Origin of the sequence: Devosia sp. 1635 (genome assembly GCF_013185955.1) — a bacterium.
Classification (GTDB): domain Bacteria; phylum Pseudomonadota; class Alphaproteobacteria; order Rhizobiales; family Devosiaceae; genus Devosia.
This window is the reverse complement of sequence record NZ_JABAOM010000006.1, coordinates 57,437-144,172: the sequence shown is the minus strand read 5'-3', so window position 1 is coordinate 144,172 and position 86,736 is coordinate 57,437. Positions and strand designations below refer to the sequence as shown.

At 61.1% G+C, this 86,736-nt stretch carries 80 protein-coding genes and 2 tRNA genes (1 of these 82 running past the window's edge); 40 read left to right on the top strand and 42 right to left on the bottom strand.

Going from position 1 to position 86,736, the window contains the following annotated elements; translation table 11 throughout:
- The first annotated feature begins 203 nt into the window (after nucleotides 1-203).
- The 3 genes from HRU92_RS19090 (at nucleotide 204) to HRU92_RS19080 (ending at nucleotide 4,884) form a co-directional block, all read left to right on the top strand.
- Complete coding sequence (locus tag HRU92_RS19090; protein WP_173088907.1) at nucleotides 204-2,420, top strand: mechanosensitive ion channel domain-containing protein; 2,217 nt, start codon at nucleotides 204-206, stop codon at nucleotides 2,418-2,420.
- Between the two features lie 160 nt (nucleotides 2,421-2,580).
- Nucleotides 2,581-3,786: a lytic murein transglycosylase gene (locus tag HRU92_RS19085; RefSeq protein ID WP_172125945.1), complete on the top strand. Its 1,206-nt coding sequence runs from the start codon at nucleotides 2,581-2,583 to the stop codon at nucleotides 3,784-3,786.
- 123 nt (nucleotides 3,787-3,909) lie between these two features.
- Nucleotides 3,910-4,884 carry an alpha/beta hydrolase gene (locus tag HRU92_RS19080; protein ID WP_248307262.1) on the top strand — a complete coding sequence of 325 codons (975 nt, stop codon included), beginning with the start codon at nucleotides 3,910-3,912 and terminating at the stop codon, nucleotides 4,882-4,884.
- Nucleotides 4,885-4,899: 15 nt separating this feature from the next.
- Here the strand turns inward: HRU92_RS19080 and HRU92_RS19075 are convergent, their stop codons facing one another.
- The 5 genes from HRU92_RS19075 to HRU92_RS19055 all read right to left on the bottom strand — a co-directional run bounded on the left by HRU92_RS19075 (nucleotide 4,900) and on the right by HRU92_RS19055 (nucleotide 8,025).
- Nucleotides 4,900-5,328 (bottom strand): VOC family protein, encoded by a 429-nt coding sequence (locus tag HRU92_RS19075; protein WP_172125852.1) that lies wholly within the window; start codon nucleotides 5,326-5,328, stop codon nucleotides 4,900-4,902.
- A gap of 18 nt (nucleotides 5,329-5,346) precedes the next feature.
- Nucleotides 5,347-5,832, bottom strand: coding sequence for a bacterioferritin (gene bfr / locus HRU92_RS19070; protein ID WP_127754558.1), 486 nt, complete (start codon nucleotides 5,830-5,832; stop codon nucleotides 5,347-5,349).
- The gene (locus HRU92_RS19065; protein WP_248307261.1) at nucleotides 5,798-6,160 is read right to left on the bottom strand and encodes a (2Fe-2S)-binding protein; all 363 of its coding nucleotides are present in this window, start codon (nucleotides 6,158-6,160) and stop codon (nucleotides 5,798-5,800) included. The genes bfr and HRU92_RS19065 overlap by 35 nt, the downstream gene beginning before the upstream one ends.
- A gap of 68 nt (nucleotides 6,161-6,228) precedes the next feature.
- Nucleotides 6,229-6,918: a DUF599 domain-containing protein gene (locus tag HRU92_RS19060; protein ID WP_172125854.1), complete on the bottom strand. Its 690-nt coding sequence runs from the start codon at nucleotides 6,916-6,918 to the stop codon at nucleotides 6,229-6,231.
- A 69-nt stretch (nucleotides 6,919-6,987) separates the two neighbouring features.
- Complete coding sequence (locus tag HRU92_RS19055) at nucleotides 6,988-8,025, bottom strand: aldo/keto reductase (RefSeq protein WP_172125856.1); 1,038 nt, start codon at nucleotides 8,023-8,025, stop codon at nucleotides 6,988-6,990.
- Nucleotides 8,026-8,205: 180 nt separating this feature from the next.
- Here HRU92_RS19055 and HRU92_RS19050 point away from each other — a divergent pair.
- Nucleotides 8,206-8,282, top strand: a tRNA-Met gene (locus tag HRU92_RS19050).
- Nucleotides 8,283-8,704: 422 nt separating this feature from the next.
- Entirely contained in the window at nucleotides 8,705-11,218 is a 2,514-nt protein-coding gene (locus HRU92_RS19045; protein WP_173088906.1) for a PIG-L family deacetylase, read from the top strand.
- Between the two features lie 113 nt (nucleotides 11,219-11,331).
- Here the strand turns inward: HRU92_RS19045 and HRU92_RS19040 are convergent, their stop codons facing one another.
- The 3 genes from HRU92_RS19040 to HRU92_RS19030 are packed head-to-tail and all read right to left on the bottom strand — an operon-like array spanning nucleotide 11,332 to nucleotide 15,681.
- Nucleotides 11,332-12,150: a DMT family transporter gene (locus tag HRU92_RS19040; RefSeq protein WP_248307260.1), complete on the bottom strand. Its 819-nt coding sequence runs from the start codon at nucleotides 12,148-12,150 to the stop codon at nucleotides 11,332-11,334.
- A 52-nt stretch (nucleotides 12,151-12,202) separates the two neighbouring features.
- A complete protein-coding gene (locus tag HRU92_RS19035; RefSeq protein WP_172125862.1) occupies nucleotides 12,203-14,539 on the bottom strand; it encodes a PIG-L family deacetylase in 2,337 nt (778 codons plus the stop codon).
- A 23-nt stretch (nucleotides 14,540-14,562) separates the two neighbouring features.
- Nucleotides 14,563-15,681, bottom strand: coding sequence for an ROK family protein (locus HRU92_RS19030; protein WP_172125864.1), 1,119 nt, complete (start codon nucleotides 15,679-15,681; stop codon nucleotides 14,563-14,565).
- A gap of 294 nt (nucleotides 15,682-15,975) precedes the next feature.
- On the opposite strand from HRU92_RS19030, the gene HRU92_RS19025 reads away from it, so the two are divergent.
- From HRU92_RS19025 to HRU92_RS19000, 6 genes are all read left to right on the top strand, one after another.
- The gene (locus tag HRU92_RS19025) at nucleotides 15,976-17,214 is read left to right on the top strand and encodes an extracellular solute-binding protein (RefSeq protein ID WP_172125866.1); all 1,239 of its coding nucleotides are present in this window, start codon (nucleotides 15,976-15,978) and stop codon (nucleotides 17,212-17,214) included.
- A 72-nt stretch (nucleotides 17,215-17,286) separates the two neighbouring features.
- Complete coding sequence (locus HRU92_RS19020) at nucleotides 17,287-18,219, top strand: sugar ABC transporter permease (RefSeq protein WP_172125869.1); 933 nt, start codon at nucleotides 17,287-17,289, stop codon at nucleotides 18,217-18,219.
- Nucleotides 18,216-19,073, top strand: a complete 858-nt coding sequence (locus tag HRU92_RS19015) for a carbohydrate ABC transporter permease (protein ID WP_172125871.1) — start codon at nucleotides 18,216-18,218, stop codon at nucleotides 19,071-19,073. The genes HRU92_RS19020 and HRU92_RS19015 overlap by 4 nt, the downstream gene beginning before the upstream one ends.
- A gap of 4 nt (nucleotides 19,074-19,077) precedes the next feature.
- Nucleotides 19,078-20,586 carry an argininosuccinate lyase gene (argH, locus tag HRU92_RS19010; RefSeq protein ID WP_172125873.1) on the top strand — a complete coding sequence of 503 codons (1,509 nt, stop codon included), beginning with the start codon at nucleotides 19,078-19,080 and terminating at the stop codon, nucleotides 20,584-20,586.
- Nucleotides 20,586-21,653, top strand: a complete 1,068-nt coding sequence (gene ugpC / locus HRU92_RS19005) for a sn-glycerol-3-phosphate ABC transporter ATP-binding protein UgpC (protein ID WP_172125875.1) — start codon at nucleotides 20,586-20,588, stop codon at nucleotides 21,651-21,653. Before argH ends, ugpC begins: the two co-directional genes overlap by 1 nt.
- A complete protein-coding gene (locus tag HRU92_RS19000; RefSeq protein ID WP_173088904.1) occupies nucleotides 21,650-22,549 on the top strand; it encodes a sugar kinase in 900 nt (299 codons plus the stop codon). Before ugpC ends, HRU92_RS19000 begins: the two co-directional genes overlap by 4 nt.
- Before the next feature lie 37 nt (nucleotides 22,550-22,586).
- Here the strand turns inward: HRU92_RS19000 and HRU92_RS18995 are convergent, their stop codons facing one another.
- Both HRU92_RS18995 and HRU92_RS18990 read right to left on the bottom strand, forming a co-directional pair.
- Nucleotides 22,587-23,888 carry a hemolysin family protein gene (locus HRU92_RS18995; protein ID WP_172125879.1) on the bottom strand — a complete coding sequence of 434 codons (1,302 nt, stop codon included), beginning with the start codon at nucleotides 23,886-23,888 and terminating at the stop codon, nucleotides 22,587-22,589.
- Nucleotides 23,889-23,989: 101 nt separating this feature from the next.
- Nucleotides 23,990-24,433, bottom strand: coding sequence for a GyrI-like domain-containing protein (locus HRU92_RS18990; protein ID WP_172125881.1), 444 nt, complete (start codon nucleotides 24,431-24,433; stop codon nucleotides 23,990-23,992).
- A gap of 365 nt (nucleotides 24,434-24,798) precedes the next feature.
- Here HRU92_RS18990 and HRU92_RS18985 point away from each other — a divergent pair, with 365 nt between their 5' ends.
- From HRU92_RS18985 to HRU92_RS18955, 7 genes are all read left to right on the top strand, one after another.
- A complete protein-coding gene (locus HRU92_RS18985) occupies nucleotides 24,799-25,614 on the top strand; it encodes a transporter substrate-binding domain-containing protein (RefSeq protein ID WP_172125883.1) in 816 nt (271 codons plus the stop codon).
- A gap of 106 nt (nucleotides 25,615-25,720) precedes the next feature.
- On the top strand, nucleotides 25,721-26,386 hold the full coding sequence (locus HRU92_RS18980; RefSeq protein ID WP_172125885.1) for an amino acid ABC transporter permease: 666 nt from the start codon (nucleotides 25,721-25,723) through the stop codon (nucleotides 26,384-26,386).
- A gap of 10 nt (nucleotides 26,387-26,396) precedes the next feature.
- A complete protein-coding gene (locus tag HRU92_RS18975; protein WP_172125887.1) occupies nucleotides 26,397-27,050 on the top strand; it encodes an amino acid ABC transporter permease in 654 nt (217 codons plus the stop codon).
- Complete coding sequence (locus HRU92_RS18970; protein ID WP_172125889.1) at nucleotides 27,043-27,765, top strand: amino acid ABC transporter ATP-binding protein; 723 nt, start codon at nucleotides 27,043-27,045, stop codon at nucleotides 27,763-27,765. The genes HRU92_RS18975 and HRU92_RS18970 overlap by 8 nt, the downstream gene beginning before the upstream one ends.
- Before the next feature lie 26 nt (nucleotides 27,766-27,791).
- The gene (locus HRU92_RS18965; RefSeq protein ID WP_172125891.1) at nucleotides 27,792-28,904 is read left to right on the top strand and encodes a cis-3-hydroxy-L-proline dehydratase; all 1,113 of its coding nucleotides are present in this window, start codon (nucleotides 27,792-27,794) and stop codon (nucleotides 28,902-28,904) included.
- Entirely contained in the window at nucleotides 28,904-29,944 is a 1,041-nt protein-coding gene (locus tag HRU92_RS18960) for a proline racemase family protein (protein ID WP_173088902.1), read from the top strand. The genes HRU92_RS18965 and HRU92_RS18960 overlap by 1 nt, the downstream gene beginning before the upstream one ends.
- Nucleotides 29,945-29,946: 2 nt before the next feature.
- A complete protein-coding gene (locus HRU92_RS18955) occupies nucleotides 29,947-30,138 on the top strand; it encodes a 2-hydroxymuconate tautomerase (RefSeq protein ID WP_172125895.1) in 192 nt (63 codons plus the stop codon).
- A gap of 89 nt (nucleotides 30,139-30,227) precedes the next feature.
- Here the strand turns inward: HRU92_RS18955 and HRU92_RS18950 are convergent, their stop codons facing one another.
- The 3 genes from HRU92_RS18950 to HRU92_RS18940 form a co-directional block, all read right to left on the bottom strand.
- Nucleotides 30,228-31,190 carry a dihydrodipicolinate synthase family protein gene (locus HRU92_RS18950; RefSeq protein ID WP_172125897.1) on the bottom strand — a complete coding sequence of 321 codons (963 nt, stop codon included), beginning with the start codon at nucleotides 31,188-31,190 and terminating at the stop codon, nucleotides 30,228-30,230.
- Between the two features lie 100 nt (nucleotides 31,191-31,290).
- Entirely contained in the window at nucleotides 31,291-32,304 is a 1,014-nt protein-coding gene (locus HRU92_RS18945; protein ID WP_172125899.1) for an Ldh family oxidoreductase, read from the bottom strand.
- Between the two features lie 10 nt (nucleotides 32,305-32,314).
- Entirely contained in the window at nucleotides 32,315-33,349 is a 1,035-nt protein-coding gene (locus HRU92_RS18940; protein WP_172125901.1) for a proline racemase family protein, read from the bottom strand.
- Between the two features lie 275 nt (nucleotides 33,350-33,624).
- Here HRU92_RS18940 and HRU92_RS18935 point away from each other — a divergent pair, with 275 nt between their 5' ends.
- Nucleotides 33,625-34,344, top strand: coding sequence for a GntR family transcriptional regulator (locus HRU92_RS18935; protein ID WP_349236757.1), 720 nt, complete (start codon nucleotides 33,625-33,627; stop codon nucleotides 34,342-34,344).
- A 20-nt stretch (nucleotides 34,345-34,364) separates the two neighbouring features.
- Nucleotides 34,365-35,594 carry an FAD-dependent oxidoreductase gene (locus tag HRU92_RS18930; protein ID WP_172125903.1) on the top strand — a complete coding sequence of 410 codons (1,230 nt, stop codon included), beginning with the start codon at nucleotides 34,365-34,367 and terminating at the stop codon, nucleotides 35,592-35,594.
- Nucleotides 35,595-35,620: 26 nt separating this feature from the next.
- On the opposite strand, the gene HRU92_RS18925 is transcribed toward HRU92_RS18930, so the two are convergent.
- Complete coding sequence (locus HRU92_RS18925) at nucleotides 35,621-35,851, bottom strand: hypothetical protein (protein ID WP_127754531.1); 231 nt, start codon at nucleotides 35,849-35,851, stop codon at nucleotides 35,621-35,623.
- 242 nt (nucleotides 35,852-36,093) lie between these two features.
- Between HRU92_RS18925 and HRU92_RS18920 the strand changes: the two genes are divergently transcribed.
- Nucleotides 36,094-36,918 carry an NlpC/P60 family protein gene (locus HRU92_RS18920; RefSeq protein ID WP_172125905.1) on the top strand — a complete coding sequence of 275 codons (825 nt, stop codon included), beginning with the start codon at nucleotides 36,094-36,096 and terminating at the stop codon, nucleotides 36,916-36,918.
- Nucleotides 36,919-36,928: 10 nt separating this feature from the next.
- On the opposite strand, the gene HRU92_RS18915 is transcribed toward HRU92_RS18920, so the two are convergent.
- From HRU92_RS18915 to HRU92_RS18885, 7 genes are all read right to left on the bottom strand, one after another.
- The gene (locus HRU92_RS18915; protein WP_127754529.1) at nucleotides 36,929-37,828 is read right to left on the bottom strand and encodes an ATP-binding cassette domain-containing protein; all 900 of its coding nucleotides are present in this window, start codon (nucleotides 37,826-37,828) and stop codon (nucleotides 36,929-36,931) included.
- Nucleotides 37,825-38,643 (bottom strand): ABC transporter ATP-binding protein, encoded by an 819-nt coding sequence (locus tag HRU92_RS18910; protein ID WP_173088900.1) that lies wholly within the window; start codon nucleotides 38,641-38,643, stop codon nucleotides 37,825-37,827. Before HRU92_RS18910 ends, HRU92_RS18915 begins: the two co-directional genes overlap by 4 nt.
- Entirely contained in the window at nucleotides 38,640-39,527 is an 888-nt protein-coding gene (locus HRU92_RS18905; protein WP_172125911.1) for an ABC transporter permease, read from the bottom strand. The genes HRU92_RS18910 and HRU92_RS18905 overlap by 4 nt, the downstream gene beginning before the upstream one ends.
- A gap of 2 nt (nucleotides 39,528-39,529) precedes the next feature.
- Nucleotides 39,530-40,507, bottom strand: a complete 978-nt coding sequence (locus HRU92_RS18900) for an ABC transporter permease (protein WP_172125913.1) — start codon at nucleotides 40,505-40,507, stop codon at nucleotides 39,530-39,532.
- Between the two features lie 81 nt (nucleotides 40,508-40,588).
- Complete coding sequence (locus tag HRU92_RS18895; protein ID WP_173088909.1) at nucleotides 40,589-42,241, bottom strand: ABC transporter substrate-binding protein; 1,653 nt, start codon at nucleotides 42,239-42,241, stop codon at nucleotides 40,589-40,591.
- A 36-nt stretch (nucleotides 42,242-42,277) separates the two neighbouring features.
- Nucleotides 42,278-43,303: a beta-N-acetylhexosaminidase gene (nagZ, locus tag HRU92_RS18890; protein WP_173088897.1), complete on the bottom strand. Its 1,026-nt coding sequence runs from the start codon at nucleotides 43,301-43,303 to the stop codon at nucleotides 42,278-42,280.
- 2 nt (nucleotides 43,304-43,305) lie between these two features.
- On the bottom strand, nucleotides 43,306-43,764 hold the full coding sequence (locus HRU92_RS18885) for a GNAT family N-acetyltransferase (protein WP_248307259.1): 459 nt from the start codon (nucleotides 43,762-43,764) through the stop codon (nucleotides 43,306-43,308).
- A 269-nt stretch (nucleotides 43,765-44,033) separates the two neighbouring features.
- On the opposite strand from HRU92_RS18885, the gene HRU92_RS18880 reads away from it, so the two are divergent.
- From HRU92_RS18880 to HRU92_RS18865, 4 genes are all read left to right on the top strand, one after another.
- A tRNA-Ser gene (locus tag HRU92_RS18880) sits at nucleotides 44,034-44,123 on the top strand.
- Nucleotides 44,124-44,542: 419 nt separating this feature from the next.
- Nucleotides 44,543-45,610 (top strand): dihydrodipicolinate synthase family protein, encoded by a 1,068-nt coding sequence (locus HRU92_RS18875; RefSeq protein ID WP_173088895.1) that lies wholly within the window; start codon nucleotides 44,543-44,545, stop codon nucleotides 45,608-45,610.
- 19 nt (nucleotides 45,611-45,629) lie between these two features.
- Nucleotides 45,630-46,661: an NAD-dependent epimerase/dehydratase family protein gene (locus HRU92_RS18870; RefSeq protein ID WP_210258703.1), complete on the top strand. Its 1,032-nt coding sequence runs from the start codon at nucleotides 45,630-45,632 to the stop codon at nucleotides 46,659-46,661.
- 4 nt (nucleotides 46,662-46,665) lie between these two features.
- Nucleotides 46,666-47,505, top strand: coding sequence for a GNAT family N-acetyltransferase (locus HRU92_RS18865; RefSeq protein WP_173088893.1), 840 nt, complete (start codon nucleotides 46,666-46,668; stop codon nucleotides 47,503-47,505).
- 10 nt (nucleotides 47,506-47,515) lie between these two features.
- Here the strand turns inward: HRU92_RS18865 and HRU92_RS18860 are convergent, their stop codons facing one another.
- The 4 genes from HRU92_RS18860 to HRU92_RS18845 form a co-directional block, all read right to left on the bottom strand.
- Nucleotides 47,516-48,277 (bottom strand): ABC transporter ATP-binding protein, encoded by a 762-nt coding sequence (locus tag HRU92_RS18860; protein WP_173088891.1) that lies wholly within the window; start codon nucleotides 48,275-48,277, stop codon nucleotides 47,516-47,518.
- A complete protein-coding gene (locus HRU92_RS18855) occupies nucleotides 48,274-49,695 on the bottom strand; it encodes an amidase (protein ID WP_172125231.1) in 1,422 nt (473 codons plus the stop codon). The genes HRU92_RS18860 and HRU92_RS18855 overlap by 4 nt, the downstream gene beginning before the upstream one ends.
- Nucleotides 49,692-50,423, bottom strand: a complete 732-nt coding sequence (locus HRU92_RS18850) for an ABC transporter permease (protein ID WP_248305322.1) — start codon at nucleotides 50,421-50,423, stop codon at nucleotides 49,692-49,694. Before HRU92_RS18850 ends, HRU92_RS18855 begins: the two co-directional genes overlap by 4 nt.
- 174 nt (nucleotides 50,424-50,597) lie before the next feature.
- Nucleotides 50,598-51,365: a TetR/AcrR family transcriptional regulator gene (locus tag HRU92_RS18845; RefSeq protein ID WP_349236880.1), complete on the bottom strand. Its 768-nt coding sequence runs from the start codon at nucleotides 51,363-51,365 to the stop codon at nucleotides 50,598-50,600.
- A gap of 85 nt (nucleotides 51,366-51,450) precedes the next feature.
- On the opposite strand from HRU92_RS18845, the gene HRU92_RS18840 reads away from it, so the two are divergent.
- The 3 genes from HRU92_RS18840 to HRU92_RS18830 all read left to right on the top strand — a co-directional run bounded on the left by HRU92_RS18840 (nucleotide 51,451) and on the right by HRU92_RS18830 (nucleotide 55,149).
- A complete protein-coding gene (locus HRU92_RS18840; protein WP_172125225.1) occupies nucleotides 51,451-52,446 on the top strand; it encodes an ABC transporter substrate-binding protein in 996 nt (331 codons plus the stop codon).
- 73 nt (nucleotides 52,447-52,519) lie between these two features.
- Nucleotides 52,520-53,914: an L-serine ammonia-lyase gene (locus HRU92_RS18835; protein ID WP_173088890.1), complete on the top strand. Its 1,395-nt coding sequence runs from the start codon at nucleotides 52,520-52,522 to the stop codon at nucleotides 53,912-53,914.
- A gap of 59 nt (nucleotides 53,915-53,973) precedes the next feature.
- Complete coding sequence (locus tag HRU92_RS18830) at nucleotides 53,974-55,149, top strand: amidohydrolase (RefSeq protein ID WP_173088889.1); 1,176 nt, start codon at nucleotides 53,974-53,976, stop codon at nucleotides 55,147-55,149.
- Between the two features lie 432 nt (nucleotides 55,150-55,581).
- Here the strand turns inward: HRU92_RS18830 and HRU92_RS18825 are convergent, their stop codons facing one another.
- The 4 genes from HRU92_RS18825 to HRU92_RS18810 form a co-directional block, all read right to left on the bottom strand.
- Complete coding sequence (locus HRU92_RS18825) at nucleotides 55,582-56,661, bottom strand: Gfo/Idh/MocA family oxidoreductase (protein ID WP_173088888.1); 1,080 nt, start codon at nucleotides 56,659-56,661, stop codon at nucleotides 55,582-55,584.
- A gap of 105 nt (nucleotides 56,662-56,766) precedes the next feature.
- Nucleotides 56,767-57,921 (bottom strand): ABC transporter substrate-binding protein, encoded by a 1,155-nt coding sequence (locus HRU92_RS18820; RefSeq protein WP_172125217.1) that lies wholly within the window; start codon nucleotides 57,919-57,921, stop codon nucleotides 56,767-56,769.
- Nucleotides 57,922-57,997: 76 nt separating this feature from the next.
- Nucleotides 57,998-58,840, bottom strand: coding sequence for an ABC transporter permease (locus tag HRU92_RS18815; protein ID WP_172125215.1), 843 nt, complete (start codon nucleotides 58,838-58,840; stop codon nucleotides 57,998-58,000).
- A gap of 9 nt (nucleotides 58,841-58,849) precedes the next feature.
- Nucleotides 58,850-59,671, bottom strand: coding sequence for an ABC transporter ATP-binding protein (locus tag HRU92_RS18810; protein WP_172125213.1), 822 nt, complete (start codon nucleotides 59,669-59,671; stop codon nucleotides 58,850-58,852).
- A 286-nt stretch (nucleotides 59,672-59,957) separates the two neighbouring features.
- Here HRU92_RS18810 and HRU92_RS18805 point away from each other — a divergent pair, with 286 nt between their 5' ends.
- Together HRU92_RS18805 and HRU92_RS18800 are read left to right on the top strand one after the other, a co-directional pair.
- Nucleotides 59,958-60,884, top strand: coding sequence for a MurR/RpiR family transcriptional regulator (locus tag HRU92_RS18805; RefSeq protein ID WP_172125211.1), 927 nt, complete (start codon nucleotides 59,958-59,960; stop codon nucleotides 60,882-60,884).
- 56 nt (nucleotides 60,885-60,940) lie between these two features.
- Nucleotides 60,941-62,719: an NAD(P)/FAD-dependent oxidoreductase gene (locus HRU92_RS18800; RefSeq protein WP_172125209.1), complete on the top strand. Its 1,779-nt coding sequence runs from the start codon at nucleotides 60,941-60,943 to the stop codon at nucleotides 62,717-62,719.
- 345 nt (nucleotides 62,720-63,064) lie between these two features.
- Here HRU92_RS18800 and HRU92_RS18795 read toward each other — a convergent pair whose 3' ends face one another.
- From HRU92_RS18795 to HRU92_RS18760, 8 genes are all read right to left on the bottom strand, one after another.
- Nucleotides 63,065-63,616, bottom strand: coding sequence for a DUF3299 domain-containing protein (locus HRU92_RS18795; RefSeq protein ID WP_172125753.1), 552 nt, complete (start codon nucleotides 63,614-63,616; stop codon nucleotides 63,065-63,067).
- 9 nt (nucleotides 63,617-63,625) lie between these two features.
- Nucleotides 63,626-64,885 (bottom strand): FtsX-like permease family protein, encoded by a 1,260-nt coding sequence (locus HRU92_RS18790; RefSeq protein WP_172125754.1) that lies wholly within the window; start codon nucleotides 64,883-64,885, stop codon nucleotides 63,626-63,628.
- Nucleotides 64,882-65,589, bottom strand: coding sequence for an ATP-binding cassette domain-containing protein (locus HRU92_RS18785; RefSeq protein ID WP_172125755.1), 708 nt, complete (start codon nucleotides 65,587-65,589; stop codon nucleotides 64,882-64,884). Before HRU92_RS18785 ends, HRU92_RS18790 begins: the two co-directional genes overlap by 4 nt.
- A 6-nt stretch (nucleotides 65,590-65,595) precedes the next feature.
- On the bottom strand, nucleotides 65,596-66,120 hold the full coding sequence (locus HRU92_RS18780) for a DUF2796 domain-containing protein (protein ID WP_172125756.1): 525 nt from the start codon (nucleotides 66,118-66,120) through the stop codon (nucleotides 65,596-65,598).
- Between the two features lie 57 nt (nucleotides 66,121-66,177).
- Nucleotides 66,178-67,764 (bottom strand): amidohydrolase, encoded by a 1,587-nt coding sequence (locus HRU92_RS18775; protein ID WP_172125757.1) that lies wholly within the window; start codon nucleotides 67,762-67,764, stop codon nucleotides 66,178-66,180.
- A gap of 166 nt (nucleotides 67,765-67,930) precedes the next feature.
- Nucleotides 67,931-69,301: an MFS transporter gene (locus tag HRU92_RS18770; protein ID WP_210259543.1), complete on the bottom strand. Its 1,371-nt coding sequence runs from the start codon at nucleotides 69,299-69,301 to the stop codon at nucleotides 67,931-67,933.
- A gap of 93 nt (nucleotides 69,302-69,394) precedes the next feature.
- Nucleotides 69,395-70,138 (bottom strand): NAD(P)-binding domain-containing protein, encoded by a 744-nt coding sequence (locus HRU92_RS18765; protein WP_349236753.1) that lies wholly within the window; start codon nucleotides 70,136-70,138, stop codon nucleotides 69,395-69,397.
- A gap of 9 nt (nucleotides 70,139-70,147) precedes the next feature.
- Nucleotides 70,148-70,504, bottom strand: a complete 357-nt coding sequence (locus tag HRU92_RS18760; RefSeq protein ID WP_172125759.1) for a MarR family winged helix-turn-helix transcriptional regulator — start codon at nucleotides 70,502-70,504, stop codon at nucleotides 70,148-70,150.
- Between the two features lie 444 nt (nucleotides 70,505-70,948).
- Here HRU92_RS18760 and HRU92_RS18755 point away from each other — a divergent pair, with 444 nt between their 5' ends.
- A complete protein-coding gene (locus tag HRU92_RS18755) occupies nucleotides 70,949-71,989 on the top strand; it encodes a L,D-transpeptidase (RefSeq protein WP_172125760.1) in 1,041 nt (346 codons plus the stop codon).
- Between the two features lie 321 nt (nucleotides 71,990-72,310).
- Here HRU92_RS18755 and HRU92_RS18750 read toward each other — a convergent pair whose 3' ends face one another.
- From HRU92_RS18750 to HRU92_RS18735, 4 genes are all read right to left on the bottom strand, one after another.
- Nucleotides 72,311-74,320 (bottom strand): ABC transporter ATP-binding protein, encoded by a 2,010-nt coding sequence (locus HRU92_RS18750; protein ID WP_173088887.1) that lies wholly within the window; start codon nucleotides 74,318-74,320, stop codon nucleotides 72,311-72,313.
- On the bottom strand, nucleotides 74,317-76,101 hold the full coding sequence (locus HRU92_RS18745; RefSeq protein ID WP_211198923.1) for an ABC transporter ATP-binding protein: 1,785 nt from the start codon (nucleotides 76,099-76,101) through the stop codon (nucleotides 74,317-74,319). Before HRU92_RS18745 ends, HRU92_RS18750 begins: the two co-directional genes overlap by 4 nt.
- A 495-nt stretch (nucleotides 76,102-76,596) precedes the next feature.
- On the bottom strand, nucleotides 76,597-78,483 hold the full coding sequence (locus HRU92_RS18740) for a sugar phosphate isomerase/epimerase and 4-hydroxyphenylpyruvate domain-containing protein (RefSeq protein ID WP_172125762.1): 1,887 nt from the start codon (nucleotides 78,481-78,483) through the stop codon (nucleotides 76,597-76,599).
- 96 nt (nucleotides 78,484-78,579) lie between these two features.
- Complete coding sequence (locus tag HRU92_RS18735; protein WP_127751910.1) at nucleotides 78,580-79,260, bottom strand: TetR/AcrR family transcriptional regulator; 681 nt, start codon at nucleotides 79,258-79,260, stop codon at nucleotides 78,580-78,582.
- Between the two features lie 153 nt (nucleotides 79,261-79,413).
- On the opposite strand from HRU92_RS18735, the gene HRU92_RS18730 reads away from it, so the two are divergent.
- Nucleotides 79,414-80,322 (top strand): shikimate dehydrogenase, encoded by a 909-nt coding sequence (locus tag HRU92_RS18730; RefSeq protein ID WP_248307258.1) that lies wholly within the window; start codon nucleotides 79,414-79,416, stop codon nucleotides 80,320-80,322.
- On the opposite strand, the gene HRU92_RS18725 is transcribed toward HRU92_RS18730, so the two are convergent.
- On the bottom strand, nucleotides 80,319-80,990 hold the full coding sequence (locus HRU92_RS18725; protein WP_173088886.1) for a GntR family transcriptional regulator: 672 nt from the start codon (nucleotides 80,988-80,990) through the stop codon (nucleotides 80,319-80,321). The two genes, HRU92_RS18730 and HRU92_RS18725, sit on opposite strands and share 4 nt — an antisense overlap.
- A gap of 212 nt (nucleotides 80,991-81,202) precedes the next feature.
- Between HRU92_RS18725 and dctP the strand changes: the two genes are divergently transcribed.
- The 8 genes from dctP to pcaG form a co-directional block, all read left to right on the top strand.
- On the top strand, nucleotides 81,203-82,186 hold the full coding sequence (gene dctP / locus HRU92_RS18720) for a TRAP transporter substrate-binding protein DctP (protein WP_172125764.1): 984 nt from the start codon (nucleotides 81,203-81,205) through the stop codon (nucleotides 82,184-82,186).
- Between the two features lie 92 nt (nucleotides 82,187-82,278).
- Entirely contained in the window at nucleotides 82,279-82,797 is a 519-nt protein-coding gene (locus tag HRU92_RS18715) for a TRAP transporter small permease subunit (protein ID WP_172125765.1), read from the top strand.
- Nucleotides 82,794-84,101, top strand: a complete 1,308-nt coding sequence (locus HRU92_RS18710) for a TRAP transporter large permease (protein WP_127751914.1) — start codon at nucleotides 82,794-82,796, stop codon at nucleotides 84,099-84,101. The genes HRU92_RS18715 and HRU92_RS18710 overlap by 4 nt, the downstream gene beginning before the upstream one ends.
- The gene (locus tag HRU92_RS18705; RefSeq protein ID WP_127751915.1) at nucleotides 84,098-84,535 is read left to right on the top strand and encodes a type II 3-dehydroquinate dehydratase; all 438 of its coding nucleotides are present in this window, start codon (nucleotides 84,098-84,100) and stop codon (nucleotides 84,533-84,535) included. Before HRU92_RS18710 ends, HRU92_RS18705 begins: the two co-directional genes overlap by 4 nt.
- Nucleotides 84,536-84,577: 42 nt before the next feature.
- Complete coding sequence (pcaD, locus tag HRU92_RS18700) at nucleotides 84,578-85,387, top strand: 3-oxoadipate enol-lactonase (RefSeq protein ID WP_173088885.1); 810 nt, start codon at nucleotides 84,578-84,580, stop codon at nucleotides 85,385-85,387.
- On the top strand, nucleotides 85,365-85,754 hold the full coding sequence (gene pcaC, locus HRU92_RS18695) for a 4-carboxymuconolactone decarboxylase (protein WP_127751917.1): 390 nt from the start codon (nucleotides 85,365-85,367) through the stop codon (nucleotides 85,752-85,754). The genes pcaD and pcaC overlap by 23 nt, the downstream gene beginning before the upstream one ends.
- On the top strand, nucleotides 85,751-86,497 hold the full coding sequence (gene pcaH / locus HRU92_RS18690; protein ID WP_172125767.1) for a protocatechuate 3,4-dioxygenase subunit beta: 747 nt from the start codon (nucleotides 85,751-85,753) through the stop codon (nucleotides 86,495-86,497). Before pcaC ends, pcaH begins: the two co-directional genes overlap by 4 nt.
- A protein-coding gene (gene pcaG / locus HRU92_RS18685) for a protocatechuate 3,4-dioxygenase subunit alpha (RefSeq protein ID WP_172125768.1) crosses the window boundary here: on the top strand, nucleotides 86,497-86,736 show its beginning. It continues 381 nt past the right edge of the window; only the first 240 of its 621 coding nucleotides appear in the window; it begins with the start codon at nucleotides 86,497-86,499; its stop codon lies off the right edge, out of view. The genes pcaH and pcaG overlap by 1 nt, the downstream gene beginning before the upstream one ends.

Here is an 86,736-nt window from a genome sequence, read left to right as displayed (position 1 = left end):
GTAGGTCGCTGCCAGGTCTGCCAAAAACGGATGTCTCAATACAATCTCGAAAACAAAAGCCCCGCACTCAGAAATGAGGCGGGGCTTTTTCGCGTTCATGGCAATGAAGCAGGGGGGAGGGAAGAGGCCATATCCTTGCCGTGGTGTGGGCCCAGTATGCTACCACCATTCTCCCGCTCCCAAACTTCCGGGCCCCATCCTTCATGATCCTTGCGCGTATTCTTTTGATCTTGTGCATGCTCGCACCGGCGCTAACGGGCGGTGCGCTCGCTCAGGTGCCTCTTCTTCCATCCGCAGACCAGCCGGCTACGGCTAGCGATAGCGAGGTCCAGGACGATCAAAGCGTCAGGCAGTTGATTGAGATCCTCGAGAACGATGCCGCCCGGCAGGCGCTCATTGAGCGCCTGGAAGGGGCTGCAGGCCAGGATGCCAGCGCAACAATAGAGGAGCCGGCCCCGACGCTGAGCGTCGCCCGTCAACTGGCAGAACATACAAGGGCTCTGTCCAAAACCGCCGGGCGCGCCGCCGATGCGTTTGTTCACGTCGTGCAGGACTTCCGCGGTAGCATCAACGCGGCCCTCAGTACCGACTTTGCCCAGGTGCGTACCGCAGCCTTGAACCTCGCGCTCGTTGCTGCGGGCCTCTTCGGCAGCCTGATGGCCCTGCGCATCGTCGTCATTTGGCTGCAGCAGCGTTTAGCCGGCCGGGTGGCGGCGCGCGGATGGCGCGTACGGACAGGGGCCGTCGTTGCGGCGGCGCTGATCGACGGCGCCTCGGTGTTGATGTCCTGGGGGATTGGTTTTGCTACCGCGCTGACTCTGGCCAGAGACAGTGGCGGGCAGGTGGGAGTCAACGAGTCGCTGTTGCTCAACGCGTTCCTATTGGTGGAACTCAGCAAGCTCCTGGTCCATACGGTTTTTTCCCCGCGTTCGGCGGCATTACGCTGGATTCCTCTCTCGAACAGCGACGCGGCTTATTGGTCGTTCTGCACCGGCCGGCTGATATCGCTGCTCGGTTATACGTTTTTTTTCGTCGCTCCCGTGCTTTCAAGTAGTGTTTCGCGTGACGCGGCCGCCGCCGTCCAAGTTATCGCCATGACCGCATCGGTGGCATTGGCCATCATCGTGGTGCTGCAGTGCAAGGAAGGGGCACGAGCCCGGCTCACCGAGGTTGCCGCGGAGCGCGGCAATGACGGGGTCGGTCAGGCGCTGCTTCTTGTGGGCCGCTATTGGCACGTTGTGGCCATCGCCTACCTCCTCACACTGCTGGTCGCCTGGTTTGCCAATCCGGACGGGGCGCTCCCGTTCATGTTGGGCGCAACCTTCCAGACTGCCATCGCGGTCTTGGCCGGAATGGCTATTTCGGGCGCCATCTCTCGGGTGATCCGCTTCGGTTTGAGTTTGCCTGAGGATGTGCGCCAGAACTTGCCTCTCCTCGAAACGCGGCTGCAAGCCTTTGTGCCCCGGGTCATGCAGATCATCCGTCTTGTGGTCGTTGCGGGTGTTGTCCTCGCCGTCGTGCAGGCCTGGGGGATGTTCGATGCACTCGGCTGGTTGGGTTCGGAACGGGGCCAGGAGATCGTGGGCTCCCTCATCGCCGCAGCGTTTATCGTTCTGGCCTGCGTGGTGCTTTATATTGTCGTGGCGTCGTGGATCGAGTTTCGGCTCAGCGCCAGAGCCGGCAAGATGCCGACAGCGCGCGAGAAAACTCTGCTGAGCCTGTTCAAGAATGCTTTCACGATCGCACTGGTGGTGTTTGGCGTGATGCTGGCCTTGGCACAGATCGGCGTCAATATCGCGCCGCTGCTGGCAGGGGCTGGTGTGCTGGGTCTGGCTATCGGTTTTGGATCCCAGAAGCTCGTGCAAGACATCATCACCGGCATTTTTATCCAGTTCGAAAACGTCATGAACGAGGGGGATGTGGTGGAGGCCGGTGGGAAGTCCGGGGTGGTGGAGAAACTCACCATCCGGTCGGTCAGCATTCGCGATCAGACCGGAACCCTGCACCTGATCCCGTTCTCGTCGGTGGATCTGGTTTCCAATATGGTGAAGGGTTTCTCCTTCCATGTGGCTGAAATCAGTGTCGCCTACGAGTCCGATATCAGCGTCGTCAAGCAGGCGCTGCGGGACGCCTTTGAGCGTTTGCTGGAAACCGAGCACAAGAACGAGATTATTGACGAGCTCGACATGCAGGGGATCATTGCGTTCGGCGATTCCGCCGTGGTGGTGCGGGTGCGCATCAAGACCCTGCCCGGCAAGCACTGGGGCACGGGTCGGACCTATAGCGAGATCGTCAAGACGGTGTTCGAAGAGCGCGGAATCGAGATTCCCTATCCGCACATCACCTATGTACGGGCCAAGGGCGCAGCTGACGCAAGCGTGCCCTTTGGTGGCGATGACAACCAACGCGCCCTCGCGTGAGCGGCAATGACGTCGACGTGATCTGCTTGAACCGGAGCCTTAAGGCGATCTTAATCCGGATAGTTAAGTTTGTGGTAGCGGTGGCGAGACAACCGCCATCGCGCAGACCGGCTTTAGCCGCCTCGCTTAAGCCTTTTCGCACTCTCCGGAGGCTCACTTGATGTTGCACCCGTCACTCACAAGGTCGCGCTACTCGATTGTAGCGCTTTGTTTTGCCGCTTTGCTGAACTTCGGAAGCGCGCCTGCGCTTGCCAGTAGCGCCGATTTCGTTCGTGGGCTCTGGCCACAAGCGGAAGCAAGGGGAGTGAGCCGGAAGGCCTTCGAAGCTTCGTTTGCTGGGTATAGTCCTATCCCTCAAGTCATGGAGCTCACGCGCAAGCAGCCGGAGTTTGCCTCATTGGCGTCAGACTATGTCACCAAGCGAGTGACGGACGCGCAAGCGGCAAAGGGCCGAGCAATGCGCGCCGAGTGGAACCAGACGCTTTCCGCGGCGGCGCAGCGCTATGGTGTGCAGCCCGAGGTCGTGCTGGCGATTTGGGGCATGGAGACCAATTTCGGTGGCTTCATGGGTGGGAACAACACCATCCATGCCTTGGCGACGCTGACGGAAGGTGGCTATCGAGCGGATTTCTTCCGCGATGAACTGCTCAACGCCCTGCGCATCGTTTCGGATGGCCATGTAAGCCCCCGTAACATGGTGGGATCCTGGGCGGGCGCCATGGGGCACACCCAGTTCATGCCCTCCAGCTTCATGCGCTACGCTGTTGATTTCAACGGTGATGGTCGCAAGGACATCTGGAATTCAGTGCCTGATGCCTTGGGCTCTACCGCCAACTATCTCAAGTCATTCAACTGGCGCCCGGGCGAGACCTGGGGCTATGAAGTTCGCCTCCCACAAGGGTTCAATTTCGCTGCCGCGCGGCAGATGGAGCGCGCCTCAGTCAGCCAGTGGCAGGCCATGGGTATCAGCCGAGCTTCCGGCAAGCCATTCCCTCGCTCCAGCGATACAGCCCGGCTCTACTTGCCAACAGGTGCCTCGGGGCCCGCCTTTCTTTTGCTGCCAAATTTCGAAGTGATCAAACGCTACAACAACTCAGACAGTTACGCTCTGGCCGTTGGACATCTGGCCGACCGGATCATCGGCGGCGGTCCCTTTGTTGTCCCCTGGCCCCGGGACTATGCACTGAACAAGAGCCAACGCGCAGAGCTCCAAAGCCTGTTAGCCCGCGCCGGATTTGATATTGGCTCTCCAGACGGTGTGCTCGGCCCCAAGACCCGGGCTGCTGTCCTAGCCTACCAGGCCAAGGCCGGATTGCCGGCTGACGGCTATATCTCCGGGCGCCTGCTGGACTCCCTGAAGCGCTAGTCTCGAGAGTTCATCCGCCGTCACAATATGCCCGGCTTGGCCGGGCATCTTCGTTATCCCGCACTTCGATTGCTTTGCCCCATGATGAAACTTGTCTCGGTTAGATCGCTGCGCGGAGCCATTATGGCCGTTCTGCTGGCTTCCTCACTCCAAGCCAGCCCGGCCCTGGCCGTGTCAGTGATGGACCCGTTCAACCTTCCTGCGTCAATGGACAGCGGTACCGCCAAGGTGGCCGATGGGCTAGCCTATGCCGACGGACCCCGGCACAAGCTGGACATCTACGCCCCCGAGCAGCGTGGCGCCGCTGCACCGGTCGTCTTCTTTATCTATGGGGGCGGCTGGAATCGCGGCGAGCGGAGCGACTACCAGTTCGCGGGCCGCGCGCTCGCCGCCCGCGGATTTGTCACGGTGATCGCTGATTACCGCCATGTACCCGAAGTGCGATTCCCTGGGTTTCTTGAGGACAGTGCCAATGCACTCCGGTGGGTGCAGGACAACATCGCCGACTATGGCGGCGATCCTAATCGCTTGTTCCTGGCCGGGCATTCGGCCGGCGCCTACAACGCCGTAATGCTGGCGCTGGAGCCGTCATTCTTGCGCGAATATGGGGTGACGCTGTCGATCCGGGGCGTCGCGGCGCTCTCGGGGCCTTACGATTTCTACCCGTTCGAATATGGTGAGGTACGCGAAGCCTTTGGCTCGGCGCCGAACCCCGAAGGCACGCAGCCAATCAATCTTGTTGGCCCGGATGCGCCACCCATGTATCTGGCCACCGGCACCACCGACCCTATTGTGCGTATGCAGAACACCCAGCACTTCGCTGAGGTGCTGAAGGCCAATGGCGTTTGGGTCACCACCAAATATTATGAAGGCTTTGGTCACATGGAGCCGGTGATTGCCATGGGCTCGCTCTGGCGTTGGCGCATGCCGGTGCTCGACGACATGGTGTCGTTCTTCCAGATGTTTGGTGCGTTCCCGAGCGGGGTGCCTTACGCGGCAGTGGCGCCCGAAGCGCCCGAGCAGCTGCCAGAGGCGATTGCCCCGATGGACCAGATCGCAGAGCAGCTCAATTCAATGTTTCAGCCCATCGCGCAGTGACGATCAACTGCGCCTTCAGCTTTGGTCAGTTTCAGTGATCGGCCGAAGCTCCACCGATTCAGCCGAGCGTGCTGCGGGGCCGTGGAACACCGCTTCGATGTTGTTGTTGTCGGGGTCGAGCACAAAGCAGGCGTAATAGCCCGGGTGGTAGGAACGCTCCCCCGGCGCGCCATTATCCTTGCCGCCAGCGGCAAGAGCTGCCTGGTAGAACTTGTCCACCGTTTCGCGATCGCGAGCCTGGAAGGCTAGATGGATGTGCGTTGGCGCAGAGGCGGCGTCGGCAGCGTCGACGAACAACTCGTCCACCTGAAACCAGCCTTGGCCGCCTTGCTCAATGGGGCGGCCAAGGGTTGAGAGTGCGGCTCCGTAGAAGCGCCGGGTGGCCTCGAAGTCACGGGCACGAAGATGAACATGGTCGATCAGTCGTCCAACATGCCAGATCATCTTGCGCCTCTTAAGCCGTTATTCAGCCTCGTCCGCTGGAGCGGCGTTGAGCTGACCGTAGCGCTCCTCGCCAATCTTGGCCAACAAGTCCAGCTGGGTTTCAAGGAAGTCGATGTGACCTTCCTCATCGGCGAGCAGTTCATCGAAGAGCTGCTTGGAAACATGATCGTGCAGCTGTGAGCAGAGCTCGCGGCTGGTGCGATAGGCTTCACGCGCCTCGTATTCGCCGGCCAGATCGGCCTCGAGCACTTCCTTGATGGTCTGGCCAATACGCAGTGGCGCAACGCGCTGCAGATTCGGATGGCCTTCAAGGAAAATGATGCGTTCGATCAAGCGATCGGCATGGTGCATTTCTTCGATCGACTCGGCGCGCTCCTTGGCGGCGAGCTTGCGATAGCCCCAGTCGTCGAGCAGCCTGTAGTGCACCCAGTATTGGTTGACTGCACCGAGTTCAAGAAAGAGGGCCTCGTTAAGCCGCTCTATGACCTGTGGTTCGCCCTTCACGCGGTACTCCGTTCCGTTTCTGCTTAAGCTTTTCCAAGCGGGCCTGTACATCGACAAGTTCGCCCGGGCTTCGTGCCTGCTGCAGGTGGAAGCTCTCCGTCACGCGGACGATGATGTCCACCACATTAGGTACACAGCCGCCGCATTTAGCACGGCGTTCCAGTTCGCGGTAGACCTTTGCGGGCACGACCAACTGCCACGGATCTTGTTCGAGCAGTTCAAGGACGATGTCCTCGATCTGCTTGGAGGTAATCATGTTGCATTGGCAGACGAGCATAGCGTGCCAGAACTTCTCGTGGGTGGATGGGAGTGCAGTAGCGTTCGTCATTGCTGATTGTCAATGTCACAAAATGGTGTCGGTTAATCAGCAGCAGGCGCAGCGTCTGCAGGACGGAGCTATTGCCGTTGTCCCTTCTGGCGCCTGGCGGCAATGAGGGCAGCCGACGCCGCGGTGCGGTGCGCCGTCGAGAAGAATTCCCGATAAGCCAGTACCAGGACGGTGCAAAGGCAGACCGCCACGGCCAACCATTCGGACACGAACCAGGCAACCGTGGCGACAGAGAAGTAGTAGGCGCGGATGCCACTGTTGAAGTTGCGCGCTCCCAGGGCGTTCATATGAGCAATCGCGTCGATTTCCTCGGGCGTGGCTCGGGTTTCGTGATCGAGTGCACCCAGCATGATGCAGAAATGATTGAACTGGCGCAGCGAGAGCGTGAAGGCAAAAAAGGCCAGCACGAACATGGCAAGCATGACAACGAGATGCATCTGCACTTCAACGATGGAATAGGTGCGATCCAGTGACAGGGACTCCAGAGCGTCCATCAGCGCGGGCAATTGGCCAAAAACCGCGAACACTGCCAAGACCAGCAGTACGGCGGTGGAGGCAAGAAAGCTGACGGACTGCATGATGTTGCCCGAAAGGATGGCGTCAAACGGGCTTTCGCGCCGTGCCGCATTCGCCACCCAGCGCCGCCGCTGCATGTTCATGATCACCGACAATGAAGGACGGCGCCGCTCCACCATCGGCACGATGATGTTGTAGGCGAAGTAGCAGAGCAGCGGAAAGACAGTGGTAAGCAGGGTCATCGCAGCCCGTTGGAATGGTTGTGGTGACCGAGCTTACTGCGCCAATGCGGCAAATGGGAATGCGCCCGATCAGATCGGGCGCGGATAGCGGCGGTGAATGGCCTCGATGCCGGCCAGAACGTCGGGCGACAGCACGCAATCGGCAGCACCCAGCGCAGTGGCCAGCTGTTCGGTGCTGGTTGCTCCAACAATGACCGAGGTCAAGAACGGACGGGTGAGGCAGAACGCGAGTGCCATTTGCACCGGATCCAATCCATGCTCGCGCGCCAGGGCAATATAGGCTTGGGTGGCGGCCTCGGAATGCTCGTTCAGTCGCCACATGCCGCCTTGATAGTCAGCTCGGCTGCCTGGGGGAACGGTGCCATCCGCATACTTGCCCGTCAAAATACCGGCGGCGAGCGGGGAATAGGCAAGGAGCCCGACATCCTCGTGGTGGCTCAGCTCAGCAAGATCGAGATCGAAGTGGCGACGCAGCAGACTATATTCGTTCTGCACGGACACAAGGCGGGGCAGCCCCTTGGCCTCGGCGATGCGCAGCCATTGTGTTATCCCCCAAGTGGTCTCGTTGGAGACGCCGATATGCCGTATCTTGCCCTGCCGGACCAGCGCGCCCAGGGTTTCGAGCATGTCCTCGATATTGCCCAGCACGTCCGCTGTCTGCTGCTTGTGGGGCGCGTAGGTCCACGAGTTATCGAAATTGTAGTGGCCGCGCGAGGGCCAATGAATTTGGTAAAGGTCGAGGTAGTCGGTCCGCAGCCGGCTCAGGCTTTGCTCCACCGCCAGTCGGATCGATTCGCCATCTGGTCGTCGCCCGTCGCGGATATGTTTGGAGCCGCCACCGGCAATCTTGGAAGCCAGAATCCACTTGTCGCGCTTGCCGGAACTGGCAAACCAGCTGCCGATGATTTCTTCGGTACGCCCGGAGGTCTGCTGGCTGCCGGGCACGGCATAAAGCTCGGCGGTATCCATGAAATTGAGACCGGCTTCCAGCGCCATGTCGATTTGCCGATGACCTTCGGCTTCGGTGTTCTGGCTGCCCCAGGTCATGGTGCCAAGGCACAGTTCGGTTACGTGGATGTCGGTACGGCCAAGACGTCTGGTGTTCATGAATCGATTCCGGTTTGCGGCGGCACACTAAGCAGGGCTGGCGTGTGCGGTAAAGCGAGCTTGGCCGCGCCGAGCAGACGCGTTCTCCCCAAGAAAGCGTTTTTGTCGTCGTTTAGGGGTTGAGCTATCCCGAACCAGCTCGTATATACCCGTCACGTTCGGCGCTAGCCAAACGGTTGACGCGGGATGGAGCAGCCCGGTAGCTCGTCAGGCTCATAACCTGAAGGTCGCAGGTTCAAATCCTGCTCCCGCAACCAAAATAAAAAAGCGCCCGCAAGGGCGCTTTTTTATTAGCCGCAGGGAGGAGGGCCGATTTCAGGTTGCCGGCGCGCCCGCAGCGCGCGTTGCGTGAACCGGCCCACTATCCCCCCACACCAGATCGACATGGATGGCCCTCACTCGGCGCCTTTCGCCCCGGCATGAAGTTGCCCGTCATGTTGGCGATAAGTGGCTGGATAACCGGCAGGCAGCCTCATCACCAGTCATTGCAATCTGCACGACACGTGCGTTGCCTGGCGCCTCGCCATGAGGAGCCGCTACACTATCCCCGCCGGCACCCGCACAGCCGACGCAAAAAAGCCGATTAACCTACTTGAGTTAACTTAAAGTGCGCCGCAGTCTTCCCTTACCGTCACCAGCCTGCAGGAGGCAGGCGTGACAGCTAAGGAGAGGCTGTTCCATGACCCGACTCACCCGCAGAACCTTTATCGCGTCCGTTCCCCCCTTGCTGGCGACTACGCAAATTCCAGCTTGGGCGGCCCCGGCATCAGATCTCGACCTGATCGCAGCGCAAAAAGGCGAGCCGGCCCTCGTCAAACTTTATCGCCAGCTCGAACGGCTAACCTCGACCGTGACACTGATGACCACGGGGGCGCATCCCGACGATGAGCCCAGCGGCATGCTGGCGGCACTTCGGCATGTCTACGGCATTCGCCCGGTGCTTTACTGCATCACGCGCGGCGAGGGCGGCCAGAACGCCATTGGTCCGGAACTCGGATCCGTGCTGGGCGTGTTGCGGACGCGCGAAATGACGGAGGCGTCGCGGGCGCTGGACGCCTCGCTGGCCTTCGGTAGCCAGGGGCACCACGACCACATGCACGATTTCGGGTTCTCCAAGGATCCCAATGCAACAATCGACCGCTGGGGTCGTGATCGCGTGATCGAGCGGATGACTTGGGCCGTACGCCAATACAAGCCCGATGTGATCATGAATTGCTTCCTGGATGTTGGCGGACAGCATGGTCACCATCGCGCTGCCAATGTCGCGACCTTTATCGTGGCCGATCTTTCCGGCAATGAGGCGGAATTCCCCGAACAGATCGCGGCCGGCCTAAAGCCCTGGACCGTGCCCAAGATCTATCAACCCGCCTGGGGTGGGGGCGGGGGCGTTTATGACGACGAAACCCCGCCGCCGCCAACGACGCTGGTGATCAAGGCGCCTGAACGAGACCCGATCTCTGGGGCCACCTTCCCGCAAATGGGCGAATGGTCGCGCTCCTGCCATTTGACGCAAGGGATGGGCCGCTGGCGCCCAGACCCGCAGACCGAATGGCCGCTCAACCTCAGCTGGGCCTCGGTCACCGAAGCGGGCAAGGAAGAAGCGGATATCCGCGAGGGTCTTATCGCCACTGTTGGACACATCGCCGAGCTCGATGGAATGCCCACTGGAGCCGCCGAGGCCTTGCGCAATGCCCAGGGGCTGATCGAAGAAGCGGTGGATGATTACGGCGACCCGGTCGTTGTCACCGCCAAGCTGGTGGAAATCGGCAAGGCTCTCAAGGAAGCGCAAAGCGCAGTTCCGCCGGAATTGCAGGACCAGGTCGCCCATCGCCTTGAGCGCAAAACCCGGGAAACCGATCTGGCGCTGGCCACTGCCGCCGGCATGCAGATCCGGGCCTATACCGATGGTGCCGATCTTCGTCCCGGTGAAGAAATCATCGTCAAGACCGTTGTCGATGCACCCGGTCAGGTGGCGGTCACATCGATCACGGTCAAGTCGCGCGATGGTATCGGCGCGGGGGAAAATGACGTGGAAGGCGTAGGCGTCAACATCGCGCCTGACGCGGCCTTGACCAATCCACTGACCGAACAGTTCGATCCGCTTGGTGGCAATGGTGATGCCTTTGTGCAGCTGACGGCCGAGATCTCGGGCTATGAGGCAGTGCTCGACATCGATCTGGAGGACGCCTTGCGCGTCCTGCCCGAGGCGTCGCTCGAACTCAAGCCCGATGCCGTGCTGTTCAACACCGAAGCCCAGATTTCCCCGGTTGAGATGACTGCGGTGGTTTCGGGCGCCACCACCGCCGATCTGGACTTCGATCTGCCCGAAGGCTGGGCTGCAACAGCAAAGGGAAAAACCGGCACCGAGGCTGGCACTTTCGAGCTGGTTCCCCCCGCAGAACTGGGCACAGAGCGCATCACCATCGCACCCAAACTGCTCAACAAGCCTGCCTATGCCATCAACGTCTTCAGCTATCCCCATATCGGGCGCTCGGTGGTGCCGACGGAAATAGCGATCCCTGTGCAGGCGGTAGGTGCGGCGCTACCGGAAGGCCGGATCGGCTATATCGGTGGGGGTAATGACAATGTCGGCACCTGGCTGTCCCGGATGGGGGTTGATCTGAAAGAGCTGACGGCTGCCGATATGGAAGCAGGGGCCTATCGCGATCTCGATACCCTGGTGGTCGGCATCTTCTCCTTCGGGCGCCGCGACGATCTGGTGGCAGCGCTCGCGGGCATTCATGAATGGGTGCGCAATGGCGGGCACCTAGTGACGCTTTATCACCGGCCGTCCGATGGCTGGGATCCAGAAATGGTGCCACTGGCTTACCTCCAGATCGGATCACCCTCGATCCGCTACCGGGTCACCGACGCCGAAGCTGCCGTTGAGGTGCTCGAGCCCGATCATCCCCTGCTCAATTATCCCAACAAGATCGGGGAAGCCGATTGGGCCAATTGGGACAAGGAACGGGGGCTGTATTTCGCGTCGGAGTGGGACGAAGCCTATCGCCCGCTCCTGGCAATGAACGATCCCGGCGAGGAGCCGCTGACCGGCTCGCTGCTAACCGCTGAGATCGGGGAGGGGCGGCACACCCATACCAGTCTCATCCTGCACCACCAAATGGACAAGCTAACTCCTGGGGCCTTCCGCCTGATGGCCAATCTGATTCAGCCAGCCAAGCGCGCTAGCTAGATCCTATTCGGTCCGCTCGGCCTCCCACGAGCGAGCCGTCTCGCGGCCGCAGTTGCGGCGGCCGCCCCCGGTCCTTCAGGGCCGGGGGTGTTTGCATATGAAGTACAGGAAGCCTAGCGCACGCGCGATGGCCTGGGACGGTCCAGGCGCGACGTAAGCAGCAGGGCGCCCATAATGATGGCGATGCCGGCGATGGTGGTCCAGGCCGGAACTTCGTTAAAGGCCAGAAAACCGGCAAGGCTCGCCAGCACAATCGACAGGTAGCCGAATGGCGCTAGGAGATTGGCTGGCGTGCTTTGATAAGCGCGCAAATAGCAGTACTGCCCGATCTGGGCGAGCACGCCGATCCCAAGTAGCAAGGGCCAGTCGGCCACGGCGACCGGCTGCCAGGCGATAAGGGCCGGAAGTGCCGTGAACACCGAAAGACCAACCGTATAGAAGACCATAAGTACCGTGGTGTTCTCGGCAGCCAGCGCGCGGGTCTGCACCGTAGCAAGCGAGCCAAAGAGCACTGTGGCAAGGGCGGCGATCAAACCAAGGTTCCAGTGCATCTCGCTGGGGCCAACCATGACGAGGACGCCCGCAAATCCAATCACGGCGCCAACCCAGCGCCAAGGTCCGGAGCGCTCCCCCAACAGCCAGGTGGCCAAAGCCAGGACCACGAGCGGGCGCATGAAGCCGATAGCATTGACGAGGGCGAGAGGAAGGGCGGTCAGCGCAGCAAAATTGGCATTCAGCGCCAGTGTGTTGCAGAGCACGCGGAAGCTGTGGCGTCCCCATTGGCGAGTTTGGCTGAGGGCCTGGCGGTGCCGCCAGGCGAGTGGAAGAACGCCAACCAGGCCGATCAACGAGCGAATGAACACCATCTGAACGGCTGGATAGGTGGCGCCGCCGAGCTTGACCAGCACTGTCATCATAGTGACCAGCAGCATGTCACTCATGAGCCAGGCGATGCCCGCCCCTGAGGGCCTTGTTGACTCCATCTCAGGCCGCTTGGAGCAGGTTCGCCATCACCCGAAAGGCGCCGGGCACCAGACGATCAAGCTGATGATGGAGTACCAGGCTGGTATGGGTGTGGCGCCCCGCGCCGATCGAGGCGGACAGCAGTGAGCCGGTGAGTGGCGCTTCGCCGGCATCGCTCATGGCCAGCAGCGGCTGGTAGGCCTCGTCCCAGCTTGAAGCGAAATAAAGCCCGCGCTCCTTGTCCCACCCCGCGAAGTCGGCGGTGGTGATCTGGTTGGGTCCACTAAAGAGCGGGTGGTTTGGCGCCAGCAAGGTGACTTCCGCCGCAGGATTGGTGACCCGCCAGCGCAGCGACGGGCTGCCGATGGTGAGCGGCAGTGGTGGGGTGGCTTGCGGGTTCCAGCCATCGCTGGGCCGGTGGTAGAGGGTGACAAGGTGCCCGCCACTCTTTACCCAGTCGTGCAGCTTATTCGTTGCGGCCGCAAGATCCGGGCGGGTTCCAAAGGCAAAGATGCCGACGACGATCGTATCAAGGCCCGAGAGATCGCCGGCGAGGGCATCGGCATCCAGATCGTTGACCTGCGCACCCATGCGCTCAAGCCAGAGGCCGACCCGGTCAGCGCCACCGCCGATATAGCCCACGCGGGTGCTTGGCAGCGCCAGATCGAGCGCCAGGATGTCAAGGTTGAGCGGCCGCACGAAGCGGGCGCGGCCAATATGCGGATAGGCGAATGCGGCAACGCTGTGGGCCTGGAGACCATCGACCAGGACGGGCAGGGTATGACGGCCGCGCGGAAGGTCTGCTGCAGGGGTGACAGTCAAACTGTTCCCGTGGGTGGCGACGGTCAGGCCCGGCACCGGCGCGATGGTGATCTCCGCTATTTTTTCCGCTTTTGCATTGATCGTGCGGGGAGCCTGGTCGCCTTGGGGCAGGATCAATGCGTCGGGCACAATGGCGAGGCTATGCGCCGGGGCGATCTGCACGGGCTCTTCAGTGTCGATGGCAAAGGTGATCTCCTCTCCCCCGACCTTTGCCTGGGCCTTGAGCCAAATCCTGCCGTTTCCGCCCAGGCTGCTCCACTGCGGCAGGAAGGCGTTGGCTATATCGGCACCTTGTCGTGCCCGTAACGTCAGCACGGCTTTGTCGTCGGACAGATGCAGCCTTTCAGAGGGTTCGAAGGCGGAGGACGCGACCGGCGTTATCGCGATCGCTTCGGCAGTGCCGGGCTCGGCCTCAATAAAGAGATCGACGCAGCCACCAGGCGTTACGCTGTCTGAAGCAAGCGCGGCAGAAATCTCTAAGCCCGCAGCCAGCGCCATGGCCGTGTCCACCTCGCGCAGCTTGCGTTGCAGCCGATGGGTGTGTTCTGGCGCAACATGGGCGGTGGCACCACCGAGAGCCTGCCGCGCCTGCGCTAGTGCTGCGACGACGGCGGTGCCGTCGGGAAATTGCGCCAGCGCCTCCTCGATAGCAGCATCCGCTTGGGCAAGCTGAGACGAGGGACCGAGATCGGCGAGATGGGAAGGCAGACCAGCGAGAATGCTGTCCTCCGCGGTGCCGCCAACGCGATGCAGCCCCCATTGCGTCTGGGCGGGGTGCTGCCAGTGGCCCATGTTCTGGCTGGCGTGAAAGGCACGTGATGCCTCCCCCAGCCGGTCAAAGCTCATGCCGCTGGCTTCATCCACGCCCTGCGCCTCGATCCAGGTCGTCGCTGCAGGCGGGGGCACTTCGTCGTCATAGGTGCCGCCGCCGCCCGACCAGGCCGGCAGGTAGAACTTGGCCACCCGCCAGGGGGCAAGCTCGTCCGTGCGATAGGTGGGGTCAGCCGCAAGAGCCAGCGCTCTTTTGGCCGCCTGGGTCATCGCCCGATGATGGCCGTGCTGGCCTCCGACATCGAGGAAGGTGGGGATGACGATATCAGGGCGATATTGCCGGTAGGCGCGCACCAGGCGCTCAATGATCAAGTCCTCGCCCCAGCGAGCCAGCGTGTCCGGACCAGATTTGGAGAAACCGAAGTCATGAACCGCATCATCCGGGCCATGGCCGAGCCAGGCGATATCCGCATCGATGACGCGGGCGGCTTCTTCCATTTCACGCGAGCGCAGAACGCCCAGCGCACCCGATCGCTCCGGTCCAAGCGTGTTCTGCCCCCCTTCGCCGCGGGTGGAACAGGCGACCACGATGCGCATGCCATATTGGTGCCGTAGCAAGGCCAGCATGCCATTGTGCTCGTCGTCTGGATGGGCTCCGGTATTCATCACCGTTACCGTTGAACGCAAGCGAGAAAGCGCGCGATACAGGCGCACGAGACGGGGCGATGCGGCACGACGGTGCAAGCGCTGGCGATCATCGAGCATGAAAGTGGTCCAGAGTTTAAGAGTTAGCCGGTGGGGTCGGCGATGCTCAGATGGGGAGAAACCGTGTCGAGCAGCGGCAGGGCGGCTGCGCCGAGCGCGGCGGTGAGCTGACCGGTTTGTCCCCGCATGACGCGGGGCAGCGGCCGCTGGTGGCGCGTCGCAACCGAGACAGGAAGTGGATCGAGGGCGGCGATAACAGCTTCGAGCACTGAGTCCGGAAGGCCGCCGCCGAAGATGACCGTTTCTGGGTCAAAGATGTTTTCGAGCATGGCAACTGTGGGTGCGAGATAGTCAGCGGCCATGTCGATCCACTCCACGAGGGTATGGTTTTGATCATCGTGGAGCTTTTGGATATCTTGGACGGTGGCGACATATATTCCCGCCATCGCCAAGCGTTCGCGTAAGGCAAAGACCGACACAAAGCGTTCCAATGCGCCAGCAGGGCCATAGCGGGCGGTTCCTTTGCGCGGGACAAGGCTGAGATGACCAATTTCACCGGCGTTACCGAAAGCACCGCGCAGCGGACGGCCATCCTGGATCACCCCAAGTCCGAGACCGACCCCGAAATACAAAAAGCAGAAGCTGCCGAGCTGGCGCCCCGCACCGTAAAGCCGCTCGGCGACCACTGCCGCGGTGGCATCGTTTTCCACCACGACATGTTGCCCGGTTGCCCTAGAGAAGAGCGCGGCCGGATCAACACCTGTCCAGCCAGGCAGGGTCGCCGGGCCAACCGAGCTCATCCCCTCCACTTCAAATGGGCCGGGCATAACGACACCGATGCCCAGCAGCTTGTTCTGGTCGGCATTGAGGGAGGTTTGCAGTCGCTCAACCTCTTGAGCGACTTGACCAGGAACAGTGTCGGGCCCGGTTGCGGAGAGGGAAATGATCGATTGTGCCCGCACGCCTCCCGACAGGTCGACAAGGGCGGTGACCATGTGGTCGGCCGCAATTTCGACCCCTGCCGTAAGGGGCCCGTCGGGATTAACAGCAAACTGGATGGGTGGTTGGCCACGCCCCGAGCGCAGGCGGCCCAGTTCGATCAGCAGGCCTTCCTCGAGCAGTTCATAAACGATGTTGGCCACGGCTTGAGGCGTGAGGTGGGCGCGGCGGGCGATTTCGGTGCGGCCGAGGTGATCGTGCATGCGAATCACCTCCAGTACGACACGGCGGTTGTGCGCCCGGTTCCGCTCCGGGTTAGACCCGATCGCCACCCGCTGGCGCAATTCGCTCTTGCTGCGGCCGTTCACGTTCTCGCCCCCTCACCAAGCCCATCTCCTCTGACGAGAGCTTAGAACGGAAGGGTAATAACTCAAGTAGATTATTTTATTGACAAGGGAGCGTCACATATCTGACGCTAGTGGCGCTTGGCGGCTGGTCCGCCTCACACTGGTGGAGGGGCCGGAGGACGAGCGGCGGCCCTATTGGAGGACTGAGAAATGCTTACCAAAACAACTTTGGCCGGCCTGGCGGCTGGTGTCAGCCTGCTGGCAGTGGGTTCGGCCCAAGCCGTGGAAATTGAGTACTGGCAGTATGTGTTCGACAGCCGTGTCCAGGCAATGGACCAGCTGATCGAGAAGTTCGAGGCTGCCAATCCTGACATCACCGTCAAGCACACGACCTTCCCTTACGCCGACTACCAGACCCGTGTCGTGGCCGCCAAGGTTGCGGGCCAGGGGCCGGACGTGGTGCAATTGTTCTATGGCTGGACCGACCAGTTCGTGAATGGTGGCTTGATCAAGCCGCTCGATCCGGCGGTATTCCCGCACGAAGAGATTGAATCGCAGTTCTTCCCGATCGTTTCGGCGATGAAGCGCGGCGAAGACTATTACGGGTTACCAACCGCAGTGCGCTCACTGGCGCTGTTCTACAACAAGGCTTTGCTGGACGAGGCTGGCGTTCAGCCGCCACAGAACCTTGAAGAACTGCTTGCCGTCTCCAAGGCGACGACCAAGGTTGACGGCGGAGGAAACATGACCTCGGCCGGTATCACGCTCGACATGGCCGGGCAGGATCACCAGTGGTGGCGTGAAGTTCTGGTGCGCCAGAATGGTGGTGTGCCCTACGACGAAGAAGGCAATGTCGCTTATAACGACGAAGCCGGCGCTGCGGCGCTGAAGTTCTACACGGACCTGCAGACGGAACACAAAGTGGGGCAGACCGGCTTCATGGATGAAGGCCAGGCCGCGTTCCGTGCCGGGTTGGCTGCGATGACCATCGACGGCACCTTCCGCCTCGGCGCCTTTGAAGCCAATCCCTTCGAATGGGGCGTAGTGGAGCTGCCGGCCGATGCCAATGGCATGCGCTCCAACTATTCGAGCTATTTCGCCAATGCGATCGGGGCAACTGCAGAGGGTGAAGAGCTCGCTGCTGCACAGAAGTTCCTTCAGTACATCTCCTCGCCTGAAGCGATGGAAATCTGGCTTGATGCAGTGGGTGAGCTTCCCGCTCGCCGGGACGTTGCCTTGACCGAGAAGAACCTCGCCGACCCGATTTTGGGGCCCTTCCTCAAGGGTCTGGAATATGCCCAGACTACCCGCTTCTATGACGAAGCGGCGCAACGCCAGACCACGATCGACATGGTCAACCGCGTTCTGCTGGAAAACCAGTCCATCGAGGACTCGCTGAACCAGGCGGCGCAGGCTGAGCAGGCAATCATCGACCAGGGCCGTCAGTAACCACCAAGCCATGCAATGCGGCCGACGGCAGTTTACCTGCCGCCGGCCGCGCTAGTTCTTGCAGGAGCGAAAATGTCGTCGGCGAGCGCCATCCCCCAAGCAGGCCCAGTTCGCTTCTGGGATCGTCTGAATATCGGCACCAAGCGGGTGATCTGGGCCTGGGGCTTTCTCGCCCTGCCGATCATCTTTTATTCGGTTATTCGCTTTTATCCCACATTTCAGGCCTTCTGGCTGTCGATGACCAACTGGGACCTGTTGCGCCCGGCCCAGTTCATTGGCCTGGCGAACTACCAGAAGATGTTCGCCGACCCCTTGTTCTGGAAAGTGTTCCAGAACACCTTTCTTTACCTGATCATCGGCACGCCGCTGAGCCTCGCGATCTCCTTTGTGATCGCGTTCTATCTCGATCGCGTCCGGTTCATGCATGGCTTTATCCGCGCGCTCTACTTCCTGCCCTTCCTCACTACGGCGGCGGCAATGGGTTGGGTTTGGCGCTGGTTCTACCAGCCGGTGCCGATCGGGGTGATCAACGGTTTTCTCAGCACGATTGGCATTCCGCAGCAGCCCTTTTTGCGCTCGGTCGACCAGGCGCTCCTTTCCATCCTCATCCCGGCGATCTGGGCCGGACTTGGTTTTCAGATCATCATCTTCATGGCCGGGCTGCGTGCCATTCCGAACACTTTTTACGAGGCGGCTCGCATTGACGGGCTAGGGGAGTGGGCGATCCTGCGCAAGATCACCGTGCCGCTGCTCAAGCCCACTACGGTGTTTCTGGTGGTGTTCTCCTCGATCGGCTTCTTGCGCATCTTCGACCAGGTCTACAACATGACCACCAATGATCCGGGCGGGCCGCTCAACTCGACCAAGCCCCTGGTGCTCATGATCTATCAGACCGCCTTTTCATCCTACCAGATGGGCTACGCCGCCGCGCAGACCGTGGTGCTGTTCACCATCCTGCTCGTCGTGTCCTTGCTGCAGCTTTATGTGCTGAGGGAAAAGCAATGAGCGTCACCACAGTGTCGACGGAACTCTCCGCCAATCGGCGCGATATTCGCCCCGGTCGCATCATCGCCTGGACCTTGCTGTTCATCGGCGGGCTCATCGTAATCACGCCGCTGCTGTTCATGTTCTCGACCTCGCTCAAGACCTCGGGCCAGGTGTACGATCTTCGCCTGATCCCGCTGGCGCCGACGCTCGACAACTATGTCAAGGTGCTCGGTGACGGCCGCTTCATGCAGTGGTTTTTCAACTCCACCCTGATTGCGGTGACGGTCACGCTGTCGAACGTGTTTTTCGACAGCATGGTTGGTTATACGCTGGCCAAGTTCCAGTTCCGGGGCCGCTATTTCATCTTCCTAGCGATCCTGTCGACACTGATGATCCCCACCGAAATGCTGGTGATCCCCTGGTATCTGATGGCCAGTCAGCTGGGTTGGCTCGATTCCTATTGGGGGATCATGTTCCCTGGAATGATGACGGCCTTTGGCACCTTCCTCATGAAGCAATTCTTCGAGGGCGTTCCCGACGACTTCCTGGAAGCTGCGCGCATTGATGGGCTTAACGAATTCACCATCTGGTGGAAAGTCGCGATGCCGATGGTCGTGCCCGCCATTTCGGCGCTCGCGATCTTCACCTTCCTTGGCAATTGGACCGCGTTCTTCTGGCCGCTGATCGTGACCACGTCCAAGGAGCTTTATACGCTTCCCGTCGGGATCTCGAGCTTTTCGGCCGAGTCCTCCATCCAATGGGAGCTGATCATGACTGGTGCCGCGATCGGCACCATCCCCACGCTTCTCGTCTTCCTCGTGCTGCAGCGCTACATTGTCCGTGGCGTCATGCTGGCCGGCCTCAAGGGTTAACGCCGTGACCGATCCCCGTCTTGCCGATCAGTCGGTCTTTCCCGATCCCGTCTACAAGGAAACGGTGCTGCGGCCGCTATTTGATGGCGCCAAGGACCATCATGTGGAGGGCTTTCGCGCCATAGATCGCGCTCACCTGGTGATGCTGGCCCAAACCGGCATTCTTGATGCCGATCAAGCGCGCGAGATTGCCGGAGCCCTCGAGAGCATCGATACTGAAATCGATCCTGCCGCGCTGGTTTACAAAGGCGAGGTCGAGGATTTCTTTTTCCTGATCGAAAAGGAACTGAAGAAGCGCATCGGTCCAGATCTTGGCGGGCGGCTGCATACCGCGCGCTCGCGCAACGACATCGACCATACCCTGTTCAAGCTGGGGTTGCGCGAGCGCCTCAACCTGCTGATCAACAAGGCGCTCAAGCTGCACTCGACGCTGATCGAAGCGGCAGAACGGGAGCAGGCGACACTGATCGTTGCCTATACCCATGGCCAGCCGGCACAGCCGACCACGTTCGGGCATTACCTCTCGGCGATTGTGGAGTTCGTCGGACGCGACATCGAGCGGTTGCTGCAGGCTTATCGTTTGGTGGACCTTTCGCCCATGGGCGCTGCGGCCATCACGACCACGGGCTTTCCCACGGATCGGGCTCTGGTCGCCGAGTTGCTTGGCTTTGCCGCGCCTCTGCAAAATTCCTATTCCTGCATAGCGGGCGTTGACTACATCACGGCCACCTACAGCGCCATGGAGCTGATGTTCCTGCATCTCGGCCGGCCTATTCAGGATTTCCAGGTCTGGTCCAGCTTTGAAGTCGGGCAGCTTTATGTGCCCAACAGCCTCGTGCAGATTTCCTCGATCATGCCGCAAAAGCGCAATCCGGTGCCGGTCGAGCATCTGCGGCACCTGGCGAGCCAGACCTGCGGGCGCGCGCACGCCATGCTGACGGTGATGCACAACACCCCCTTCACCGACATGAACGACAGCGAGGGTGAAACCCAGTCCATGGGCTATGGCGCCTTTGAGAGTGCCTACCGCGTGCTTGATCTGCTGGCAGCATTGGTCGCCCAGGTCCGCATCAACCCTGAACGCGTGCGCGCCAATATCAACCGCTCCTGTATCACCATTACCGAACTGGCCGACAGCTTGGTGCGGCGCGAGGGTTTGTCGTTCCGGGAGGGACACGAAATCGCGGCGTCGGTCGCCAAGGCGGTGGTCGCTGCGGGCGGCGATCTGGCTGGGGATGGCTACGCACCGTTCCTTGCGGCGTTCGAGCACGCAACCGGACGCAAGAGCGCGCTTGATGCTGCAGCCTTCGCCGAGATCGTGTCGCCCGAATATTTCGTTGCAGTGCGCACCCGTTTCGGCGGCCCCGCGCCCGAGCCGCTGCAAGCGGCCATCACTGATTACAAGAAGGATGCGGCCGCATTGGCCGCTCAACATCAAACCATTCTGCGCCGCCAGGACGAAGCCGCGCGCATGCTCAATGAGCGCTTCGACGCATTGAAGGGAACAGCCTGATGGCCAAGATTGAACTGCAGAGCCTGGTCAAGAACTACGGCAAGACCCAGGCGGTGCATGGCATCGACCTCACCGTTGAAGATGGTGAGTTCGTCGTGTTCGTGGGCCCGTCCGGCTGTGGCAAGTCAACGACGCTGCGCATGATTGCCGGGCTTGAGGATATCTCTGCCGGCAATCTTCTCATCGGCGGCGAGGTTGTGAACCAGCGCGAGCCGAAGCAGCGCAACATCGCCATGGTGTTCCAGAACTACGCCATTTATCCTCACAAAACGGTGGGGCAGAATATCGGTTTTGGGCTCTACACCTCCAAGCTGTCTAAGGAAGAAAAACAGCAGCGCATCCTGCAAACGGCCAAGACCCTGGGCCTAGAGCCGCTGTTGGATCGGCGCCCTGCAGCACTGTCGGGCGGTCAGCGCCAGCGCGTTGCCATCGGCCGAGCGATGGTCCGTGATCCAGTGGCGTTTCTGTTCGACGAGCCACTGTCGAATCTCGATGCGCAGTTGCGGGCGCAGATGCGTATGGAGATCAAGAGCCTCCATCGCCGGCTTGGTACCACCATCGTTTATGTTACCCATGACCAGGTCGAAGCCATGACCATGGCCGACAAGATCGTGGTGATGCGTGACGGGCATATCCTGCAGGTCGGCACGCCCACCGATCTCTACGAAAACCCCAACGATGTCTTCACCGCGCGCTTTATCGGCAGCCCGTCGATGAACATGCTCGATGGCAAGCTGAGTGGTGGCACGCTCAGCATCGAAGGCACGACGATCTCGGGCCTGACGCTGCCTGCGCAAGAGGGCGATGTGCTTGTCGGCCTGCGCCCGCATGATCTGGTTGTAGGCGAGGCGAGCGAGCCAGGCCTTGGTGCAACTGGCATTGTCGAGGCGGTGGAGCCGCTGGGCTCGGAGACACTGGTGCATGTTCAGGTCGGCAAGAGCCAGATCATCGCCACCGCACCTGGTCGTGTGGTGCCCAAGGTCGGCAGCACGGTATCGATCAATGCCGGATCGGGGTCGCTCTATCTCTTCGATAAAGCCAGTGAGAAGGCCCTGGGCCGCGCATGACGTCTTCCCCCGTTGCAGCTGGGGCGGTGCTCAGCCTTGGGCGCATTTATTGCGACCTGGTGTTTCGCGGCCTCGATACCATGCCCCAGCTTGGCCGCGAGGTTTTTGCCGGAGAGTTCGAGTTAACCCCTGGCGGCGGCGCCCTGATTACCGCGGCACATCTGGCGGGCCTGGGGCGTCCCTCGGCCTTGTTGGCGCGGTTCGGCACTGACGATTTATCCCTATCGCTCGAAGCCACGATCAAGGCTCTCGGGCTTGACCTGCAGTTTCTCGACCGAAATGCAGCGGCCGGTCCGCAGTTAACGGTGGTAATGGTGCAGGACGGGGATCGTGCATTCTTGTCCAAGCGGGCGGGGCAGGCTCGTCCCCAGACCCTGGAGGCGGCCTTGGCGTGGCGCAAAGCGGCGCATTTGCATATCGCCGAATACGCGACCCTGCACGAGGCAAGCGATGCCATCATCCTTGCCAAGCAGCATAACCTCACGGTCTCGCTCGATCCGAGTTGGGACGACCAGCTGATCCGGGATCCCGATTTTTTCGCGCTCAGCTCAGGAGCCGATATCTTCCTGCCCAATATGGAAGAAGCCGAAGCGCTGACCGGCCAATCCGATCCTCAAGTGGCGCTGGTAGAGTTGGCCCGGTATTTTCCTTGCGTCGCGTTGAAATGCGGCGCGGAGGGCGCCTTGCTTGCCGTTGATGGCCAGGTTTTCCGTCTGCCGAGCCCCAAGGTGGAGGTGGTCGACACCACCGGCGCTGGTGATGCCTTCAACGCCGGGTTCCTGCACGCCTGGCTCAGCGGCGCCGATCCGCAAGCATGCCTGGCCGCAGCAATCGATGCCGGTAGCCGTTCCGTTCAGGCTTCGGGCGGCATCGGGAGCTTGCGGGCTGAAGCTTGATTGATTGCGGCCGTGCCCGGTGCCAAGGCGGCGGGAGTCAGCCTTTCGCCTTGCCTGTCTTGGTCACCAGCAACTGGTTGAGCCGCATCTTGTCGGCGTCCACCACCTCAAAGACATAGCCGGCTGCTTCCACCTTGTCGCCCTTGCGGGCCGCTCGGCGCAGCCGATGGACGATGAAGCCGCCAATGGTCTCATAGGCCGCTTCGGCTTCAAGGTGCTTGATCCCCAAGGTGCGCGTGACATCCACGAACGGCGCTACGCCGTCGACAAGCCAGCTCTGCTCATCGCGCTTGAGAATTGCCTGCTCTTCGAAGGGGTTGGCCAGGCCCTGCATCAGCGCGCCCATTAGGTCCTTGAAGGTGACCACGCCAACCACATGGGCGTATTCGCTGACCACGAGGGCAAAGCCTGTGCTCTGGGCTTGGAATTCGGCAAGGACCTCCCAAACATTGAGCGTGTCGGGCACTGATAGCACGTCGCGGCGGGCCTTGGCGAAATCCACCTCGCCATGCTTGTCCATGGCGGTGACCAGCACGTCCTCGGCGCGAACACAGCCAATCACCGCGTCGATGCCCCCGTCGCAGATGGGGTAATGCGAAAACGGCCGGCGGCGCACCTTGTCCTGCTGCACCTCATGGGGGTCGCTGATGTCGAGATAAACGATGTCGTCCCGAATGGTCATCACCGAGGTGACGCTGCGCAACTCGAGCGCCAGGACATTTTCGATCAGCCGATGTTCGTTTTTCATCAGCATGCCTGACGCGGCACCCCCAGCCAGGATAAGCCGGAAGTCCTCGGCCGTGACTTCGTCGGCAGCCACTTTGGACTCGATGTTGAACCAGCCGATGATCACGTCGGACAGTCTGCCGAAGAACCAGACCAGGGGCTTGAGCACCTTGACCGAGGTTTCGGGAAACCACACCAGCGACAGGGCGACCTGTTCGGGCACCAGCATGGCAATGCGCTTGGGCGTCAGGTCGGCCAGCAGCACAAACAGCATGGTGACCAGCAAGAAGGCCAGCACGGAGCCGATCGGCAGGGCCAGGTCGGGGGCAACGCCCACCAGCCGCAGGGCGTCGGCGAAAACCGGCCCAAACGCATCATGCCCGAGCGTACCCGCCAAGATCGACACGGCATTGGTCACGATCTGCAATGCGGTGATAACGCTGCCCGCCTCGCCCCGCAGCGCCACGAACCGCAGGGCCCTGTTGTCGCCCCCTTCAGCCAGCGCGCGGATGCGCACTTCGCGCGCTGCCGCGAAGGCGATTTCCGACAGCGACACGATCACGCTGACGCCGATCAGGCCGATGATCAGCAAGACGCCGAGGATGGGAGTCATATTGCTTTCCAGTTAATGCCGGGTCTTCATAGCGACACGCCCACTGAACGTCCAATCGGCAGGGGGCATGTCTTCCAAGCGGGGCCGCACGGCTCAAGCTCTTAGCCGAGGCGCAGGATCTCCGGGGCGAGCGCAACATGCAGTTCATGCCGCACCGCTGGTAGTCCAGGGATGTAGCCGAAGTCGAGTTTGAACTCTGTGGCGGTTAGGCCGCGTGCGGCGGCGTACGCATAAAGCTGGGCAAACCCATCGGCTATGCCACTCACGGGTCCCTCATATCCGATCCGCAGATAGCGTTGTGCCGGGATCTCATAGAGGATCATCCCGGGAGGCACATCGGTTTTGCGGGCGGCCAGAAAGCCCACGAGTTCACGATGGATAGCGCCCTCAACGCCGATCGAGGCGGCAAGAAAGCTCGACGCTCCGGTCTCGGTTTCAAACAGCCAGGTCCATGCCCTCGAGATTGCTTGTGCCAGTTCTGGCTCGGGCGCCTCGACCATGATGCCGATGGCAGTGAGTTCGGGCAGTTCGATGAGTTCGATCATTGGTCACCAGTCCAGGCGGTTTGAGCGAGCGCGGCTGCAGCGCGCCTCGTCAGCGCGAAATTGCGTTCTTTGCTGCTGAGCGCTTGTTGGTCAAAGCCCTCACATAGCACAGCCCGTCGGCTTGGCGGCAAGGCGATGAGCTCATATCCTCGCCGCAGTGAGTGCTCGCTGGCTTTAGGATGAGGGACTAAGCACCAAGACCTCCACACGCCGAGACACCGATAGGCATCCGCAGTGTTGCTGTCGACAGCTTGCGCACAAAAGACGTCTTAGGGGTATTGACGCTTCGAAGCGTTGGTATACGCTTTCTTTACTTAGGATCGACACGTCGAGTGCCATGCTCGGCTGTACGAGAAGGGGACACCATGAGACTCTTGCTTACCGCCGCCTTGGCGCTTGCCTCCTTGGCGACCGGGCTTCCTGCTTATGCCGACAAGCTCGATGACATTATTGCATCGGGCACCCTGCGTTGCGCCGTGGTGCTGGATTTTCCGCCGATGGGATCGCGCGACGAAAACAACAACCCGGTCGGATTTGACGTCGATACTTGCAACGACCTTGCCGCGGTGCTCGGCGTGCAGGCAGAAATCGTCGAAACCCCGTTTCCCGACCGCATCCCCGCGCTGGTTTCAGGGCGCGTTGATATCGGCGTTGCCTCGACCTCCGATACGCTCGAGCGCGCCAAGACCGTTGGTTTTTCCATCCCCTATTTTGCTTTCGAAATGGTGGTCTTGACCAAGGAAGGCCTGGGTATCGCCGATTACGACAGTCTCAAAGGCAAGAAGGTGGGCTCCACCTCTGGCACCTATGAGGCTCTGGCCCTGGAAGAAAGCGTCAACGAATGGGCTGACCCGGCCGGTTCGTTCCGTTCCTACCAGACCCAGGCGGACGTGATGCTGGCGCTTTCGCAGGGCCAGATCGATGCGACCGTCGTAACCTCCACCGTCGCTGCTTCCACCATCGCCACCGGCAATTTCCCCGGTTTCGTCATGGGCGGCAAGGCGCCCTACGAAATCGATTATGTTGGTCTCATCACTCTGCGCAACGAGCAGGGCTTGCTCAACTACCTCAACCTCTTTGTTAATCAGCAGGTCCGCACCGGCCGCTATGCCGAGCTTTACGCCAAGTGGGTTGGTGAAGGCGAGCCGCCGAACCTGACGGTTCCGGGCGTTTATTACTAAGGATCTGGCAAGGAGCGCCCGGGCAGGCGCTCCTTTTTTTCTGCGCCACTACGGTGAGCTCTAGCGCCGCGAGAATTGTAGCCCTGATGGTTAGAACGCGCCCTTGATGTTTAATTATACCTTCCACTGGCGTCCGGCGCTTCAAGCGTTGCCGCAGATGCTGGGCGGAGCCGTGGTGACGCTGCAGCTCGCAATCCTTTCCATGATCATCGGCATCATCATTGGCGTGTTGCTGGCACTGATGAGTGGCTCGGGCAGCAAGTTTCTCCGTGGCCTTGCCAGCACCTGGATCGAGATTGCCCGCAATACGCCGGCATTGTTCCAGATCTACATGGCCTATTTCGGCCTCGGGCAGTTCGGCATCCATCTCGACAGTTTCGTGGCGCTGCTGGCCGGCATTGCCTTCAACAATGCCGGGTATCTTGCCGAGACCTTCCGGGGTGGGCTGCGGGCCGTTCCCGCCACTCAGGTGCGCGCCGCGCGCTCCCTGGGCTTTGGCCCGATCAGTGCTTTCCGGCTCATCGTGTTGCCGCAGATGTTTCGTGCCGTGTTCTACCCGGTGACCAACCAGATGGTGTGGGCGATCCTGATGACCTCGCTGGGCGTCGTGGTGGGGCTCAATACCGATCTCACTGGCATCACCCAGCAACTCAACGTCAAGACGTTCCGCACCTTTGAGTATTTCGCCTTGGCCGCGGTGATGTATTACCTGCTTGCCAAGGCGGTCACGCTGGGTGCCCGCCTTCTTGCCTATCGACTGTTCCGATATTGAGGGGGCAGTCATGTTCCAAACTGGCTTGAGCCTCAACGATATCGGTTTTTTGCTGCAGGGGGCTGGTGTCACCCTCTTGATCACCTTCTGGGCCATGCTCGGCGGCACGCTCCTCGGCATCGTCTTCGGCGTATTCCGGGCGACTACGCCTTGGTGGGCGAGCGCTCCGCTGGCCTTTCTGCTCGATATCTTTCGCTCGGTGCCGCTGCTGATCCAGCTCGTCCTGGTCAACGCGTTCCAGGCGATCGCCGGGCTCAACATCAGCGCCTTTATCGTGTCTTGCGTGGTGCTGGCGCTCTACACCTCCGCATATTGTTCCGAACTGGTCCGGGGCGGCATTGCCGCCGTGCCGGTGACGACGCGTCGCGCCGCGCGCTCGTTGGGCATGAACTGGTGGCAGGACATGACCAATATTGTTTACCCCATCGCGCTGCGTATCATGCTGCCCAGCTGGATCGGCCTGACGCTTGGGGTGATGAAGGATACAGCGCTGGTGTCCTGGCTCGGCATCATCGAGTTGCTGCGCTCATCGCAGATCATCGTCACCCGCATTCAGGAGCCGCTATTTGTGCTCAGCATAGCCGGGCTGATCTACTTCATTATCAGCTTCCCGATTTCGCGCCTGGGCGCCAAACTGGAAAAGAAATGGCGCGAGAATGATTGAGATCGAGAACGTCCAGAAATACTACAATGAGCTGCGGGTCCTGGATGACGTGAGCCTGAGCGTGTCCAAGGGCGAGGTGGTGTCGATCATCGGTGGCTCCGGATCGGGCAAGTCCACACTGCTGATGTGCATCAATGGCCTTGAGGCGATCCAGGGTGGCAAGATCAGCGTCGATGGCGTGGACGTGCATGCCAAGGGGACCGACCTCAACAAGCTGCGCACGAAAATCGGCATTGTTTTTCAGCAGTGGAACGCCTTTCCCCACCTCACCGTACTGGAAAACGTCACACTGGCCCCGCGTAAAGTGCTGGGCAAGAGCCGCGCCGAGGCCGAGGCGATCGGTCGTCAGCAACTTGAGCATGTGGGGCTTGGGGACAAGCTCGACGCCTATCCCGGCAAGCTTTCCGGCGGGCAGCAGCAGCGCATGGCCATCGCGCGCGCCCTGGCGATGAGCCCGCAATATATGTTGTTCGACGAGGTCACATCCGCCCTTGATCCGCAGCTGGTGGGTGAGGTGCTCGACACCATGCGTCTGCTCGCCAAGGAAGGCATGACGATGATCCTCGTCACCCATGAAATGGCCTTTGCTCGCGAAGTCTCCGACCGTGTCGCCTTCTTCAAGTCCGGCAAGGTGCATGAGATCGGGACGCCCGAGCAGATTTTCGGCGATCCCCAGCGTCCGGAAACCAGAGAATTCCTAGCTTCGGTGCTTTAGCCGAACTCACCAGCAGGGCGATCCAGATGAAAATTACCGCTATCAAAGCGTGGCAGGTTGATCTGCCACTCAAGGAAGGTCGCTATAGCTGGTCGGGCGGCAATTTCATGGAGGTGTTCGACTCCACAGTCGTGGCGGTGGAGACCGATGCCGGCATCACCGGCTATGCTGAATGCTGCCCCCTGGGCTCAGCCTATTTGCCGAGTTATGCTGCGGGCGTGCGCGCCGGCATCAGCGAAATCGGGCCCAAGCTCATTGGCATGGACCCGACCGATCTGGGACCACTTAATCGCCAGATGGATGCGGTGCTGCGCGGACACCCCTATGCCAAGGCGCCCATCGACATTGCCTGCTGGGATATTCTGGGCAAGGTCGCGGGGCTTCCCGTTTATAAATTGCTCGGCGGTCTTGAGCAGGAGGAAGTCGCCCTTTACCGCGCCATCTCGCAGGAAGATCCCGAGGCCATGGCCCGCAAGATCGATGGCTACCGCGCCGAGGGCTATACCAAGTTCCAGCTCAAGGTCGGCGGCAATGCCAATGACGATATCGAGCGCATTCGCGCCTGCCGCGACATCCTCAAGCCCACCGACATTCTGGTATGCGATGCCAATACCGGCTGGACCATGGCCGATGCCGCTCGCGTGGTAAATGCTGTCCGAGACCTCGATGTTTACATCGAGCAGCCCTGCATGAGCTATGAGGAAAGCGTCTCCATCCGTCGGCGCACCAGCCTACCTTTCGTGCTCGACGAAGTGATCGGTGGGGCCGATACCCTGCTCAAGGGCATTGCCGAAGACGCGATGGACGCGATCAACCTCAAGATTTCCAAGGTCGGCGGGCTGACCAAGGCCAAGCTGATGCGCGACCTGTGCGTCGCCTCGGGCATTCCGATGACCATCGAGGATACTTGGGGCGGCGATATTGTCACCGCCGCCATCGCGCATCTGGCCTGCTCCACGCCCGAAAAGTTCTACCTGTCGGCCACCGACTTCAATTCCTACGGCACCGTGTTTATCGCCGATGGCGCGCCGCAGCGCGTCAACGGCAATATGTCGGCGTCCAACGAACCCGGTCTCGGCGTTACACCCAAGTTCGACGTGCTGGGCGAGCCGGTGCTGGTGATCGGAAAGGCTGCCTGATGCGCACCAGCAAGATCATCCAGACGGTCTCCTGTCATGCCGAGGGGGAAGTGGGCGATGTGATAACCGGCGGCGTGTTGCCACCGCCGGGGGACACGATCTGGGAGCAGCGCACATTCCTTGCGACCGACGAAACGCTGCGTAATTTCATGCTGCAGGAACCACGGGGCGGGGTGTTCCGGCACGTCAATGTGCTGGTGCCCCCCAAGAACCCAAAAGCGCAGATGGGCTGGATCATCATGGAGCCGCAGGATACCCCGCCAATGTCGGGGTCCAATTCCATGTGCGTTTCCACTGTCTTGCTCGATGCAGGCATTATCCCGATGACGGAGCCGGAAACGCGCATGGTGCTCGAAGCACCGGGCGGGTTGATCGAGGTCGTCGCCCAGTGCCGCAACGGCAAGGCGGAACGGGTCGCCATCAAGAACCACCCCTCCTTTGCCGACAAACTCGACGCCACCCTGGAAGTGGAAGGCGTGGGAACGCTCACCGTCGACACCGCCTATGGCGGGGACAGTTTCGTGATCGTCGACAGCAAAGCCCTGGGCTTTGCCATTGCGCCTGATGAGGCGCGCGACATTGCGTTGATGGGCATGAAGATCACCAGGGCCGCTAATGAACAATTGGGGTTCCAGCACCCGCTGCATGCCGAATGGAGCCACTTTTCTTTTTGCCAGATCGCCGCGCCCGTAACCCGGGACGAGAACGGCGTGCTGACTGCCGCCAACGCCGTGGCCATCCGCCCGGGCAAGATTGACCGTTCGCCCTGTGGCACTGGCTGTTCGGCGCGCATGGCGGTGTTGCACGCCAAGGGGCAGATCAAGGTGGGCGAGGCGTTTATCGGCCGGTCCATTATCGGCTCGCGCTTTGATTGCCGTATTGACAGCGAAACCATGCTGGGCGATCGCAAGGCCATCGTGCCCATCATCGCCGGCAGCGCCTGGATCACCGGCACGCACCAGCACATGCTGGATCCCGCCGATCCCTATCCAACCGGCTATCGCCTGTCGGATACCTGGCCAGTGGAGGGCCGTTTCTGAGCATGCCTTACATCAAGATCGAAATGAACGAAGGGCGCACGCCCGAGCAGAAGGCCGCTTTGGCGCGGGCCATCACCGATGCCGTCGTGGAGCATGCGGGGGCCAAGCGGGAGAGTGTCTGGATCGTCTTTGATGATGTGGCGCGACACAACTGGGCAGTCGCCGGCGAATTGCTGGACAAGCCCGCCTCCTAGATCTGCAAGGCGCCGCCCACGGGACGTCGTATCGGGCCAGAAACAAGAAGGCTCCCCAATTGGAGAGCCTTCTTGTTATGGTGAGCGCCTCAGCGCGTGTAGTTCTGCACGGCGCCGGGCAGGGTGCTCCACTGAGCATACCAGGCCTTGAACTGGTTGAATTGCCGTTCGGCCCAGGCGCGCTGGCTGGGTGACAGCTCGTCGGTGGGGTTGAAGTGGAGCTTGTAGGCGTCCTCCCCCTGCAGCTCGAGCATGAACTTGTAGTAGAGCACCAGATCGGTGCCTTCATCCCAGGAGGAGAGGATTTCCAGCGCCTCGCCCAATTCCCGGGCACGGATGCGGGCATCGGGATCGCCGGCGGCAGCGGCCTTCGACAGGGCCACTAGATGCAGGATCTCCCGGGGCAGGGCATTGCCGATGCCGGTGATGGTGCCGGTCGCGCCCGCTTTGACATAGCCGTGGTAAACGCCGGTATCGACGCCGGCCATCAGCACCACATTGGCATCGCCACTGGTGATGTGCTCGGCGGCATAGGTCATGGCTGCGGGGCCACCAAATTCCTTGAAGCCGACAAGGTTGGGATGCTTGGCGCGCAGGGCGTTGAACAGGTCGGCCTTGGTTTCGAAGCCGTAATGGGGGCTGTTATAGATCACCGCGGGCAGAGTTGGTGCGGCGGCGAGGATAGCCTCGAAATGGTGGCGCTGGGCGATGGGGGAATTGCCGCGCGACAACACCCGGGGAATGACCATCAAGCCAGCCGCGCCGACCTGTTGCGCGTGTGTAGCCAAAGCGACGGCTGAGGCCGTGTTGATTGCACCGGTGCCAACAATCACGGGCAGGCCCGCCGCGACCAGGCGCGCCACGCCTTCCATGCGCTGGGCATCGGTGAGCAGGGGCCAATCGCCCATGGAGCCGCAATACACCACGGCGGACATGCCGGCAGCGACGAGCTCGGTGGCCTTGCGGACCAGTTCGTCGAAATCGGGGCTACGGTCCGCATTGCACGGCGTCATCAGTGCGGGAATTACGCCCGTGAAAATTTCGGTTTGCATCGTGTCCTCGTCCAGCAAACGAGCAGGCGTCAACGCACCTGCCCGGTTCACTTACCATTCATGCCACGTTGTATCCTTTTTGTCGACAGCGCAAGCCTGCCTACAACAGGGCGCGGATATCGGCCAGCAAGGCACTGGGAACTTCAACCTCGCCGCTGGCAAGCGAACGCGCCCGCGCAGCATAGCGCCGCTGCGACGGCAAGCGCGCGCCTTGATCGATAATGGCATCAAAGATGATCTCGGCCCGGTCGGCATGGCGTGACGCCTCCACTCCGGTGAAGACCTGGGGGTCGAAGGCAAGCAGAAGTTCGCCGTGATAGGGTGCTGCGCCAGCGCCGTTATCGAATTGCTTGGACTCGATACTGCTGAGATCGCCGATCAACGGCCCCGCTATCAACTCGATCATCGTAGATAGCGCCGAGCCCTTATGGCCGCCAAACGTCGTCATGGCGCCGCTAAGCGCCTTTTCTGCGCTGTCGGTCGGAGCCCCGCTCTCATCCACGGCCCAATCGAGCGGGATTGGCTTGCCGGCGCGGCGATGCAGCTCGATTTCCCCCCGCGCCACGCTGGAGGTGGCGAAGTCGAATACATAGGGATCTTTGCCCGGACGCGGCCAGGCGAAAGCCAGCGGATTGGTGCCAAACACGGGCTTGGTGCCACCAAATGGCGCAACCCAGTTGTGGCTAGGGGTCATGGCGATGGCGACAACACCCTGCGCCGCCAAGGCCTCGACTTCGGGCCACAATGCCGAAAAGTGGTAGCAGTGGTTGATCACCAGCGCCGCGATGCCATTCTGCCGCGCCTTGTTGACCAGCATGGTGCGGCCGGCCTCAAAGGCCAGCAGCGAATAGCCGCCTTTGGCATCGACGCGCACAATACCGGGCGCATGGTCGAACAGTTCAGGCTGCACCACGCCATCCACCTTGCCCGCCCGGATGGACCGGACGCAGCCCAACAGACGATAAAGGCCATGCGAATGACACTCGTCGCGCTGGCCCGCACAAACCACGGTGGCGACTGCCGTCGCGTGATCGATGGCAAAGCCGTTGCGGACCAGCACCGCAACGCTGAGGTCAAAGGCTTCGTCAAGCCGCAGGGTGGACGTTTCTGTCACAACAATGCCCTTAGTTCATCAGGTCGAAGGCATCACCCCAGGTGTCGGCAACCGAGTAACCCTGTGGATAGGGGTCGCTAGGATCAACGCCGATCTGGTGGATGCCATGGATCCAGCCGCGGCCCGAGATAATGGGCTGCACGGCCGGGCGGCCGGCCACCGTGGTGTCGCCCGCATAAGTAACCTCGAAGGTGGAATCGATGATGGATCGGGCGGTAAAACTGTCGCCAGGCTTGGCCAGGCCCCGCGCTGCCGCGACGGCAAGACGGGCGGAATTGCCAGTACCGCAGGGTGACCGGTCGATCCGGCCAGGTGGCATGATGGTGGCGCCTTTGAGTTCGCCCGCCTCGTTGAAGCTGGTGAACATAGTGTAGGATATGCCCTTGATGGCCTCGATCTCGGGATGGGCAATCTCGAGCTGAGCATTGACGGCGCGGTGGATGGCGCTGCCCGCCTCCACCAGTTTCTTGGCCTGGTCCGGCCTGATCTCGAGGCCGAGTTGCGCCGGGTCGATCAGCGCATAGAAAATCCCGCCATAGCCAATGTCGAGCTTGACCTTGCCGAACCCCGCCACGTCGACCACGGCGTCGAGCTGGTGGGCATAGGACGGGTTCATGGTGAGCGTAACCCGTTCGCATTTGCCGTTACGGCAACTGGCCCGCGCCGTCACGAGGCCCGACGCCGTCTCGATCCGCACGATGGTTTCCGGCTCGACCATGGGCAGCATGCCGGTCTCGAGCAAAACGGTGGTGAGGCAAATACTATTGGATCCCGACATCGCATGAGCCTTGTCGCCCTGCAAAATCATGAAGGCGATATCAGCGTCCGGACGTGTTGGCGGAAAAATGAGACAAGTGCTCATCTGGGCCGAAGCGCGCGGCTCGAAAACCAGGAAGCGCCGGAGGCTATCGTCGACTTCGTTGATATGGCGCAGCTTGTCGGCAATGGTGGCGCCGGGAACATCGATGACCCCGCCCGTGACGATGCGGCCAACTTCCCCTTCGGCATGGGCTTCAACAAGGGTTACGGTCTTGGACCAGCGCATGGGAGGATTTCCTTTGCAGATTGAGCCACCCGGCCGGGCATCTGCAGTTCCGGCCACCTGACATCATACCGGCGCTATATCCAATCTGTCGACAAACAAAGCTGCTCAGGGGTGCGTTCTCCGGCGTTGAACCGGAACCGCAATCTCCGCTAAGCTCGCCTATCGCTGATCATCCGTCGACGTGCTGGCCGGCCCCCTTGTTGGGCAATACGCCGGCACAAACGGTTCGTGATTGTTGCCGGCCCTTGTGCGCCGCGAATGCCGGGAGCCGCGCCGTGAAAACCAAAGCCAGCGAAACGGCCAAGATTGCCGGCGAACCGGGTCGTATCCGGGGGTCGGGCGCGCAAAAAGTCTATCAAACGCTGCGGCAGTCCATTCTGGACCTTACCCTCGATCCCGGCAGTCCGCTCGATGAGGTGACGCTTTCCGAGCAGTTCCAGATGTCGCGCACGCCGATCCGCGAGGCCTTGGTGCGCCTGGTGGCGGAAGGGCTGGCCAAGACACTGCCCAATCGCAACACCGTGGTTGCCACCATCGATTTCGCCCAGCTTCCGGTTTACTTCGAGGCGCTGACGTTGATGTATCGAGTAACGACGCGGGCAGCGGCAGTGCATCACGCGCCCGAGCAGATCGAGACGATACGCAAGTTCGAGGCCCAATATGCGCAAGCCGTGGCGCGTCGCGACGCGCTGGCCATGATCCAGTCCAATCGGGATTTCCATGTCGCCATCGCCGAAGCGGGCGGCAATAGCTATTTCACCAATCTCTTTGCGCGCCTCCTCGATGAAGGCCGACGCATCCTGCGCATCTATTACCGCTCGTTTGATGACAAGCTGCCCCAGCAATATGTGGAAGCCCATAGCCTGATGGTGGAGGCGATTGAAGCGGGCGACGCCGATCGGGCGGATGCCTTGGCCGCCGAGCACGCGGCACAGATCGTCAAACAGATCCAAAGCTACATCAACCGTGAAACGGTATCCAAAATCACATTGTAGCGTTCAAAAGCAGGGGCAAGATGAAAAAGATCGGCGTCGTAGGCGCAGGTATTGTTGGCGCGGCGATTGCGACCCGACTGATTGGCGATGGCCATGCTGTAACGGTGTTTGATGCCGAACCGGGGGGCTTGCCAGCCTCGTCGGGAAACGCGGCGCTGATTGCCCTGCCCGAAATTGCGCCGATAGCCAGCCCAGGCATGCTGACCGCAGTACCCAAATGGCTGATGGATCCACTTGGGCCACTGACCTTGCGCTGGCAGGATGTTCCCGCATTGATGCCCTGGTTGGTGGCCTTTCTAGCGGCCTCGACGCCACAACGCGGTGCGCTCGCCCGCGAGGCTCTGACGGGCCTGATGCAAACGGCCTTGGCGGATCACCAGCAGCTGGCCGCCGGCGCGGGTTTGGCAGGCCATTTGCGGCAAACCGGCTTTATCTCGCTGCACGACAGCCAGGCCAGTTTGGACGGCGCGGTGCGCGAGGCCGGGCAGGTGCGGGCTGCGCTCGGCTATGACTTCGAGGCAATAACTCCTCAAAAGACCCGAGCCATGGTGCCCCAGCTCGAGGGGAGGTTCTTTGGTGCAGTGTACCAGCCTGGCTATTGGATGGTCTCCAACCCGCTGAGCGTCCTGCGGCACTTCCAGGACTTTATTCGCGGGCGCGGCCAACTGCAGCAGGGCCGGGTGCTTTCCCTGACCAAGCGAGAGGCCGGCATTGCCGTCATGCTGCAGGGTGGCGAGGAGCAGGTGTTCGACAGGGTGGTTGTTGCTGCCGGAGTGTGGTCGCGCGATCTTGTGCGCGGCTTGGGCCTCAAAGTGCTGCTCGAGAACGAGCGCGGCTATAACACGACGTTCACGGACCTGAATTGGAACCTGGCATTGCCAGTGGGCTTTGCCGATCATGGTTTTGTGGCGGTGCCCCTCGTAGATGGGCTGCGCGTGGGCGGTGCGGTGGAACTGGCCAAGCCCGAGACTTCGCCCAATTTTGCCCGCGCCAAGGCGATGCGCGAGAAGATGCGGCGCTACGTGCCTTCGCTGCCCGAAGGGGGCAAGGAATGGATGGGCCGGCGGCCCTCCACACCCGATTCACTGCCGGTAATCGACATCCATCCAGGGGATCCGCGCATACTTTATGCTTTTGGCCACGGTCATCTGGGCTTGACGTTGAGCGCCGTCACGGCCAATTTGATTGCCGGGATGGTGGAGGGCACCAGTTCGGCACCGCAGCCGTTCTCGATCACCCGCTTCCAGTAGCTTGGCGGAAAAAGGCTCGTTACCGCCTAGTCTGCTTCGTCATCCACTACCGCGTAAGGGACCCGGGCCAGAACGACCCGGCCTTCGTCTTCAATCTGGAACTCGCCCCGCGTTGGCTCATCGGCCAAGGCAACGGCCCCCTTGACCGCAAAGGATGCCTCCTCGATCGCTGCATTGAGGGACTCCAGCTTGATGCCGTCGATATCCACGTCGAGCGGTCCGCGGTCGGACTGGTGATTGAAAAAGAACCTCGGCATTTGGGCCACCTCGTTATCGTTCCTCCCCAACGAGTTGCGCGGAACGTCTGTTCCCCGCTTGGATTCACAAGCGGGAGAGAAGCAGCTGTCGGTGATGCCGATCAAGCTTGGCGGAAGGCTGGCACTTCGCGGGTGCGTGACAGGAGAAAGCGAGCGCGCTACCATTCAGCACGCGCATAGTGGCTCCGGGCTTTGCGGGAGTCGTAATATTCTCGAGCCTTCCACCAGGACAGGACACCATCTTGCTTGATCATCGCCTCACCTTGGCGCGCGACGGCGTCGCAGCCCGATCCCTCGAGGGCATTGTTCCTGCTGATCGCTATCTTGATACGACCATCCACCAGACCGCGGTGGCTTGTGCCCCGTTGCGCCGGGAGCCGTCGCCGTCCGCCGAACAGCTCGATCAGGTGCTGTTCGGGGAATTGTTCGAGGTGCTCGATGTGGCGGATGGCTGGGCGTTCGGGCGCGCCATGCGCGATGGCTATGTGGGTTTTGTGGCGGCGAGCGCCCTGAGCGGCGCTCCCCGAACCCCTACCCACAAAGTGAGGGCGCTCCGCACCTATGCGTTTAGCGGCCCCAGCATCAAGACCGCGCCAACCGGGCTTTATTCCATGAATGCGCTGCTGGTCGCCGAGGGCCGCGAGGGTCGCTTCGTACAAACCGCAGGCGGCTGGTTTGTTGAGGAGCATCTCGCCCCTGTGCAGGAAGCTGAAACAGATCCCGTCGCGGTGGCGCAGCGATTTGTGGGGACGCCTTATCTCTGGGGCGGGCGCGAGAGCTTGGGGCTTGATTGTTCGGGGCTGGTGCAACAGGCGCTCTATGCCTGCGGGCGCGATTGTCCGCGCGATACCGACCAGCAGGTCGCGCTCGGCCACCCGGTTGACGCCCTGCGCCGGGGTGACCTGGTGTTCTGGCGTGGCCATGTTGCCATGATGACCAGCGATAGGGACATGATCCACGCCAACGCCTTCCACATGGCGGTGGTAATCGAGCCATTGGCCGAGGCCGTGGCGCGGATCAGCAGTCGCGGTGGTGGCGAGCCGACCGCTTTTCGGCGCCTCGACTAGGCCCTGCCGCTTAGGGCAGTGGCCGAATAAAATGGTTGGGCGCCACCTGCCGTACCTCCGGCTGCGGCAGGGCCGATCGTCGCCGGATCTCCTCGACATGCGTGAGTTCGGCTGCGCCAGAGGTGTCGGCAAATCGCTGGTCCGGATCGGGAACAGCCGAGAGCAGCAGGCGCGTATAAGGATGCTGGGGATTGCTCAACACCTTATCCGTTTCGCCCCATTCCACAATCTGTCCGGCATACATCACCATGATGTCCTCAGCGACATAGCGCGCCGTGGCGATGTCATGGGTGATGTACAGGAGCGCCAGCCCTAGTTGGCGCTTCATGTCGTTGAGCAGGTTCAAAATGCCCAGGCGAACGGACACGTCGAGCATGGAGGTAGGTTCGTCGGCAACGATCACCGCTGGGTCAACCGCCAATGCCCGGGCGATGCTGATGCGCTGGCGCTGGCCTCCTGACAATTCGTGCGGATATTTCGGCGCGACCAGTTTTGGATCAAGCTTGACGCGCGAGAGGAGTTCATCAATCGCAACCCGGCGTTCGGCGCCCTTCATCTTGGGCCGGTGAAGGCGGAGTGGTCGCTCCAGATGGTGGCGCACCGTGTGCGCTGGGTTAAGCGAGGCAAAAGGATCCTGGAACACCATCTGCACCGCGGCGCGGTAAGACTTGAGACCGCTGCTGGTGACTGGCATGCCGCGGAACAGGAGTTGCCCCGCATCAGGCCGGTATTCTCGCATGATCAGGCGCGCCGCGGTGGTCTTTCCCGACCCCGATTCGCCCACCAGGGCGAGGGTGCGGCCGGGATGGAGCGCAAACGACACAGAACGCGCGGCATAAACCGGCTGGTCGGCGCGACCAAAGGTCTTGGAAACATTGTCGAGGGCGAGAACCGGTTCGGTCTGGGTCATAGGGCTGCGCTCGCGCCAATCTGTTGGCCGGAGAGCTTGGGCATGGAGCCCCAAAGCCGGCGCGTATAGGCATGCTGGGGCGAGTGGTAGATGGTCTGCGCCGCATTCACCTCCACCAACTCGCCTTCAAGCATGATGCCGATGCGATCACAGGCCTGCACCATCAGGGCTAGGTCGTGGGTGATAAAGAGGACGGAAAAGCCCAGCTGCTGGCGCAGAACATCGATACGGCCCAGTATCTCACGCTGCACCACCACATCGAGCGCGGTGGTTGGCTCATCCATGATCAGCAGCTTGGGATTGAGCGCAAGGCAAATGGCGATGACGATGCGTTGGCGCATTCCGCCCGAGCACTGGTGCGGATAGGAGGATAGCCGATCAGGCGAGATATCGACCATGGCCAGCAGCTCGGCTGCCCGGTCGCGGGCCTGGGCGCGCGACATGCCGGTATGGGTGCGCAGCACATCGAAGAACTGCCGCTCGATGGTGAGGACGGGATTGAGCGAGTTCATGGCGCTTTGGAACACCATGGCAACCTCGCGCCAGCGGAAGCTGCGCAACTCCTCCTCGTTCAGAGCCAGGACGTCACGGCCAGCAAGCCGGATCTGGCTGCCGCTCAGGATCAGCGCGGGTGGGCGATGCAGGCGGCTAATGGCAAAGGCGATGGTGCTTTTCCCGCAACCCGATTCCCCGGCAAGCCCGAAGAACTCACCGGGCATGATGTCGAAGCTGACATCCTTGACGGCGCGGAAATCCTCCTCGGCGCCAACATAGTCGATGGAAAGGTTGCGAATGGACAGGACTGGATCGGTCATAGCTTGCCCTCTCCGGCCCGCACGCGCGCTGTCCAGCGGCTCAACATGCCGCCGGTGCGCAGGCGGGGATTGGCGATTTCGTCGATGGCAAAGTTCAGCAGCGCCAGGCCAAGTCCGAGCAGGGCCAGCGCGAGGCAGGGGGACAGCAGGTCCCACCAGGCGCCCACCGAAAGAGCCGAGGCGTTCTGCGCATTGTAGAGCATGATGCCCCAGGAAACGGTGTTGGGATCACCGAGGCCGAGGAATTCGAGCGTCGCCTCGGTGACCACGGCGAAGATCACGCTGCCGATGAAATTGATGCCGACGATCGAGACGAGATTGGGAAAAATCTCGAAGGCCATGATGCGCCAGCTTGGCTCGCCCAGCATCTCGGCCGACTTGACGAAGTCGCGTTGGCGCAGCGACAGGGTTTCCGAACGGGTGACGCGCACACCCCAGGCCCAGGAGGTGAAGCCCAGGATCAGTGCGATCACGAGCGGATTGGCCTGGCCGATAAAGGCTGCGATCACCAGCAAGAGCGGCAGGTTTGGTACCACCAGCACCATATTGGTGAAGAAGTTGATGACTTCATCCACCACGCCGCCCTTGTAGCCGGCGAGAATTCCCAAAACAGTGCCGATCAGGGTGATGAGCAATCCCGCGCCAAAGCCAACAGCAAGCGAAATGCGGGCGCCGTAGACCAGGCGCGTGAAGACATCATGGCCGAGCCGCGTCGTGCCCAGCCAATGTTCAGGTGAGGGGGGCTGGTGTGGGCGGCCCACGCGCTGGGTCGGGGAATATTCGGTCAGGAGCGGCGCAAAGATCGCTACCAGAATGATGATGGTGAGAATGGTCAGGCCGACAACGGCCTTCTTGTTATGGGCAAGCTGAGCGAGGAGCGGCACGGTCAGGCCTTTTTGAGGCGCGGATCGAGCAGCAAATAGCTCAGATCGACGGCAAAGTTGGAGATGAGCATGGCGGCCGTCATGATCAGCAGTTGCCCCTGGATCACTGGATAGTCGCGGGCAAGGATCGCCTGGTACAGCATGTTGCCAACGCCAGGATAGTTGAAGACGACTTCGATCACCAATGAGCCGCCGAGAACGCTGCCGAGCGAAATGGCCAGGCTCGACACCGTAGGCAGCAGCGCATTGCGTGCCGCGTACCAGATCATGACCCGTTGATCTGAAAGGCCCTTGGCGCGGCCCATTACGATGTAGTCCTCGCCCAGCAGGTTGATCATGTTGTTGCGCATGGTCACCGCAAAGCCGCCGGTCAGCGCAACCACCAGCGTGATCATCGGCAAGAAGCCGTGATACAGCACGGACGAAATATACTGCCAGCTAAACGCCGGATCGAGCATGGGGTCGGCCGCATAGCCGCTGGGGAACCAGCCCAGCGTATAGCCGAACACGAACAACATGATGAGCGAAAGCACGACGGCCGGCACGGAGCTCGAAAAGATGGCGAGCAGCGAAACCACGGTGTCAAATATCGTGCCCCGGCGCCAGGCCGCCATGATGCCGAGCAGGGTGCCAAGCGTAAAACCGAGCAGGGTGGCCGAGCCAACCAGGCCCACGGTCCAGATCAGGGCGCGCCCCAGGAGTTCGGTCACGGGCAGGGGGAAGTACTTGATCGAGACCCCCAGATCACCGGTGAAGACGCTTTTGAGATAGGTCAGGTACTGCTCGCCAACCGGCGCATCGATAAACCCGAAGGTCAGCTTGAGCGCGTTAAGGTTCTCCATGGACAGGTTCGATCCGGCGCTGGCGAACATGATCTGGATCGGGTCCCCCGGCATCAGGCGGGGCAGGAAGAAGTTGACCGTCGCGGCGGCAAGAAAGGCTGCGAGATAAAAGCCAACGCGCCGGAGCAGAAATGCCATCGATGTTCGTCCGTGTTGGAAAAAGAACCCGCTGCCAGGGGCGAGGGCGAGGATGCGTCAGGTGACGCACCCTCGGCCAGCTTATTGTTGCACTGGGCGCAAGGCCAGCAGCTGGATCAGTCGTCCCGGATTGGCATTGGATACCACCGGGGAGACGATCGGGTTTTCGGCACTCGCCCAGCCGGTGAACCGCCTGGTGCTGTACTGATAGAAAGCGGGGCTGTTGTAGACGGGGATCACGGGCATGGCTTCGGCAACGATCATCTGGAGCTTGTTCATGATCTCTTGTTGCTGCGCCGGATCCTTGATCTGGGTGTATTGGCCAAGCAGATCCATCACCTCCGCGTTCTCCCAATGGGGGGCCGTGAAGCGTGACTTGCCGAAATCCTCGGGGTTGAAGGAGCGTATATAGGGGAAGTAGGGATGGGCGGCCGAAGCCAGGGCGTTGAGCGTCATCGAGTACTTGCCCGCGATCAGGTCGGCACTCCACACCGATTCCTCGGGCGTGCTCATCTTGACGTTGAGGCCAGCACCCTGAAGGGACTCCATGGCAATCTGGACAGCGTCGATCCAGTCGGTCCAGCCATTGGGGATTTCGATATCGATGGCGATCGGCGTGCCATCGGGGTTGTCGCGCATCCCGTCGCCGTTCTTGTCGACGTACCCGCTTTGATCGAGCAGGGCCGTTGCCGCTTCGGGGTCGAACTTGCCGAACTGGCCAAACTGCACCTGGACTTCAGGATTGGCGAAGGCCTTGTAGAGCTCGCCAAGCATGGAAGGATCTTCGTTGATCAGCGGATAGCCATAGCCGGCGATGTCGACAATGGTCTGCCGGTCGATCAGCATGCTGAGCGCACGCCGGAAATTGACATCGGTGAACGCCTTCCTGTTGTTCTCGTCGGGCGTAATCATGCTGAGCTGGAAGGACACGAGGCTCGAAGGATTGAACCAGTACTTGTTGTGCTCGGGGTCCTTGGCCACAAAAGTGTTGTCGATGTCCGGGATGAAGCTCGTTGCCCAATCCAGCGTCCCGTCAGCCAGTGCGGCCAGCACCTGTGGGTTGTCGGCCAGCTGGGGCAGGCGGATGCAATCAACCTTGAGGCTTTCCGCATCCCAATAATTGGGGTTGCGGCACTGCTCGTAGACCTGGGGCGTAAAGCGGCTGATCTCGGTGAGCGGTCCCGAACCGACAGGGGTTTCATTGGTGAAGGTCACCGGATCGGTGATCTCGGCCCAAACATGCTCGGGAACGATCGGCATGCCGACAATGGTATTGGCGATCAGGGAATTGGGCTGCAGCAGGTTAAAGCGCACCGTGCGCTCGTCAATCTTCTCGACGGAGTCGAGGAGGGCTGACACCGAGTTGAAATCGAGCGCCTGAAACTGCTTGAGATAGCCATAGGTGAACACCACGTCGTCGGCAGTAAGCGGCTCGCCATCCGACCATTTGAGGCCATCGCGCAGCACAAAGGTGATGGACTTCAGATCATCGGCCAGCTCGAAGCTTTCCGCGAGACGAAACTCGGTCTGGTTCTTGAGGCGATTGAAGATCGCGAGCGGCTCGTAGATGAAGTCCTTGGTGGTGGCACGCGCCGAAGTCTGGTTGAACGGATTGAAGTTGCGCACCCAGGTGGTGGTTTGTTCCGAACTGACCGTCACCACCACTTGCGCACTTGCGGGTGCTGCCATGGCCAGAATTGCGGCTGACGTCGCCGCGAGCAGTGTTTTGTTCAGCACGTCTCAACTCCCTTGTTTGCTCCAGGCAGCGCCTCAGGCGATGCCATTTTCCCTGAAAATCTGTTCAACTTCGGCGTGGAGCGCCAAAGCGTCCACCCGCAATGTGCCCCGCATCGCTTCTCCTCGCGCGATTCGCCGCAGCGAAGCCTCGCTCAGCGGGCGCGCTGCCTTGGCGGCCGCCTCGCTCGCTTTGAGGTCGCCCTGACTATGCAGCGCGATATCACAACCCGCCGCCAGGGCTGCCGTCACGCGCTCCGCCCAGCTGCCCGTCAGCGCTTCCATGGTCAGGCAATCGGTGATCAGCACCCCGTCATAATCGAGCTCGTCCCGAATCAGCTCATAGACGGCCGGAGACACTGAGGCGGGATGGTCGGGATCGATCTGCGTGAACACGAGATGGGCAACCATGGCCCAGGGCGTGTTGCGAAGCGCCATGAAGGGGCGGAAATCGCTTTGGCGCAGATCTTCAATCGATGCATCCACCACCGGACACTGGAAGTGCGGATCGACCGTCACCCGTCCATAGCCTGGAATATGCTTCATGATCGGCAGTTCGCCGACCTCCAGCATGGCATCGATAACCTCGCGGGCCATGGCGATGACAAGTTCGGGGTCATCGCCAAAGGCGCGCTGGCCAATGACGTCATGGGTGCCGGGGCGGGCGAGATCGACCACTGGCGTGGTGCCGCTATCGATGGTGAGCTCAGCCATGATCGTTCCCATGGCTAGCGTCGACAGGCGCAGGGCCCGTTTGGCCAGCTCCAAGTCCTGGCCTGCCAGGGCGCCAAAGCTGCCCATGCTGCGGAAATTGGGCCAGTTGCCATTGTTGAGCCGTTGTACGCGGCCCCCTTCCTGATCAATGAAAACCGGCGCATCCGCCCTTCTCACCGCATCCCGAAACTGGGCGCACAGCCGGCGCACCTGCTCAGGATTATCGAGATTGCGCCGGAACAGGAACAACCCATAGGGATCGGCTTCCCGGAAGAAGGCGATTTCGTCAGCGGAAAGCTCAAGGCCGGGCATGCCGACAAACAGGGCAAGTGGTGGGGTGGATGACATGCTCAGTTCTGCAACTCCGCGATTGGCGTGAGACGCAGCAGGCCCTGGTAGATGTCTTCTCCCTCATTGAAGATGGGTATCGCTCCTGCGGCCTTGCTGTAGAATTCGACCGGGCCCACACCGCCGATGATCGCATAGGCATAGCCCTGCGCCTTCATGGCCTGCAGCGTTGCAGAGAGGAGCGCCAGCCCAATGCCCTTGCCGCGCTGCTGTTCGGCGACCCCGGTCGGGCCAAAAAAGCCGCGAGCGGTGGCGTCATAACAGGCAAAGCCCACCAGTTCCCCGTCAGACACGGCAATCAGGCATCCCGGCGGCTGGTGAGCCATGGCGGCGCTGACCTCGCTGACCCAATATTCGCTGAAGTGCCGGCGCACCCAGTCCTTGATGATGTGCTGCTCGGGCGGCAGCGCCACGCGAATGGTGGCCTCGACATCCTCGACCCGCTTCGCCAGCTCTGCCATCGGTCGAGCATAAAGATTTACGAGACAATCCATGGAAATGCAGCGAACCAAAGCGTTGAATCGTAACTACCAATACGCGGGCCCAAGGCAAAGGACCACCCACCTTCAGCTGTGCCGGGCACGGTGCTGGGGAAATAGCGGTTCATTACCCACTTGCATCTGGCAGCAGGGAAACGAAGTTGCTCCACAACGGGAGTTGCAGCCTCGTTCAGGCTATGGCATAAGCCGCCCCGTCGACCGGGTGCGCCTTGCGTGCCGAATGACCTCGCGGAGAGGTGGCAGAGTGGTTGAATGCACCGCACTCGAAATGCGGCATGGGGGCAACTCCATCGGGGGTTCGAATCCCTCCCTCTCCGCCATTACCTTTTATTATCTCGTTAAATTTCATAGATATTTTGCTAGTCGCTTGGCGTGGGTGGATTCAAGTGTGCACTTGTGCGAGGGCTTGCTGGAACGCCCCCCCTTCGTGCGTGTACTGTACTGTGCTAGGGCAGGATCGGGGCCGTTTGCGGACCGTCTGCTTTTTGGGCCTAAGGCAGGGCTAGCTGCCCTCCAGTCTCTCATTCCGCGGCCGTCGCGATGTTTGCGGTTGTCGCTCGAGAGCAATGATCAATAGTAGCTTCGCGTTCACTCCACGCGACCTTCTGATCCGGGCTATTTGCCCCGGGATTTCGGTCCGAGTACTCTGATTAACCGGTCGTACTGACATCCTGCCAGGCATTGACTTCAGCGTGTTCATAGCTATTTTCAACCAAACAGTTGGTTAGTGGGTAAATAGATGTCACTTAAGATTGTTGGGCTGAAACCCGAGCTGCGCGAGGCGATTGCTGGTGGACTGGTCATCCCGGCGCATCCGTTAGCACTTGATGCTGATCGTCGGTTAGACCAACGTCGGCAGCGGGCCTTGACTAGGTATTATATCGACTCCGGAGTGGGCGGGTTAGCTGTAGGAGTTCACACGACGCAGTTCGCCATCCGATCGGTGGGGCTCTATGAGCCCGTCCTGCGCTTAGCGGTTGAAACAGTTACCAGTGAATACCCCGACCATAATCTGGCGATGATTGCCGGACTTGCCGGCCGCACGGATCAGGCCGTCGAAGAGGCAGATGTTGCGGTTGGTCTGGGTTACCATGCCGGTCTCCTCAGTCTCGGCGCCATGCGTGAGGCAAGCGAAGACGAGATCATCGAGCACTGCCGCGCGGTTGCCGAGCGCATTCCGCTTTTCGGATTTTATCTGCAGCCCGCTGTGGGTGGGCGCCATCTGCCACGCAGCTTCTGGAATCGGTTCTGCGAAATCGAAAACGTCATTGCCATCAAGATGGCGCCGTTCAATCGGTATCGCACGCTCGATGTGATCCAGGGTCTGGTGGATGCGGGTGCTGAAGATCGGATTACGCTCTACACCGGCAATGACGACCACATCGTCCTAGACCTTCTGCTCCCTTTCGTTGCTTATCGGGACAACCAGCCGGTGACAGTCAGGATCAAAGGCGGCTTGCTCGGTCACTGGAGCGTTTGGACCCATTCGGCCGTGGATATCTTCAACCGCTGCAAGCGGGCGGCAGCTCAGGGCGCCAATCCGGAAGAGCTTCTGGCGCTCGATTCCCAGGTCACGGCGATGAACGCTGCCGTTTTCGATGTCGAGAACAATTTTCACGGCTGCATTGCAGGATGCCATGAGGTCTTGCGTCGGCAAGGCCTGCTTGAAAATATCCTTTGCCTCGATCCCGAGGAGGGGCTGGGGCGCGGTCAGCGCGAGGCCCTCGATCAGGTCATTGCTGCCTATCCGCACCTGACGGACGATACCTTCGTAAGAAAAAACCTCGCCCGTTTCCTCGGGCATTGAACTACCAACGGGAGGGACGATGATGACCCCGCGTCAGCCAAATTTCTTTGCCAGCGAAGCCGAACTGGACGAGTTCATGTCCTCCCCGGATGCGCAACTCATTGCCGATCTCGAAAAGCTCGATGGCGACATCATGATCGTCGGAGTTGGCGGCAAGATGGGGCCCACGGTCGCGCGTATGGCCAAGCGAGCGGCGCCGGATCGCCGGGTGTTTGGAGTGGCACGGTTTTCCGAGCCGAAGCTCAAAGCCTATCTCGAAAGCCACGGCATCGAGACGATTTCCGCGGACTTGCTGGACCGCGAGCAGGTAGCGGCGCTGCCGCGCGCCAAGAACATCATCTTCATGGCGGGACGCAAGTTCGGCTCGAGCGGTTCGGAAGAACTGACCTGGGCGATGAACAGTCATGTTCCGGCGCTGGTCGCCGAACATTTTGCCGGCAGCCGCATCGTGGTTTACTCCACCATCTGCGTATATCCTTTCGCCCTGGTGGCGCATGGTGGGTCGGGCGAAGAAGATCCGGTTTCCCCGCCCGGCGAATACGCCATGTCCTGCGTGGCGCGGGAACGAATTTTCCAGCATTTCAGCAAGACGCTCGACACCCCCGCCTTGTTGTTCCGACTCTCCTACGCCATTGATATGCGCTACGGCGTCTTGCATGACCTGGCGTCCAAGGTCCTCGCGGGCGAGGACATCGATGTCTCGATGGGCCATGTCAACGTGATCTGGCAGGGGGACGCCTGTTCGCAATCGATACGCGCGCTGCTGCATACATCAGTGCCGGCTCGGCCGCTGAACGTATCGGGGCCGGAAACCGTCTCGATCGCTTGGCTCGCACGGGAATTTGCCCGGCGCTTCGAATGCGAAGTCAAGTTGGTCGGCGAGGAAGCACCGACAGCGTGGCTCGCCAATACGTCGCGTGCATCCTCACTTTTCGGCTATCCTACCGTGGCGCTGGCTACGCTGATCGATTGGCAGGCCGATTGGCTGAAGCGTGGCTTGGGAAGCCTCAACAAGGCAACCCATTTTGAGGTTCGCACCGGGACATATTAAGGTCATGTCAGCGCCCGATCGACGCCTCACGTCTGCTGATGTCGACGCCTGTATGCGACTCGTCGCCGAGGCGGGCTGGAACCAGACGGCGAACGACTGGAACACGATCCTCACCGTCGGCGAGGGTCGAGGGCTGTTCCGTGACGGCCAACTTATCGCCACGGCGGCCATAATCCCCCATGGGACCGTGGGCTGGGTCTGCATGGTGCTGGTCACGGCCAGCGAGCAACGTCGCGGCTATGCGACGAAATTGCTGGAATGGGCCGGAGCACGGCTGACTGGGTGTGGACTGACGCCTGGGCTCGATGCCACGCCTGCCGGTCGCCAGGTTTACCTGCGGCTGGGCTATCGTGACATCTACTCGATAACGCGCCTCCAATGCGACGCGCTCGTCGCGCAAAACCTCAACGGGTGTGCCGTTCGCTCGGCCACTCCGGAAGATCTTGAGGCGATCGCGGCGCTCGATCGCAACGCCTTCGTCCTTGATCGCACGCCGCTTCTTGCCAGCCTCCTCCGCCGCCAGCCTGGACTGGCAAAGGCCAAGTTCGTCGGCAGCGAATGCGTCGGGTTTGTTTTAGGTCGCCAGGGGCGAAGAGCCACGCAGATCGGCCCCCTCGTTGCAGTGGATGACACCGTCGCAGCCGACCTGCTGGGAGCGGTCCTGCCGAAGATCGATGGACCGGCCTATATCGACGTGCCGGATCGCCATGTTGAAATCCATTCAGTGCTGCGGCAGCGCGGGTTCACCTCGCAGCGCCAATTTACCCGCATGCTCCATGGCCGGAGCGAACCATTCGATGACGCTGCCAGGGTGTTCGCGCTGACCGGGCCGGAGTTCGCCTGAAGCGACCCGATCACATATTGAGCAGCTTGTAGATGCGGCGCGTATAGGCGCCAAAAGCGTCCCCAGTTTTCATTTCAAGCGTACGCGGGTAGGGCAAATCGATGGGGAAGTATTCGGCCATGCGCGCCGGCCCTGCTGTCAACACCGCACAACGGGAGCCGAGCAGCACGGCCTCCTGAATGCTGTGCGTCACGAAGATGATGGTTTTTTGCGACTCCTGCCAGATGCGCAGGAGTTCAAGATTCATCTTTTCACGCGTCAGCGCGTCGAGCGCACCGAAGGGCTCGTCCATCAATACCAGCTTGGGATCGTGCACCAAGGACCGCGCGATCGAGGCGCGCTGCTGCATGCCTCCCGAAAGCTCGTAGGGGTAACGGTCGGCAAAGCCCTTGAGCCCGACCATATTGAGGAGGTCGAGCGCACGTTCGCGGCTCGCCTTAAGAGGTAGGCCCAGGATCTCAGCGGGCAAAAGGACGTTGTCCAAAATCTTGCGCCACTTCAACAACAGCGCTTGCTGGAACACCATACCGACATCGCGCCCAGCGACGAAGGGGATTGTGTCGCCACCGATCTCAACGACGCCTTCATCGGCGTAATGAAGATCGGCCAGGATCTTGAGGACGGTGGTTTTGCCGCAGCCGGAAGGCCCAACCAGCGAGACAAAGTCGCCAATATTGACCTCAAGGTTCACATCGGAAACGGCCAGCACTTCGCGGTCCCGGGTCTTATAAACCTTGCGCACGTTCTGCAAGCGGATCAGGCGTTCGCTCATGGTGTGTTGGTCCTCGTGGCGAGTGGCGCGAAACGCTGCCATGGAAGTTGGCGCTCATAGGCGTGGGCAGCCTGCAGGACGATAAGATCGTTGCAGGGCGGGCCGACGATCTGCAGGCCTACGGGCAAGCCGGCTTCGGTCAAGCCGCACGGCACGCTGGCGGCCGGCTGGCGCGTCAGGTTGAATGGGTAGGTGAAGCCGTACCAAGAGCGCCCGTCATAGCCGTGCGGGCTGTTGCGGCCGACCGCGAAAGGCGGCACGGCAAGAGTCGGGGTCAGCAGGAGATCAAAGAGCTGGTGAAACTCACCCATGCGCCGCGCCAGCATGGCGCGCTCCACCTGGGCCGCCAAGTGTTCCTCAAGCGTCGCACCGCGGCTTTCCTCGATATCTTCGACCAGGCTTGAGTCCATCAAGTTGTACTGGGACGGCGTAACGTTGCGGAAGGCGAAGGCCGTCAGTCCACGCTTGAAGCGATGAAAGGCTGGCCAGGGATCTTCGAATACGTGTTCGACTTCCTCGACCGTCGCGCCGAGGCCGCGAAATACTTCCACGGCACGCGTGACGATGGCGCGCACTTCGGGGTGCAGGTCGACATAGCCAAGGGTCGGGCTCCAGGCGATGCGCCATGTGCTCGGATCGGCTTTGTCCAGGAGGTCGGCGTACGGCAGAGGCGGGGTGGGATCGGCTTCCCAGTCGCGCACGTCGGGCTGGGCGATCACCGACAGCATCAGTGCCGCATCGCGCACCGTTCGCGACATAGGCCCGAAGGCGGCCAGCGAGGCATAAGGAGTTGGCGGATACATCGCCACGCGGCCGGCCGAGGGTCGGTGTCCGAACACGCCTGAAAAGCTCGCCGGGATGCGGATTGAGCCACCAGCATCGGTCGCGAGAGCCAATGGGCCGATGCCGGTTGCTACGGCAGCACCAGCACCGCCGCTGCTGCCGCCAGGCGTCAGGCCGGTGTTCCAGGGGTTGCGGGTAATGCCGGTCAGCGGCGAGTCCGTCACACCCTTAGCAGCAAATTCCGGTGTCGTGGTCTTGCCGAACAGCACCGCCCCATGTTCGCGCAAGCGCGCAACAGCGGGTCCGTCTTCATTCCATTGCTGGTTGGGATCGACGGTGCGGGAGCCACGCAGGGTTGGCCATCCCGCCGTCAGGATGATATCCTTGATCGAAACGGGCACGCCGTCGAGCAGCCCTTTGGGCTGCCCCTGTCGCCACCGGTTAGCCGAAGCCTCGGCCTGCTGGCGCGCACCATCCTTGTCCACAACGCAGAAGGCGTTAAGCACGGGTTCCAACCGGTCGAGTTGATCGAGGACGGCATCCAGGGCGTCCACGGGCGAAATCGTTCCGTCCCTATATCCTTCCAGCAGGTCATTCGCCGAAGCGAAGGCCAGCTTGCCGATACCATGGCTCATGGCGAGTTCCCGTCAAGACGGGCGTCCTTGACCACGAAAATCCGTTCAAGCAGCAGCACCAGCGCATAGAGCAAGACACCGAGCAAGGTGAGAAGGATCACAGCCATGAACATGCCGGCTGCGTCGAGCTGCCCTTGCACCTGGATCATCAGATAGCCAAGGCCCTGGCTGGAAGCGACGAACTCTCCAACGATCGCACCGGCTACCGCAAGCACGGCGCCCACCTTCATGGCCGAGAAGATGTAGGGCAACGCGCCTGGCAGCTGGATCTTGAGGAAAATCTGTGTCCTCGATCCTTTCAGGCTCCGCACCAGGTCAAGTAAATCGGGCTCGACTTCGCGGAGTCCGCGGGCGGTGGTGATCAGGATCGGGAAGAAGGAGAGGATAAAGGCAAAGATAATGTTGGTCGTGATGCCATAGCCAAGCCAGATGACCAGAAGCGGCCCAAGCGCCACCTTTGGCACAAGGCTAAAGGTCACGAAAAGTGGGAAAAGGGCCATCTGGAGGAAGCGGAACCACGAGAACAGCAGCGCCACCACGACGCCAAACGCCACGGCCAGCGCGTAGCCGACAAAGATCTCGACGGCGGTGACCCAGCTATTGCTGAGCCACTGGTAGCGCGGCTCGACCAGGGTCATCAACGTCGCCATCGGCGACGGCAGAATGAAAGCGGGCACGGCACCAGAGCTGGCAGCAATCTGCCAGATCAGCAGCACCGCCAGATGCATGCCGACGACAATGGCGTAACGGGGTAGCTTGTCAGATAATTCCCGCCGGTGGCTACGCTGAATTGGGCCGGCGATGCGCGGATCTGCCTCCTGAATCGCTGACATCCGCACCCCCCTCCAGAGAACAAAACCAACCAACTAGTTGATGGATGCTATGCGGGCGATCTGATGCTGTCAATCGGGCCGGAGTGCCTGCAAGACAAAGTCAACGACATGCGCACGACGCTCAGCAATGTGCGTCTTGTCGTTGAATTTGCGGTCAAAGATCGAGGACAGCGTATGGATGTTGTTGAAATAGAAGAAGCCCAGGCCGGCGATCGAGATATAAAGCTGCACCGGGTCTGCATCAGCCCGAAATTGGCCTGCGGCAGCGCCTCGATCAAGTGTTTCCTTGATCATGCCAACAAGCAGCGTATGCAGCTGCGGCAGGTTTTCCGACGCTTTGAAGTGGCGCCCTTGATGAAAGTTAACGTCGGTCAGCAGCGAAACGAAATCGCGGTTGGCCGCGAGATAGTCAAAGGAAAATACGACAAGCCGCGTCATTGCTTCCTTGGCATCGCCCGCGTCAAGATGCAGCTTGGCTTCCTCGGCGCGGATGCGGGCGTACGCCTGCTCCACCACCGCCTGGTACAAGGCTTCCTTGCTGGAGAAGTGGTGGTAAACGAGCTGCTTATTGACCCCCGCTTTCTTAGCAATCTGGTCGACGCGAGCACCCTCCAAGCCCTTTGTGGCGAATTCCTTGCTGGCAGCGCGCAGCAGCAGTTCGCGACTTGAGAGATCCGATTTTTTGGCAACCCGACGCTTCGGCTTGGCCGGAGACGGCGGCTCGCCGGTTTCGGGCGCATCAGTGAGCTTCGACATAGAGGCAACCAAACAGTTGATCAGGTTATTGACGCAGGACCGGCCCAGGTCTAGCGTTTGTTTAATGCAGATCGTACCCACGGTCGACACCCGTGTACGCCCGCAGGACCATTGGAGATGGTTGTGCCTGGTCGTTGACCTAGGCCTTAAAGGGAAGAGGGACGTCATGAGGAAATCTATCGGATTATTGGCCGGAGTTGCGGCAATTGTGCTGACTTCCACCACAGTGCAGTCGCAGGAGGCGGTCGGTATTGTGTTGAATTGGACGCCTGGCGCCGACCACGCGCCGATCTATTATGCCAAGCAGCAGGGCTGGTACGAGGAAGCGGGTATCAACCTCACGATCGATGCAGGCAGCGGCTCGGCGATGTCGGCGCAGTCAGTTGGTGTAGGCAAGCATGCGATCGGCATTGCCGAACTGGGCACGGCCTTCGTGGCCCGCAGCATGGGTGCCGATGTGGTCGCCGTAATGAGCCTTTACGCCCAGGCGCCTTTTGCTTTTTACTGGAAGAAGTCTTCGGGCATCGAGACCGTGGCCGATTTCGCCGGTCACACTATCGGCAATCCGCCGGCCGACGCGGCGCGGGTGATGTGGCCCGCCTTTGCAGAAGCGGCAGGGTTGGCCGTAGACTCGGTGAGTTTTGTCAACGTGACACCACAGGCCAAGGTGGCAACCTTGGCCGCCGACCAGGTCGACATCATCTCCGATTTTTATAACGGACACGATCTTAAAGTTGAAACCTTTGGCGATGACCTAGGCTTCGTTCGCTGGAGCGAACTGGGCCTCAATCCTTATGGAAATTCCTTTATCGTCAACGCTGATTTTCTTGAAAACAATCGGGACACCGTCGCGGCGTTCGTTAGGGTTACGCAGCGTGCCTATTCGGAGTGCGTGGCGAACATCGATCCCTGCATCGATGCCCTGACGGAAAGCGCCAGTGGCCTTGAACGTGGCGAAATGAACAAGCATTGGAGCCGGGTCAAGGAATTGATGGCCGACGAGTTCACCACCACCCAAGCGCTCGGCCACCTAGACGCCGATCGCGTTGCCCAGACCTATGAACTTGTCGAAGCCTATTTCGACATCCAGACTCCCTTCGATCCGGCCGATGCCTTTACATCCGAGTTCCTGGACACCAATCTGAAGATGGTGGCTCCGTAAAGGACTAGCCGCGGGACCGCCGTTCCCGCGGCATCTGCCTGGGCGACGTGGCCGCAAAGGGCGAGCCCCATTCATGTTTCTTTCGATCTTCGACATCTTCAAGATCGGCATCGGCCCCTCGAGCTCGCATACGATGGGTCCGATGACGGCTGCCGGCCGGTTCCTTGATGAACTGGCAAGGCTGGATCGGCCCAGGCCCGCTCGCTCCAAACCGGTGGCCCTCACTGCGTCACTGCACGGCTCGCTGGCCTTTACTGGCGTCGGGCACGGCACCGTCCGTTCGATCATTCTGGGTTTGAGCGGATGCCTGCCCGCTTCTGTCGATCCAGATCAGGTTGATGCGATCGTCGCGCGTGTCGAAGCCGAAGGGCAGGTCCATCCGCCGGATCATCCGCCCTATCGTTTCCGTCCGACCGTCGATCTTGTTCTCGACAAGCGCAATCCACTGCCCGGCCATCCTAATGGCATGCAATTTATCGCACGGGACGAGGCAGGGCAGGTGATCTATCGCCAGTCCTATTTTTCGATCGGCGGCGGCTTTGTGGTCGGTGCGGACGAATTGGCGTCTGGCCCACTGCTAGAAGCAGTTCGGGGCGATATACCCTATGCCTTCGAGACGGCCAGCCAAATGCTGGCCATGGCAGAAGCATCCGGGCTGACAATCGCCCAGATGAAGCGCGCCAATGAAGAAACGGTGCGCAGTCGTAACGAACTCGATCTCGGCATGGACGCCATCTGGTCTGCGATGTCGAGTTGCATCGAGCGGGGCCTAAGGCAGGACGGGATCTTGCCAGGTGGCCTCAAGGTCAATCGCCGCGCCAAAAAAATCCACGAGCAGCTCGAAGCATCGTCGCGTCAGAACCAGCCCGGCCTGATGCTGGCCAATGACTGGTTGAGCCTTTTCGCCATGGCGGTGAATGAGGAAAATGCCGCCGGCGGTCGGGTTGTGACAGCCCCGACCAATGGAGCCGCCGGCGTAGTGCCGGCGGTGCTGCAATATTTCGTCAAGTTCACCCCAGGCGGAGGGCGCAGGCAGGTGCATGATTTCCTGCTGACTGCGGCGGCGATTGGGGGCATCATCAAGCACAATGCTTCTATTTCTGGTGCGGAGGTAGGATGCCAGGGCGAGGTAGGATCAGCCTCGGCGATGGCAGCAGCCGGCATCTGCGCGATTATGGGCGGCAGCGTCCGACAAGTGGAAAATGCCGCGGAAATCGCGCTCGAGCATCATCTGGGGATGACCTGCGACCCGGTGGCCGGCCTCGTGCAGATCCCATGCATCGAGCGCAATGCGTTTGGAGCGGTTAAGGCCGTCACGGCTGCATCGCTGGCCCTCAAAGGAGATGGACTTCACGTCGTCTCGCTCGATGCTTGTATCGAAACCATGCGGCAAACTGGTCACGACATGAGCGAGCGCTACAAAGAAACCAGCCTTGCCGGCCTTGCAGCTAACGTCACCGTCTGCTGACCGGTAGTCTGTTCAGAACCCCATCAACCAAGCCCTTGCGGCATCATGGCGAGACCCAAGTGAACATCCACCCCTTTATCCAGCGCCACGCCGCCGATTTCGTGGCGCTGCGCCGGGACCTTCACGCCCACCCTGAAATTGGTTTTGGAGAACACCGGACCGCCGGCATCGTCGCAGAAAAGCTGCGCGATTGGGGCATTGAGTGCAGCACGGGTGTTGGTGGTACTGGGGTCGTAGGTGTCCTGCGCGGACGGGGGGAAGGGCCGACCATTGGACTTAGGGCGGACATGGACGCGCTGCCGATGCAGTCACGCCTCAACGTACCCTGGGCCTCGAAGGTGAATGGGGTGTTCCACGGCTGCGGGCACGATGGCCATACGACGTCGCTGCTGATGGCTGCGCATTGCCTCGCCAGCAATGTCGACTTTGCTGGAACCGTTGTCTTCATTTTCCAGCCCGCTGAAGAGGCCTTGGGCGGAGCGCGCGCCATGTTGGCCGACGGGCTCTTTAATCGCTTTCCCTGTGATGAAATCTACGGATGGCACAACTGGCCGGACCTTAAGCTGGGCAGCCTTGCCGTGATGCCTGGTCCGGTAATGGCTGGCGCAGATTTTTTTGATATCACGCTCATGGGGCGCGGTGCCCATGCTGCTCAACCCCATTTGGGACTCGACGTTGTTCCAGCAGTCAGCGAGCTTGTTTTGGCGCTGCAAACCGCGGTTAGTCGTAGCGTCGATCCGATCGAGGCAGCGGTTCTTTCTGTTACCCGGATTCAAGCCGGATCCGCTTACAACGTGCTTCCGGAAACCGCCGCCCTAGCCGGAACCTTGCGGTACTTCAACCCGGAGGTCGCCGAGATCCTTCGGCAGGTCTTGCACCGAACATCAAATGGCGTTGCCGCGGCTCATGGCCTTAAGGCAAAGGTTGAAAGCCGTCCCTTCTTTGGCGTCACATTCAACGATGCTCACATGACGGAGCGGGCCAAGGCATGCGCCGCTTCGGTTGTCAGCGCCGACCGGATCATCCAAACCATGCGGCCAAGCCTGGGTAGCGAGGACTTTTCCGACATGCTGCATGTTGTTCCGGGCGCCTATCTGTTCATCGGCCACAACGGCGGGGTTGCGCTGCATCATCCCGAATATGCCTTCGATGACGACGTGCTCCCGATCGCGGCCAGTGTCTTGGTCGAGCTGGTCCGTTCAGATCGAAACCCGACTCCAGGCAAGGAAAAATAAGCTGAGGTTCCTTGATTCTAATTTCAGTGAGAGCTCCCAGCTACGCACATCAAGCAGCGCGGTTGGTAACGAGGACCAGTGTTGTCTGCTGCGGAGAACCAAGTCTGCATCGGCCCGCTATGCTTGACCTCTTGAATAAGCGTTCTAGCGCATCCGCTTCGCTCACATACACAGCGCCTAGACCTTAGCAGTGTACGTTTGCTTCTAGGACATCTCTGGAACGCGCTGGATGAAGGCAATGGGGCGCACTGAGGCCCTGCTATTTAAGACGCCATTTTGGTCGCTTGCGATCAAGTTGAGCAATCCTTCACCAGAACTGGACTGTGTGTTTGTACCGGATAAGTTCACCTGCCGGACGCCACCGAACTCTGGCCGAAGCTGGCCGCAAGTACTAGCACGATGATCTCTGATGTGAGTGGAGGGTTGGGCGCGTCAAACTAGATTGACCACGCGCTCCTCTTTGATGCTCTGCTCCGCCGCGAGCACAACGCGCAGGCTGTTGACGGCCGCATCCATCTGCGCGGTCAGGTCTAGATCCTCGACAATGGACTGAAGAAAGAAGGCCTGTTCGCGGTCGCACAAATCTTGATGGCTCGGCTCGTCCGCCATCGTGAATATCTCATCCTTATGCAGGAAGCTTTTGTCCAGGGGGGAGACCTCGGCATGGTGGTACCGGATTGCGTCGGTCTTGGTATGCTGGTCGATGTCGGACGAATCCGAAACGCCTTCCTTGTGCGTCTTGGGGTTCGGCACAATGGACACCGCGCCGCGGGGGCCAACCACGTCCTTCACGAAATAGGCGACTTCGCTCATCATTGGACCCCATCCCGCTTCGTACCAGCCTACGGATCCGTCATCGAAGATTACGTGGAGGTGGCCGTAATTTGGCTTATCGGCTTCCTCCCACAGCTTGGCACCGATGCCGTGCACCCGCACGGGCTTGGCACCGGTCAGCTGGCACATCACGTCGACATAGTGCACGCCGCAATCGACGATGGGGATCAGGGAATCGATCAGGTTCTTGTGCCAATCGTAAGTGGGGCCGCCGCTCTGCTGGTTGAGGTTGAGCCGCATTACCAGCGGCTTTCCCAGCGTCTGGCCCAGTTCGATGAACTTCATCCAGCTCGGATGCACCCGCAGAATATAGCCTAAGACCAGCTTCCTGTTCTTCTCACGCGCCAGCTTAACGACGGCTTCGGCATCGGCGATGTTGGTTGCCAGCGGCTTCTCCATGAACACATGTGCGCCAGCATTGATGGCCTTGATGGCATATTCGGCATGGCTGTTGGGCCACGAATTGATCGAGACTGCATCGGGCCTGGTTGTCGCAAGGGCCTCGTCATAATCCTCGAACAGAGGATAGCCTGCCAGCTCGTCAGGAATGGTCTTGTTCTTGATGGACCGGCTCATCAGTCCAACAATTTCGAAGCTTGGATTGCGATGGTACGCACTTGCGTGCGAGGCGCCCATATTGCCCAGACCGACCACGAGAACTTTTACTGTTTCTGGCATTGCGCCTCCCCCGGCCCCGGCCACTCTTGAGGCCGGCAGTCCGCTGCTACAGTTGCGATTAGGTGGGCCGGACGGGGCCCGTAGCGCCGCCCGGCTTTTGCTCGATCAGGCTACGGCCTGATCGTAGAGGTGGGTCTTGATGTTTTCGATGTCGAGGGCCTCGAAGGCTTCGCTCAGCACGTAGGCCTCGGCGTCTGCCTTGACCTTATCCTTGTCGAAGTCATTGGCGGCGGTGACCAGTTCGTTCGTCGCGATATCTTCCGCCTTGAACTGCGTGCTGACCTGCCCAAGCGTGTAGATGCTGTCTAGGAAGGTCTGCCACTTGGCCATGTCGTGATCACCCCAGCCGGCTCGCGCCGCCATATCGCCGCGATTGACCGCAAGCTGCTGCAGGATCGATACCGTGCCAATCTCCGGCCCGAGGTTTGCAGCCAGGGTCGGGAATTGCTCGAACACCATCTCCACTGCGGCGCGGGGATTGTGGAAGGCGAACTCCATGCCCATTGCCCAACCGCGCAGGTACTTGGTCAGATAGTCCTTCTTGTCCGCATCTTCGAGGTCGGCAGCGCGCACCACGAAGGTGTTAGCAAACAGTGGCGAATTCTTCACGCCAAGCCAGTACTCAAAATCGAGGCCGTTGGCGATCCACTCGGCGCGCAAACCTTCCCAACCCAGGGCAGCATCGCCTTGGCCAGCCTGCAGCGCGGTTGACCAGGTGGGCCAGCCGGCTTCAACGTACTTGACCTTGGAAACGTCGACGCCTTGGACGGCGAGCATCGGATCGACGATGGACTGCCAAGCGGCCGAGCCGAGCAGGATCGTCTTGCCTTCAAGGGTCTTGAGATCGTTGGTGCCTTCACCCTTACGGAACGCCAGACCGAACGTGTCGAGTGCGCCCATGTGGAACACGGACTTCAGCTTCATGCCGTTTTCCAGCGCGAATGAGAACACCCCAGGCGATGGGTAGCCCATATCGGCCTGGCCGACATCAACGAACTTGACTACGGCGGTGCCATCGGAGGGGCCAGGCTGGGTGTCATGGACCAGGTCGCCGAAATAGCCCATCTTCTTGCCGACCCAGAGCCCGTAGTCGTCGAGCACCTCCAGCGAGCCACGTGGAGAAATCCAGGTGAAATTGCGGTACGGTTCGGCCCGCGCCGCCCCAATTCCGCCCAACGTGGTGGCACCCACTATGCCGGCGGCCGAAACTTGCAGGAAGGTTCGGCGGCTTAGGGCGCCCGAGAGCATCTTGTCAGTCATTGCAGTCATCCCCTTGCTTGTCATGTGTTCACGTCGCTTCGCAGTTTCCGCCACTTCCCCACCGGGCAGTCTTGCATCACGCTTCCCAGCTCGCCCATTTCTTCCCGAGGAGGAAAAAGAGCACGTAGATGAGGATGCCGAGAATGGAGAGGATCAAGACCACCGCAAAAAACTGCGGCATCTGGATCATCGAAGAATAGGAGGTCAGGCGGTTGCCCAATCCGAAGCCGCCGCCAACCATCTCGGCGCCTACAGCAGTGAGCAGGCCAAAGATCGAGCCAACCATCAGGCCAACGAAGATCATCGGCAGTGCCATGGGAGCGCGGATTTTCCAGAAGATCTGCAAAGTCGAGGCGCCATAGGAACGGGCCAGCGCGATCTTGCCTCGGTCGACGCGGCGAAAGCCGGTTGCCGCGTTGATCATCACCATGGGTCCGGCCGCCAGCGCCACTGCAATAATGCGGGGCGTGTAACCGAAGCCGAAGCGCAGGATCAGCAGCGGCACCAGCGCCAGCATGGGCGTGGTCACCAGCAGCAGGATATAAGGGGTGATGATCTTTTCCGCGAAAGGAAACTGGGTAATCACCGCCGCCAGGACCAGGCCGATCAACGCGCCGATGGAAAATCCCGAAAACAGCTCAACCAGCGTATGACCGAGATGGGGGAGGATGAACCAGAAATCGGTGACCAGGGCCATGCCGATCTCGCTCGGCTTGGGCATGACGTATTGCGGCACGGCAAACAGGTTTAGCAACAGTTCCAACCCGCCAATGACGATGAGCGCAACGATGACGATGATGGCCACGTCACGGGCTGACTGTATGCCGGGCCCGGCAGCCAGGGCGGACATGTTGGCCACACCCACGCCGCCACCCGCCTCAGATTTGGTGAATTCAGGAATGGCGTCCGTATTGTCCATGTCGAATTCCTAACCAGCTGCCGTGGCTGCAACAAAGCGGGGTCTGCCGGCCAGGCTCTTCTGGTCGCCCATGATTTCCCGCTTGATGATGTTGGTGAGGTCAAACACCTCTTTGGTTGCCATGATCTCCATGGAACGGGGCCTTGCGAAAGGCACGAGGTTGTCACTTGCGATACGGCCTGGTCGCGCACTCATTACGATCACCCGATCAGACAGGAAGATCGCTTCCTCTATGGAGTGGGTGATGAGCACAATGGTGGTTCGCGTATCGAGGTAGATCTCCTCGACGAGGTGGTTCATTTCCTCGCGCGTGAAGGTATCGAGCGCGCCAAACGGCTCGTCCATCAGCAGCACGGAAGGTTTGAACGACAGTGCCCGCACAAGCGCCACGCGCTGCTGCATGCCGCCCGAAAGCTCGCGTGGCATGCGTTGCTCGAACCCCTCGAGTCCCACCCGATGCATCAGCTTGGAAATCCATTCCTTGTCGGGTGATTGCCCCATGATCTCGAATGGAAAATTGATATTGGCTTCAACACTGCGCCAGGCCAGCAAGTTCGCGTCTTGAAATACCATGCCGATGTCCCGGCTTGGCTTGATGATAGGCTTTCCATCAAGCTCGACCTGACCTGAGGTCAATTGGTGCAGGCCGGACATGGACCACAATAACGTGGTTTTACCGCTGCCGGACGGACCGACAACAGAGACTATCTCACCCGCCTGCACCTCTAGGTCACAGCGATCGAGCGCCAGAAGGTCGCCAGAGGCGGTTGGATAGACTTTTGTAGCCTGCCGCACTCTCAGTTTTACGCCGCCTGACTTCTGATCGACCATTGCCTCGCTGCCCGGACAGTGTGTTGATGAATACTAGTTTCGCGCCGCCAGCATGCAGTCTGTAACTATCCAACGCAGATCGTCAAGGGAGCAAAAACAAACTTTCAGCAGTGTAAATCTTTGCCTATTTTAAAGGCGTTGGGCCACTTGTTAGTTCTGAAAGTTTCCTACATGATCCAATTCTTGCGGCGCGGTGAGCATCTTTGGTGAGGCTCGTCGCGGCACAATCGTTCCGGATCGAACATGGTGAAAATCCACAATTGCGTGGGCTCCAGAAAGCAAAACCATGAGCAAGCGCAACAGAACGGACACAGTTCAGGGCAACACCCAAGCGCGCATCCCGGACATCATTTCCCAGATCAGGGACAACTACCCTGAGTTGCGCCCGGCAGAGCGCCGGGTTGCCGATGTCGTTCTCGCCGATGTTGCATTCTGCGTCGACGCCTCCAATTCGGACATAGCAAGCAAGGCCAATGTCAGCGAGCCGACCGTGACCCGCTTTTGCCGGGCTATCGGGTGCGAAGGAGTACGCGACTTCAAGCTCAAGCTGGCACAGAGTGTCGTCGTCGGGAGGATGTACCTGACGGGTATGCATCTCCCCGCTTCAACCGAGGATGGCTCGCCACTTTGGAACACGGTGTTCGGCGAAGCGCGCAATGCGCTCAATGCCGTGGAACGTCAGGTTGATCCGGCCGAAGTCATGCGGGCCGCAGAGCTGCTCGCCAATGCGCATCAGGTGGCGGTCTTCGGACTGGGCGGCAGTTCTTCATCGCTGGCGCTTGAGACTCAAAACCGCCTGTTCCGGTATGGCGTTATGGTAGCAGCCCACTCCGATCCTTACGTCATGCGCATGGTCGCCTCTACGCTCAAGCCAAACGATGTGGTGATCGCCATTTCAGCTACGGGACGATCGCGCGAGGTGGTCGATGCCGTAGCTCTGGCTCACCAGTATCGGGCCAAGACGGTTTGCATAACGGCCCCCAATACCGAGCTGTCGCAGCTCAGCGATGTTCGCCTCACTGTCGCCATCCCGGAATTCCCCGACACGATGAAGCCCACCGCCTCGCGGTTTGCCTTCCTCGCCATCATCGATCTTGTTTCAGTCGCTACCGGGTACCGGCTCGGCGCCTCGGCGCTCGAGACGTTGCGCCGGGTAAAATACAACGTCCTGTCGCATCGCCAGGGAACAGAGCTCGAGCCACTTGGAGACTGAGGCGGGACAGAGCAGCATTTCGGCCGGGCTATTTGCCGGTCAATTGGGGGACGACCATGCACGACACCGCCCTGGCAGTAGATGCCACGCTGTGGCTCACCAGTTTTTCGCAGGCCCTTGAGCGCCATGACGTACCCGGGGCTTTGGCGCTGTTTGCCACGGACTGCTACTGGCGCGACATGGTGGCCTTCACCTGGAACATCAAGACGACCGAGGGCAAGCAGGACATCGCCGCCATGCTTACGGCGAGCCTGGAGCATACTGCGCCATCCAAATGGCTGTTGGGACAAGTCTCCGGCTCACGCGCCGGCACCATAGAAGCCTGGTTCACCTTCGAGACCAATGCTGGCACGGGCGAGGGCATTGTGCGGCTGGAAGGGGGGCTCTGCCGCAGCATTCTGACCACCCTGCAATCACTGCATGGTCACGCCGAACCTTCAGGCGCCTCCCGCCCCAAGGGCGTGAAGCACGGCGCCGATCGCAACCGCGAAACCTGGTCGGAACAACGGGCGCGCGAAGAAGCCGCGCTTGGCAATAGCGAACAGCCTTATTGCCTGATCATTGGTGGCGGGCAGGGTGGTATCATGCTAGGCGCTCGTTTGAAGCAATTGGGTGTGCCCACAGTAATCGTCGAGAAGAACGCCAAGGCGGGCGATTCCTGGCGCAACCGTTATCGCTCGCTCGTGCTGCACGACCCCGTCTGGTACGACCATCTGCCCTACATCCCGTTTCCAGAGCACTGGCCGGTGTTCACCCCCAAGGACAAGATGGGTGACTGGCTTGAGATGTACGTTAAGGTCATGGAACTGACCTACTGGGGCAGCACTGAATGCGTCAGCGCGGTGTTCGACGCCCACCCCAAACGTTGGAGCGTGCAGTTGCTCCGTGATGGCAAGCCGTTCACCCTCTATCCCGCGCAGTTGGTGTTCGCTACCGGGGCATACGGCCCGCCCAAGTTCATTCATTTGCCAGGCGCCCACCAGTTCGAGGGCGAGATCCTTCATTCCAGCCAGTACAGCGATGGCGCAGCCTACGCCGGCAAACACTGCATCGTCATCGGAGCTGCCAGTTCGGGCCATGACGTCGCAGTCGACCTCTGGGAAGCAGGCGCCAAAGTGACCATGGTGCAGCGCTCGCCTACTACCGTGGTCCGGGCCCAGACCCAGCTGGATCTTGCCTTCAGCATCTATTCCCAGGAGGCGACCGAGGCTGGCATCGACGTGGACAAGGCCGACATGATTGCTGCAGCTACCCCGTTCGGGCTGCAGCCGCCGATCCAAAGGGCACTGGCCGGCCAGATGAAGGTTCGCGACGCAGATTTCTATCAAAAGCTCGCCGCTACCGGCTTCCTGCTCGACTTCGGCGAAGACGAAACCGGACTGATGATGAAAGCTTATCGCACCGGTTCAGGCTATTATGTCGATGTAGGCGCCTCGCAGTTGATCATCGACGGCGAGATCAAGATCAAGTCGGGCATTCCCATCGAGACGCTCACCCCAAAGGGCATGCGCTTCGCCGACGGCACAGAAGTGCCGGCGGACGTCATCATCCAGTCAACGGGCTTTCAATCCATGCACGAGGTTGTCGCCAAAATAGTGGATCGCACCACCGCCGATGCTATCGGCCCCTGCTGGGGTCTTGGCTCTGGCACCCGGAATGACCCCGGCCCATGGCACGGCGAACTGCGCAACATGTATAAGCCCACAGCGCAGGAAGGCCTCTGGTTTCAGGGCGGGAACCTGGCGCTTTCCCGCTTCTTCTCCAAGTTTCTCGCTTTGCAGATCAAGGCCCGCATGGAAGGCATCAGCACGCAGGTTTACCGGACTTTTTTCTAAGGCCAATGCTCGAAGACAACCGACTGGGTGAGCGGCCCACCGTAGACCTGTTCTAAAGCGGCAGCGGAATACAGTCGAACCGCTAGTTGTGGCACTTCGCTTTTGGGCTTTGGCTTGACGAGCGTCGCCTGGTGACCAATCCGTTCGTCAAAGCCCCGCCACCGACCCTACGCTGCCCACGGCGTTAGAAGGTCCGGGAACTCTATAGTGGCCGCAAGGACGTCGGCAGAGGTGACTTCGGGCAAAAAAGCCGACTGGCAGCTTTCAGCGCTTGCCTACGGCAGGGTGAACGGCCGGAATGGGGCGCAATGCTGCTCGGCCGCAACCGTAAGCTGCCGTTCCAGTTCAGTTCGCTCCCCAGACGTATTTGTCCATGTTGCTCGACCGCTCGTCAGAAACGTACTCCATGCTTTCGACCGCAACCTGGTAGCCGGCAACGGTCACATCCACATTTGCTTTCTGGGCGGTCAGGACGCCGACAATCATCACGGGATCGAGCGAGAGCCTTGTCGCCAGTTCGATCCCTTCGGGGAAGTGCCCGAGCACAAGCTGGTTGGCTGGGGGCGGCGGCACGTGCACACAGGCGCCGGTGAAGGGTGCGAGGAGAAATGTATCAACGCGCATGCTGCGTGAGCCAAGAGCAAAGCCCATCGGGGTCACATAGCCAACCATGCGAACCCGGAGCCCGCTCAGGTCTTCGCGGATCGGTACGTCGCCGTCATTGACCAGCAGGGCGTTTCCGCCTTCGTCATGCTCCTGAAGCGGCACGGGGCGAGCGACATCGCCACCGACTGGCAGGAGTTCAACCCAGCCCAGATCGACGATATCCTGGGCCGCAGCTGCAGGCAGGGCCGCCATCATGGCTGCTCCGGAAAGAAGGAAAGTCCTGCGCTGCATGATTGCCTCTCAACTCTGGACCGCTATGCCATCGGCAAGTGATTTCCTGTATGCAAAATAAGCTGGAACGAGCCCAGCGGCGGCGGAGGTCGCTGCCACCGCCAACACGATCAGCCCATCGACTGAACCCGGTGCGGCAATATCGAGACCAAGTCCGAATGTGCCCTCGATCCAGGGCGCCGCGAGGGCCATGCTCGCATAGGCCGCGACGACACCCAGAAGCGCGCCGGTCGTGCCGATCAACGTCGCCTCGCTGACAAGTAGTCCCACGACGTGCCATGGGCCAGCACCGACAGCGCGCAGAATGGCGATCTCTCGCCTTCGATCGTTGAGCAGCGCCAACAACGTGGCGATCATGCCAGCAAGCGCTGCGACGACCATCAACGCTGCCACGAGGCGCAACGCGGCCTCGACGATCTCTACAACCGACCAGAGTTCAAGAAGCGCCAATCCCGGGATAACGGCGCTGATCGGCTCCTCGCGGTACTGGTTGAGGTCGCGCTGCGCCGTGAAGGTGGCAATCGGCGAGGTCAATTTGACGAGGGCCGCGGTGACCGATCGGGGGGTCAGGTCCATGGCCCTGAGGGCATCAGCTTCGGTGCGCTCGCCGAACGGAACGCCGCCGGACTGCCAATCGACATGGATGGCTTCTATGGCCGACAGGCTCACATGCAGCGCCTTGTCGACGGGGGTGCCGGTTCGTTCGAGAATGCCCGAGACCCGGAAAGGCAGGTCGCCATGCTCTGCTAGACCGATGCTGCCCAGCCCATGATTGAGCACCAGGACGTCGCCGATCTCGTAGCCGAGATCTTCGGAGACCGTGGCCCCCAGGACGACATCAAACAGATCGTCGAACGGGGCTCCAGCACCGAAGCGGAGCGACTGGTCATCGCGATAGCGGAAATGTTCGAAGTAGCTTTGATCCGTACCGACGACGCGGTAGCCGCGGTGGGAGTCGCCAAGCGACAAAGGAATGATCCAGTCCACATCCGGCCGTTCGGCGATCGCCGAGTAGGTTTCCCAAGTGAGATTGTTGGCCGCGTCGCCGATGCGGAAGACGGCGTAGAGCATCAGCTGCACATTGCCACTGCGCGCCCCGATGATGAGGTCGACGCCAGAAACTGTGCCGGCAAAACTGGCGCGCGCCCCGTCGCGCACCTTTTCGACGCCGACCACGAGGCCAACCGACAGGGCAATGCACAGCGTCGTCAGCGTGACGAGGGCGAGTCGGTTCAGGAGACTTTTAAGGGCGAGGCGAAGAATGATCATGCCAACGCCCTGCCGGCTCGAGCAAAATCGGCCAGCGCCACCACGCGATCAAACCCTGGCAGGCTTGGATCGTGGCTGACCATCAGCAGCGATGACCCAGTGCCTTCGAGCTGAGCCTGAAGCATCTGGAGGAACGCGGCCTGTCGATCGCGATCGAGCGCAGAAGTCGGCTCATCCGCCACGATGAGATCGGGCGCGCCGATCAGCGCCCGCAGCGCGGCAACGCGCTGCTGCTGGCCAAGGCTAAGCTGGCTCGCGCGCAACCCTGCAACCTCGGCCGATGGCAATCCAATGGCATCGAGCATCTGCAGCGCCTGCGTCCGAGCCCCTTCAACGCCTCCGGCCCGCTTGAGGCGCGCTGGGGCAAAGGACAGCGGCAGCAGGATGTTTTCCAGCGCCGTCAGATAGGAAACGAGATTGAGGCTTTGAAAGATGAGGCCAATATGCTCGGCCCGGAGGCGATCGCGCCGCCATTGCGAAAGGCGAGTAAGATCGGTTCCGAGAACGCATACACTCCCTTTTTGCGGGCGTGTGATTCCTGCAATGAGGCCGATGAGCGTGGATTTGCCGGTGCCGCTCGGCGCGACCAGCAGCAGTCTCTCGCCACGGACCATGGTGAATGTATCGACGGCAAGCGCGAAGCCCGTGCGTCCCTGCCAGGCAAATTGCATGCCGCTGAGCGATATGGCTGGGGACTGCGCCATGGCCGCCTAACGCAGGGTCATGGCGGGTTGCTGGCGAGTGAGGGTGCCGGATTGTGCAACCCCATCCACCAGGCCATCCACGTCGAGCGCCTCAGCCCTGTTGAACTGATCGAAGAGTCCGGTACGGAGTTCAACATCGCCAGCAGCAAGCCCGGGGCAATCGAGAGCGTAGCTGGCTGTGAACTCAGCATGGTGATCGTCGTCATGCGCCCCGAACTCAGCGGTGGCAGCTTTCACAGTGCAAGCGGTGTCAGGGGTGAACGCAAACAGGCCGGTTGGCTGTGACAGCGTCGCGATGGCGTTTACGACAGACGATTGCTCCTCTGGCGTCGTGGCCTGTCGCTCGAAACCAACAATGTCCGATCCGGGAATGGTCAACTCGATCGAGACCGTGCTGCCGTCGACCACCATCATGAGAAGCCCCGTGCCGTGCACGTGCGCTTCGGCATGGCGTGGTTGCGCCGATAGAGGCGATGCAGAGACAAGCATCAAGGCAAGAGGCAGGAGCAGGCGGCAGTTCAAGTCAACCATCAGTCTACCCAATAGAGATCGAAGTAGCGCCGGGGAGCTTCCTCCCCGGCTGCAGGGTCAATTGGTGGCCGGTGCAGGCACTTCGAGCTGCGGATAGTCAATGCCGAGTTGGTCGAGATAGGTCTCGTGCTGGCTCGGATCATAGTAGAATTCGGCCTGACGGGGCCGATTGCGTGCGTCCGTCTCGGCATTGAGGTGGGTCGAGGGGACGTCGGTTTCGCTTTCGAAGGGGTAGTACTTGAGGTCCTTGGTCTGCACGTCGGTGAAATAGGTTTCGGCCGCCTCGACCAGTTCCGGATCGGTCAGGATATCGAGCGCGGTGAGGGCGGTTACCTTGGCGCCGGCCAAAGCGCCCTTGTGGGCGATGGGGGTTGCTACGGCGAGCGCAGCCTGCCAGTTGTGGGTAATGGTGCCGGCAATGTTGGCGGGGTAGCTCAGACGCACCGTCGGCTTGGTCCACATCACTGCACCAATGTCGTCCGAGGGGCCGGAGCCGACCTTTTCGACGGGGCCGGCGAGGTCGCCGATCTCGGTGCGAAGGCCAATGGTTGCGGCGCCGATGGCTTCCTGGACGGCCTTGGCATAGGCCTGGTCGTCCTCGCTCCACTCCGGCATGCCGACGGACTTGATGTTTTCGTACATGGCCTTGGCGAGTGCTTCATTGCCATGTGAGGGCCAGGCCGAGCCCAGAATGCGGCGCTCATAGGAAGTGCCGGTCATCAGTGTCGCGCCCTCGGCGATGCCGTCGGCGATCTCGAGCATTTCCACCGCAGCATCCGGGGAGGTGTTGCGGAAATAGTACCAGACGCTGGCATTGTCCGGCACGATATTGGGCTGCAAGCCGCCATTGCTGATCACATAATGCGAACGCTGATCAGGATGGAGATGCTCGCGGCGGAAGTTCCAGCCCGCATTCATTAGTTCCACGGCGTCAAGCGCAGACCGACCCGACCAGGGGCTGACCGCGCCATGGGCGGAAACGCCTGTAAAGCTGAATTCAGCCGAAATCATCGACATTGAATTGGACTGGCCCCAGGAGGTGCTGAGCCCATTGCCGACGTGGTTGGAAATCACGACGTCGATATCGTCGAGAATGCCGGCCTTAACGAACCACTGCTTGGCCGCCAAGGCTTCCTCGGCGATCCCGGGCCAGATCTGCAGCGTTCCGGTAATGCCCTCGCTCTCCATGAGCTCCTTGGTCGCCAGAGCGCCGACAACGCTGACGGCGATGCCCGTATTGTGGCCTTCGCCATGTCCATCACCACCATCAACGAGCGGCTGGCGAGTAAGCACACCGGGCTTCTGGGATTGGCCCGGAAGGCCATCGACGTCGGAGTTGAAGGAGATCGCCGGCCCCTCGCCGTTGCTCCAGGTCGCAACCCACGCCGTCGGCATGCCGCCGATGCCAGTCTCGATCTCAAAACCTTCCGCCTCGAGCATCTCGGTCAGGTAACGCATGGTTTCGGTTTCGTGGAACCCCACTTCGGCAAAGCTGAAGACCGAGTCGACGATCTCCTGCGTGAGCTTTGCCTTGCCATCGACCAACTCACCGAGCTGCGCCTTGAGGGCGTCGATATCCTGGGCGTATGCAAGTGGTGCGGTCGTTATCAGCAATAGGGCTGCAAGCGAACCTAAGCGCGTCATTGTTCCTCTCCGTTTCCTGAAAGCCTGGCAGCGCCGAAATCTTGTTAGGATCGAAAGGGCGTGAAGGCTTTATTTCAGCCTAAGCCATGGTCCTCACTTGTCAACGATCAATGGCCAAATTAGAGGCATAGGCGTGAAGTGACCAAAATTCGCGCAAGTTTGTGGATTAGTGGATCGCCACAGGGACGCTGTTGCCTTCGCCTGCCTTGGTCTTTGGCATCACCAGGGCGATAAAGAGGATTCCGATGACCATGAAGCAGGCGACCAGATAATACTGCTGGGCACCGTGAGCCATGGACGGAGCGAGAGCTTCGCCGCCTGCCACATAGGCCGCACTGGCAGACGTCATGATCGAGAACGCGATCGCAATGCGGGCTGCGCCCGTCAGTTGCTGGATAGTGTTCATGATCGCCGACCCGTGCGGCAGCAGATGCTTGTTCAAAGCGCCGAGCGAAGCGTTGCGAGCAGCAGCGGGATGGGTGTGCCTGGAGCAAGGGTGGACAGAAAATACAACCCGACCGCATCGATAAAGGCGGTCGATCGTGAGGCCACCCGGCAGCATGAAAAGACCAGTTTGCAGGGGAGTCAAACCATACGAGGTTTGCAGCATGACAGGCATCAACGTCATCATGCCACCCGCAGCGGTCATGAACCCCATGGCAATGATGGCGGTCGTTGCGAAAGTCCGATTGGCGAATGGCCGCATATCCAGGAGAGCACGATCAGACTTTTGCAGCTGAAGCTGGCGTCCAGCGAACAGGGGAACGAAGACGAGGCCGACACCCATTGCAAGCCATGGTGACACGATGACGTGCTCAGCCGAGCCTTCGCCAAGCGAGGCCAAGCCATAAACAAGGCCGGAAAATCCTACAGCGGAAAGCAGCACCGAGAGCCCATCGATCTTTGAGTGACGGGGCGTGCTCGGCACCTTGATCATGCGGTTGCCAACGATAAGGCAGATAACCGCGACCGGCAGGATGGTGATGAACAGCATCCGCCACCCAGCCCCCGAAAGGATAGATCCGGCGATTGCGGGTCCGAAGGCGGGGGCAGTCGAAGTAGCAACTGTCAGCAAAGCCATCATCTGCCCGCGCCGGGACTGCGGCACCAAGGCCGTAACCGCAGTGAAGGCCAGCGGCGTCGCGATGGCAGTGCCAACTGCCTGTACGATGCGACCAATCAGCAGCACCGAAAAGCCCGGCGCCACTATGGCGATGAGCGTTCCTACGGTGAAGAGCGACAAGGCGATGGTATAGACCGTCCGCATCCGGAAGCGTTCAGTCAGGAACCCTGTGGCTGGGATAACGACGGCCATGGTCAACATGTAGCCGGTCGTGAGCCATTGGCCGGTGGAGGCAGTGATCCCGAGATCGACCATCACCTGTGGCAAGGCAACAGCCATCATCATCTCGTTCAGGATTACGGTGAAGGTGGAGGCAATGAGCACCGCGATGGCGATTAGTGCTTCTGGTGCAAGCTTTTCCCTTGCGACCCTCGTTTGAGTTCCTGCCCCTGAGGGCATGGCGATATCAGACATTGTAGCTTCCTAGTCTCTCGTACACTAGTTATATTGGTGTGCTTCGGTTGTAATGAGGTGCCAGCCGCGGTTTGTGCGGCTAGCAGGAATGGGTCAGGCTGACATGGCCCGGTTGTTCGAAGCCAAGCCTTCCCGGGTAAACTCAACTTTCCCGTCCCCAATGGCCTGCATGATGGCGTCACGGTTCTTGGGGGCTCTGTCCTTGATGGCATCGGCCAGAGCGGGCCTGAGTTCGTCGGTCGTCAGGTCTGTACAATAGGCAGGCGTGCCGGGTTGGAAGCTCCAAGACTTGGCAAGGGTGCCGGCGTCCACAGCGTCAAACCCAGAGATGTCTACTAGGTCGGCAACCACCTTCTTGGCAGCGGCACCGTCGCCGGCAATTGGTATGGCAACCCGGTTGGCTGCGCCCGACGAGACACCGGCCTCAGCCAGGGTCTGCGACAGCACGGCGTTCCACGCCTTCACCAATGGGCGTCCAACCTGCTCGCTGACCCAAACCGTTTCCGGCTTGCCAGCATCGACCTCGGCGATATTGCCATCGCGTGCGGGATAATAGTTCGACGTATCGACAACGATAGGATCGCTCGGTGCATTGGCCAGAAGCTCCGCAACATCCGGGTTTTTGGCGAAGGGCAGGGACAAGATGACCACGTCGACATCCTTAGGCGCATCTTCGTTTGACACCGCCTGGACGTTGGTACCTCGCACGATGTCGACCAGGCTCTCCGGGCCTCGCGAATTAGAAAGCTTCGCCAAGTGACCAGCTGCAGCAAATTTGCGTGCCAAAAGCGCGCCGATATTGCCGGCGCCAACAATGCCGATATTCATCTGTGATATCCTTGTTGACTAGTCTGCGGCAGGACGAGCGAAATCGTTCAGGGTGTCCCGAAGCGACGCCATACCAGCCTCATCGATCTTGCAGGCGCTTCTGATCTGGCCTGCAATGTTCCAGACCTGCTCTCTGATGGCCTGGCCTGCTGGGGTCAGATTGATTATGACCCGGCGCTCATCGCTGGGATCTCGCAGGCGGCTGATCATGCCACAGGCTTCGAGACGCTTGAGAAGCGGAGTGATCGTGCCGGTGTCCATGCCCAGACTCGTCCCCAAGTCGCCGACGTAGCGCGGGATTCCGGCATAAAGCTCAAGCATGACCAGGTATTGAGGAAAGGTCAGGCCTAGTGGATCGAGGAACGGTTTGTGCATGCGCGCCATCCCTTGCCCGATAGCTGGCGGTCGACTTACCACCCCATTTCGGCAATTACGGACGCTTCCTGTGAACGACCGCTTCTGGATCCATAGCTGCGGCTTGAATGACCCTATAGGTCGCACTGCCGCCAATTCGTAAGCCGTAGCAAGGGGGCAGTACATGCCCACCGGTGAAGCCCGGCCGTGGCGATATCACTTCAGGGCGTACCCCAAAAATGACGTAACAGCCTTGCGCCCACGCACGTCACCTCACGGTCGATATTGGCCGATGTGGCACTGCTCCACAGGTGCCTGAGCCCTGATGTGACAACGTGACGCCAGTTCACGACCGCGCGATGCGAAGCGGCCTTAGAACATCGTTAGCTATGTTGACGGCTTATGGGCCTGAGCAGTTCCGTCTCGCAGGTGAGGTCGGCTGACTAGATCCATTCCGAGTTCAAGATGCCAACATTGACCACGTGTGCTGCCCGAGCCGCCTTTGTTGCCGTACTTTCTATCTTCGGGAGCAATGACGCTCTAGCGCAGTCCCAGGCAATCACAGCTGACGCCATCAACACCGCGAGTCTAACCGATTACATTGCTGCTGCAGCTTTCGCGCCTGCCGTGGTGCAGGTAGCGTCAAACGAAGACATGGAGCCTGAGAGGGTTTTCGCCGACCCCGCTCTAGCGCGCCTCCAAATTCTGCTGGATCGGGCTGGAGCTTCCCCCGGCGTGGTGGACGGCTTCGACGGCGGAAACCTGCACAAGGCGGTTCTCGCGTTTCAGATGATGAACGGCCTGCCTGCCGATGGGAAACTGACGCTCGCTGTTGCGGCTCGACTGGATGAGCCCGGCGATGCCATCGGCGTTTACACCATCACTCCGGAGGACGCCGCAGCTATAGGCGGTCCCATTCCAACCGACTACGCCGAGAAGGCTGCGCTGGACTATCTTGGCTACGAGAGCGTCCCTGAACTGTTAGCCGAGCGGTTCCACATGGATATCGGCCTGCTTGTGGCGCTCAACCCCGCCTCTGGATTCGGGGTCGGGGACAGCATCAACGTCGCGATGACCGGCACCAGCCGCCAAGGCGTGGTCACTTGGATTGAAGCGGACAAAACCCTCAAACAGGTTCGGGTCTATGGCACCGACGGGGTATTGTTAGCTGCCTATCCAGCAACCATCGGTAATGAAGAAAACCCCTCACCGACTGGCACTTATGTGGTCGAAAACGCCACAGCCATGCCGGGCTACACCTACAATCCCAAGATCAACTTCCAGCAGGGCGAGAATACCGAAGTTCTGACCATACCCCCCGGACCAAATGGGCCAGTAGGATCGGTGTGGATCGGCCTGTCAAAGCCATCCTTCGGTATCCATGGCACCCCTGAGCCGTCGATGATCGACAAAACTGGCTCGCATGGCTGCATTCGCCTAACCAACTGGGACGCTGAGGAACTTGCAGCGATGATCGCTCCAGGTGTGACTGTGGACTTCCTGTAAGCACCGCCGGCTAGCGGTTGACACCGACTATTCACGACATGCGAGCCTCAGGTATATACCTTGAGGTGACACATGGCCTGCATTGGGCACGCCCGCGTCAGCAGCAATGACCAAGACTTAGATATTCAACTCGCAATCATAAAGCTGAGGGCTGCGACTGGGCTGCGACACCCAGGGAATGGCCCACAGCAGACAGGCTGCTAAGCCAGCTCGACTGCAAGGGTTATGGCAAAGCTTACGTGGTTCCTTGGGTACGGTTCCGTAAGACGTTCCCAGCAGGCGGACCTCCGCTAATCGGGCGCGCCAGTGGCGAACTATCGACTAATCTATAGGTTGCGCCGGGAACTGGGCGTTGTAGAGCTTGGCGTAGGCGGCTTTCTTGGCCAGCAGCTCATCATGTGTGCCCTGCTCAACGATGGTGCCGCGCTCCATCACGAGTATCAGGTCGGCATTGCGGATAGTGGACAGGCGATGGGCGATCACGAACGAGGTGCGGTCGCTGCGCAAGGCCGACATGGCCTGTTGCAGCAGCAATTCGGTGCGGGTGTCCACCGCGGAGGTCGCCTCGTCGAGAATAAGCAGCGCGGGGTCGGACACGAAGGCGCGGGCAATCGTCACCAGCTGCCGCTCGCCCCCCGAAAGGTTGGAGCCTTCCTCGTCGATCATCGTGTCGTAGCCCGCCGGCAGGGAATGCACGAAGCGATCCACAAAGGTCGCGCGGGCGGCCTTGAGGATTTGCTCGTCAGTGGCGCCGGGGAGCCCATAGGCGATGTTGTCGCGGATGGTCCCCTGAAAGAGCCATGTGTCCTGCAGCACCATGCCGATCTGGCTGCGTAGCGTGCGCCGCGGGATGGAGGAGATGTCGACGCCATCCAGCGTGATCCGGCCGCCGGTCACCTCGTAGAACCGCATCAGCAGATTGACGAGGGTGGTCTTGCCCGCGCCGGTGGGGCCGACGATGGCTACCGTCTGGCCCGGCTCAACCACCAGCGAAAGCCCTTCGATGAGCGGCGTCGCGGGGTCGTAGGAGAACGACACATTCTCGAAGCGCACCTCGCCGCGGCGGGCGTCCAGCGCGGTCACGGGGCCGGGGCGGTCCGGCCTTTCCTCCTTGGCATCGAGCAGCTCGAAGACCCGCTCGGCCGAAGCAACGCCCGATTGCATCAGGTTGGCCATGGAGGCCACCTGCGTCACCGGCTGGGTGAACTGGCGGGAATACTGGATGAAGGCCTGCACGTCCCCCAGCGACATGGTGCCGTTCGCCACCCGCACGCCGCCCAGGACGGCGATGACGACATAGTTGAGATTGCCGATGAACATCATCAGCGGCATGATGAGGCCGCTGATGAACTGGGCCCCGAAACTGGCGCGGTAAAGCGCCTCGTTCTCGCGCGCGAACACTGTTTCGACTTCGCCCTGGCGCCCGAACACCTTGACCAGCGCGTGTCCGGAAAATGTTTCCTCGATATGGGAATTGAGCCGGCCGGTGCGCCGCCATTGCTCGACGAACAAGCCTTGGGATCGGCGCATCACCACCCGGGTGACCGCCAGGGACAAGGGAATCGAGACCAGCGCCACCAGCGCCAGGAGGGGGGAGATCAGGAACATCATCCCCAGCACCGCCACAACAGTTAGCAGGGAAGTGAGCAGCTGACTCATGGTTTGCTGCAGCGTTTGGCTGACATTGTCGATGTCATTGGTGACGCGACTGAGCAGTTCGCCCCGCGGCTGCCGGTCGAAATAGCTCAGGGGCAGGCGGTTGACCTTGTCCTCGACCTCGGCGCGCATGCGCAGCACGGTGCCCTGCACGACATCGTTGAGTAAAAAGCCCTGCAGCCAGGCCAGTATCGAGGCAGCCATATAAACCCCCAGTGCCCAAAGCAGCACTTCGCCCACGGCGGTGAAGTCGATGCCCTGGCCGGGAACGAGGCTCATCGAGGCGACCATGTCGGCGAACTGGTCATCCCCCCGCGCGCGCAGCGTGGCTACGGCCTCCGCCTTGCTCAGGCCCGCCGGCAGCTGTCCCCCCATCAGTCCGGAAAAGATCAGGTCGGTGGCGCGGCCCAGGATTCTCGGCCCAAGGGCGGTGAGCGCCACACTCACAACCGCCAGCGCCACCACGGCGAGGGCTTTGGCGCTTTCGGGCGCCAAGCGCGCCACCAGCCGGCGCGCCGAGGGTCCAAAGGACATGGCTTTCCGGCCGACCATGCCACCGCCGAAATGGCCTCGCCCGGGGCCCCCGGCGCTTGGCGGAATGCGCTCGGTTTCCTTCAGCCGCCCGTCGCCGGTTGCCTCGGCGGGCGGCGAATTGCTCCTGTCTGGCGCGGTCATGCCGCCTCCTCTGCGCGCAATTGCGAAGCCACGATCTCGCGATAGGTCGCGCAGCCTTCCAGCAGTTCGTCGTGGCGGCCCCGGCCCACGATCGCGCCATTGTCGATCACGAGGATAAGGTCGGCGTCACGGATGGTGGACACGCGCTGGGCGACCAGCACCACGGTGGCGTCCCGGGTGACTGGATGCAGGGCGGCCCGCAAACGCGCATCGGTGGCCAGGTCCAAGGCGCTGAAAGAGTCGTCGAACAGATAGATCTGCGGCTTGCGGATCAGGGCCCGCGCGATGGACAGGCGCTGGCGCTGGCCGCCACTGACATTGGTGCCGCCCTGGGCGATGGGCGCATCGAGCTGCTCGGGCATGCCCCTGACGAAGTCGAGCGCCTGGGCGACCTCGAGGGCTTCCCACATCTGCTCGTCGGTGGCATCGGGCCGGCCATATTGCAGGTTGGACCGGATCGAGCCGGAAAACAGCCAGCTGCGTTGCGGCACGAGCCCGATCACGCTCCAAAGCAGGTCGGGATCCAGCTGGCGAACATCCACGCCGTCCACCAGCACCCTTCCACCGGTCACGTCAAACAGGCGCGGCACGAGGTTGATGATCGTGCTCTTGCCCGCGCCCGTCGAGCCGATGATCGCGACGGTTTGGCCCGGCTGGGCGGCGAAGGACACGTCGCGGACCACGGGCAAATCGGCGCCGGGATAGGTGAACTCGACCTTTTCGAATACCAGGGTGCCCCGCTCGGGCAGCTCGGTGACCGGCACCTGGGGAGGGAGCACCGAGCTTTTGGCGTCCAGCACCTCAGTGATCCGGTCGGCGCAAACCGCTGAACGGGGAACCATGATCAGCATAAAGGTTGCCATCATCACCGACATTAGGATCTGCACGAGATAGGCGAGGAACGCCGTGAGCGAGCCGACCTCCATTTGTCCGCTCGCCACCCGATGCCCGCCAAACCAGAGCACCGCCACCGAGGAGAGGTTGAGGATGAGCATGACGGTGGGGAACATGGTGGCCATCCAGCGTCCCGCCCGCACCGCCACTGCGGTGAGCTGCTCGTTTGCCTCGGCAAACCGCTCGACCTCATGGGGCTCGCGAACAAAGGCGCGCACCACGCGCACTCCGGTGATCTGCTCACGCAGCAGCCGGTTGACCTCGTCGATCCGCTCCTGCATAGCGCGAAAGCTCGGCACCATTTGCGAGACGATGAGCAAAACCGCCACCACAAGGGCGGGAATGCAGACCGCCAGCAGCCAGGAAAGCCCGAAATCCTCCCGCATGGCCATCACCACGCCTCCCACCATCATCAGGGGAGCCGTCACCATCAGGGTGCAGCTCGTAAGTACGAGCATTTGCACCTGCTGCACATCATTGGTTTCCCGGGTGATCAGCGAGGGAGCCCCGAATTGCTGCATTTCGCGTTGCGAAAAGGAGCCGACCCGGTGAAAGATCGCGGATCTGAGGTCCCGTCCAAAGCCCATTGCGGTCCGAGCCGAGAACCAGACCGCGGCAATCGAGCCCCCGATCTGCAACAGCGCGACCACCAGCATGATGGCGCCCGTCTGCACGATAAAGGGCGTGTCGCCCACCGCCACGCCGCGGTCGATGATGTCCGCGTTGAGGCTGGGCAGATAAAGGGCGGCCACTGTGCTGACCAGCTGCAACACCACGATCAGGCCCAACCAGGGTCGGTAGGGCTGCAGGTACTCCCGGACGAGGCGGACCAGCATCAGCTCTTCCTTCCAGGGGCCGGCAGAAAGGGCCATGTCAGCTGTCTGCACGGGGGCAGCTCGGTACAGGACCGGCCGGCCTTTACGCGAGTGGCCGCGACGACGAAGCTACGAGGGCCATGGTCGCCACTCTGGGTACCGCGAGCTCGTGACGGTGGGGGTAGAGAAACCCATAAGCGGACGGTTGGGGTTACATTAGGCCTTAGCCACGAACGCCCGTGGACCCGCCTAGGTTCAATAACCAGGGCGAAAATCTCAGCGTACGTGAAGGGCAGCTTTCGCCACTGCCTTTCGTGCGGTAGCCACCCCATTGGCAAAACGGGGGAGGGGACTGCTGTCGACCCCAACTAAGACGTACCACATGTGCCCCTTGGTCCCTGAAAGCTGCCGATGATCTCCGTGCTGTTTCTGGCGTCGACATATTGAGCTAACGCCTTTGATACGGTCGAGTGAATCAACGGAACAGTAGATTTCGGCGCGGGGCGAAGTTCACAACTACAAGCGAGCGCAATCGGCACACGCGCCGGCAATGCAGATCGCCCGCCTTCAAGTGCCACCGAGCGTTGCTATCGCCCGTTTCTGCGCCGCAATGCGGAATGGGGCGTTGACGGCGCCATAGCCGCGATAGCTGCCCCGGCGTTGCACGATCTCGAAAAAGAAGCCTTCCCCGATATTGCGCGAATAAAGCTGGAAGAATTCCCCGTCTGCATCGCGGTCGTAAAGAATATTGCTGGCGCGCAAGCGATCAAGCACGGCCTGCTCGATCCCCAGTCTCGCCCGCAGATCCTCATAGTAATTGGGCGAAATTTCCAGCGTCGCCATGCCGTTGGCCCGCAGCGCATCGGCGGCGGCGAAGATGTCGTGCGTGGCGAAAGCCAGGTGCTGGATGCTCGAGCCGAAGGTTTCGGCGATGAAGCGGCCAGCGAGAGTGCGGTGGCTTTCTGCCCCGTTCAGCGTCAGCCGCAACGAGCCGCTGTCATTTTCGATGACCTGGCTTCGCACCAGGCCCGAGGGATCCACCACATCCACCATCGGGCTCTTGTCGGTCACGAAGATGGACCGATAAAACAGGATCCAGGTCAGCATCTCCTCGTAGTTCATGGTTTGCGCCAGGTGGTCGATGCGCACGAGGCCGGCGCCCTCCAGCGGGTCGGGATCGCTCACGGTCTCAAATTCGATGTCCCAGACCTGACCAAGCCGGCTCCTCGTGTCGAGAAAATAGATCACCCCACCCCCAACGCCGCGAATGGCGGGAATGCTGAGCTGGTCGGGTCCCGCTTGCTGGTTGAACAATTGGGCGTCCAGAGCCCGGGCGCGTTCGACCGTCGCGGCAGCGTCATCGACGAGGAGGCCAATGGCATAGGCCGAGGTGCCGTGGGTCTGGTAGGCGGAGTGGGCAAGGCCCTCGCGTTCGGTGTTGATGATGATGTTGATCTCGCCCTGGGTGAAGCGCTCGACGGCCTTGGCCCGGTGCCGGCCAGTGAGGCGGAAGCCAAGTTGGCGCAGATAACCGGCCAGCACGCCCGCTTCGGTTTCGTCGGCGGCAAACTCCACGAAAGCGACGCCCTTGACGTCGACGCGCGGCGGCAGTGTGGGCACGGCGATGGCGATATCGGGCTCGGCCTGGCGGACCTGATCCATCAGGTAAACCAGCGAGCGATGGCCATCGAGCGCGATGGTGCGCGGCGAGCCGGAGCGGAACTGGTCGTTGAAGATCTCGAGGGAAATGGGGCCGTCATAGCCCGTGGCGGCGACGGCGCGCATGAACTCGGTGACCGGCAGATCGCCTTCGCCGGGCATGTTGCGGAAGTGGCGGCTCCAATACAGCAGGTCCATGTCGATCAGAGGGGCATCGGCCAGTTGCACGATGAAGATTTTGTCGCCGGGAATGGAGCGGATGGAATTGGGGTCGAGCTTGCGCGAGAGCGTGTGGAAGCTATCGAGGATGATGCCCAGATTGGGGTGATCGGCGCGGCGCACGATTTCCCAGGCATCGCGATGATCGTTGACATGGCGGCCCCAGGCTAGTGCCTCGTAGCCGATGCGCAAGCCCCGGCGCCCGGCCCGCTCGCCCAATTCCCGCAGATCGGCGGCAGCGCGGTCGATGCCGCCCAGCGAAAGGGGGGAAACGCTGGAGCAGACGAGGATCAGGTCGGTTCCGAGCTGCTCCATGAGGTCGAACTTGCGCTCGGCCCGGTCAAAGGCTTGGCTGCGCTGCGGCTCGGGCAAGCCTTCAAAGTCTCGGAACGGCTGGAAGAGGGTGATGCTGAGGCCAAGATCGGCCACCATCGCCGCCACATCGCGCGGGGAATGGTCATAAGCGAGGAAATCGTTCTCGAAAATCTCGACCCCGGCGAAGCCGGCGGCGGCAATCGCCTCGAGTTTTTCGCGCAGATCGCCACTGATCGACACGGTTGCAATCGAGGTCTTCATGGCCGTTCTCCCCATTTTGAGAGGAGAGTACGAACTAGTTAGTACATTTGCAATGCAGGTTCGAATGGTGGCCGAAGCGGTGGCAATGCTGATGGCTCAGGGGAGCTTGTCGGGCCTCGTGACGAAGCGCAGCACCATCTCAACGGCCTGCTGGCGCAGCGAGGCCTGGGCGGCGGGGCTGCCCACATCCTTGCCGAAGATCTTGGAGAACGTGGCGCGGTTGGACACGTTGAAAAAGCACAAGGCGCTGATCTGCCAGTGGACTTCGAGCGGGTCGAGCCCGGGACGGAACACGCCGTCCGCTAGGCCCTTGGCATAGATGGCTTCGATATTGCCGATGGCGGTGACGTTGAGTTCGCGGATCACGCCGGAGCGCTCGAGGAACTCGCCATGATGAATGTTCTCGATCATCACCATGCGGATAAATTCCTCATGCTGATGGTGATGGTCAAAGGTGAATTCCACCAGGCGCTTGAGCGCATCGAGCGGGGGCAGGCCCGCCACGTCGAGTTGGGCTTCGCCCTCGCGCACCTGGCGATAGGCGTTCTCGAGGGCGCTGAGATAGAGCCCTTCCTTGCTGCCGAAATAATAATAGATCATGCGCTTGGAGGAGCGCGTCTTGGCCGCGATCTCGTCAATGCGGGCGCCGGAAAGCCCGTTGAGGGCAAATTCCTGCGCCGCCACTTCAATGATGTTCTGCCGGGTGCCCTCGGGATCCTGCGCGCGGGTTGGCGCGGCCCGGGCGCGGGTCTTGGTGGTTTCGAGCCGGGTACTCATATCAGCAACACCTTCCTCCGGCACCGTAATTGACTAAACTAACCGGTTCGTACATTCTGCCGCAAATCGCTCAACAGCATTTATCGGCTGGCCGGCGTGAAACACAAGGCCACTCCCAGTTGCAACGGCAAGTGGCGGGCGGGGAGACGGGTTTTGCACATCGCCATTAGTCCGGCACAGCCGTTGGCCCGCCTGGTGCTGAACGGGGAACTTCCCGCGCGCGACGGCATCACCATCGGCTTGGTGGGTCGCGGCATTGGCGGGTCCCTGTCGCCGCTAATGCACGAGCGTGAAGGGCAAAGGCTGGGGCTCGATTACCGCTACCACCTGATCGATTTCGACCAACTTGTGCTGACTGACGCACAATTGCCGGAAATCCTCGCCGAAGCGCGGGAGTTGGGCTTTGCCGGCCTCAACGTCACTTATCCGTTCAAGCAGGCCGTGCTGCCGCTGCTTGATGACCTGGCGCCCGATGCTGCTGCGATCGGCGCGGTCAACACGGTGGTGCTGGGTGATCGAACGGTGGGTCACAACACCGATTGCTGGGGCTTTGCCGAAAGCTTCCGGCGCAATCTTCCTTCGGCCGCACGCCAGCGGGTGCTTCAGCTCGGCTCCGGCGGGGCGGGGGCCGCGGTGTCGCAGGCACTGCTGCAATGCGGGGTCGAGCGGCTCGATATCTACGACACCGATGCCACGCGGGCGCAGGCGACCGTGAGCCGCTTGCGTGAGCGGCTTGGCGCCGATGTCCATGCCGTCAGCGATGTGGCAGAGGTCGCGGGGCGGGTGGATGGGATTGTCAACGCCACCCCGGTGGGCATGACCAAGCTGCCCGGCATGCCGATCGATCCGGCCTTGATCTTGCCGCGCCATTGGATCGCCGATGTGGTGTATTTCCCGCTGCAGACCGAGTTGATCCGGCATGCCTATTCGCAGGGTTGCGCGGTGATGCCTGGTGGCGGCATGGCGGTTTACCAGGCGGTGCGGGCTTTTGCGCTGTTTAGCGGATGCCAGCCCGACCCGCAGGCCATGGCGGACAGCTTCAACGCTGCCATTGCCGGCTAGATCCGGCCGGTCGAAAGCACATAATCGACGCCGCTCCGGATATGGGTCGCGAGCTTGGCGACAATGGCGTCGGCGTTGCGCTCCATCGCGAGCTCGAACAGCGCCTTGTGGTCGCTCATCACATCAGCGCCGCGAAAGCTTGCCGCCAGCATATGGTAGCGAATGAAGCGGTCAAACACGGAGGCATGCAGCGCCAGCAGCGTCTGGGAGCCGCAGGCCGAGATCAGCGCATTGTGGAAGGTGAAGTCATAGCGCACCCATTGGGCAGTTCGCTCGATCTCCCCGCGCAGCAACTGCGCCTCGATCACCGAAAGCTTGTGATGAGCGGCGACGACGCGGCCTTCCCAATCGAGATCGCCGCTGGCCAGCGACAGGCGGATGGCGTGGCTTTCGAGCAGGAGGCGCAGGTCGGCCACCTCAAGTAAATTTTCAGCTGAAGCGGGCGCCACCTCAAAGCCGCGCTGCCCCTCGGCGACAACGAGACTTTCGCTGGCCAGGCGATTGAGGATTTCGCGCAGCGTGCTGACGCTGGCGCCATATTGCGCCTTGAGGGTGTCGAGCTTGAGCTTGCGGCCAGGGGGGAGCGTGCCGGCGATGATGTCGCCGCGAATTCGACGGAACGCGAGGTCTGCTACGCCTTCATCCAATTGCTGCCCTTCGTCTGCCACGTCGTCTCCCGCGTTGTTCTAGCCTTATGATCATCATACAAAAACAAAAATCAATGACAAACACAATTTAACCGGCTAGCGTCGAATGCATCAGAAGCCGCATTGACATGAACGAACTGTTTCGTACATTGTGCAGCGAGGACGAACAAACGACGGTGGCAAGCCGTGCGTCCGTTACGCCTGATAGCGGGCGACCACATGGGAGGATGACTATGCGTTTTGGATTTACGCGTCGCGCAGTGGTGCTCGGCGGCCTGTTGTTGGCAGCGGCCATGCCGGTGGCAGCCCAGGAGAGCAAGCCTGTGCTCCGGTTTTCGGCAGTGTTCACTGAACAGGACATTCGCGCCGAAATGATGAGCCGCTTGAGCGAGGGTATCGCCGAGATCGCGACCATCGAGCCCTATTTCGGGGGCAATCTGTTCAAGCAGGGCACCGAACTGGTGGCCTTGCAGCGCGGCAATCTGGAAATGGGCAATATCGCGCCCCAGGATATCTCCAACCAGATTCCGGCTTGGTCGGTGCTGACCTCGGCCTATCTGTTCCGCGACGCCGATCACCTGCGCACCTTCTTTGACAGCGACGTCGGTGCCGAGTTCAAGCAGATGGCGGAAGACCAGCTTGGCATCCGCATCCTTGGGCCGACCTATTTCGGCGCCCGCCAGGTTGGTTTGATCACCGATAAGAAGATCAATACGCCAGCAGACATGGCCGGCGTGAAGCTGCGTATGCCCGGTGGCGATGCCTGGCAGTTCCTCGGCACCTCCATCGGCGCCAATCCAACGCCGATGGCCTATGCCGAAGTTTATACCGGCCTGCAGACCGGGGCCATCGACGGCCAGGACAATCCGCTGCCCAATGTCGAGAACATGAAGTTCTACGAAGTCATGAAGCAGATCGTGCTGACCTCGCATCTGGTGGGCTTTGACCTGCTGGTGATCAGCAAGGCAAGCTGGGACGCGATGACGCCCGAGCAGCAGGCTGCCTTTGACGCCGCCGCCAAGGACGCCATCGACTTCAGCCAAAAGGAGCATCTGGCGCGCGAAGCCGAGCTCGTCGAGCGCTTCAAGACGACCGGACTTGACGTCTATGAGCCGGACCTCGAGGCCTTCCGCACCTTTGCCCAGCAGAAATACCTGGAATCGGATCTGGCCAAGGATTGGCCCGAAGGCGTGATCGACCGCATCAACGCGCTCTAGCCGCACACTTCACGACGGCGGCACTCCCAAGGGGTGCCGCCCCAGCATCCATGTCTGGCCAGCCGCTGCGGCTGCGCACCGGGAGTTGCGCCATGCCTTCTTCTTTCTCCAGCATCGGCCGGTGGCTGCATGTGCGCGCCGAAAACCTGCTGGCGGCCATGCTGGCCACCATGTTCGTGGTCTTCATCATCCAGATCGTCTTTCGCTACCTGCTCAACCTGCCCATCGGCTGGACGCATGAAATCAGCGTCGTGATGTGGCTGTGGATGGTGCTGTTCGGCACCGCCTTCGTCGTGCGCGACGATGAGGATATCCGCTTCGACATCTTTTACGGCGCGGCGCGTGGCAAGGTGAAGAGGGCGATGGTGCTGGTATCCTCGCTCACCCTCGTTGCGCTGTTCACCCTCTCGCTGCCAGCGGTGGTCGATTACATCGCCTTCATGAAGGTCGAGAAGACGGCCTATCTCAAGATCCGCTTCGATTATCTCTATTCCATCTACGGCATTTTTGCCGTGGCGATGATCGTGCGCCAGCTCCACCTCGCCTGGCAGGCGGCCTGGGGCCAGAGCGCGGACGATTTCGACTACACCAAGGTGAGTTCGGGCATATGACCATTTCCCTGGCATTCGGCTTGTCGCTGGGGCTGTTGACGGTTCTGGCCTTTCTTGGCCTCCCCATGGGGCTGGCGATGATCTGTGGCTCGATCCTTTATCTGCTGATGAAAGGGCAGGACCCCGGCATCGTCGCCGAGCAGTTTCTCAACGGCATGTACTCCAACTACATCATGCTTGCGGTGCCGCTGTTCATCCTGGCGGCCGAGATCATGAATTCAGGCACCTTGTCCGAGCGGCTGCTGAAATGGTGCGACGCGCTGGTCGGCCGGTTCCGTGGCGGCCTGGCGCAGGTCAATGTGCTGCAATCCATCGTGTTTGCCGGCATGTCCGGCTCGGCCGTGGCGGACGCTGCCGGCTCGGGCAAGATGATGCAGTACATGATGACCAAGGACAACAAATACACCCCGTCCTATGCCGCGGCGCTCACCGCCGTCACTGCCGTGATCGGCCCCATCATCCCGCCCTCCATTCCGATGGTGCTGTACGCGCTGGTGGCCGATACCTCGATTGGCTACCTGTTTCTGGGCGGCGTGGTCCCTGGCCTTCTCATGGCCGGTTTCATGATGGTGCTGATTGCCGTCACGGCACGGGTCAAGAATTTCCCCATCGAGCCGCCGGTGCCGGTGCGCCAGCTGCCGCGCATGACCTGGCAGGCTTTGCCCGTCCTCTTCATGCCGGTCGTGCTGATGTATGGCATCTATGGGGGCATCACGACGCCAACCGAAGCGGCCGCTGTTGCCGCAGCCTATGCGCTGCTGGTGTCGGTGCTGATCTACCGGGCGGTGAAGTCCAAGGACCTTTACCAATCGGTGCTGGTTAGCGCCAAGACCACGGCCTCGATCGGCATGCTGATCGCGGGGGCGCTGGTGTTCAACTATGTCGTCACCATCGAAAACATCCCGCGCACGATCAGCACCATCCTGCTGTCGTGGGATCTGAACGCGGTGACCTTCCTCATCATCGTCAACCTGATCCTGCTGGTGCTGGGCTGCGTGCTGGAAGGCACGACGATCCTCCTCGTCATCGTGCCGGTGCTGATCCCGACGGCGCAAGCGCTGGGCATCGACATGGTGCATTTCGGCGTCGTTGCCGTGGTCAACATCATGCTCGGGCTCATCACCCCGCCTTACGGGATGCTGTTGTTCATCATGACGCGCATTTCGGGCTCACCGATGCGGGCGATCATCGGCGATGTCATGCCGTTTTTGTGGACGCTGATCGGCGCCCTGATCCTCTTTACCTTCGTGCCCGACACCGTGCTCTGGCTGCCCAGGATGTTTGGCTATGGAGCCGTGCAATGAAGCCCATCTATGTTCTAAACGGCCCCAATCTGAACCGGCTGGGCAAGCGCGAACCGGCGATCTATGGCACGACGACCCTCGCGGAAGTGGAGCAGATCTGCCGTAGCGCCGCGGGCGAGCGTCCGGTCGTCTTTGGGCAAACCAACAGCGAAGAACAGCTGATCGACTGGGTGCACGAGGCGATCGACGAGGGGGCGGGGATCCTCATCAATCCTGCGGCCTTCACCTTCACCTCCATTGCCCTGCTCGATGCGCTCAAGATGTTCGAGGGGCCGGTGATCGAGTTCCACATCTCCAATGTGCACCGGCGCGAGCCGATTTATCACCGCTCCTATGTGTCCATGCGGGCCGACGCGGTGCTGGCCGGCCTGGGAGCCTCCGGCTACGCCACGGGCGTCGCGGCGCTGCTCAATATGATTGAAAGCCGGAGCTAGCGGCGAGCGGCGCCAGCCCTGGCGCCGGGTGGGAGGGAAAGCATGGGATTTGTGCGCAACGGCGAGGTGGTGCTGCGGTATTCGGTGCAGGGGCGCGCCGATGCGCCAGTCCTCGCCCTGGTCAATTCGCTCGGCACCGATGCGCGCATCTGGGACGGCGTGATCGAGAGGCTCGTGCCGCACTATCGCCTCCTGAGCTATGACAAGCGCGGCCATGGCCTCAGCGATGCGCCCCCGGGTCCCTACGCCCTTGCCGATCACCTGTCCGACCTTGCGGCGGTGCTCGATCATTTGGGGGTGGAGCGGCTCGCCTTGGCGGGGGTTTCGGTGGGCGGTTTGATCGCGCAGGGCTTTGCGCTTGCGCAACCCCAGCGGCTCAGCGCCCTGATCCTGTGCGACACCGCGGGGCGGATTGGCAATGACGGGCTGTGGAGCGAGCGCATCGCCGCCGTTGAGAATGGTGGCATGGTGGCGCTGGCAGACCTGCTGGTGGAGCGCTGGTTTTCACCGGGCTATCGGGCCGCTGAGGCGGACGCCGTCACCGGTTGGCGCAACATGCTGCTGCGCACCCCCGCCATTGGTTATGCCGGCACCTGCGCCACGCTGCGCGACACCGATCTGACCGAAGCCATTGCCGCTATCGGGCTGCCCACGCTGGTAGTGGCCGGCGATGCCGATCTCGCCACGCTGCCCGAGCTGGTGCAGGCGACCGCGCAGCGCATCCCCGGTGCGCAGTTCAAGATCATGCCCGGGGTCGGGCATATCCCATCCATCGAGCAGCCCGGACTCTTGGCCGGGTTGATCGCCACTTTCCTCAGCGAGGCCGGTTATGGCAACAAGCCCAAGCTTTGAACGCGGCATGGCGACCCGTCGCGCCGTGCTCGGCGACAACCATGTCGACAAGGCGAACGCGCGCAAGACCGCGTTCGACGACGATTTCCAGACCTTTATCACCGAAGGCGCCTGGGGCTCGGTATGGTCGCGGCCGGGATTGAGCAAGCGCGAGCGCTCCATGCTGACCATCGCGCTCTTGGCGGCGCTGGGCCACGACGAGGAAGTGGCGATGCATGTGCGCGCCAGCGTCAACACGGGCACCTCGCCCGACGACATCAAGGAGGCCCTGTTGCATGTTGCCGTTTATGCGGGCGTTCCGGCCGCCAACCGGGCCTTCCGGATTGCCAAGGAAGAGCTGGCCAAACGCGATGAGGTGAGCCAATGAGCGCGATCATGCTGCCCGGCGCCGATGGCGCCCTCTATCAGCGCGACCACAGCTGGCACCCGCCGGCCAACACCCCCGGCTACAAGAGCACGACCTTTCGCGCGCCGCGCCAGCCCCTGCTGGCGCTGGGCGCGACGGCCAGCGAGCTGACCGGCCCCACCTTTGGTCATTCGATGCTGGGCCAGCTCGATAATGATCTGATCCGCAACTACAGCCAGGATGGGACCGAGGCGATTGGCCAGCGCATGATCGTTTATGGCCAGGTGCTGGATGAAAACGCCCGCGCGGTGCCCAATACGCTGGTGGAATTTTGGCAGGCCAATGCCGGTGGGCGCTATCGCCACAAAAGGGAAGGCTATCTGGCCGCGATCGACCCCAATTTCGGCGGCTGTGGGCGGACCATCACCGACGAAAACGGGTTTTATTCCTTCCGTACGGTCAAGCCGGGAGCCTATCCCTGGCCCAATGGCGCCAATGACTGGCGCCCTGCCCATATCCATTTTTCCGTGTTCGGGCACGCCTTTGCCCAGCGGCTGATCACCCAGATGTATTTCGAAGGCGATCCGATGATCTGGCAATGCCCGATTGTGGGCACCGTGCCCGACAAGGCTGGCATCGAGCAGCTGATCGCCCGGCTGGATCGCCACAACACCACGCCCATGGACGCGCTCGCCTATCGCTTTGACATCGTGCTGCGCGGACGCCGCTCGACCATGTTCGAAAACAAGCTGGAGGGGAACTGATGTTGCACCCTGTTCCAACCCTGCGCGAAACGCCCTCGCAAACGGCCGGGCCTTATGTGCATATCGGCATGACGCCGAACTTTGCCGAAATCCACGGCATCTATGACGCCGATCCGGGCCTGGCCATGCTGACGCCCCACACGGTGGGCGAGCGCATCGAGATCGTTGGCCACATCGTCGATGGCGCGGGCTCACCGGTTGGCGATGCCGTGGTCGAAATCTGGCAGGCCGATGCGAGC

Excerpts from the sequence above, each read along its gene's own strand:
- HRU92_RS19020 (WP_172125869.1), top strand. The coding sequence starts at position 17,287 with ATGTCGTCGGCGAGCGCCATCCCCCAAGCAGGCCCAGTTCGCTTCTGG.
- HRU92_RS18755 (WP_172125760.1), top strand. The coding sequence starts at position 70,949 with ATGCCAACATTGACCACGTGTGCTGCCCGAGCCGCCTTTGTTGCCGTA.
- HRU92_RS18710 (WP_127751914.1), top strand. The coding sequence starts at position 82,794 with ATGACCATTTCCCTGGCATTCGGCTTGTCGCTGGGGCTGTTGACGGTT.
- HRU92_RS19090 (WP_173088907.1), top strand. The coding sequence starts at position 204 with ATGATCCTTGCGCGTATTCTTTTGATCTTGTGCATGCTCGCACCGGCG.
- HRU92_RS18770 (WP_210259543.1), bottom strand. The coding sequence starts at position 69,301 with ATGTCTGATATCGCCATGCCCTCAGGGGCAGGAACTCAAACGAGGGTC.
- HRU92_RS18975 (WP_172125887.1), top strand. The coding sequence starts at position 26,397 with ATGTTCCAAACTGGCTTGAGCCTCAACGATATCGGTTTTTTGCTGCAG.
- HRU92_RS18960 (WP_173088902.1), top strand. The coding sequence starts at position 28,904 with ATGCGCACCAGCAAGATCATCCAGACGGTCTCCTGTCATGCCGAGGGG.
- HRU92_RS18760 (WP_172125759.1), bottom strand. The coding sequence starts at position 70,504 with ATGCACAAACCGTTCCTCGATCCACTAGGCCTGACCTTTCCTCAATAC.
- HRU92_RS18775 (WP_172125757.1), bottom strand. The coding sequence starts at position 67,764 with ATGACGCGCTTAGGTTCGCTTGCAGCCCTATTGCTGATAACGACCGCA.
- HRU92_RS19075 (WP_172125852.1), bottom strand. The coding sequence starts at position 5,328 with ATGATCTGGCATGTTGGACGACTGATCGACCATGTTCATCTTCGTGCC.
- HRU92_RS18815 (WP_172125215.1), bottom strand. The coding sequence starts at position 58,840 with ATGGACAATACGGACGCCATTCCTGAATTCACCAAATCTGAGGCGGGT.
- HRU92_RS18735 (WP_127751910.1), bottom strand. The coding sequence starts at position 79,260 with ATGAGTACCCGGCTCGAAACCACCAAGACCCGCGCCCGGGCCGCGCCA.
- HRU92_RS18795 (WP_172125753.1), bottom strand. The coding sequence starts at position 63,616 with ATGCAGCGCAGGACTTTCCTTCTTTCCGGAGCAGCCATGATGGCGGCC.
- HRU92_RS18790 (WP_172125754.1), bottom strand. The coding sequence starts at position 64,885 with ATGATCATTCTTCGCCTCGCCCTTAAAAGTCTCCTGAACCGACTCGCC.
- HRU92_RS19085 (WP_172125945.1), top strand. The coding sequence starts at position 2,581 with ATGTTGCACCCGTCACTCACAAGGTCGCGCTACTCGATTGTAGCGCTT.
- HRU92_RS18900 (WP_172125913.1), bottom strand. The coding sequence starts at position 40,507 with ATGGCATTTCTGCTCCGGCGCGTTGGCTTTTATCTCGCAGCCTTTCTT.
- HRU92_RS18910 (WP_173088900.1), bottom strand. The coding sequence starts at position 38,643 with ATGACCGATCCAGTCCTGTCCATTCGCAACCTTTCCATCGACTATGTT.
- HRU92_RS18805 (WP_172125211.1), top strand. The coding sequence starts at position 59,958 with ATGAGCAAGCGCAACAGAACGGACACAGTTCAGGGCAACACCCAAGCG.
- HRU92_RS19025 (WP_172125866.1), top strand. The coding sequence starts at position 15,976 with ATGCTTACCAAAACAACTTTGGCCGGCCTGGCGGCTGGTGTCAGCCTG.
- HRU92_RS19055 (WP_172125856.1), bottom strand. The coding sequence starts at position 8,025 with ATGAACACCAGACGTCTTGGCCGTACCGACATCCACGTAACCGAACTG.
- HRU92_RS18785 (WP_172125755.1), bottom strand. The coding sequence starts at position 65,589 with ATGGCGCAGTCCCCAGCCATATCGCTCAGCGGCATGCAATTTGCCTGG.
- HRU92_RS18980 (WP_172125885.1), top strand. The coding sequence starts at position 25,721 with ATGTTTAATTATACCTTCCACTGGCGTCCGGCGCTTCAAGCGTTGCCG.
- HRU92_RS18840 (WP_172125225.1), top strand. The coding sequence starts at position 51,451 with ATGAGGAAATCTATCGGATTATTGGCCGGAGTTGCGGCAATTGTGCTG.
- HRU92_RS18970 (WP_172125889.1), top strand. The coding sequence starts at position 27,043 with ATGATTGAGATCGAGAACGTCCAGAAATACTACAATGAGCTGCGGGTC.
- HRU92_RS18860 (WP_173088891.1), bottom strand. The coding sequence starts at position 48,277 with ATGAGCGAACGCCTGATCCGCTTGCAGAACGTGCGCAAGGTTTATAAG.
- HRU92_RS19045 (WP_173088906.1), top strand. The coding sequence starts at position 8,705 with ATGACCCGACTCACCCGCAGAACCTTTATCGCGTCCGTTCCCCCCTTG.
- HRU92_RS19040 (WP_248307260.1), bottom strand. The coding sequence starts at position 12,150 with ATGCTGCTGGTCACTATGATGACAGTGCTGGTCAAGCTCGGCGGCGCC.
- ugpC (WP_172125875.1), top strand. The coding sequence starts at position 20,586 with ATGGCCAAGATTGAACTGCAGAGCCTGGTCAAGAACTACGGCAAGACC.
- HRU92_RS18950 (WP_172125897.1), bottom strand. The coding sequence starts at position 31,190 with ATGCAAACCGAAATTTTCACGGGCGTAATTCCCGCACTGATGACGCCG.
- pcaD (WP_173088885.1), top strand. The coding sequence starts at position 84,578 with ATGGGATTTGTGCGCAACGGCGAGGTGGTGCTGCGGTATTCGGTGCAG.
- HRU92_RS18705 (WP_127751915.1), top strand. The coding sequence starts at position 84,098 with ATGAAGCCCATCTATGTTCTAAACGGCCCCAATCTGAACCGGCTGGGC.
- HRU92_RS19030 (WP_172125864.1), bottom strand. The coding sequence starts at position 15,681 with ATGCACGATCACCTCGGCCGCACCGAAATCGCCCGCCGCGCCCACCTC.
- HRU92_RS18965 (WP_172125891.1), top strand. The coding sequence starts at position 27,792 with ATGAAAATTACCGCTATCAAAGCGTGGCAGGTTGATCTGCCACTCAAG.
- HRU92_RS19080 (WP_248307262.1), top strand. The coding sequence starts at position 3,910 with ATGGCCGTTCTGCTGGCTTCCTCACTCCAAGCCAGCCCGGCCCTGGCC.
- HRU92_RS18925 (WP_127754531.1), bottom strand. The coding sequence starts at position 35,851 with ATGCCGAGGTTCTTTTTCAATCACCAGTCCGACCGCGGACCGCTCGAC.
- HRU92_RS18715 (WP_172125765.1), top strand. The coding sequence starts at position 82,279 with ATGCCTTCTTCTTTCTCCAGCATCGGCCGGTGGCTGCATGTGCGCGCC.
- HRU92_RS18985 (WP_172125883.1), top strand. The coding sequence starts at position 24,799 with ATGAGACTCTTGCTTACCGCCGCCTTGGCGCTTGCCTCCTTGGCGACC.
- dctP (WP_172125764.1), top strand. The coding sequence starts at position 81,203 with ATGCGTTTTGGATTTACGCGTCGCGCAGTGGTGCTCGGCGGCCTGTTG.
- HRU92_RS19000 (WP_173088904.1), top strand. The coding sequence starts at position 21,650 with ATGACGTCTTCCCCCGTTGCAGCTGGGGCGGTGCTCAGCCTTGGGCGC.
- HRU92_RS18820 (WP_172125217.1), bottom strand. The coding sequence starts at position 57,921 with ATGACTGACAAGATGCTCTCGGGCGCCCTAAGCCGCCGAACCTTCCTG.
- HRU92_RS18855 (WP_172125231.1), bottom strand. The coding sequence starts at position 49,695 with ATGAGCCATGGTATCGGCAAGCTGGCCTTCGCTTCGGCGAATGACCTG.
- pcaC (WP_127751917.1), top strand. The coding sequence starts at position 85,365 with ATGGCAACAAGCCCAAGCTTTGAACGCGGCATGGCGACCCGTCGCGCC.
- HRU92_RS18990 (WP_172125881.1), bottom strand. The coding sequence starts at position 24,433 with ATGATCGAACTCATCGAACTGCCCGAACTCACTGCCATCGGCATCATG.
- HRU92_RS18940 (WP_172125901.1), bottom strand. The coding sequence starts at position 33,349 with ATGCGCTGGTCCAAGACCGTAACCCTTGTTGAAGCCCATGCCGAAGGG.
- nagZ (WP_173088897.1), bottom strand. The coding sequence starts at position 43,303 with ATGTCATCCACCCCACCACTTGCCCTGTTTGTCGGCATGCCCGGCCTT.
- HRU92_RS18995 (WP_172125879.1), bottom strand. The coding sequence starts at position 23,888 with ATGACTCCCATCCTCGGCGTCTTGCTGATCATCGGCCTGATCGGCGTC.
- HRU92_RS18750 (WP_173088887.1), bottom strand. The coding sequence starts at position 74,320 with ATGACCGCGCCAGACAGGAGCAATTCGCCGCCCGCCGAGGCAACCGGC.
- pcaH (WP_172125767.1), top strand. The coding sequence starts at position 85,751 with ATGAGCGCGATCATGCTGCCCGGCGCCGATGGCGCCCTCTATCAGCGC.
- HRU92_RS19015 (WP_172125871.1), top strand. The coding sequence starts at position 18,216 with ATGAGCGTCACCACAGTGTCGACGGAACTCTCCGCCAATCGGCGCGAT.
- HRU92_RS19060 (WP_172125854.1), bottom strand. The coding sequence starts at position 6,918 with ATGACCCTGCTTACCACTGTCTTTCCGCTGCTCTGCTACTTCGCCTAC.
- HRU92_RS18955 (WP_172125895.1), top strand. The coding sequence starts at position 29,947 with ATGCCTTACATCAAGATCGAAATGAACGAAGGGCGCACGCCCGAGCAG.
- HRU92_RS18835 (WP_173088890.1), top strand. The coding sequence starts at position 52,520 with ATGTTTCTTTCGATCTTCGACATCTTCAAGATCGGCATCGGCCCCTCG.
- HRU92_RS18915 (WP_127754529.1), bottom strand. The coding sequence starts at position 37,828 with ATGACCCAGACCGAACCGGTTCTCGCCCTCGACAATGTTTCCAAGACC.
- HRU92_RS18875 (WP_173088895.1), top strand. The coding sequence starts at position 44,543 with ATGTCACTTAAGATTGTTGGGCTGAAACCCGAGCTGCGCGAGGCGATT.
- HRU92_RS18780 (WP_172125756.1), bottom strand. The coding sequence starts at position 66,120 with ATGGTTGACTTGAACTGCCGCCTGCTCCTGCCTCTTGCCTTGATGCTT.
- HRU92_RS18825 (WP_173088888.1), bottom strand. The coding sequence starts at position 56,661 with ATGCCAGAAACAGTAAAAGTTCTCGTGGTCGGTCTGGGCAATATGGGC.
- HRU92_RS18885 (WP_248307259.1), bottom strand. The coding sequence starts at position 43,764 with ATGGCAGAGCTGGCGAAGCGGGTCGAGGATGTCGAGGCCACCATTCGC.
- HRU92_RS18850 (WP_248305322.1), bottom strand. The coding sequence starts at position 50,423 with ATGCATCTGGCGGTGCTGCTGATCTGGCAGATTGCTGCCAGCTCTGGT.
- HRU92_RS19035 (WP_172125862.1), bottom strand. The coding sequence starts at position 14,539 with ATGCTCGATGATCGCCAGCGCTTGCACCGTCGTGCCGCATCGCCCCGT.
- HRU92_RS19065 (WP_248307261.1), bottom strand. The coding sequence starts at position 6,160 with ATGACGAACGCTACTGCACTCCCATCCACCCACGAGAAGTTCTGGCAC.
- HRU92_RS18740 (WP_172125762.1), bottom strand. The coding sequence starts at position 78,483 with ATGAAGACCTCGATTGCAACCGTGTCGATCAGTGGCGATCTGCGCGAA.
- HRU92_RS18810 (WP_172125213.1), bottom strand. The coding sequence starts at position 59,671 with ATGGTCGATCAGAAGTCAGGCGGCGTAAAACTGAGAGTGCGGCAGGCT.
- HRU92_RS18865 (WP_173088893.1), top strand. The coding sequence starts at position 46,666 with ATGTCAGCGCCCGATCGACGCCTCACGTCTGCTGATGTCGACGCCTGT.
- HRU92_RS18870 (WP_210258703.1), top strand. The coding sequence starts at position 45,630 with ATGATGACCCCGCGTCAGCCAAATTTCTTTGCCAGCGAAGCCGAACTG.
- HRU92_RS18930 (WP_172125903.1), top strand. The coding sequence starts at position 34,365 with ATGAAAAAGATCGGCGTCGTAGGCGCAGGTATTGTTGGCGCGGCGATT.
- HRU92_RS18800 (WP_172125209.1), top strand. The coding sequence starts at position 60,941 with ATGCACGACACCGCCCTGGCAGTAGATGCCACGCTGTGGCTCACCAGT.